Source organism: Streptomyces eurocidicus (assembly GCF_002891295.1).
GTDB lineage: Bacteria > Actinomycetota > Actinomycetes > Streptomycetales > Streptomycetaceae > Streptomyces > Streptomyces eurocidicus.
In genome coordinates, this window is record NZ_LGUI01000003.1 from 567,139 (window position 1) to 681,321 (window position 114,183).

The window sequence follows — 114,183 nt, forward strand, 5'->3', positions numbered from 1 at the left end:
CCGGTTCATCCCGGTGACGGCGACCTCGACGGCACACCGGCCGGCCACCCGGTCAGGATTCACGGAAACGATCCTTCCGCTCAACGCCAGGACATCGCCTGGATAGTTGGGCACCCCGAGCCGGATCGAAACCTTCAGCAGTGTCGCCTCGGCACCGAAATGGTCGGTGATGTACCGGCCCACCAGACCATTGGTGGTGAGGATGTTCATAAAGATGTCGGGAGAGCCCTTGGCGCGGGCCGCTTCTGCGTCGTGGTGCACGTCCTGGAAGTCACGGGAGCCGAGGGCGCCCGCGACGATCAGCGTACGGGTGACGGGTACGGACAGCGGGGGCAGTTCGTCGCCGGGCCTCATGCGCCCGCCCCGTCCGGGAGGGCCCGGAATACGGGCAGCCGCAGCCCCGCGTCCACCTGGAGGAACTCCAGCTCGACCGGCGTCCCGATACGTACGCGGTCGGGCTCCGTACCGATGAGATTACTGATAATCCTTACGCCTTCGGCCAGTTCGATCAGCCCGACGACGTACGGGGGGTCGAAGGCGGGGAAGGGCGGATGGTGCATGATCACGTACGAGAAGACACGTCCGGCTCCGGACGCCCGGACGGTCGTCCAGTCCGGCGAACCGCAGCGGCCGCACCCCGGCAGCCAGGGGAAGCGGAGCTCGGCACAGGCCGCGCAGCGCTGGATGAGCAGCTCACCGGCGGCGACGCCCGCCCAGAAACCGGCGTTGTCGCGGTTGATCACGGGGCGCGGGCGTTCGGGCCGGGGCCCCTCCGGGGACGAGCGCCCGGCCGCCGCTCCTTCCGGCCGTGGCGCCGGGTGCGCCGCGGGCGCGTACTTGAGGATCCGGAACCGGTGCGTTCCGACCAGGTCGCCCGCCGTGCGGATCTCCGTGCGCGTCGTGACGAAGTGGCCGGCGCCGAGCCGGGTCCTCTTGAGGGGCGAGACGGTCTCGATCACGGCGTCGAAGGTGAGCTCGTCACCCGGGCGGAGCGGCCGGAGGTACTCCTGCTCGCAGTCGGTGGCGACGACCGCGGTGTACCCGGCCCGGTCGAGCAGGGCGAGCAGCCGGTCGTAGGCGTGGGCGTCGCGCGGTCCGTGCCCGGAGAGGCCGCCCATGATCCATGCCTGGAGCATGGTGGGCGGGGCGACGGCGCCGGGGCCGGTGTAGGCGGGGTGACGGTCGCCCATCGCCTCGCACCAGTGCCTGATCATGGGCGCGTTGACGGGGTCCTTGGCCCGGCCGGAGACGGCAGCGGGGAGCCCTTCGAAGACCTTGAGGTCCTCCGGCCGCGGCGGCCGTAAGCGGGGCGTGGTGGGGTCGCTCATGGGTCCCTCCAAGTTTTTCTGACTGTCCGTCAGAAAAACTCGGGATGTCAAGAACGAGGGCCCGGGCCCCGGCGGTCGACCCGGCGGGAGACACAGCGGTGCGGGGCCGCCGGCGGCTCGGCGACCCCGCACCCGTGCTGCGGATCCGGCCATGGCCGCGCGACGGCACCGGAGTGCCGTCGCGCACCATCACCAGACCCTGTCCACATTCACCCGGTCATCTCGTGGCTGACCACGAGGGGCGGCCTACCACCAGTTGGTGAAGGTGACCGAGACGTTCTCCTGGCGGATGGCGGTGTCGTGGGCGCCGACAACGCTCGCGGTGTTGTTCTGGTTCGAGGCACCGGTGCCGGTCGCCTGCTGCTGGCCCGTGGTGGAGTTGCCGTGGTTGGTACCCCCGACGCCGCTGCCCACGATGGCGGCGGCCGCGGCGTTGGAACCGCGGTTCGCCAGCTGGTTGCCGTCGTCGGCCGAGGCGACACCGGAGAAGAGCATGATCGCCATGGGCAGGGCGGCCACAGTCGCGAGGACGCGAGCAGTGCGGGTGCTTGCCATATCAATTCCTCCAGAACACGGAACGGAACTACTGCTTACTGCCGAGCGGTTGGCCGACCGCCCGGCGAACTTTCCGACGTCGCAACCTCAGAATTGCCCACCGAATCCCCGGCGAACCACCCGCCGCTCGCTATTCCCTCGCAAGCATGACCACTCAGGAATAAACCCCCACCACGCCCTCAAGCCCCTGCCTCGCGCCCCTCAGGACGCGCTCGCGCAGCCAGGGATCCCAAGCGCCCCAAGGGGAGAACCGTTCCGGCCCAAATTCGGCCAATTCCGTAAACCGGTTCAACGGACCCGGCACCCGGACGGCGAAAACGTTCAGGCAGCGGGGCCGGAACGGCCCGCGGAAGCCCTCTCACAGCCAGGAGAGGCCCTACGAACGACTCACCGAGCGCCGACAGGAATGGCGACGGCGGGCCGGGCAGCGGGCAGGGCTGGGGGCCGGACCGGGGGCCGGACAGCAGGCCGGACCGAGGGCAGGGCAGCGGGCCGGGCAGCAGGCTGGTTCAAGGCCCGGACCGAGGCCCCGCCCGCGCCCCTCCGGGGGACCGGCCGGGTGCCGACGACCACGGTCGCGTCGAGGTCGTCACAGCTCACCACGCGCGGCACCAGGCCGTCGCGGGCGAACGCCGCCGCGGTCCGGGGCGCCTGCCGCTCGCTCGTCTCCACCAGGAGGTGACCGCCGGGCGCCAGCCACTCCGCCGCCTCCGCGGTGACCCGCCGCTGGATCTCCAGCCCGTCGGTCCCGCCGTCGAGCGCGACCCTCGGTTCATGGATCCGCGCCTCCGGGGGCAGGAACTCGATCTCCTCGGTGGGCACATAGGGCGCGTTGGCGACCAGGACGTCGACCCGGCCGCGCAGCGAGGCGGGCAGCGGCGCGTAGAGGTCCCCCTCGTAGACGAGCCCACGGGCACCGATGTTGCGCCGGGCGCAGCGTACGGCGGCGGGCTCGATGTCGGCCGCGTACAGCTCGATCCGCGCCAGGGAGGCGGCCAGCGCGGCGCCGACCGCGCCGGATCCGCAGCACAGGTCGACGACGACGGCGCGCGAGGACGCGGCGGCCGGGCCGGCGGTACCGGCCGGGCGGGCCGCACCGAGGGCGAGCCGCGCCAGGGCGAGGGCCTCCCGGGCCAGGAACTCGGTACGGCGGCGCGGTACGAACACCCCCTCGTCGACGGCTATCCGCAGCCCCGAGAACTCGGCCCAGCCCAGCACGTGTTCCAGGGGAAGGCCACCGACGCGCCGCTCCACCATCGCGGCGAGCTCGGCGGGCGTACGGGCGGTGGAGAAGAGCAACTCCGCCTCGTCCTCGGCGAAGACACAGCCGACGGCCCGGAGCCGGAGAATGACGGCGGGCAGGGAAAGCGAGGGCGACGAGGGGAACGCGGGGGAAACAGAAAGAGACATGAGAGCCTTCCGGGAAACCGAAGGGCGCTCTCGCGGTGGTCTTAGAGAGAGACGACCGTACAGCTGAGGGAGGAGAGCACCCGGCCTGCGACTGCGGTAATGGGTCTCACCTCCTGGGTCGAAAAGTTCGATCACTGCTGAGCCGTCACATTACCCGAGCCGGCGGCCGGTGCAAACAGACCGGGCGCAAGGGGAAGCGCCCTTCCGTCATTACGGCATACTTTCCGATCGAATACCGGAAGAACGGCATGTAATGGCAGATAACCCTGAAGACACGGCGACCCCGGAGAACACGGCGCCCCCGGAGGACACAGCCCTCCCGGCGCACCCGCAGACCGGCTTCCCGCCACCGGTCGTCCCGCCCCGCAGCCGGACCCGGAAGTGGGTGACGCGCGGCATCGTCACGGTCGTGGTCCTCGCCCCGCTCGTCTACATCGGCCTCGTCGTGCGCAGCGTGGTGACCGGTGAGATCTTCGAGCCGCACGGGACCGGTTGCGGGAAGGCCGTGTCCTTCGCGGGCGGGCGGATGCCCGAGGGGGCCACGGACCGGAAGTGCGTGGACGACGGGGGCTGGCTGAACCAGGGCTACACCGTCGAGTTCCGCATGCCGCGCGAGGACGTGGCGGCGCGGCTGCGGGAGGCGTTCCCGCGGACGCGCCAGGTGTCCGGCTTCTCCTCCGCCGATCTGGAGTTCACCAACTCCCAGGAGACCGACCGGCCCGCGGGCGAGGCGTCCCACGTCGAGCTGGAGGTGACCTACGAGGACGAGGACACGGCCTCGGTCAGGCTGCGGGCCTTCGACGTCTGACCGGGAACGCGCGACCCGCCCTCCACGCCTCCCCGTTACCGGCTACGGACGGAGCGGGCTCGCCCTCACCGCCGTGTTTACACGGGGTGGACACGGCGGTGAGGGTGCCCGGGTCTCGGCTCGTCAGCCGATGGTCACGCCGTCAGCCGATGGTCGCGCCGAACGCCGACAGCGCTTCCTTCACCGGCTGGTAGAAGGTGGTGCCGCCACTGGTGCAGTCCCCGCTGCCGCCCGAGGTGAGGCCGACGGCCTCGGTCCCGGCGAAGAAGGCGCCGCCGCTGTCACCGGGTTCGGCGCAGACGTTCGTCTCGGTGAGGCCCGAGACCCGGCCCTCCGGGTAGGTCACCGTCCGGTTGAGCCCGGTGACCCGGCCCGAGCGCAGACCGGTGGTGGAGCCGCTGCGCTGGACGTTCTCGTCGAGCACCGCGTCATGGGCGCCCGTGATCGGCTGTGTGCTGCCGTTGTAGAGGTTCACCTGGCTCGGGTGGTCGACGACGGCGGTGTACTCGGCGATGGCGTAGTCGTCACCGGGGAAGCTCGACCCGCCGGCGGGGACGAGAGCGATCTCCGGGCCGCTGTCGGTGGTGGACCAGCTCTTGATCGGGTTGCCGCAGTGCCCGGCCGTCAGGAAGGCGTCCGGCTTACCGGCCCGCTTGACGTTGAACCCGAGCGAGCAGCGCGCCCTGACGCTGGAGCGCTCCGACCCGTAGATCGCGTCGCCGCCCGCGAGGAACATCCGGAGCTCCGTGGTGGTTCTCCGCAGCTCCACGGACTGGCCGAGGGGCTTGAGCACCTCCTTCAGCCGGTCCAGCTTCGCGCCCGTGACCGTGGGGTCGGCGGTGACGACGACCCGGCCCGTGGCCGGATCCGGGCCCCAGGCCGTACCGGGGATCGGATCGCTGGAGTTCAGGGCCGACATGGTGACGTCCAGCCGGGGGTCGTCGGCCCGTACGGCGCCGGGCCGGGCCGCGGTGGCCTGGGCACCGTCCGGGGTGAGCACCACGGCGGCCAGCGCGGCCAGAGCCGCGGCCGCGAACGCGGCGAGGCGTCGGCGGAGTGGAACGGATCGTTGCATGGCATCTCCCGAGTGAATGCCGGAACCACGAGTCCGGAGAGGGGTGTCCCGCGTCTCTGAGCGCGGAAGGAACATCAATCATCACAAGGAGTGAAGATCCCCTGCGCGAACGCAGGAACCGGCGCTGCCCAAACCACCCGCATAAGCGACAAAAGCGGCCACATGCGTTCGTGTCACGCGTGCATTTTCCCGCGGCGCCGTCACCCGGAGCCACCCCCGCCACACGGCAGCCACCCGCCCCTCCGCCGCCCCCGGACCCCGCCCTCCCGGCTCCCGGACCCGCGTCCCGACCCCTCAGGGCAGACCCGGGACAGAGGTTCCTCCAGCGCGGACAAATTTCTGTCATTGCACGTCACCCCTTCGTCAACTTTCTTGCCGCACGCCATGATCCCCGGGGAAGCTATTCGCTGTTTCCCGTGAATTACGGATTCATGAACGGCCGGCAGCCGACGGTCTCTGGAATTCGAAGTCCCGGGAAAAGACCCGCCGCCCCTGGTCGGGTGTCCGGAACTGCTCCCCGACGTACTTGAGGGTGTCATGACTGCAACGCCGACCGGTGCCCCTTCCTATGCCCGCCGATGCGCACACGCGCTGAATTCGCTGCATGCGATTCCTTACTTCACCGACGACCTCGCGAAGGAACTCGCGGAATTCGGCGTGACCGACCCGTCGGGCGTCTATCTCGCGAGCCGCGTGTCGCCGCTCGGCGTGGTGGGGGCGCCCGTCGTCACCGCCGTCTGCAACGCCTTCGCGCCGGGTTTCGTCGCGGAGCGGGTGCCCGCCCTGTGGGACCTGGTCACGCCCGAGCGGGCCGTCGAGGCGCGGCTGAGGTCCGCCGGCGCCGCCCTGGAGCGGCTGCTGGGCACGGACGTCGTCCGGTCGGACGCCATGGCGGAGGCCGCCGCGCTCGCCACCCGCGCGGCCGCGGCCGGCCGGTTCCCCGGGCGCCCGCTGTTCGCGGCGAACGCGGCCCTCGACCGGCCCGAGGAGCCGCACATCGCGCTGTGGCACGCGGCGACCCTGCTGCGCGAGTACCGGGGCGACGGGCACGTCACCGCGCTCGCCCGCTTCGAGCTGACCGGCGTCCACGCGCTCGTCATCGACTGCGCCAGCGACCTCGGCATGGCGAAGGAGATCGTCATGCCCCAGCGCGGCTGGACCGAGGAGGAGTGGGCCACGGCCGAGGCGGAGCTGCGGGCGCGCGGCCTGGTGGCCGGCGACGGCACGCTGACCGCCCGCGGCGCCGAGGTCCGGGCGGAGGTCGAGCGCGAGACGGACCGCCTCGACCGGGAGCCGTACGCGTTCCTCGGCGAGGCCGACGTCGAGAAGCTGGCCCGGTACGTCCACGGGCTGGTCGGCGCCGCGGGCCGCGCCGGGGCGTTCATCCCCCAGCTGCTGCACTTCTTCGCGCCCGACACCGACGCCTGGAACAGGCTCTGACGCCTTCGCCGTGCCCAGCCCCCAGAACTTCCAGAGAACGCCAGAGAAGAGGACCGACCATGACGCCGGCGGCAATATCGGGACCCCCGACCGCACTGTTCTCCCCCGAGTACTACCAGAACCCGTACCCCACCCTGACCTGGCTCCAGGAGAACTCCCCGGTCCACGAGTTCCGGTTCCCGGTCGGTGACGTGCCCACCTGGATCGTGACGCGGTACGAGGACGTCAAGACCGTCCTGGCCGACCCCCGGTACAGCGCGGAGGCCGCCACCTACGCCACGCCCGAGTTCAAGGCCGCCGGCCTGGTCGCCGCCGCGGGCACCATCCTGGAGCGCGGCATCGCGGTCGTCGACCCGCCCGTGCACACCCGGCTGCGCCGGCTGGCGATGAAGCCCTTCACCACCCGCCGGGTGCAGGAGTGGCGGGAGACCGTGCGGGGCATCGTCGCGCGGACCCTCGACGAGTGCGCGGAGCGCGGCGGCTTCGACGTCATGGACGACTACGCCGGAGAGGTCGCCGCGAAGACGCTCGGCGAGATCCTCGGCTTCCGCATCGAGCGCCACCGCGAGCTGGTCGAGGCGCTCAACCAGGCGTTCCCGTCCGACCCCGCGCTGATCCACGAGGCGCCCGCCGCCTTCGGCCGGATCTGCGAGTACTCCGCCGAGCTCGTCGCGGAGAAGCGGCTGCACCCCGGCGAGGACCTGACCTCGGCGCTGATCCAGACCAGCGACGACGACGGCGACCGGCTGGACGAGGACGAGCTCGTCGGCATGGTGGCCGCGATCATCATGGGCGGCAGCGACACCGTGCGCGGCTTCATCGGCAACGCCGTGCTCGGCCTGCTCGACCACCCGGACCAGGCCGGCCTGCTGCGCAGGTCCCCGGAGCTGGCCGGCAACGCCGTCGAGGAACTGCTGCGCTACGACGGCGCCCTCAGCACCGCCCTGTTCCGCGTCACCACCGAGGAGACCGAGCTGGCCGGCGTGAAGCTGCCCGCGGGCGCGCCGGTGATCGCCGGCCTGCTGGCCGCCAACCGGGACCCGCGCTGCTTCCCGGCCCCGGAGACGCTGGACATCGCCCGCACCGGCAAGCGGCACGTCGGCTTCGGCCACGGCCTGCACAACTGCATGGGCGCGGCGCTGGCGCGCCTGGAGGGCGAGATCGCCATCCACGCCCTCTTCGACCGCTTCCCGGACCTGGCCCTGGACGTCCCGCGCGACGAACTGCGCTACATCGACAGCTGGGCGATCCGCCGGCTGACCGCCCTGCCGGTCACCACCTCGGCCACGAACCGGGCCTGACCGCACGTCCGGGCGACGGGGCGCACCGCGGCGGACCGCCGCCCGCGCCCCGGCCGCCCGCAGAACAGCCGATCGCCAAAGTCGTCGGACGAGGGCCCGGCGCGAAGGAGAGCCATATGCGAGCCACCGCCCACGTCGACCGGAACCTCTGCCTCGGCGCAGGACTGTGCGAGGTGATGGCCGCGGAGATGTTCCGGCTGGACGCCGAGGGCATCGCCGTCGCGCGGCAGGACACGGCGGACGGCCCGGACGAGGCCGGCCGTCTCGAACTCCTGCGGGACATCGCCGACTGCTGCCCGACCGGCGCCATCACCATTTCCACGACCACCGACTGAGCCGGCCCGGCGAGGTCCGGCGCGGTCCGGCAGCGCCCCGAAGGGGCGCGGGGAACCGCGCGACCAGCCATGACGCACCGCGGACGACTCGCCGGAGTTCCGGCGGAGCGCGCGTCGCGGACCGCCCGCCGGCCGGTCCGAAGAATTCCACTACGGGGGAGAGATGTCAGAAGCCATGGACACGGACGTCATCGTCGTCGGAGCGGGCCCCGCCGGGCTCATGCTCGCCGCGGAACTGCGCCTCGCCGGCGCGGACGTCATCGTACTGGAGCGGGAGAGCGACTCCCACGTCGAATCCCGCGGCATGGGGTTCACCGCGCGCACCCTGGAGGTGTTCGACCAGCGCGGGCTGCTGCCCCGGTTCGGCGACCTGAACCGCTCGCCCGGCGGCCACTTCGGCAGTGTGCCGATCGACTTCGCGGTCGGCGGCGGCACCCACGCCAGCGTCACCGGCGTCTCGCAGGCGCACACCGTAAAGGTGCTCGGCGAGTGGGCCGCGGAGCTCGGCGTCGACATCCGCCGCGACCACGAGGTCACGGGCCTCACGGACACCGGCGAGCACGTCGAGGTGACGGTGCGGACGCCGGCCGGCGAGGTGCGGCTCACCGCCCCGTACCTGGTCGGCTGCGACGGCGGCCGCAGCGCCGTCCGGCGGCTCGGCGGCTTCGCCTTCCCCGGCACCGACGCCACCGCCGAGCTGCTCCTCGCCGACGTCGAGAACTTCGAGCTGCCCAAGCTGTGGTCCGGCTCCCGGCGCCCGGGCGGCATGCTGCTGGCCGCGCCGCTCGGCGAGAACCGGATGCGCGTGGTGGTCTACAAGCACGGCATGACGCCCGAGCCGCGCACCGGCCCGCCCGCCTTCTCCGAGGTCGCGGACGCCTGGCAGCGGGTCAGCGGTGACGACATCTCCACCGCCACCGCGCTGTGGGTGAGCTCCTTCACGGACGCGTCGCGCCAGGCGAGCGAGTACCGGCGCGGCCGGGTGCTGCTGGCCGGCGACGCCGCCCACATCCACCTGCCCGCCAGCGGTCAGGGCATGAACGTCAGCATCCAGGACGCGGTGAACCTCGGCTGGAAGCTCGGCGCCGTGGTCACCGGCGGCGCGGGCGAGGACCTCCTCGACACGTACCACGCGGAGCGCCACCCGGTCGGCGCGGAGCTGCTGAAGAACACCCGTGCCCAGGCGACGCTGTTCCTCGGCGGCGACGAGATGCAGCCGCTGCGCGACGTCCTCACCCAGGTGTTCCGCCGCGAGGACGCGGCCCGTTATCTGGCGGGCCTGGTCAGCGGCCTGGACATCCGCTACGACGTGGGTGCCGGCGCGCACCCGCTGCTCGGCGTCCGGATGCCGGAGACCCGGCTCGTCCTGGCCGACGGGGAGAAGGCCACCAGCACCGAGCTGCTGCACACCGCGCGCGGTGTGCTGCTCGTCCTCGGCGACGACCGGGGCGCGGCGGAGACCGCCGGAGGCTGGGCGGACCGCCTGGACGTGGTGAGCGCGCGGGCCGCCTACGACCCGGCGCCCGGCGAGCCCGCCGAGCCCGCCGCCGTGCTGATCCGCCCCGACGGCTATGTGGCCTGGGTGAGCGGCGACGGCGACCTGGAGCCGGTGCTGCGCCGCTGGTTCGGCGAACCCTCCGTCTGAGCCGGCCGCGTTCCGCCGGCCGGGCCGGTACGGACCCCTCCGGCCGGCCACCACTCCACCACTCACAGCCCGAGGTGACCATGACCGTTCCCACCGTCCAGTTGTCCACCGGGCCGGAGATCACCCGCCCCGACGTGCACACGGTCTATATGAGCCACTGGTTCGTCGACGGGGCCGAGCAGGGGCGCGCCGTCCTCGACGAGGTCGTGTCGGCGTGGGAGCGGTCCCCCTGGTTCGAGGGGATCCTCTCGCTCTCCTGTTACCTGAGCACCGAGCACGACACCGTCCTGACGTACGCGCAGTGCGCCAACGACGACGTCTACCGGCCGTTCCTGCGCAGCCTGCCCGCCGGGCCCGCGCGGACCGAGCCCATCGCGTTCCGCCCGGACCGCAGCGCGGTGATCGACCCGGCGGCGGGCGTGCCGGGCACCGTGGCCCTCGCCAGCTTCGACGTGGACGGCGCGAACCGCCAGCGGCTCATCGTGGACACCGTCGTGGACCATCTGGAGGCGACTCCGGCGGAGCACCAGGCGGGTCTGATCGCCGCGCACTTCCACCTGAGCGTGGACGGCACGCGGGTGATGAACTTCGCGGAGTGGACGAGCGACGAGGCGCACGTCGCGTTCCTCGACGGCACCACGCGCCGCCGGTCGCTGCGGCTCTCCCTGGACACCCCGGGGGTCCGGCCCATCGGCTTCAAGCGCTACCACCTCCACCGGAGCCTCGGGGCCTGAGGGAATTCCCCAGGGCGATCCGGCGGAAAATACCGGCGGGGAGAGAGCGCCCATTCCGTCGTCGGTGCCCGGCGCTCTCTCCTCGCCATTTCCCGCCGATTCGAGTCGAATCGAGGACGGGGTTCCCGCGCCCGGCAGGTCTTTCCAAGATTTATCGATCTCTGACCTGCCTCTGTACCGGCGCCTATTGAGACCACCGGAATTTTCAAAGATGGTCGATCGCGGACGCATGTCCTCCGGTAGCCGGTGAAATACGGAACCGGCGGCGGCACAAGTCCTCGTCCTTACGCTTCACCGGGCCGACCACCGAAACCCCGGGGGCCGGGTTTCAGCGGAATACGGCCCCTGCGCCGCCCTCCACCGGGGGCGGATCGCATTTGTTCGAAAGAGAGGTTCTCCATGGTGGTTGCTCCGGCCAAGGCAGGCAGGAGGGAATGGATAGGGCTGGCCATGCTGGCCCTGCCGACCCTGCTGGTCTCGATGGACCTGACGGTGCTGCACCTCGCCGTCCCCGCCCTCACCGAGGACCTGCGCCCCAGCAGCACGGAACTCCTCTGGATCGTCGACGTCTACGGCTTCCTGATCGCCGGCAGCCTGGTGACGGCGGGCACCCTCGGTGACCGCATCGGCCGCCGCAAGCTGCTGCTCTTCGGCGCCGCCGCGTTCGGCGCGATGTCGGTCCTCGCGGCCTTCGCCACCAGCCCGGCCATGCTGATCGTGGCGCGCGGCCTGCTGGGCGTCGCGGGCGCGACGCTGATGCCGTCGACGATGGCCCTGATCCGCAACATGTTCCACGACGAGGTGCAGCGTTCGCGCGCCATCGGCATCTGGATGACCAGCTTCATGGCCGGCGCGACCCTCGGGCCGCTGGTCGGCGGCGCGCTGCTCAACGCCTTCTGGTGGGGCTCGGTGTTCCTCATGGGCGTGCCCGTGATGGTGCTGCTGCTGGTCTTCGGGCCGAGGCTGCTGCCCGAGTACCGGGCCGACGAGGCCGGCCGGGTGGACCTGGTCAGCGCGCTGATGTCGCTGGTGGCCGTGCTGGCCGTGGTCTTCGGGGTCAAGCAGGCCGCCGAGCACGGTGTGACGGTGCTCTCCGCGGTCGTCTTCGTCGCCGGCCTGCTGGTCGGCTGGGCGTTCGTCCGCCGGCAGCGCGGCGCCACCGACCCGCTCCTCGATCTGAGCCTGTTCAAGAACGCCCGGTTCAACCTCGCGGTCCTCGCGCTGGTCCTGAACACCGGCGTCATGATGGGCCTCAACTTCTTCGCCGCCCAGTACCTCCAGCTCGTCCACGACCTCTCACCGCTGGACGCGGGCCTGTGGACGCTGCCCATGACGCTCGCGGGCATCCCCGTGGCGCTCCTGACCCCGAACCTCGCCCGGCGCGTCCGCCCGGCGTACGTGATGGCGCTCGGCCTGCTGGTCGCCGCCGCCGGGTTCCTGATCATCACCCAGGTCGACGAGTCGGGCCTGCCGGTGCTGGTCTGCGGCACCGTGGTGATGTTCATGGGCCTGTCCGCGATGGGCGTCCTCGGCACCACCATGGCCGTGAGCGCCACCCGGCCCGAGGAGGCCGGCGCGGCGTCGGCCATCACCTCCACCGGCAACGAGCTCGGCGGCGCGCTGGGCCTGGCCGTCCTCGGCAGCATCGGCAGCGCCGTCTACCAGGCGGGCACGGAGGACAGCGACCTCTCCAAGGTCCCGGCCGGCACGGTCGAGTCCGCCAAGGAGTCGCTCGGCGGGGCCGTGCAGGCCGCCGCCGACCTGCCCCGGCAGGTGGGCGACGAGCTTCTGGCGGCGGCCCGGTCCGCGTTCCTGGACAGCCTGCACGTCGTCGCCCTCGTCTGCGCCGTCGTCGTGGTCCTGCTGGCCGCCGCCGTGGCGGTGCTGCTCCGCGACACCGGCCGCCCGGACGGCACGCAGGACGGGACACCGGACGGCGCGCAGGACACCGCCGGGACGGAGGCCGGGGCCGTCACCTCGTGAGCTACGCGGCGGCGCCCCCGGTGCGGCGCCGCCGCCCCCGGACCGCCCGGCGGGACGCGCTCCCGCCGGGCGGCCGGAACCGGCAACCGGCGACCGCCCGTACGGGCACCGCCCCGCAACCAGGCCACACAAGGAGCAAGCAGATGCGCATCATGTTCACCGTCCTGCCGGTCACCTCACATGTGATGATCATGGCCCCGCTGGCCGCGGCCCTGCAGAGCGCGGGCCACGAGGTGCGGGTGGTGACGCACGACCACCCGGGCACGGTCGCCGCGATCACCGGCGCGGGCCTGGCCGCGGTGCCCCTCGGCGGGCCCATCGACCTGGCCACGGCCGTCGGGGACACCTTCACCAACGAGGTGCTGGAGGACATCGCCCGCACCACGGACGTCGACCCCTCCGACGGCAACCTCTGGCCGATGATCCGCCACTACCTGGTCGCCTCGTACGCCATGTACTACCCGGCCGACGCGACCGGCCCGGAGGTGCCCGGCGCGGCCGGGATCGCCGAGGAGATGGTCGGCTTCGCCCGCGAGTGGCAGCCCGACCTCGTGCTCTGGGACCCGCTGTTCTTCCCCTCCCCGATCGCGGCCCGCGCCTGCGGCGCCGCCCACGCCCGCCTGCTGTGGGGGCTGGACCGCTTCGGCTGGCTCCGCGCCGAGTACCTCAAGGGCCACGCGGCGAACGGCGGCACGGACGGCGGCGCGGGCCCGGACCTCATGGCCGGGATGATGCGCCCGCTGCTGGACCGCTTCGGCGTCGACTTCGACGAGGACCTCCTCGTCGGCCAGTGGAGCGTCAACCCGTGGCCCGAGGGGATGCGCCTGCCGCTGGACCTGGACTACCTCTCGGTGCGCCCGGTCCCGTTCAACGGCGTCATCGCCCTCCCGGAGTGGCTGCGCCGCACCCCCGGGAAGCCCCGCGTCTGCTTCACCCTCGGCACCAGCGGCCGCGACCTCTTCGCGGAGAACGGCGTCTCCGTGGCGGATGTGTTCGCCGCCGTCGCCGACCTCGACATCGAGCTCGTCGCCACGCTCAACGAGGCCCAGCTCGAAGGCGTCGGCAGCGTCCCGGACAACGTGCGCGTCGTCCCGTACGTGCCGATGAGCCTGCTCCTCCCGACCTGCTCCGCGATCCTCCACATCGGCGGGGCGGGCAGCTGGTCGGCCGCCGGCGCGCACGCGGTGCCGCAGCTGCTGGTGCCCAAGTCCGGCTCGGAGTACCTGGACTTCGCCCGCTACGCCGCCGCCAAGGGCGCGGGGCTGGTCATCGAGGACCCGGAGCCCACCGTCGCGGCCCTGCGCGAGGCGCTGCTGCGCCTCCTCGACGAGCCGTCGTTCCGGGACGGCGCCGAGGCCCTCCGCGCGGACCTGGGCCGGCTGCCCAGCCCCGTGGAGATCATCCCGGAGCTGACGGAGCGTACGCTCCGCAACCGGAGCCGCTGACTTCGGCGCGCCCCGCGACCCTTCGCCCCTTCCGTGCCCCGCGCACGGGAGCCCGGCACCCCAGCACGACAGCAAGGAAAGAATCATGACCACTCCCGTCTTCCCCGACATCGACCGCGCCGACTCGCAGCTGGCGCTCGTCACCCCGCTCTACGTGGGCACCCCGGGGATCCAGCGCGCGGTGGCCGACGCGATCGTCGCCGAGTGGACGGCCGCGCCCCGTCCCGAGGGCCTGCTCTCGCAGTCCTGCTACGTGAGCACCTGCGGCGAGAACGTGTGGACCTACGAGCAGTGGACGGGCCTGGACGCGTACCGCGCCTCCGGCCGTATGTACGAGCAGCCGGTCACGCTGCGTGGCCTCGGGCAGGACGGCGCGGACATCGAGCGCACCGCCCCCATCGCCTTCCACCGCTACCGCAGCAACCTCTACGACACCGAGGGCGTCCCGACCCGCATCGTGGCCCCGACCTTCGACGTCGACGGCCGCGCCGCCCAGCGCGCGATCATCGACGCGCTGCTGGACGGCCCGCTGGTCAAGGGCACCCCGGGGCTGCTCTCGGCGCACTTCCACTACAGCCTCGACGGCAGCCGGGTCCTGAACTACGCCGAGTTCACCGAGGACCAGGCCCACCTGGACTTCCTCGCCGACCCGACGGCCATGGGCTCCACCCAGCTCACCAACGACATGCCGGGCGTCCGCGGCATCGGCGGCAAGCGCTACATCCTGCACGGCACCGTCGGGGCGGCACCGCTCGCCGGCTGACCCCCGCCCGCCCGTCCCCGACCGACCCCGTCCCCGACCGACCCGGCTGTCCCCTGATGTTTCCGACCGTCATCGCAAGGAGATTCCATGAAGGCCCTGGTGCTCTCGGGCGGATCAGGCACCCGTCTGCGTCCGTTCAGCCATTCCATGCCCAAGCAGCTCATCCCGATCGCCAACAAGCCGGTGCTTGAGCACGTGCTGGAGAACATCAGGGACCTGGGCGTCACCGAGGTCGGGATCATCGTCGGCGACTGGGCACCGGAGATCGCCGACGTCGTCGGGGACGGCTCGCGGCTGGGCATACGCGTCACCTACATACCCCAGGAGGCGCCCCTGGGCCTGGCCCACTGCGTCACGCTGGCCAGGCCCTTCCTCGGCGACGACGACTTCGTGATGTACCTCGGGGACAACATGCTCCCCGAGGGCGTCCGGGAGGTCGCCGAGTCCTTCCGCACCCGGCAGCCCGCCGCCGAGGTCGTCGTCCACCGGGTCCCGGACCCGCGGGCGTTCGGCGTCGCGGAGCTCGGCCCCGACGGCACGGTCGAGCGGCTGGTCGAGAAGCCCCGCGAGCCCCGCAGCGACCTCGCGCTGATCGGCGTCTACTTCTTCACCCCGGCCATCCACGAGGCCGTCGCCGCCATCGAGCCGAGCGCCCGCGGCGAACTGGAGATCACCGACGCGATCCAGTGGCTGGTCACCCGGGGCGCCGAGGTACGGGCCACCGAGTACCGCGGCTACTGGAAGGACACCGGCCAGGCCGGCGACGTCCTGGAGTGCAACCAGACGCTGCTGGCCGGGCTGACCCCCGGGGTCCTCGGCAGCGTCGACGACGCCAGCCTGCTCGACGGCCGGGTGCGGATCGAGCCCGGCGCCCGGGTCACCCGCTCACGGATCGACGGCCCGGCCGTCATCGGGGCCGGCACCGTGATCGAGGACTGCCACATCGGCCCCGACACCTCCATCGGCGCCGGCTGCGTCCTGCGCAACACCCGGGTCCGCGACTCCATCGTCATGGACGGCGCCGAGATCTCCGGCGTCCCCGGCCTGCGCTACTCCCTCATCGGCCGGAACGCCGTCGTCGGCACCGGCCCGACCGGCGACGCCTGCCACAGCCTGGTCGTCGGCGACCACACCCGCATCGAGGTGGCGGCATGAGACTCCTGGTCACCGGTGGCGCCGGCTTCATCGGCTCGCACTTCGTCCGCACCCTCCTCGACGGCGGCTACCCCGGCCACGAGAGCACCCGGGTCACCGTCCTGGACAAGCTCACCTACGCGGGCAACCGCGCCAACCTCCCGGCCGTGCACCCCCGGCTCGACTTCGTCCGGGGCGACATCTGCGACGCCGCGCTCCTCCGCGAGCTGCTGCCCGGCCACGACGCGGTCGTCCACTTCGCCGCCGAGTCGCACGTCGACCGGTCCGTGGCCGACGCCGCCGAGTTCGTCCGCACCAACGTGGGCGGCACCCAGACCCTCCTCGACGCCTGCCTCGCCACCGGCACCGACCGGGTCGTGCACGTCTCCACCGACGAGGTGTACGGGTCCATCGCCGAGGGCGCGTGGACCGAGGAGTGGCCGCTGCTGCCCAACTCCCCGTACGCCGCCTCCAAGGCGTCGTCCGACCTGATCGCCCGCTCCTACTGGCGGACCCACGGGCTCGATGTGTCGATCACCCGCTGCTCCAACAACTACGGGCCGTACCAGCACCCCGAGAAGCTGATACCCCTCTTCGTCACCAACCTCCTGGAGGGCCTGCCCGTCCCGCTCTACGGCGACGGGCGCAACGTCCGCGAGTGGCTGCACGTCGACGACCACTGCCGGGCGATCGAGCTGGTCCTCACCAAGGGCCGCGCCGGCGAGGTCTACAACGTCGGCGGCGGCAACGAGCAGACCAACCTGGACATCACCGAGCGGCTGCTCGGCCTGTGCGGCGCCGACGCCTCGATGGTCCGCCGGGTCGCCGACCGCAAGGGCCACGACCTGCGCTACGCCCTCGACGAGACCAAGATCCGCGAACACCTCGGATACGCCCCCCGGATCTCCTTCGAGCGGGGCCTCGCCGACACCGTCGACTGGTACCGCGCCAACCCGGGCTGGTGGCGGCCCGTGAAGCACACCGCCGACCGCACCGACCGACAGAGCCGAGAGGGGATCGCGTCATGAACGTCCACAAGGGACTGATTCTCGACGAGACCAAGAAGTTCCACCTGGACGTCCAGGACGACGGGCCCTTCGTCCCCGGCACCACCGAGATCTGGCCCGCCGGCGCGGTGCTCGACGAGGCGGACCGCCTGGCGATCGTCGAGGCCGCCCTGGAGATGCGGATCGCCGCCGGCCCCAGCTCCCGGAAGTTCGAGTCCCGGTTCGCCCGCAAGCTGGGCCTGCGCAAGGCCCACCTCACCAACTCCGGTTCCTCCGCGAACCTGCTGGCGATGACGGCGTTCACCTCGCACACCCTGGAGGACCGCCGGCTGCGCCCCGGCGATGAGGTGATCACCGTCGCGGCGGGCTTCCCGACCACGGTCAACCCGATCATCCAGAACGGGCTCGTCCCCGTCTTCGTCGACGTCGAGCTCGGCACGTACAACACCACGGCCGCCCGCGTCGCCGCCGCGATCGGCCCCCGCACCCGGGCCATCATGATCGCGCACGCGCTCGGCAACCCCTTCGAGGTCGCCGAGATCGCCCAGCTGGCCGAGGACCACGACCTGTTCCTCATCGAGGACAACTGCGACGCGGTCGGCTCCACCTACGACGGGAAGCTCACCGGCACCTTCGGCGACATCGCGACCGTCAGCTTCTACCCCGCGCACCACCTCACCATGGGCGAGGGCGGCTGTGTGCTGACCTCGAACCTGGCACTGGCGCGGATCATGGAGTCACTGCGCGACTGGGGCCGCGACTGCTGGTGCGAGCCGGGCGAGACCAACAAGTGCCTCAAGCGGTTCAAGTACCAGATGGGCACGCTGCCCGAGGGCTACGACCACAAGTACATCTTCTCGCACGTCGGTTACAACCTGAAGGCCACCGACATCCAGGCCGCCCTCGGCCTCACCCAGCTCGACAAGCTGGACGCCTTCTGCGACGCCCGCCGCCACAACTGGCGCCGGCTGCGCGAGGGCCTGGAGGGCGTACCGCACCTGCTGCTGCCGGAGGCGACGCCGCGCAGCGACCCGAGCTGGTTCGGGTTCGCGCTCACCGTCGACCCCGACGCACCGTTCAAGCGGGCCGAGCTGGTGGACTTCCTGGAGGACCGGAAGATCGGCACACGGCGGCTGTTCGCGGGCAACCTCACCCGCCACCCGGCCTACGTCGACACCCCGCACCGGGTCGTCGGCGACCTCACCAACAGCGACATCGTCACCGAGCAGACCTTCTGGGTCGGGGTCTACCCGGCGCTCGACGACGAGAAGCTCGACTACGTCGTCTCCAGCGTGAAGGAGTTCGTGGGGGCCCGCACATGATCACCTACGCCGAGTCCGCGCCCCGCAGCGCGGAGCCGGCGCTCAAGCCCCCGTACGACGCCGACCTGCCGTACCGCGTCGCCCGCTCGGCCGCCGCCACCGAGGGCGCGGTCATGCGCACCGCCGACGTCGCGGACTGGCTGGACGAGCGCCGCGCGGCCCACCGGTTCGAGGTGGAGCGGATCCCCCTCGCCGAGCTCGACGGCTGGTCCTTCGACGGGGCCACGGGGAACCTCGGGCACCGCAGCGGCCGGTTCTTCACCGTCGAGGGCCTCCGGGTCACCACCTCCGGCGGGCCCCGGTGGCACCAGCCCATCATCAAGCAGCCCGAGGTCGGCATCCTCGGCATCCTCGTCAAGGACTTCGGCGGCGTCCCGCACTTCCTGATGCAGGCCAAGATGGAGCCCGGCAACCGCAACCTGCTCCAGCTCTCCCCGACCGTCCAGGCCACCCGGAGCAACTACACCAAGGCCCACAAGGGCGCGGACGTGAAGTACATCGAGTACTTCACCGAGCCGGGCCGCGGCCGGGTGCTCGCCGACTCGCTCCAGTCCGAGCACGGCTCCTGGTTCCTGCGGAAGAGCAACCGCAACATGCTGGTCGAGGCCACCGGCGACGTCCCCGTGCACGACGACTTCGTCTGGCTCACCCTCGGCCAGATCGGCACGCTGCTGCGCCGGGACAACGTCGTGAACATGGACGCCCGCACCGTCCTGTCCTGCGCCCCGCTGCCCGACGGCGACGGCCTCGCCCTGCACTCGGACACCGAGCTGCTGTCCTGGTTCACCACCGAGCGCTCCCGCCACGACGTGCACGCCGAGCGGGTCCCCCTCGGCGGCCTGCCCGGCTGGGTGCGCGGCGAGTGGTCGATCGAGCGGGCGGACGGCCGCTACTTCGGCGTCGTCGGCGTCGGCGTACGGGCGGGCAGCCGCGAGGTCGCCCGCTGGACACAGCCCCTGTTCGAGCCCAAGGGCCTCGGCGTCACGGCCTTCCTCACCCGCCGGATCGGCGGCGTGCCGCACCTGCTGGCGCACGCCCGGGTCGAGGGCGGCTTCGCGGACACCGTGGAGCTCGGCCCGACCGTCCAGTACACGCCCGGCAACTACGCGCACCTGACCGGCCCGGACCGCCCGCCCTTCCTCGACCTGGTGCTCGGCGCCGACCCCCGGCGCGTCCGCTACGACACGGTCCACTCGGAGGAGGGCGGCCGCTTCCTGAACGCGGAGAGCCGCTATCTGTTCGTCGAGGCCGACGAGGTGCCCCTCGACCCGCCGCCCGGCTACGTCTGGGCCACCCCCCGGCAGCTCACCCGGCTGCTGCGGCACAACCACTACCTGAACGTGCAGGCCCGCACCCTGCTGTCCTGCCTGACCGCCGGGGCGGTAGCACTCTGATGGCGCCCCTCACGACCGGGCACGAGCCCGGGACCGGCCGGACGGACCCCGTGCGCATCGGGGTCCTCGGCTGCGCCGACATCGCGCGCCGCCGCATGCTGCCCGCCATGACGGCCTCCCCCGACGTGGAGGTCGTCGCGGTCGCCGGCCGCGACCACGCCAAGGCCGGGGTCACGGCCGCCGAGTTCGGCTGCCGCGCCACGCACGGCTACGAGGCGCTGCTGGCCGACCCGGACGTCGAGGCCGTGTACGTACCGCTCCCGGCGGCCCTGCACGCCGTCTGGGTGGAGGAGGCCCTGCGCGCCGGCAAGCACGTCCTCGCGGAGAAGCCGCTCACCACGGACCTCGCCCGCACGGAACACCTCGTCGGCCTGGCCCGGGAGACCGGGCGGGTGCTGCGGGAGAACGTGATGTTCGTCCACCACCCGCAGCACGCGACCGTGCGCCGGCTGGTCCTGGAGGGCGCGATCGGCGAACCCCGCGTCTTCCAGGCCGCCTTCGCCGTCCCCCGCCTGCCGGAACACGACATCCGCTACCGGCCCGAGCTCGGCGGCGGCGCCCTCTGGGACACCGGCGTCTACCCCGTCCGCGCGGCCCTGCACTTCCTGGGCGCCGGGCTGGAGGTCGAGGGCGCCGTGCTCGTCCACGGCCCCGGCCGCGCCGTGGACACCTCCGGCACGGCGCTGCTGCGCTCGCCGGACGGGGTCGCCGCGCACCTGACCTTCGGCCTCGACCACGCCTACCGCTCCTCGTACGAGATCTGGGGCAGCGAGGGCCGCATCTCGGTCGACCGGGCCTTCACCCCGCCCGCCGACCACGTGCCGCACGTCCGGGTCGAGCGCCGCTCCGGCACCGAGGAGCTCCGGCTCCCGCCGGCCGACCAGGTGCTGCGCGCCGTGACGGCGTTCGCGGCGGCCGTACGGACCGGCGGCGCGCCCGACCTCGCGTCCGTGCACCAGGCCGGCCTGCTGGACGACGTACGCCGGAGGGCTTCGGCCCCGCTGGCGTGGAGCGGCGACACCCGGTTGCGCGCCGGCTGACGCGCGGCGGGCCCCGCCCGCGTCCCGTGAACTCCCGCAGCTGTGACGATCTTGGAGATGTTTCCCTATGACTGTTGAAGAAGACGGCCCCGCCGCCGCGCCCGGCGGCACGGCCAAGGAGGTCCGCCGGCTGGACCGCGTCGTCATCCGGTTCGCGGGGGACTCGGGTGACGGCATGCAGCTCACGGGTGACCGTTTCACCTCGGAGACCGCGTCGTTCGGCAACGACCTGTCGACCCTGCCGAACTTCCCCGCCGAGATCCGCGCCCCCGCCGGCACCCTCCCCGGCGTCTCGTCCTTCCAGCTCCACTTCGCCGACCACGACATCCTCACCCCCGGCGACGCCCCCGACGTCCTCGTCGCCATGAACCCCGCCGCACTCAAAGCGAACATCGCGGACGTACCCCGCGGCGCCGAGATCATCGTCAACACCGACGAGTTCACCAAGCGGGCGATGGCGAAGGTCGGCTACGACGCGTCGCCCCTGGAGGACGGCTCGCTGGAGGCGTACCGCGTCCACCCCGTGCCGCTGACGACGCTCACCGTCGAGGCGCTCAAGGACTTCGACCTCTCGCGCAAGGACGCGGGCCGCTCGAAGAACATGTTCGCGCTGGGCCTGCTGTCGTGGATGTACCACCGGCCGACGGAGAGCACCGAGGCGTTCCTGCGGAAGAAGTTCGCGAAGAAGCCGGAGATCGCGGAGGCGAACGTCGTCGCGTTCCGGGCGGGCTGGAACTTCGGCGAGACGACGGAGGACTTCGCGATCTCGTACGAGGTCGCGCCCGCGACGTCGGCTTTCCCGTCCGGCAGATACCGCAACATCTCCGGGAACCTTGCCCTGTCGTACGGCCTGGTCGCGGCGGCGGAGCGGGCGGACCTGCCGCTGTACCTGGGCTCGTACCCGATCACTCCGGCCTCGGACATCCTGCACGAGCTGTCGAAGCACAAGAACTTCGGCGTGCGCACCTTCCAGGCCGAGGACGAGATCGCCGGCATCGGCGCGGCACTCGGAGCGGCCTTCGGCGGCTCGCTGGCGGTGACCACGACGTCGGGTCCCGGGGTGGCGCTCAAGAGCGAGACGATCGGTCTGGCGGTATCGCTGGAGCTCCCGCTGCTGATCGTCGACATCCAGCGCGGCGGCCCCTCCACCGGCCTGCCGACCAAGACCGAACAGGCCGACCTCCTCCAGGCCATGTACGGACGCAACGGCGAGGCGCCGGTGCCGGTGGTGGCGCCGAGGACCCCGGCGGACTGCTTCGACGCGGCGATCGAGGCCGCGCGGATCGCGATCGCGTACCGGACGCCGGTCTTCCTGCTGTCCGACGGCTATCTCGCCAACGGCTCCGAGCCCTGGCGGGTCCCCGAGGTCCACGAGCTGCCCGACCTGCGCGTGCAGTTCGCGACCGGCCCCAACCACGAGCTCGCCGACGGCACCGAGGTCTTCTGGCCGTACAAGCGCGACCCGCAGACCCTGGCCCGCCCCTGGGCCGTCCCCGGCACCCCCGGCCTCGAACACCGCATCGGCGGCATCGAGAAGCAGGACGGCACGGGCAACATCAGCTACGACCCGGCCAACCACGACTTCATGGTCCGCACCCGCCAGGCCAAGATCGACGGCATCGAGGTCCCCGACCTGGACGTCGACGACCCGCACGGTGACGCCCATGTGCTGGTGCTGGGGTGGGGCTCGACGTACGGCCCGGTCACGGCGGCGGTACGCCGACTGCGAGCAGGCGGGTCGAGCGTCGCGCAGGCCCATCTGCGGCATCTCAACCCCTTCCCGAAGAACCTGGGAGAGGTGCTGAAGCGGTACGACAAGGTGATCGTCCCGGAGATGAACCTCGGCCAGCTGGCCCTGCTCCTGCGTGCCCGGTATCTGATCGACGCGCACTCGTACACCCAGGTCAACGGCATGCCCTTCAAGGCCGAGCAGCTGGCCACCACGATCCGGGAGGTTCTCGATGCCCAGTGAAGCCCTGCCCCTGGTACCGCGCGGCACGCTCCCGCTGACGGCGAAGGACTTCAAGTCGGACCAGGAGGTGCGCTGGTGTCCCGGCTGCGGTGACTACGCCATCCTCGCCGCCGTCCAAGGCTTCATGCCCGAACTCGGCCTCGCCAAAGAGAACATCGTCTTCATCTCCGGCATCGGCTGCTCCTCCCGCTTCCCCTACTACATGAACACCTACGGGATGCACTCCATCCACGGACGCGCACCCGCCATCGCCACCGGACTCGCCTCCTCCCGCCAAGACCTCTCCGTCTGGGTCGTCACCGGCGACGGCGACGCCCTCTCCATCGGCGGCAACCACCTCATCCACGCCCTCCGCCGCAACGTCAACCTCAAAATCCTCCTCTTCAACAACCGCATCTACGGCCTCACCAAAGGCCAGTACTCCCCCACCTCCGAAGTCGGCAAGATCACCAAATCCACACCCATGGGCTCCCTCGACGCACCCTTCAACCCCGTCTCCCTGGCCATCGGCGCCGAAGCCTCCTTCGTCGCACGCACCGTCGACTCCGACCGCAAACACCTCACCGAGGTCCTGCGCCAGGCCGCCGAACACCCCGGCACCGCCCTCGTCGAGATCTACCAGAACTGCAACATCTTCAACGACGGCGCCTTCGAAGCCCTCAAAGACAAAGACCAGGCACAAGAAGCCGTCATCCGCCTCGAACACGGACACCCCATCCGCTTCGGTGCCGACGGGGAGAAGGGCGTCATCCGGAATCCGCTGACCGGCGACCTGGAGGTCGTCGCCGTCACCGAGGAGAACCAGGACCGGATCCTGGTCCACGACGCCCACACCCCGTCCCCCACCACCGCCTTCGCCCTCTCCCGCCTCGCCGACCCCGACACCCTCCACCACACCCCCATCGGCGTCTTCCGCAGCACCGAACGCCCCGTCTACGACACCCTCATGTCCGACCAACTCGAAACAGCAGTCGAACAAAAGGGCAAGGGCGACCTCACCACACTCCTCACCGGCAACGACACCTGGACGGTGGAGGAGCAGGAGAGGCGGGTGCGCGGTGCGGATCACTGAGCTGGAGATCCCGGGGGCATTCGTCGTCGCGCCCGATCGGATCAGGGACGAGCGGGGCTCTTTCCACGAGGCGCTGCGGACGGAGGAGTTCGCCCGCGAGACCGGCCGGTCGTTCACTCCGGCGCAGATCAACTACTCGGTCTCGCGGCGCAACACCCTGCGCGGCGTCCACAGCGTCACCACGCCGCCCGGCCAGGCGAAGTTCGTGACCTGTGTGCGGGGCGCGCTGCGGGACTTCGTGGTCGACCTGCGCGTGGGTTCCCCGACGTTCGGGCTCAGTGTGAGCAATCTGCTGGACACGGAGACGAACCTGTCCGTGTACGTGCCCGAGGGCGTGGGCCACGGCTTCCTGTCCCTGACGGACGACGCGTGCATCTCGTACGTCCTCTCCACCGCCCATGTGCCCGGGACGCAGATCGACATCGATCCGCTGGACCCGGACCTCGCGATCCCGTGGGGGTTCACGGAACCGCCGCTGATGTCGGAGAAGGACGCGGGGGCGCCGTCGCTGGCGGCCACGGCGGCCGCCGGGCTGCTGACGCCCTGGTCGGAGCACGAGAAGGCGGGGCGGGCATGAGAAGGGTCCTGGTACTCGGCGGTACGGGCTTCCTGGGCGCCCATCTGGTCGGCGCGTTCGCCGCGACGGGCGCCGAGGTCCTCTCGGCCTCGCGCGGCGGCCCGCTGAGCGTCGACCTCACCGCCGCGAGCCCGGACGAGCTGGCGGCCGTGCTGCGCGACGCCCGCCCGGACGTGGTGGTGAACGCGGCCGGCCGCGCGTGGCAGGCGACCGAGCGGGAGATGCGCGAGGCCAACGCCGTGGCCGTGGGGAAGCTGGTCGGGGCGCTGGCCCGGCTGCCGTCCCGGCCCCGCCTGATCCAGTTGGGCAGTGTGCACGAGTACGGCCCGGGGACGGTGGGCGCGGGCACCTCCGAGCACGAGGTGCCGGCGCCGGTGACGGCGTACGGGCGGTCCAAGCTCGACGGTTCGCTGGCCGTGCTGGAGGGCGTGCGGTCGGGCGGGCTGAACGCCGTCGTGCTCCGGCTCGCCAACGTCTGCGGCCCGGGGGCCCCGCGCGGCAGTCTGCTGGGGGCGGTCACGGCCCAGCTGGCGGGTCACTCGGGCGTGGGGCCGGTGGAACTGCGGCTGGCGCCGCTGCGGGCGCGGCGGGACTTCGTCGACGTACGGGACGTGGCGGCGGCCGTCGTGGCGGCGGCGGACCTGCCGTATCCGGACGGGGCGAAGCCGGTGGTCAACGTGGGGCGCGGGGTGGCGGTCCCGATGCGGGACCTCGTCGAGCGGCTGATCGCGCTCAGCGGGGTGCCCGTACGGATCGAGGAGATCCCCGACGCGGGGGCGGCGCGCAACGACGTGGAGTGGCAGCAACTGGACATCTCACGGGCGCGGTTGCTGCTGGGGTGGCGGCCCCGGTACGGGCTGGACGAGTCGCTGCGGGACCTGCTGGCGTCGGGGACGACGGCGGCGGTGACGGCGGCGATGGCGTGACGCCGGGGACGTGACGCGGGGCGGGGCGGGGGCGCGGGTGGCCTCCGCCCGGCCGCGTACGCCGCTCAGCCCCAGGTGTGGCCCGCGGGCTCCTCGATGGTGGTGTTGATGCGGTTGAAGAAGTTGGTCAGGGCGACCATCAGGATGATCGAGGAGAGCTGCCCCTCGTCGAAGTGGTCGGCGGCCTCGTCCCAGACGTCGTCCGGGACGGCCTTGCCGGTGTGGTCGGCGAGGCGGGTGGCGGACTCGGTGAGGGCGAGGGCCGCGCGCTCGGCGTCGGTGAAGAAGGGGGCCTCGCGCCAGGCGGCGACCATGTGCAGCCGCTCGTCGGTCTCGCCGGCCTTCTTGGCGCTGGCGACGCCGCCGAACACGCACACGGCGCAGCCGTTGATCTGGCTGGCGCGCAGGTGCACCAGCTCCAGGATCTGCTGGGGGGCGCCGCCCTGGTGAATGGCCTTGAAGAGGGTCTGCACGCCCTTCGTCACGTCGGGCAGGACCGCGGCGGGGTTCTTCATACGAGCGTTCATGTCGTCCTTCTTCCGTATTCGCGACCGGTTATCGTCCGTCACTGCACTGACGGACGAAGTCGCGAGGATGTGACACGTGAGCGAGAAAGATTTTCTGGCGCGGAGGTTCGAGGAGCACCGGCCCCATCTGAGGGCGGTGGCCTACCGGATGCTCGGCTCGCTCAGCGAGGCCGAGGACGCGGTGCAGGAGGCATGGTTCAAGCTGAGCCGCTCCGACGTCTCCGGGGTGGAGAACCTGGGCGGCTGGCTGACCACGGTGGTCGGCCGGGTGTGCCTGGACATGCTGCGGTCGCGGGCGACGCGGCGCGAGGAGCCGCTGGAGGACGGGGAGGGGCGGGTCCGGCTGCCCGACCCGGTGATCAGCGGGCCGGGCGGGCTGGAGCCGGAGCAGGAGATCCTGCTGGCCGACTCGGTCGGGCTCGCCCTGATGATCGTCCTCCAGACGCTGGGCCCGGCCGAGCGCCTCGCCTTCGTGCTGCACGACATGTTCGCCGTGCCGTTCGACGAGATCGCGCCGGTCCTCGGCCGCACCCCGGCGTCGACCAGGCAGCTCGCCAGCCGTGCCCGGCGCCGCGTCCAGGACGCGTCACCCGCGACGGACACGGACCCGGCCGAGCGGCGTACGGTCGTCGACGCGTTCCTGACGGCGGCGCGCGGCGGGGACCTGGAGGCGCTCGTGGCCGTGCTCGACCCGGAGATCGTGGCCCGGTCCGACGGCGGCACGCTGCTGCCGAGCGCGCTCCGGCGGGGCGCGGCCGAGATCGCCGCCCAGGCGATCACCTTCGCCCGGATCGCCGAAGCCGCGCGCCCGGTGCTGGTCAACGGCACACCCGGGGTGGTCGCGATCGCGGACGGCCGGGTGATGTCGGTGATGTCGTTCACCGTCCGGGACGGCAAGGTCACCGCGCTCGACATCCTCGTCGACCCGGAGCGCCTGGCGCGGATCGATGTGGAGGCGCTGGGTCTCTGAGGCGGGCGAGCGGCCTGTGGTGGCCGGTCCGGGAAAGATGTTCCCCGAGGGCGGTCACATCCGCGTGGTCCGGCGGGTCAGAGCGATGAAGGACGCAAGAAACCGCCGCCGGAGCGAGCCCCGCACCGGCACCCGCCGGCCGCCCGGCCACAGGCCCGCTGAGGAGCATTCCCGATGTCCACCACCACCCTCGTCGTCACCCTGCTGGCCGCCGCGATGTCGGGCTTCTCGGCGGCCTCGGTCTTCCTCCGCGCCAAGTGGGTGGTGGAGCCCATGAACGCCTACGGTGTGCCGCGCTCGTGGTGGACCCCGCTGGGCCTCGCCAAGGCGGCGGGTGCGGCGGGCCTGGTGGCGGGCGTCTTCCTGCCGGTCGTGGGCACCCTGGCGGGCGTCGGCCTGGTCCTGTACTTCGCCGGGGCGGTCGTCACGGTCGTCCGCGCCCGCTCGTACTCCCACGTCCCGTTCCCGCTGGTCTACGCGGCCCCGGTGGTCGCCGCGCTGGCCCTGGCCTGACCGGCCGGGTTCCGTTCCGGACGGCCGGGACGGCCCGTACCGGCCACGGTGCGGCGACCGGCTGAGACGGATCACCGCGGCGCCCTACAGTGGCCGGATGGCGACCGAGGAGCGCGATCGGGAGCGGCGGCACGTCTTCGGTGACGACGCCGAGCAGTACGACGCGGGCCGCCCGGGCTATCCGGAACGGATGGTCGAGGAGGCCCTGGCGTTCGCCGCCCTGCCGGCGGGCGTCCCGGCGGTGGAGGTCGGCGCGGGCACCGGAAAGGCGACGCTCGCCTTCGCCGCCCGCGGCACGCCGGTGACCTGCGTGGAGCCGGACGCGCGGATGGCACGGGTGCTGCGGCGCAACTGCGCGGGAATGCCCCATGTCACCGTGGAGGAGGCCGACTTCGAGTCCTGGCGTCCGGACCGGGCCTACGGGCTGCTGTACTGCGCGCAGGCGTGGCACTGGGTCGATCCGGCGGTCCGCTGGGCACGCGCGAAGGCGGCCCTCCGGCCGGGCGGGGCGGTGGCGCTCTTCTGGAACCACTGGCGCCTGGCGGACCCGGGTCTGACCACCCGCCTGACGGCCGCCCACGCCCAACACGGCGTACCCGTACCGGCGTACACGATCCTCGACCCGAACCCCCGCCCGGCCCACCGCGGCCCGGAGGCCCGCCAATGGCGGGAGATGGAGTCGGACGGCGGCTTCACGGACCTGGACCACCGCCTGTACGAGTCCGAGCACCCCCACTCACCGACCGCGTTGACCGACCTCCTGTCGACGTACTCGGGCTACCGGGCCGTCCCGGCCCCGGCCCGCGGGGCCCTCCTTGAAACCTTGACCCGAACCGCGGAACAGCACGGGACCCCGATAGAGGTGAGGGTGACCACGAGCTTGTTCCTGGGCCGCAGCAGGGGCTGAACGGGCCATACACCTCGCCCTCGGGTGCGACGGCAGGGTTTCAGGCGCGCCGCGCACGTACGGCATCGGTATAGAGCTCCGCGGTCAGGTCATCGTCTTCGACGCCCAGTTCGCCGAGGACAGACCGGATGTCGCGCAGGGCACCACGAAGGTCGTCCTCTCCCACCTGGGTCTCCAGCTCGATGAAGGAGCCGTCGATCTCGGGCACCGTGACGACCGTCGCCAGCATCGGCCGGCCGAGGGCTTGGAACTCGTAGTTGTGGCACTGCTTCTCGAAGGCGATCACGGGCACGTAGCCGAGGCCGCGCAGCATGGCGTGCACCGCTTCGGGATCCTCGACACGGGTCTCGTGCTCCGGTTTCGAACCGGATGCCTCGTCGACCCGCGCCCCCTTGTAGGTCAGGATCGTCTTGTCGGCCCGCGCACCACGGACGGTGCGTACCCTCAGCTCCCGGTCCCCCTTCTCCAGGGTGCCGGCCGGTTCGTCGTAGTAGGTGTCCCGGTACACCTCGGCCCGCCCGGCGGCGCGGGCGTCCAGGCGTCGCGTGACCTCGGCCACGTCGTGCACTCGTGCCTTCAGTTCAGCCTCGATCATCGGCCACGTCCCCTCCGGTCAGACGGTCCGCTCCCCGTCCTCGACGAGCGCCTCGAACATGCGTCGGCACCCCCGGTACAAGGGCCCGTGCGGTGTCTCCACCACCTTGTACACCGCCGACTCGTGGCCTTCCCATCCCGCGTCGAAGGCGGAGACGAACATGGTGGTGTCGAGTCGGATGATGCGCCAGGTCGGAAGCATCCGGTACCGATACACCTGCACGTCGCATACCCCGGCGAGCTCCCGCAGACGCGCTTCGGCCAGGCGTACGCCGTCCGCCAAGGACGCGGGTGACTCTCCGATCTCGGCAGCCCGTCGAACGAGGGCAGGCGCGGCCGGATCGAGCAGGAGCAGCCGAAGTCGCCGCGGCGCACCGGCACCACCGGCCACGGCGTCGCGCAGAAGAGAGCCGTTCAATGCCAGCAGCCCGAAGCCGCGCACCGCCAGTACGTCGACCTCGGTGGCTGTGTCCGCCTGGCGCTGGATCTCCTCGGCGGCGGACGCTTGCGACGCGTAGACCCGTACGACTTCGGGGAACGCCGCGAGCTCGAAGGTCTTCCCTGTCGCCCCTGCCTCGCGCTTGGACGCCAGCCCGAGGAGGTGCCGGGCGTCGTCGGGAAGACAGAGGCCATCCGCGATGCGCTCGAAGACGTCGAGCAGGGCCACCTCGCGCCGACCGTTGATGATCTCGTTGACCCGAGCCTGATAGAGCCCTGTCGCGGTGGCGATCCGGGCTTGGCTCACCCCGCCGAACTGCTGCACGTGCCGGAACACCGCACCCATGTCGCGGGCGCGCAACGCCTCTCGAATCCCGGCACGCTGCCATGTCCAGTCAGGCAACTCGATGGGGAACTGTCCGGTCGGCATCCGCGCCCCGCCCGCCAGGGAAGTCATCTCACGCTGAGATTACCGCCCGGATGTCGCGCCGAGACCGGGCACGGCTCGACCGTGTACACATGGACAGCAGCCCTGCCAGCACCGGATGTATGGACTTCGACAAGGTGCGGAACTCGATCGATCAAGCCTTGACCTTGCGTTCGAGTCCGCTGCGGAGCGAGGAACTTGAGGGGGTGGGCGCTGCGCTGCGCTGCGCCGGCACAGGGATGCTCTTCTCCCTGGAGCCCGAGGGCACGTGGACGACATGTGGCGTGGCAGCCTGGAGTGGTACCGAAGCCGTTCGACGCTCGATCGCGTCGAGTCGTCCGGTGACCACCCCCTGGGCTCGGCCGTGCTCGGCGACCTCACCCATGTGATGCAGCTCGCCCGGGACTGCCGATGGCTTCTCGAACTCCATTCCACAGCGGAGCGCGCAGCCGCTCCGTAACCGTCGCCCCAGACCCGGGGCACCCCATCCGATCTTCTAAGCCGGAGCCGGCACGGCTCCCGCCCCGCGGAGCGCGGCTCGTACGGCAGACGCGCCGCGGCGAGCGGCTGCCACGGCGCCGCAGGTGTCATCAGCGGGTGGAGCGAACGCGTTCGGCCGTACGGGCGGTGGCACGAAGCGCCGTTCGGTGGCGCGTTGTTCCGCGAAGGTGCGGGCGTCCGGCATCTTCCGCAGCAAGCGGTTGCGGATGATCCCGGCGGCGAAGTGGACGTGATCCGGCAGCCCGCCGGTCAGCGCTTCCCGGACCTCCGCCAGAGACGCGCCCCGCTGGAACCACTCCCCGGCGAGCGGCGCGAGCCGGGCGATGTCCTTACCGGACAGGCGTAGCTGCCGATCGGTGCGGGAGACGGCGGTCAGGACGTGGGTGCCCTGCGTGACGAAGGGCGCGGGTACGAACGCCGAGCGGCCGGGCGGGGCGGCTTGAGGCTTCGGCGGGGGTACGGACTCCGGCGTCGGCTCCGGCTCTGGCCCCCGATCCGGCTCAGGCTCGGATTCAGGCTCGGCCCGGGCGGGTTGGGGAGGTTGGGGAGTGTTCTTCCCCGAGTCTTTGTCTTGGTAACGGCCGACGGACCGGCTCCCCGGCCGACCGACGGCCGGAATCCGGGTACCCGGCCGCCCCGCCCGCACGGCGGCCGCTTCCTCGGCGGTCAGCGGCACGCCGGAGACGAGCTGCTCTGTGGTCCACCGCCCAGCCCGCCCCTGCTCGCGCCACTCGTGGTAGTACCCGGCGGCGGCCAGCTCCCGCTTCGCACGGATGAACCCGGTGGTCTTGATCCCGGCCCGCTGAGCGACCTGCCACAACGGCAGGTCGACACCCGGCGGCAGCGACAACTGCCAGATGAGCAGCCGTACGGCGTCCGAAGACAGCTTCGGGCTACGAATGATCTCGTTGGCAACCTGCGTGAAGGAGCGCGCAGGCGCGATAGCATGCCGGAGCATTCCGGTACCTATTCCTTAGGGGCTACCGGGTGTAGACCCCTGGCCCGGTGTTCTCAGCACCGACCGGGGGTCGCCTCGCATACGGCACGAGGCAACCCGTCTGCCGCCACCGTAAAACACAATTTCCGCCCGGACGCGGCCGGTTGCCCCACATCCCTCGTATGGGTACGCCGAGCCGCATGCCCCGGAGACAGGCAAAGGGGCCTGACGAACCCGGCCGCAGGTTGGCCGCACGCGTTGGTCAGCGGTGGGACACCAGCGGCGCAGGGTGAGACCGAGGCAACGGAAAAGGGGTGCCCGGAAGCCCCCGGCACCCCTCTGACCAGCGCATTCGCCGACCTGGCGGAGAGTGTGGGATTTGAACCCACGGTGACATCGCTGCCACGACGGTTTTCAAGACCGTTCCCTTAGGCCGCTCGGGCAACTCTCCCCGCGTCGGAGAGACCCTCACCGACGCGGAGACAGCCTACCGGCTGTGCGAGGGCGGTGCGGAGCCGCGTTCAGGGGGTGGACCCGGGGTGCGGTGGGGCGAGGGGCACGGGACGTCAGAGGCGGCCCAGGCGGGAGACCAGGAGGGCCGCGTCGTCGGGGGAGTCGGCCGGGCGGACGGACATGAGGGCGTCGCAGATCTCGTCCAGGGGGGCGCGGGGGTCGCGGACGGCCTTGCCGAGGATCGCGATGCCCTGTTCCAGGTCGAGGACGCCCTTGCGGTCCTCGACCATGCCGTCCGTGTAGAGGACCAGCAGGCTGCCGGGCTCCACGGGGATCTCCACGTCCGCGTACATGTGGTGGAGGCCCATGCCCATCGGCGGGCCCGGTTCGCAGGGGAGCGGGCCGGCCGTGCCGTCGGGGCGGACCAGGAGGGGCGGCGGGTGGCCGGCCAGGGCGATGCGGCAGCGGCCGGTCCCCGCGTCGTAGACCGCGCAGACGCAGGTCGCGGCGAGCTCGTCCTCGTTGCCGGCCAGGATCCCGTCGAGCCGGGTGAGCAGCTGGCCCGGCCGCAGGCCGACAGCGAGCAGGGCGTGGACGGAGGCGCGGTAGCGGCCCATCGCGGCGGCGGCGCCCACGCCGTGGCCCATCACGTCGCCGACGCCGAGCCCGACCCGGCCGGCGGGCAGGGCCACCGCGTCGTACCAGTCGCCGCCCGCGAGGGTGCCGTCCTCGGCCGGGCGGTAGCGGTACGCCGCGCGGAACCAGCTCTCCGAGGGCAGCCGGGTGGGGAGCAAGTGGCGCTGGAGGGCGAGGGTGGCGAGACGTTCGCGGCGGTAGAGGAGGGCGTTGTCGATCGCCGTGGCGGCGCGGGCCGCCAGCTCGACGGCGAGCACCCGGCCGTCCCCCGCGTAGCCCGCGGCGCCGTGCCGAAGGAAGGTGACGGCGCCGAGCACCCGGCCCACGGCCGTCAGCGGCACCGCGATCCCGTGCCGGACGACCCCGTCCGCCAGCTCCGTCTCGAAGGTCACGGGCCGGGCGGAGCCGACGCACTCGGCGACCGCCGCGGCCGCCGGGCGGGCCGCCGGAAGGTCGTCCTCGGGGCGCGGCCGCCGGGCGTCCGGCGGCAGGACCAGGGGGTGGACGAGCGGGATCGCCGTGCAGGGGCTGTCCGGCGTCGCGTACCAGCCGCGGATCTCGCAGGCGCCGACGTCCGGCTCGGCCGCCGCCTTCAGCAGATCGACCTCGACGGCGTCGGCGAACTCCGGGACGCAGCCCTCCGCCAGCTGCCCCGCGACCGCCCGCGGGTCGAGCCCTTGGCCGAGGCGGGCGCCGACCCTGCCGAGCAGGACGAGCCGGCGCCGGTCCCGGGCCGCCTCCAGGAGCTCCCGCCCGGCGTCGGCCCGTTCGTGGACGAGGCCGCCGACGCCGACCACCGTGCCGTCCGCGTCGCGCAGCGGGAACATGCTGCCGGTGGCGACCCTGGGGGCACCGTCCGGGCGGACCCCCGCGACCTGGAGGTTGTCGACGCTCTCGCCGTCCTCGACGACGCGGCGCAGCACCTTCTCGTACGCCTCGGGGTACGGCAGCTCCAGCACCTCGAGCACGGAGCGGCCCAGGTGCTCCTCGGCGGTCAGGCCGTTCAGCCGGGCGAGGACGTCGTTGACGTACCGGAAGCGCAGATCGGTGTCGAGAACCGCGAGGCCCACGGGAGAGGAGTGCAACAGGCGGTCCAGAGTGGGGATGTCGCCCTGCCGTTGCTCCTGGGGCAGGGCTACGGCCAGCACTCCCGCCCCGTCCGCCAGCGGCACCTCCAGGGGGTACCAGACGACGCTGCGGCAGGTGCCGTCACGGCGGCGCACCCAGTCGCCGCGCGCCTCGCCCGCGGACCGCAGCAACGCCTTCACCAGGTCACCGCCTTGGGCGCCGCCCCGGTCGGCGAGGAGTGCGGCGTCCCGGCCGACGATCTCCCGTTCGGCGTAACCGGTCAGCTCGCGCGCGCCGGTGCTCCACTGCCGGATGCGGCCGTCGGCGTCGATCAGCGCCGTGGCGGGCGGGGAGACGGGGCCGCCGGCCGCCGGCGTACGCCGCGGCGTGGAAGGAGAGAGCACCACCTTGCGCACCGCCCTCACCGGCCCGGACCGCCCCGCGGACACCGGCCGGAACACGCCTCCGCCCGGCCCCTTTTCGTCTCACGGATGATAGGGGTCCGGGCGGTGGGCCGGGGCGCGTTCGGCGGGTTCCCGGCGGGTCGTACGCCGGGCCGCCGCGCCGGGGTGAGGCCGGCGGGCCCCCGGGTCGGCGCTACGAGCGGCTGTCGCCCTTGCGTTCGCCCAGGACGACCTCGGTCGTGGCCTGCTTGCCGTCCCGGGTGTAGGTGAGGGTGACCTTGTCGCCCGGACGGTGCGTCCAGATCTCGCTGATCAGCGTGGGGCCGCTGTCGACGGCCGTGTCGTCCAGCTTGGTGATCACGTCACCGGGCTTCAGGCCGGCCTTGTCGGCGGGGCCGCCGGGCGTGACCGCCGGGGCGTTGTTCTCGCCCGCGGGGGAGATCTTGGCGCCACCGCCGGAATCCCGCATGTTCACCGAGGCGGAGATGACGGGGTAGGTCGGCACCCGGTCCTTGATCAGCTGGTCGGCGACGTTCTTCGCCTGGTTGATCGGGATCGCGAAGCCGAGGCCGATGCTGCCGGCCTGCTGCTGGCCGCCGCCGAAGCCGCCGCCGTTGTTGGCGGACTGGATGGCGGAGTTGATGCCGATGACCGCGCCCTGGGCGTTGAGCAGCGGGCCGCCGGAGTTGCCGGGGTTGATCGAGGCGTCCGTCTGCAGGGCGCTCATGTACGAGGCGTTGCCGTTGCCGCCGCCGTCGCTGGAGGCGACCGGGCGCTTCTTGGCGCTGACGATGCCCGTGGTGACCGTGCCGGAGAGGCCGAAGGGCGCGCCGATGGCGATCGTCGCGTCGCCCACGGCACTCTTGTCGGAGTCGCCGAGCGGGATGGGGTTGAGGGTGGCGCCGGAGGCGTCCTTGAGCTTCAGGACGGCGACGTCGTAACCCTGGGCGCGGCCGACGACCTCCGCGGCGTACTGCTTGCCGTTGGAGAACGTCGCCGTGAGCTTGCCGCCGCCCTGCGCGGCGGAGGCGACGACGTGGTTGTTGGTGAGGATGTGGCCCTGCTTGTCGTAGACGAAGCCGGTGCCCGTGCCGCCCTCGCCGCCGCCGCTCTGCGCCTCGATGGTGACGACGCTCGGCAGCGCCTTGTTCGCGATGTCCGCGACGGAGCCCGGGGTACGGCTCTCGACCTTGGGGTCGCCGGAGGAGGAGACGGTCGTGGAGGAGCCGCTGTCGCTGCGGTTCGCCGCCCAGAAGCCGATGCCGCCGCCGACGCCGCCCGCGACGAGGGCCGCCACCAGGACGGCCGCGACGAGCCCGCCCGTCCGCTTGCGCGGCGGGACCGGGGCGGCTCCCCAGACGCCGTCGTGGGCGCCGGGACCGCCGGGCGCGCCGCCGTACGCCTGTGGCTGCATCTGGACCTGCGGCCCGCCGCCGGGCTGCCCGTACCAGGGGCCGGGGGCGCCCTGCGCACCCTGCGCGCCGAGGGGCTGACCGGCCGCGCCCACCGCACCGGCCTGCGCGTAGGCCGGCTGCTGCGGGGCCGTGGGGGCCTCGGCGGGCGACAGGGCCTGGGCACCGGGGGCGCCGGCCTCGTCCGCGCCGACCGCGGGCAGCTGCGCCGTACGGTCCGCGGGCGGCTCCGCGACCGCTCCGCCGGGCTCCCCGGCCCGCTCCGCGGACACCTTCTCCATGGACGCCTTCTCCGTGGACACGGCAGGCGCCGCGGGCGGCGCGCTGGGTACGGGAGGGACGGACGGAACGGGGCGCTCCGGCTCGGGGGACGGCGTCGTGGACTCCGCACCCGGACCGGGCGCGGACGGAACGGCGGCGCCCTCGTTCTCGGTGCTCACAGTTCTCTCCTCAATCACGTGCACCACCGGGTGCACATCGGTTCTCGTTCGCGACGTCGGCCACGTCCCGACGGATGTCATGCCCACGCGGAAGCCTGAGGTCCACGGTCAGCTCTTCCATGCTTTCCCATGCCGCGTCAGACCACCGTAAGCGGATCCTGTGCCCACGCCCTCCGGATCCGGGTCACGGAGGCGCACCGGCGGGCCGTTCACGGAAGCCGCGACCGACCCGTCGCGGGCCCGCCCGAAGGCGCACGCGAACCCGCGCCGGACCCGGCACGGGCCGCACACCCACACACTCCCGGACAGACCGCAGGAAATCCACCGCATGCGCGAGCGCGCCGGGCGGTGGCACCATAACGCGGTGACCAATGCGCACCAGGCCCGGGACCTCCGCCCCGACGGCCGCCCGCTCACCGTCGTCGCCCACCGGGGAGCGTCCGAGGACGCCCCGGAACACACCCTGGCCGCCTACCGCAAAGCCATCGAGGACGGCGCCGACGCGCTGGAGTGCGATGTACGGCTCACCTCCGACGGCCACCTCGTCTGCGTCCACGACCGCCGGGTCAACCGCACCTCCAACGGCCGGGGCGCCGTCTCCACCCTGGAACTGGCCGATCTCGCCGCCCTCGACTTCGGCTCGTGGAAGGGCGCGGCCACCGACCGCGAGGCGCCCGACCTCGACGCGACCTCCGTCCTCACCCTGGAGCGGCTGCTGGAGCTCGTCGTGGACGCCGGACGCCGGGTGGAGCTGGCCGTCGAGACCAAGCACCCCACGCGCTGGGCGGGCCAGGTCGAGGAGCGGCTGCTCACCCTGCTCGACCGCTTCGGGCTCGCCGCGCCGCCGCCGGACGAACCCTCGCGCGTGCGGGTGATGAGCTTCTCGGCGCGCTCCCTGCACCGCGTGCGGGCGGCGGCGCCCGCCCTGCCGACCGTCTACCTGATGCAGTTCGTCTCGCCGCGCCACCGGGACGGCCGGCTGCCCACGGGCATCCACATCGCCGGGCCGAGCATCCGGATCATCCGTAAGGACCCCGACTACGTGGCCCGGCTGCACCGGGCCGGGAACAAGGTGCACGTCTGGACGGTGAACGAGCCGGCCGACGTCGAGCTCTGCGCGCGCGTGGGGGTGGACGCGGTGATCACAAACCGGCCCAAGCAGGTCCTTTCCCAGCTCGGGCGCCCGTAGGTCCATTACAAGGAGTGCACCGGCGCGTTCGGTACGTGTTCGACCTCCCCGAGTGCCCCCACCGGGTGCTGGATGGCCGGTTTCCGGTCCAGTCCATTGGGGCATCCATCCCCTGACGTGGGGCAAAGGAGGTCTCGGGGGTGGCGTTGGTGGTGGCACAGGAGGTGCCCACGTCGTCGATCATGGCCGTACCCCATGGTCCAGCCGCTGTGGGCCAGGCAAGACACCGGATGCGCGAGGACCTGCGCATCAGTGGGGTACCGGATTCGGTCATCGACGACGCCGTATTGATCCTTTCGGAGCTGCTCAGCAACGCGTACCGGCACGGTCGCCCGCTGAGCCCGGAGAACGGCGACAGAGACGGGGAGAAGGACGGGGGGATACGTGCCGCTTGGCGAGTGGACAAACACGGCCGGCTCACGGTCGAGGTCACGGACGGAGGCGGTCCGACCCGCCCACTTCCGGCCACTCCGTCGGTCACCGCACGTGGCGGCCGCGGATTGAACATCATCAGCGCTCTCTCCCAGGACTGGGGCGTACGGGACGCTTCCGGCGAGGTGACCGTCTGGGCCGCCCTGTCGGCGCGCGGCGGCTTCGCCACGCGGCTCGACCTGGCCCCGGAGATGGCGTTCAGCGATATGGACGAGCTGGCGTGACCACGGCGCGACGCGCGTAGACCCGCGGCACATCACAGAGCACCGGGCAGCGCGGTACGGCACCGAACAGAGCACGGCAGCGGCGCGGGCCTCCCACCAGGGCGGCGAGACGGCACGCGCCCGTACGGCCGGTGTGCCCCGTGACCGGAGCGCGCGACGCGCGACCGGAGAGCGGCACCCCGACACCACCGGCCGGTGTGACCGCACCACCCCGCCGCCCAGCCTCGGCTCCCGGGCACCCCCGGCATCCGGGCACCCGCCGGCGCACCGCGCCCGGACCACCGGCCACCGCCGGAAGAGCCCACCCGGCTCCCGCCCCGGCACTCCCCGGCATCCCTTCGGGCACCGCGGCCCCCACCACAGGACCGTGCGGGAGCCCGACCCGGACCACCCGGCACCCCGGACACCCCGGGCGTCCCGAGCACCCTTCGCACGCCGGGCCCGACACCACCGGCCCGTGCGTGACAAGCCCGCACCCGCACCCGCCCGTCGAATTCTCGCCAACTCCCCGGCCCCGCGACCGCCAAGGCCGCGCGTTGCCGCCCCGGGCCCGCCGTCGGTACGTTCGCACCGGCGTACGGGCGGCCTGCTCAAGGGGTGACGGTGGACGGATCGCGGACCGTCTTCCGGCCCGCGCGGGGCTCGACGGGGTTCCCGCACCCCGGCGACCCGCCCCTGCCGGACACCGCTCCCCGGGCATGCCGTAGCGCCTGGCACGCCATGGCCCGCGCCGCCCGGGGGCAGGTCGGGGACTTCGTGGAGCGGCGGTATCCGCAGACCTTCCACAGCGCCACGCTCACCGACCGGGACGGCACGCACGTCGCGCTGTTCCACGCGCACCACCCGCTGACCGCCTTCGTCGACGAACGGCGCCACTGGTACACCGACGAGTTCCGGGAACCCCCCGCCTGGGCGGGCGTCCTCGCTCACCACGGCTTCGCCGTCCTGAGCGCGGCGCTGCTCCTGGCGCCGTTCCCGGCGGCCGACGTCTCGGCCCTCTCCGGTTCGGAGCTGCGGCAGATCGCGTTCCGGCGGCCGGACACCGTCGGCGCGGCGCTCTTCAACGCGTGGGGCTGACGTGTGGGGCTGACGTGTGGGACTGACGCGTGGGACCGGGTAGCGGTCCCGCCCGGGGCGCCACCGGACCCGCTCGCCGCCCTGCCGCGGGACCACGGCGGGACCACGGCGAAGCCGTCCCGCAGGACACGGCGCAGCCCTCCCGGGCGCACCCCGCCGGGGCCCTCCCCCCGGGCGCTAGGCTCGCGCCGTCAGGCACACCAGCCCGGACGGCTGACCAACCCGGACGGCTGACCGGCCGCACGCACCGCCGCACGATCGGGAGACACGCACGCATGGCCAAGAAGCGCCGCCCCCAGACCAAGGCCGCCACGCCCCGGGCCGTCGACGGTCCGATCCCCGTCGTCGGAGCCCGGGAGCCCTGCCCCTGCGGCTCGGAGCGGCGTTACAAGGCGTGTCACGGCCGCGAGGCCGCGCACGCCGTCGCCGAGCTCGTGCAGCGCCCCTTCGAGGGGCTGCCCGGCGAGGCCGACTGGGTCGCGCTGCGCGAGCTGGTGCCCGCCGCGACCGTCGAGCTCACCCTCAAGGACGGGCTGCCCGAGGGCGTGCCCTCGGTGACCCTGGCCACCGTGCTGCCCATGGCCTGGCCCGCGCTCCGCCGCGACAACGGCGCCGTGCTCCTCGGCCTGCAGAACGACACCGCCTCCGGCGACCTCAGCCGCGACCTCGCCGACACGCTCCGGCGCGCCCTTACGGCGGAGCCGGGCACCCCGGTCGCGGCCGAGCGCGCCGGCACCGACGGCCCGCGCCTGCAGGACCTGCTGGATCCGTCCGTCCCCTTCGAGCCGGCCGTCCACACCGGCTTCGAGTTCTGGGTCGAGGACGCCGAGAACGCCACCGGCGAGGTCGCCGCCTCGCTGGACCGGGCCAACGCCGCCGCGATCCCGACCGTCCGGCTGTCCGGCGTCGACGCCGCGTACTGGTGCGAGACCCCGGAGAAGAACCACCTGCGCTGGGTGATGCCCCACCCGGAGGAGAAGCTCCTCGACGCCCTCGCCCGCCTCCACGCCGCCGGGGCGTCCTCGCTCGGCGAGGGCACCCGCCTGGTGGGCTCCTTCCGGGCGCACGGCCTGACCGTGCCGGTCTGGGACCTGCCGAGCGGGATGCGCGCGGAGGACGTCGAGAAGCCCGCCGCGGGCCTCGCGGAGCGGCTGGCCGCGGCGCTCGCCGACGGGACGCCGCTGACCGCCGAGGAGCGGCGGGCGCGCGGCGGCCTCACCAGCCGTCAGGTCACCCTGAACTGACACCCGTCGGCGCGGGACCGTCCGAAGTCGCGCGCGGGGCACCCCTGAGGGGACCGCGGCGGCCAAGGCGGCCCCGGGAGACCGAGGCGGCGGCCGCGGCGGCACCTCGGCGACATCTGAACGAGCGGTATCGATCACGTCGAGCCGAGGTGGACCGCGCCCGGAGCGCAGGTGGAGCGGGAGATTCCGGGGCCCGGAGGGCCCCATTCACGTGACTCCTGTCACAACTCCCGCTGTCAGACCGGAAATACGCGTCCGGAAATCCACGATCGAATTTGCGAACGGCGAATCTCTTGTTACCGTTCTAGGAGCCCGGTCGCTGGTGCATCCCCCGTCGCCAGCGACCGGGCGTTTCCATGCCCGGACGCGCCCACGGCGCCCCGCGGCCGCCCGGCACGGGCCCGAGGGACCTCCAGGGCCGCCGGGAGCACCGCCGCCGCCCTCGGCCGGCCGGCGGGCCGACGGCCCGCCCGCACCTAATCCGCCCGGTCGCCCGGCGAGTTGCTGCCGGACCGGAGCAGAAGATCCCCCTCCGCCGAGGCGAACTCCGCCACCGCCGAATAGCCGCTCCCGCTCGTACCCCCACTGCGGTCCCCGCCCCGGGCGGTCGGCCGGTGCGGCGTCTCGCAGCCGTCAGGGTCGTCGGAGGCCCCCGTACGGCAGTGCACCTGGACCGTCCGGGCGTCGGGGCCCATGAGGGTCAGTACGGCCGTCAGCGGGCCGCCTGTGGCGTTCCGGAAGTACGTACGGGCCCAGGTGTCCCGGCCCCGCTCCAGGACGCAGGTCTGGGCCTCCACGCCCGCCGGCGAGGAGAGTTCGGGACCGCAGTGCGTGACCGTCCGGCCCGGCGCCCCGGAGGCGCCGTCGGGGCCGTCGCCGACGACGCCCTCGTCACCGCCCTCGCCGCCGTCCACATCGGAACCCGGCGCTCCGACCGGTTCCCGGGGTTCCGCCGAACCGCCCGCACCGGACGCGCTGTCCGCGGCCTCGTCGTCCTCGGTGTCCGCCGTGTCGTCGGCGGACGTCTCCTCGGTGGTCCCGTCGTCCTCGCCACCGGGGGCGCCCATGGCGCCGGCGGGCCGGCCGCCGTGGCCGCCGCCGTGCGCCCGCTTCCCCGTCTTCTCCGGGCTCATCAGACCCGCGGGCCCCGCCGTCGCCGCCGCCAGCGGCAGCACGACCGCCAGGGCCACCACACTCGCGAGGGCGATCATCCGTAGATTCGCCGCTCGCTGCCGGGCCGCACCGGACTGCGACGCACCGGTCGCACCGGGCACACCGGACGCACGCTCCATGGGACCACCCGCAACTCGCCGCGAACGCTGATTGATGGGGGCCGCCTTCGAAAACGCCCCGCCCGGCCGCCGGTGCCCGGCGGTACGCGGCAGCGCCCGGTAACGATCCGGTGCGAACCCTCACCCGAACATAGCGGTCGAAGGCCGCACCACCGGGCGGCCGCGCGGTGGTTTCCCACAGATCCCGGCGCGGCTTACACCCGTACGAGTGAGAGCGCGTGCGTCTCCCGTCCGTACGCGCTCTCGTGTGCTCATACGGGCACCCCCTCGGGGGCACCGCTCCTCGGGCCGGCCGCGGATCCGCTCCGGCCGCCGATGGCCGCCGGTACACCGTCCCCGTCAGCCGCGCCGCCCGTGTTCACCGCGCCTTGCGTGCCTGTTGTGTTTGCTGTGACTGTCGTTGTGAAGGTTGCTGTTGCTACTGATGTGAATCCTGCTGCCGCCGCGACTGTCGAGACAGCCGCCGCGCAAGGGGCTTCAACCGGCTCGTCGGACCCCCGCGTCCGTGACCCGCGTCAGTAGGCGAGCCGGCTGCCGCCGCCCTGCGTCCCCGTGCCCGCGCTCTCCTCCACGAGGACGTCGACGACGGTGGAGATGTCCGGGAGCCACGGCCGCCTCCCCTCGCCCGCGCCGCCCGCCCGCTCGGCGAGCAGCGCGCGGTCCGCCCGCCGGGGCTTCGCCGCCCGCGGCGGCCGAGGCTCCCCGCCCACCTGGGGCGCCCGCTCCCAGCGCACCCGGCCGGCCGCCGTGGGCGACGGCGGGAGCGCCACATAGCCGCCCTCCCCGTGGAAGCGCAGCGAACCGGGCACCCAGTCCTGGCGGTGCAGCAGCTCGCCGAGAACCTCCAGGGAGTACGGGGCCACCAGCAGCGCCCAGCGGCCGGGGGTGGCGATCACCGGGCCGACCCGTACGCCCGCGCGGTCGAGTGAGGCCAGGGCGCGGGCGCCGGCCACCGCGGGCAGGCTCACCGCGCAGGGCCCGCGCCCGCCCGTGGCGAGCACCACGGGGGCGTCCGGGCGGTTGGTCCACCACCAGCGGACCATCCGGGCGTCCGTGGTCGCCGCCAGGAGCCCGGGGTCGAAGGGGTGGGCACCGGGGGCCGCGCAGTCGGGGTGCGGGCAGGCGCACACCGTGCCGCGGCCGCCGCCGGGCCGCAGGCCCGCACCCGGGAGTACGGGCCACCGCCATTCCGTGGCGTAGGACAGGGCCGCGGTGAGGACCGCCGGCCGGCCGCCCCGCCTGAGCGAGAGCTTGCGTCGCCTTCCGAGGATCTCGCGCATGAGCGCTCGTTCCTTTCCGTGAACGCCGAAATCGGGCCCTTGTCGTCGAACAAGGGTCGTATCGCACTACATGACACCGCACAGTCCCGCGGCCACCGCGGCGGCCTTCCGCGCTCCACGGCCGGCCGGACGGACCGCCCGCACCGTGGAGACGCGTGGCACCGCGCGGCCCCCACGGACCGTCCGGGCCCCGTGAACCGCATGGACTGCGTGAACTGCACGAGCTGACCGAACTGCGCTGACTGCGTGAGCTGCTTGCCTGAACTGTGTGCACCGCTTGGACCGCGGGTACTGCGCGGCACCGCGTGGGTCCACCCGGCGAGTCACCGGGCACCGCGCCGGGCCGCGTACGGACTGCTCGGACTCCATGGCACTACGGGTCCGACCTCGCGCGCTGCTCAACACGCCGTGGCCCTTTTCGAGGCCGGCACACCACGTGGTTCCCAAGTCACTGCATGTACAACGCAGCGCATCACGCCACGGGGCGAGCGTGAAACATGGCGGGGGGTGGCGCGGCTATGGCGCTTCGTGCTGAGCCCGTACGCCCCTCGCCTGTGGCGCGGGTCGCCCCACGCCCTCGGGGACGGGCGCGGCCGTTGCCGGATAAGACGCTCGGGTCCGCCACCGGGTTCCGGGGCGGCCCCAACTGCCCCTGCCCTTCTCCGAGTACGTACCCACCAGGGTGGATATGACGCGCTGTCGAACAACGTCAGTCGATCGCGAATCCTTGACCGCGGGGCCATTTTCCGGCCAAGTTTGAAACCCCATAGACACCACCAATCCCACCGGTCCAATGCTGGACATCCGCTTACCCAGGCGTGTACATGTGGAGCACGGATAGCGCGCAACACGACAGGGGGCTTGCGATGCTATTGACGCGAAAGTACAGGCCGATGAGCTGGTCAGCACGGCTCGACGAGACGCCGCGCGCGCTCGCCCGGACCGCTGCCTCCCGTGCCCCCCGCGCCGCCACGCGGCCCTGCCGGGGCAGCCGACCATGACCACGCCCCACCTGCCGAAAGTGGCCGGAATCAACCCTCCGCTGGCCGCGCCCTCCCACACTCCGCCCTCCTCCGCCACCTCCTCCCCCACCGATCCCGAGGACTCCGCCGGATCCGCCGACCCCAGCGGGAACACCGGCCCGGAGGGCCCCACGGACTCCTCGGGCCCGGCCGGCACCTCCGGACCCACGGACCCCATGGACCGGTCCGGAGCAGACGGGTCCGGTTCCCCCGCCGCACACCCGGCGCCGGGTGCCCTCGTGCTGGACCGCCTGGCGGGCTGGATCTCGGACCTCACCACCCTCCAGGAGCTGACCGAACGGCTCACCCGCACCGGCACCCTGGACGACGCGCTGCACGAGGTGCTGCGGGCCGGCGCCGCCCTGGTCGGCGCCCGCCGGGGCCTGGTCACCCTCCACCCCGCGCGGGGGCCCGGCCACGAGCACCCGGTCACCGTCGGGCTCGGGCTCGGCCGCGCCGACCTCGGCCACATCGAGACCATCCCGCCCGCGCCGGCCGGCCCGCACGGCCGGCTCTTCGGCGGCCTCCCCCCGCTCGGCTCCCGCGCCGGCACCGCCCACCCCGACATCGCGGCCGACGAGACCCTCGACCCCCGCCACCGCGAGGTCGCGGCCCGGCTCGGCTACGGCGCCAGCTACGCCGTACCGCTGGAGGCGGACGCCCGGGCCGGGACCACCGGCCGGCTGGGCGCGGCCGTCTGGCTCTACGACGAGCCGGCCGAGCCCACCGACCGGCAGCGGCACCTGATCGGCCTCTACCGCGACCACGCCACGGAGCACCTCGCCCGCCTCCTGGAGCTCGCCGAGGCCCGCGAGACGGTCGCCACCCTCCATGAGGAGCTGCTGCCCAGCAGGCTGCCCCGGATCCCCGGGGTCCGGCTGGCGGTCCGCCACCGCGGCGGGCCGGCGGGCGGCGGCGACTGGTACGACGCGCTGCCGCTGCCCGAGGGCGCGCTCGGCCTGGCCGTCGGCGGAGTGACGGGCTCCGGGCCCAGCGCGGTCGCCGCGATGGGCCGGCTGCGGGCCTCCCTGCGCGCGTACGCCGTCATGGAGGGCGAGGACCCGGTGGCGGTCCTCTCCGATCTGGAGCTCCTGCTGCGGCTCACCGAGCCCGCCCGCTCGGCTACCGCCCTCTTCGCGTACTGCGAGCCCGCCGAGCGCCGGGTGGTCCTGGCGGGCGCCGGGCACTGCCCGCCGCTGATCATCGGCGAGCACCGCGCCGAGTACGTGGAGACCTCGCTGTCCGCGCCGCTGGGCATGCTCGCCTGCTGGGAGGCGCCCAGCGTGGAGGTCGAGGCGGCGCCCGGCGAGACGCTGCTCCTCTACAGCGACGGGCTGCTGCACCGCACCGGCGACGCCATGGACTGCGGCTTCGCCCGGCTGCACCGGGCGGCGGCGAGCGTCCCCAGGGCCGCGCTGCGGGACCCGGACGCCGTCGTGGACCACATCCTGCGGGCCGTACTGCCGGACGGCGAGGACGGCGCCGGGGACCGCCCCGGGAGCGGCGGCGCCACCGGGGGCGAGGACGTCATCCTGCTCGCCGCCCGGTTCGACTGAGCCCGGCGGGGCATCCGGCCCGGACGGGAAGGGCGGCCGGGCCGGCACCGGGCCGTGTCCACAGCCTTCTCCGTCGCTTTTCCTCGCACATACGATGGAAAGCGGCCCCGTCCGAGGAGGAAACGCAGTGACCGAGCAGCCCGCGCCCGAGAACCCCGAAGGTGACGAGCCGATCAAGCAGCGGAAGAACGGCCTCTACCCGGCCGTCTCCGACGAGCTTGCCGCCAGTATGAAGTCGGGCTGGGCCGACACCGAGCTGCGCGACCTGCAGCCCATCGCCCAGGCCGCCGAGACCGCCCGCCGCCGCGCCGACCTCTCCGCCCGCTTCCCCGGCGAGCGCCTGGTCATCCCCGCGGGCAATCTGAAGACCCGCTCCAACGACACGGAGTACGCCTTCCGCGCGTCCACGGAGTACGTCTACCTCACCGGCGACCAGACCCAGGACGGCGTCCTCGTCCTGGAGCCGGCCGGGGCCGAGGGCCACCGGGCGACCCTCTACCTGCTGCCGCGCTCGAACCGCGAGAACGGCGAGTTCTGGCTCGACGGCATGGGCGAGCTGTGGGTCGGCCGCCGGCACAGCCTCACCGAGGCCGAGCGGCTCTACGGCGTGCCGTGCGCGGACGTCCGCGAGCTCGCCGACGCCCTGCGCGAGGCCACCGGCCCCGTGCGCGCCGTCCGCGGCCACGACGCGGGCGTCGAGGCCGCGCTGACCGACAAGGTCACCGCCGAGCGCGACGAGGAGCTGCGGGTCTTCGTCAGCGAGCAGCGGCTGGTGAAGGACGCCTTCGAGATCGCCGAGCTCCAGAAGGCCGTCGACTCGACGGTCCGCGGCTTCGAGGACGTCGTGAAGGTCCTCGACAAGGCCGAGGCCACCTCGGAGCGCTACATCGAGGGCACCTTCTTCCTGCGCGCCCGCGTCGAGGGCAACGACATCGGCTACGGCTCCATCTGCGCCGCCGGCCCGCACGCCACCACCCTGCACTGGGTGCGCAACGACGGCCCGGTCCGCTCCGGCGAGCTGCTGCTGCTGGACGCGGGCGTGGAGACCCACACCCTCTACACCGCGGACGTCACCCGCACGCTGCCGATCAACGGCACGTACACCGAGCTCCAGCGCAAGATCTACGACGCGGTGTACGAGGCCCAGGAGGCCGGCATCGCGGCGGTGCGGCCGGGCGCGAAGTACCGCGACTTCCACGACGCCGCCCAGCGCGTCCTCGCCGAGAAGCTCGTCGAGTGGGGCCTGGTCGAGGGCCCGGTCGAGCGCGTCCTGGAGCTCGGCCTCCAGCGCCGCTGGACCCTGCACGGCACCGGCCACATGCTGGGCCTGGACGTCCACGACTGCGCCGTGGCCCGTACGGAGACGTACGTCGACGGCGTCCTGGAGCCGGGCATGGTGCTGACCGTCGAGCCCGGGCTGTACTTCCAGGCCGACGACACCACCGTGCCGGAGGAGTACCGGGGCATCGGCGTCCGGATCGAGGACGACATCCTCGTCACCGAGGACGGCAACCGGAACCTCTCCGCCGGGCTGCCGCGCACGTCCGCGGACGTGGAGACGTGGATGGCCGGCCTCAAGGGCTGATCCCCGTGCCCGTCGCGCCGCGGCCCGTCTCCGTACGGGTCGCGGCGCGGCTCACCGGGTGGTGTAGCCGCCGTTGATGAAGAGCGTCTGGCCGTTGAGCCACCAGCCGTCCGTGAGCAGGAACTTCACATACGGCGCGATGTCCTCGATCTTCGTGAGGTCGCCGTTCATGGCCGACGACTTGTGGTACGCGATCGAGTCGTCCGTCTCCGCCGGGTAGAAGAACCCGGTGTCCATCGGGCCCGGGGCGATGTTGTTGACGGAGATGTTCCGGCCGAACAGCTCCTTGGACAGCGCCCGGGTGAAGTGCTCGACGGGCGCCTTGCTGCCGGCGTAGACGGAGTACAGGCCGGTGTAGGCGGCGAGCAGCGAGGTCACGATGGTGACGATCTTCCCGCCGTCCTGCACACGCTTCGCGGCCTCCCGCATCATGAAGTACGCCGCCTTGCAGTTGACGGCGAACATTTTGTCGAACTCCTCCTCGGACGTCTCGGTCATCGGCTTCTTGATGACCATGCCCGCGGTGTTCACCACGCAGTCGACCTTGCCGAACGCCGCGACGGCGGCGTCGAACAGCCCCTCGATCCCGGGCACCTTCGTCAGGTCCGCACCGTGGACGATCGCCTTGCCGCCGGCCGCCTCGACCTCGGCGGCGGTCTTCTCCGCGCCGTCCTTGGAGGAGGGGCTGTTGTAGTGGACGACGACCTTGGCGCCCTCGGGGGCGACCTCCTTGGCGATGAGGCTGCCGAGATTCCGCGAGGCGCCGCCGATGACGACGACCTTGTCCTTGAGGGTGTGGCTGGGGGTGGGCACGGGTGTCTCCCGGGGCGTGGGGGTGCGGTGGTGCCCACGCTAGGAGCGGGGGTGCGGGGGCGCCTGTGGGAGGCGGCCACATGGGTGTGTGCGGCGGCTCGGGCGGAGCTTTCCCCTACCCGCCCCTTCCCGAATGTCCTCAATCGCCGGACGGGCTGAAAATCAGCCCGTCCGGCGATTGAGGACCGGGGCCCGGGGCGGAGCCCCGGAAAGCGCTACGTCCCCAGGCCCGCGTCCCGCGCCAGCAGCGCCGCCTGCACCCGGTTCTCGCACTCCAGTTTCGCCAGGATCCGGCTCACATACGTCTTCACCGTCGCCTCGCTCATATGGATCCGCCGCCCCGCGTCCGCGTTGGACAGACCCTCGCCCAGCAGTGCCAGGACCTCCCGCTCGCGCTCGCTGAGGGCGGCCACCCGGGCCCGGGCGCGGGTGGCCCGGCCGGTGTCCGGGGCGTGCACCAGGGAGTCCGCGACGTGCCGGGTCGCGGCGGGCGACAGATAGGCGTCGCCCGCGGCCGCCGCGCGGACGGCGCCGATCAGCTCGCCCGGCGCCGAGTCCTTGAGCAGGAAGCCGGCCCCGCCCTGCCGGAGGGCCCGCAGGACGTTCTCGCGCTCGCCGAAGGTCGTCAGGATCAGCGCCCGTACGCCGGGGGCCGTCCGGCCGATCTCGGCGAGGGCGTCGAGCCCGTCCATCACCGGCATCCGGATGTCGAGCAGCGCCACGTCGACCAGGTGGCGGCGGGCCAGCTCGACGGCCTCCCGCCCGTCCGGCGCCTCCGCGACGACCTCGATGTCGTCGGCCGACGTGAGGATCATCCGGATGCCCGCCCGGATGAGGGGCTCGTCATCGGCGATGAGGACACGGATCACCAGGTCTCCCGGTCATTCAATTCTTGACGTGGAACTCACGCTTCTCGGCCAGTTTCCCGTCCTTGAAGCAGAACCGGTAAACGGTATCCGTGTTCAGGTCGTCCGTGCTGTCGGTGGACAGCAGGGCCAGGCACTTCATGCCCTGCGGGTCGTCCGGCAGCTTCCTCGTCACCTCGGAGGCGATGAAGGACTTGCCCGACGGCAGCCTGTCGCGCACCTCCGCCTCGGTCTCGCCGACCCGCACCGAGTTGTAGACCCTCGGGTCGACCATCGTCTTGTCGACCTCCTCGACCAGCTTGCCCAGGCCGAGGACGGCGACCACCACAAGTCCCACCAGGACGACCAGGATGACGCCGCAGCCGATCAGACAGCCGTTCCTCTTCTTGTCGCTCACGATGTTCCCGAACTCCTCGCGCGGTTCCGACCAGTCGATGACCGGTCCACCGTCGCCCGGCGGGACGCCCGGGAGCTGCCGCCGGAAGTCGTCGGACGGCTCGACGAAGGTCGCCTCGTGGGCCTCCTTGGTCTCGTACGGGATCACCCCGGCGAGCCGGAAGCCGCCCTCGACCGGGCCGGCGTGCACCATGCCGCCGACCAGCCGGGCCCGCTCCCGCAGCCCGGTCAGGCCCTGGCCGCCGCTGACCGGCGGGGACCACTCGCCGGTGGAGTCCGGGACGGCGCCGTTCGCGACCTCCACGACCAGCGCGTCGGGCTCGTAGCGCAGGCTCACGGCGATCCGGGCGCCGGGCGCGTGCTTGTAGGCGTTCGTCAGCCCTTCCTGGGCGATGCGGTAAGCGGCGTGGTCGGCGGTCGGGGCCAGCCGGCGGGGCTCGCCCGTCCGCTCGAAGGTGACCTTGGCGCCGGCGGCCACCGCCGACTCGACGAGGCCCTCGATCCCGGCCACGGCACGGGACACGGGCTCGCGCTCCTCGGCGACGCCGGGGTCCTTGAGGATGCCGACGACCTCGCGCAGCTCGTGCATCGCGGACACCGACGCCTCGCGCAGCACCCCCACGGCCTCCCGCTGCCGCCCGGTCAGCTCCGGGTCGACCTCCAGGGCCCCGGTGTGCACGCTGATCAGGGCCAGCTGGTGACCGAGGCTGTCGTGCATGTCGTGGGCGATGCGCTGGCGCTCGCGCAGCCGCGCCTGCCCGGCGATCATCTGGCGCTCGCGGAGCAGCTGGGCGTTGCGCTCCCGCAGGGTCTGCAACAGGGTGCGGCGCTGGGTCCAGTAGCGGCTGGTGATGCCGGGGACCACCGAGGACACCAGGAAGAGCAGCGCTCCTATGGTGAGGACCAGGACGAACGACTGGCGGACCTGCGACAGCCCGATGGCCAGGTCCACGACGAAAGCCGCGCAGAACGTCAGCAGCGCCCGCACCACCCCGTCGATCCGGCGGCCGGCCGACCAGCTGGCCAGGACGAGGATCATCATCCCGCCGCCGCTCAGCGAGGACAGGGCGGCCGCGGCGATCAGCACGGTGCCGGGCAGGGCCCTGCGCACCAGGGAGAGCAGGACGACTCCGGCGGTCACCGACGCGATGCGCAGGGGATCGCTGTCGCTGAGCCATTCGGTACCCGCGGCGAGCACGGCGAGGCAGAGGGCCAGCGCGCACTCCCCGGCCAGCCGCCGCCGCGTCCACTGCCCGGGGTCCACCAGCCGCCGCCACAGGCCACGGGCCCACGTTCTCGCCTCAGCCCACGATGTCGCCTTCATGGCGGCAGCGTAGGCGGGGTTCCCGGTCCGGGTCGTGAGCCGAAGGTCTACGACCGCGGCGACGAAAGTCGCCCCGGGGCCCCGGGGGGAGGGGGCGCCGGGCAGGCCCCACCCGCCCGGCCCCCTGCTCCCCGGTTACTTGCCGGCGGTTTACTTGTCGGCGGTGAGGACGCCCGCCTGGCCCCAGCTGTCGGCGGGGGTCTCGTGGATCCAGACCTGCACGGCGTCGGCCGGGATCTGGTAGGCGTCCACGAACGCGTCGGTGATGCGCTGGACGAGGTCCCGCTTGAGCTCGACGGTGCGGGGGCCCTGCTGAACGGTCACGATGGGCATGGGGTGCCTCCTCGGTCCACGGTCCGACCCGGCCGTTCCGGGTCGTTCACCGGTGTGACACCAGTCCATCGCGTCGGCGCCCCGGGACCTAGAAGCACTCGGACCACGCAGCGATCACGAATCGTGATCGGCGCAGGCGGCGAGCAGCGCGCCGAGTGCGGCGGGCGGGGACGAGGGGTGCACGGCGAGCGCGGTCGGCAGGGACAGCCCCTCGCCGCGTACGGGCCGGAAGGCCACCTTGCCCGTCCGCAGCTGCCGGGCGTGCGAGGCGTAGACCACGGTCCACATGGGCGAGGCGGCGCCGATCGCGGCCAGGGTGTTCTGCAGGCTGCTCGACGGGGGGCCGGGCACGGGCGCGAAGCCGGCGTCCCGGCAGGCCGAGACGACCAGGTCGACCAGGGGCGGGTTGTTGCGCCGGTCGGTGAGCCGCAGCGGCAGCCCGGCCAGGTCCGCGAGGGCGACGTCGGGGGCCGAGGCCAGGGGGTGCCGGGCGGGCAGGGCCACCACGAGCTGGTCCTGCCACACGGGTATCAGCCGCACCCCGGGGTGCTCCTCGGGGGCGCGGACGAACGCGGCGTCCAGCCCGCCCGCGGCGACCTGGTCCAGGCGGGACCGGGCGGGGGCGGAGAGGAGCTCCACGCCCAGGTCCGGGGCGCGCCGGGCGAGCGACTCCAGCACCCGGTCCAGGTGGTCGCCGAGCCCGGTGCTGGTGCCCAGGCGGAGGGTGGCCCCGCGCGCCCCGGTCAGTTCGGCGGCGACGGCGCGCGCCCGCGCCTCGGCCGCGAGCACGGACCGGGCCTCGGGCAGGAAGCGCTCACCGGCGGGGGTGAGGCGGACGTGGCGTGGTGAGCGGTCGAAGAACTCGACGCCCAGCTCCCGTTCGAGTCGGCGGACCTGCTGGCTCACGGCGGACTGCACGATGTGCAGCCGCTCGGCGGCCCGGCCGAAGTGCAGTTCCTCGGCGACGGTGACGAAATACCGGAGCTGACGCAGTTCCACGGGTCCGACCAGCCTCTTCTCGGTGTCCAGGGAGCACCGAGTATGCGCGGGGGCCGCCCCTTGAAGGCCCGACGGGCTGAAAAATCAGCCCGTCCGGCGTTTGAGGACACCGCGCGTCAGCGCGGAACGGGGGTCTGGGGGCGCAGCCCCCGGTTCCGGGAAGGGGCGGGTAGGGGAGAAGCCCGCCGCAGGCGCCCCACCCGCCCTTCAAGCCCGCAGCAGCACCGAAGTCCGTACGTACGGCCCCACCGTCCCGATCCGCCCCGTCGCCGTCGTGCCACGCGGCAACAGCCCGGCCGCCGTCTCGAACGCCAACCGCCCGTCCTCCAGAAACGCCACCTCCACCTCGTGGAACGTCGGCGCCCGTGCCGGTTCCAGGGCCGAGAACGCCTTGTAGAACGCCTCCTTGGCCGAGAACACGGCGGTCAGCCGCGCGCCGCCCCCGGGGCCGGGCCCGAGCCGGGCGCGTTCGCGTTCGGTGCACACCAGGCCGGCGGCCGGGGTGCCGAGCCTGCCGGTCCGTTCGATGTCCACGCCGATGCCGAGGACGTCCTCGCGGACCGTGGCCAGGCACACCGCGACCGCGCCCTCGCAGTGGCTGATCGAGCCGCGCACCCCGGCGGGGAACCGCGGCCGGCGGCCGTCGCGCAGGACCGGTCCGGGCCGTCCCAGCAGCCGCAGCGCCTCGGCGGCGGCGTACCGGCCGGCCGTGAAGTCCCGGCGCCTGCCCGGCGAACGGCCGGACAGCAGGTCGCGTTCCGCCGGGTGCAGCGCGTCCTCGGCCCCGTCGGCGCCCGCCCAGCGCAGCACGCCGACCGTCCCCTGGCCGGACACCGGGCGGGCCGGATGCGCCGACCGGGCCGGGCGGGGCGCCCGTCTCACGACGCGAAGTGCGGCAGCACCTCGGAGGCGATGAGTTCGAGGTGGTCCAGGTCGTCCAGGTCCAGCAGCCGCAGGTAGGCGCGCTCCGCGCCCGCCTCGGCGAAGCGCGCGAGCTGCTCGGTCACCTGCGCCGGGGTGCCGCGGAAGGCCGTGCCGGGCAGCTCCTCGCCCGCCGCCCCGGCCCTGCGGGCGATCTCCGCGTCGGTCCGGCCGACGCACACGGACTGGATGACGGAGAACCGCATCGAGCCCTCGCCCCGCCCGTTCCCGGCCAGCGCCTCGCGGATCCGGTCGTACTGCACGCCCGCCTGCTCGGGGGTGACGAACGCGGCGTTGTACTCGTCGGCGTACGCGGCGGCCAGCGCCGGGGTGCGCACCGCGCCCGTACCGCCCACGATCACCGGCGGGTGGGGGCGCTGGACGGGCGGCAGGGTGGGCTGGGCGCCGGTCAGCGTGAAGTGCTCCCCGGCGAAGTCGAAGCGCTGGTCGCCGGGGGTGGTCCAGAGGCCGCGGATGATGCGCAGCTGCTCCTCCAGCCGGTCGAAGCGCCGGCCCGGGAACGGCATCGCGTACGCCTGGTGCTCGGCCTCGAACCATCCGGCGCCGAGGCCGAGTTCGACGCGCCCGCCGGACATCCCGTCGACCTGCGCGACCTGGATGGCCAGCTGTCCGGGCGAGCGGAAGGTGGCCGGGCTGACCAGGGTGCCGAGCCGGATGCGCCGGGTGTCCCGGGCGAGGCCGGCCAGGGTCACCCACGCGTCCGACGGGCCGGGCGTACGGCCGTGCCCGCCGAACTGGAGGTAGTGGTCGGAGCGGAAGAGGGCGTCGAAGCCCAGGTCCTCCGTGGCCCGTGCGACGCGCAGCAGGGTGTCGTAGGAGGCCCCGCGCTCGGACGGCTCGGTGTGGATACGGAGCAGCATGGCTGGACCCTTCGGTTCGTGGGGCGTGCCGGGCTTGTCGACCGCACGGCTTTGCGATCGGCAACGTAGCCGCGCGGCCGGGCCGGTGCCCATGCCCCCAGAGATCCGCCCACTGCCTCTTTGGAGGCATCGCCTGTTCCCTGCGCGGTAATCGCGCCCGGCGGACCCGGCGCCGGCGGCTAGCGTCCGGGCTCGTCTACCTTGGAGGTTGCCACCATGCCCGTCCCCGAAGCCCCGCGGCGGCAGGGCGGACGCCGCTCCCCCTCGCTCACGCTGCTGGCGGTCTGCCTGGCCTCGGTGCTGTTCCCCCTGTCGATCACCGGTACGTCCGTGGCGCTGCCGAGCATCGCCACCGATCTGAACAGTGGTCTGGCCGCGCTCCAATGGGCGGTCAACGGCTACAACCTGACGTTCGCCGGCTTCATCCTGGCCGCCGGATCGCTGGCGGACCTTGTCGGACGCAAACGGGTGTTCCTCATCGGCACCGCCCTGTTCGGCGTGGGCGCGCTGGTCGCCGCGGTGTCGGACGACGTCCTGCTGCTGGACGTGGCCCGCGCGGTGTCCGGGGCGGGCGCCGCGGCGGCGCTGCCCAGCGGCAGCGCGCTGCTCGCCCAGGTCTTCGAAGGCCGGGCACGGGCCCGGGCGTTCAGCCTGTTCGGCACGACGGTCGGGCTGGGGCTGGCGCTCGGCCCGAGCATCGCGGGCGTGCTGGTGAGCAATCTCAGCTGGCGTTCGGTGTTCCTGGTCCCGGCGGTCGTGGCGTTCGCGGTGCTGCTGCTCGCGCCCTTCGTGCCGGAGTCCCGCGGCCCGGCCGGCGGCCGGGTCGACAAGGCGGGCACGGCGACGTTCACCGGCGCCCTGGTACTGCTGGTGTTCGGCCTGGTCGAGGGCCCGCAGCTGGGCTGGGCGCATGTGGCGGTGCTGGGTCCGCTGGCCGGGTTCGTGGTCCTGCTGGCCGCGTTCGTCGTCGTCGAACGGCGGCAGGAGCAGCCCATGTTCGACCTGACGCTGCTGCGCCGCCCGCGCTTCCTCGGGCTGTGCGTGTCCGTCATGGTCATCGTCTTCGGCTTCAGCCCGCTCGTGGTCTACCTGCCCTCGTACTTCTCGGCCGTGGACGGGCTCAGCCCGCAGCAGGCCGGTCTGACCCTCATGATGCTCACCGCCCCCACGCTGGTCTTCCCGGTGGTGGCCGGTGCGTTGACCCGCTGGATACCGGCCGGTACCCAGATCGTGGTGTCCGTGCTGCTGGTCGCCGTGGGCTGCGCGTGGCTGACGGTCATCGAGCCGGGCGGCGGCGACCTGCGGGTGCTCGGCCCCATGCTGCTGATCGGCGTGGGCGTCGGGATCTCGTTCGGGCTGCTGGACGGTGCGGCGGCCGACAGCGTGGAACCGGCGCGCACCGGCATGGCCTCCGGGATGTTCAACACCATGCGTCTGGCGGGCGAGGCCACCGCGATCGCCGTGGTGGGTTCGCTCATGGTGACGTTCACGCGGAGCGGCCTCGGCGGCAAGCTCGGCGGGTACGACACCCCGTACGCGGACCAGCCGGACCGCGTCGCCGATCTGCTCAACCAGGGCGACCTGGCCACGGCCGCCGACACCGTGCGCGGCCCCGGCGCCCGGCAGGCGTTCGTGGACACCGCCGCGCACGCGTACACCGGGGCGCTGCACACCGTGCTGTGGGTGCTGGCCGCGCTGTGCGTCGTGGCCGTGCCGCTGATCGCGTTCCTGCTGCGGGGGCGGGCGGCGCGGGCGCGGCCCGGCGGCCGCGCCCGGGCCGGACGCGGCGGTGCCGTCGGCGGCGGGACGCGTGGACGCCTGACGCGGCTCCGCGGGGCGTGCCGTCGCACGACGGCTCCCGCGGGCCGCGGGCCTTGTCGTCATCTGACGCGCTCCGCGGGCCGCGGCCCGTGCCGGGGTTCCTCTCCCCCGCCCCGCCCCTTCCCGCCGCATCCCATGTGCGGCCCCGCCCCGGCCCCCCTACCGCGCTGCGCGCGGTGTCCTCAAACTCCCCCAGCCACCGCTGGGAGGTGCCCCCGGACAGGCTGAACCGCCTGTCCCTCCCTCCGTAAGGAGTCACCCTCATGCCGGAAGCACAAGCTCCCGTGCTCGTCGTGGGTGCCGGACCGGTCGGTCTGGTCGTCGCCTGCGAACTGCTGCAGCAAGGCGTCCCGGTCCGGGTCGTGGACGCCAACCGCCACCACTCCCTGCACTCCCGCGCCATCAGCGTCTGGCCCCGCGTCCTGGAGGTCCTGCGCAGGATCGACGTCGCGGACGCCCTGGTGGAGCGCGGGCACCGGGTCAACGGCGTCGGCTACTACTCGTCCGGCCGGCTGCTCGGCACCGCCCGGCTGGACCGGCTCGCCGACACCCCGTACCCCTTCGGCCTGATGCTGGCCCAGAGCCGTACCGAGGAGGTGCTGGAGAAGCGGCTGGCCGAGCTCGGCGGCACGGTCGAGCGCGGGGTGCGGCTGACCGGGCTGCGGCGGCTCCCGGACCGCTGCGCGGTGACCCTGGAGCACGAGGACGGCGCCGCCGAGGAGACCGAAGTGCCGTGGCTGGTCGGCGCGGACGGCGCGCACAGCACGACGCGCAAGCTGCTCGGCATCGCCTTCGAGGGCGACCAGCCGGACGTGAGCTTCGCGATCGCCGACGCGTACGTGGACGGCGACCTCTCGGACCGGCTGCTGGGCTACTGCTACTCGCCGCGCGGCAGCCTCGCCCTCGGCCCGCTCGGGGACGACGTGTTCCGGCTCGCGGTGAGCGTGCCGCACCCGGAGGACGACACCCCGCCGCCGCTCGCGCTCTTCCAGGAGGTCCTCGACGAGCGCGCGCCCGGCCACGGCGTGGTCCGCGGGCTCAAGTGGAGTACGACTTTCCGGGTGCGGGTACGGACCGCCGCGCGGTTCTCGGCCGGCCGGTGCTTCCTGGCCGGTGACGCGGCGCACGTGATGAGCCCGGCCGGGGGCCAGGGCATGAACACCGGGCTCCAGGACGCGGTCAACCTCGGCTGGAAGCTGGCCGGGGTGGCCCGGGGCCGGCTCGACCCGGCGGCCCTGGACAGCTACGACGCCGAACGCCGGGAGGCCGCCCACCGGGTGACCGCGACGACCGGCCGGCAGACGCGGTGGGGCTTCGTCTCCCAGCGCGCGCAGATCGCCGCGCGGGACGCCGCGCTGCGCGGCGCCGACCGCACCGGGCTGGTGCAGCGGGCGCTCGCGCCCATCGTGGCGCAGACCGACACCCATTACGGGCCCGCGCCGTCGCCCACCGAGCTCGCCAAGGAGCTCGCCCGGGGGACCGGGGCCCGGCCGGGCGCCAGGGTGCCGGTGCTCCTGGGGGCCGTGGGTTCCACGGTCCGGGCCGAAAGGGTCCGGGCCGAAGCGACCCAGGCCGAAAGGACCCAAGCCGAAGGGGCCCAGGCCGAAGGGATCCGCGCCGAAGAGGTCCGGGCCGAAGGGATACAGGCCGAAGCGGCCCCGACCGAAGAGACCCTTCCCGAACGGGACTTCACGGAGGCGCCGCCGGCCGACGGCGGTTCCACAGACGGCACTTTCCCGGACGGCGGGTTCCCGAACGGCGGTCCCACGGACGGCGGTCCCACGGACGAAGCCTTCCCCGACGGCGGTCCCACGGACGAAGCCTTCCCCGACGGCGGTTTCACGGACGAGGGCTGGGTGGCGGCCGAGCGCGACGCGTTCACCGTGCTGCTCCGCTGGGACCCGGCCGGCAGCGCCGCCCACCGGTCCGAGGCCGTCGCGCGGCTGCGCGCCGACGCGCCGCCGGAGACCCGGTGGACCGATCTGAGCGCGGCGCCCGACGGGGTGCTGACCCGCCTCCTGGGCCCCGCCCCGGTGGCCGCCGTGGTCCGCCCCGACGGACACCTCTTCCGCCGGGTCCGCCCGGAGGACGTGCCCGCGGCGCTGCGTGCCGCCCGCGCCCTCCCGCATTTCTAGAGACTTCGGCACTTGTAGCGACAAAACACCTGACGACAATACCTGAGGTAACGCGGGAGACAGCCCGGACAGAAGACCACAAAAGAGCGCCGAAAGGCGTCCGAGCAATTGCGGGGGCGGCCGGGGCGGGAATATTTTCAATAGCACGGAGACCCGCCCTCCGCACCTTCCAGAATTGGTCAAAAATTGGCAAATGGACGAACTTGCTTGTAGGCCCCATGTTACGGTCCGGTGGTGCAGAACGCTGTGCGGATTGACAGCGCGAAGGCGTACGGGGAGGGGTCACATGCAAGGTCACTGTTCACCGAGACATTCCCTGGGCAGGCAGCTGGAGGAAGAGATTCCCGCCCTGGTCGGCCGATACCGTGACGCATTGGAAAAGGCCGAGAACCCACTGGGGAAGCTCCCGGAACTGTGGGAGGACACCCGCACCCACGCCGACCTGATCCTCACCCGCTGGGCCCGCGCCCTCGACATACCCGACGAGGACGAGTCCACCGGCATCGCCGCCGCGCTCGACCTGTCGGGCTCCTCCTCGCTGGGCACCCGCCGGGCCATCAGCGGCGTCCGGCTCGTCGACTCGCTCCGGGCCCTCGAAACCCTCACCCACACCGCCCTCGCCACCGCCGAACGCTGCACGGCCGACGCGCCCGCCGACGTACGCCACCACCTGATGGGCCGCGCCGCCCAGGTGCTCAACAGGATCGGCTCACAGCACACCCAGGCCGCCGTCTTCGGCTACGACGCCCACCTGCTGCGCCAGATCGACCGGGTCAACACCGGCGAGCGCGACCGGCTGGCCCGGGACATCCACGACCTGCTGGGCAACAGCCTCGCCCTCGCCTTCCGCCACCTGGAGCTCTACCGCATGACCGCGGCGGGCCCCGAAGGCCCCCGGCGCACCCATCTCGCCGCTCTCGACGACGCCCTCCAGGAGGCCGTCGGCTTCACCCGGGGCCTCATCTCCGGACTGCGCCACGGCGCCCCGCTCATCAGCCTGGAGGCGGAGCTCCGGGACTGCGCGGGCGCCCTCAACTTCCGCGGTCTGCCGGTGCGCGTCACGGTCAGCGGAGACGAGACCTGGCTGCCCGTACCGCATCGCACGGAGTTATTCCTCATTCTCCGCGAATTCCTTCGCAATTCCTTTACGCACGCCGCACCGCAATGCATATCCATCGATGTCTGCATCAGGCCCGGCCGGGTCGAGGCGGCGGCCTATGACGACGGCCGGGGATTCGACCACGACGACACCCGGATCGGTAACGCACAACATCCCGAGGACCGCGCCGGGCATCAGGGCGGACTGGTCATGATGCGGGAACGGGCCAGGGAGCTCGACGGCAACTGCCAATTACACAGCCGACCGGGCGCCGGCACCCGGCTGACCCTCTGGCTACCGCTCCCGGAATGGCCCGGCACCACGGACCCCGGGGATTCCCTGATCGCCGGGGAGCCCGCCGGAGCACCGCGACCGTAGCCCCCCGGGGCTCCCGGATCCGCCGCCCGCCGCGCGAGACGGCACGGGCGACGAGCAAGTGAACCGCCGAGGGGGAACCATGGACACCATTCGCATTCTCATCGCCGACGACCACACCCTGCTGCGCAACGCCCTGGCAGAGATCCTGCGGACCACCGACGAGTTCGAGGTGGTCGCGACCGCCGGCAGCGCCCCCGAGGCCATCCGGCTGGCGGCGGAGCACCAGCCGGACATCACCCTGCTCGACATCGGCATGCCCGGCAACGCCCATCCGCCGACCACCGTCCGCAAGCTCCAGCAGGCCGCCCCCGGCAACGGCATCCTCGTGCTGACCATGCACGACGACCCCCAGCTCGTCCAAGCCCTGCTGCCGCTGGGCATCCGCGGCTTCCTGCACAAGACGGTCAGCCACCAGGCGCTCTTCGCCGCGGTCCGCGAGGCCACCACCCCCGGCAGCCGGATCACCCTCTCCCTCTCCGCCGAGTCGCTCGCCGCGCCCCCGCCGCCCGCGCCCGGCCCGCTCTCCCCGCGCGAGGCGCAGGTCGTCGAGCTGGCCGCACACGGCCTGAGCAACTATCAGATCGCCCGGCGGCTCGACATCACCGAGGGAACCGTCAAGCGCCACATGCGCAACATCTTCGACAAGCTGGGTGTGGGCTCCCGCGTCGAGGCCGCCAACAAGTCCGTGGAACTCGGCCTGATCGAACCGCCCGTCGCCGCCCCCAAGCGGATGGGCCGCCGCTACCGGGAGTACCCCGAGTCGGCCTGATGCCTCCTTGGTGACATCCACTGCCCCCTGTGGCGCAGCAGCCCCCGGCGCCGGCGCGGCGCCGTCCTACGGTTCAGGGACGTTCGCCGCCCGGCCCCGGCCGGTGCCCGGTGCGACGCGCGGGCACCTCGCCCCGCGGCCCACCGGACGGCTCCCGACCCGCGGAAGGCAGTACGGCATTGCACCCGACCATCCCCGCCCAGAGCCCGGAGCACACCCGACGGTCCAGACTTCCCTCCCTCACCGGGCTGCGCTTCTTCGCCGCGCTGGCCGTCGTCCTGTTCCACATGACGCAGTCGCACTCCCCGCTGGACCCCGCGTCGCCGATGAACCCCTTCGCGGACCAGGGCCTCGCCCACGCCACGGAGAAGCTGTTCAGCCGGGCCGGATACCTCGGGGTCTCCTTCTTCTTCGTCCTCAGCGGCTTCGTCCTCACCTGGGTGGCACGCCCCGGTGAGCGCCTGCGCGACTTCTACCGCCGACGGCTGCTGAAAATCCTCCCCAACCACCTGGTGACCTGGGCGCTGGCCATGGTCCTCTTCGCCGGGGCCACCGTCGGCCCCGCGGCCTGGGGCGCCAACCTCGCACTCGTCAACTCCTGGTTCCCGCGCCTCGACATCAACATCGGCGCCAACCCGCCGAGCTGGTCGCTGTGCAGCGAGCTCCTCTTCTACCTGCTGTTCCCCTTCGCGCTGCGCCCGGTCCTGCGGATCGCCGAGCGCCGGCTGTGGATGTGGGCCTGGCTGATGGTGGCGGGCACGGTGGTGGTGGCGCTCGCCGGCGCGTATCTGATCACCGACACCCCGCGGCCCGCCCTCCTGCCGGTCTCCCCCACGCAGTTCTGGTTCGGCTACTTCTTCCCGCCGCTGCGCATGCTCGAGTTCGTCCTCGGCATGCTGCTGGCGCGCATCGTGGCCACCGGCCGGTGGCCGCGGATCGGCATCGTCCCGGCGGCCCTCCTGGTGACCGCCGCCTACGCGGCCTCGATGGTCCTGCCGTTCCAGTTCGGCTTCGTCGCCGCCGCCGTCCTGCCCGTCGGCGCCCTGATCTCCGCCGTGGCCACCGCCGATGTCCAGGGCACCCGCACCCTGATGCGAGGCAGGGTGATGCGGTGGCTGGGCGAGGTGTCCTTCGGCTTCTACCTCTGCCAGGGGATCGTCCTCTTCTACGGGCGGACGCTCCTGGACGAGGACCAGTGGGGCTTCGGACCGGTGGGCGGTGTGCTCGCGCTGCTGGGCGGCTGCCTGCTGAGCCTCTGCGCGGGCTGGCTGCTCATGGCCGGTGTGGAGCGGCCCGCCATGCGCCGCTGGAGCGTCGCGCGGGCCGCCCGGCGGTCGATCACGGTACGGAGGTCCGTACCGGCCGGGCGGCAGCGGGTCGACGCCTGACCGCCGCGGCCCGCCACCACTGAACCGGGTCCGTACGGAGCCGCTCCGCATAGCCCCGGAGGCCGGTACGTTTATCTACCTGGCAGCCTCCCCACGTCCTTACGGTCACCCGGTGTACGTGACCGGGTGCCCCGGGCGTCAGCCGGGGTCCCCCCGGAACGGCACGGCGTCCCGGTCCGCCGGTACGCCCCACCCCGACCGTGCGTACACGGCGTCCCGCAGCGCGGCGACCATGTCCCACAGCTCGACGAACCCCACGCCGTCCGCGCCCGGTTCCCACCGGAGCGCCCCGAGCGGCGCCGGGTCCCGGTGCGCGCACCGCGACAGGGCCCACGCCGCCTCACGGAGCAGCACCGGCCGGTGGTGGCACAGCAGCACGCCCGGCCCGGCCGGACCCCCGGGGTCCGCCGGCCATTCGGCGGTGAACCCCAGCGGCTCCAGCCACGCGTCGTAGAGGGCGCGGGCGACGGCACACCGCCGGCCCGCCCGGCCGCCCGGGGTCGTCCGGGGGGCCTCCCACAGGTCGAGCACCACCATGTCCGCGCGGCACAGCGGGGGATGCCCGCTCTCCGGGGGCGGGGCTCCGTCGACCCGCCCGTCTCGCGCATCCACTTGTCCCGGACCGCGGCTCAGATGCCCATGCCGATGCCGCCGCCGACAGGCAGGACGGCCCCGGTGACGTACGAGGCCGACTCCCCCGCGAGGAAGCGGACGGCGGCCGCGACCTCCTCGGCGGTGCCCGGCCGGCCGAGGGGCGTCATCCGCATGACGTCCTTCATCCGGCGGTCGGTGAGCTGCTTGGTCATGTCGGTCTCGATGATGCCGGGCGCGACCACGTTGACGGTCACCCCCCGGGAGCCGAGCTCCCAGGCGAGCGAGCGCGCGAAGCCCACCAGGGCCGTCTTGGTGGCCGCGTAGTTGGCCTGGCCCGGCGAGCCGAGGAAGCCGAGCGCGGAGGACATCAGGACGATGCGGCCGCCGCGCGCCGCGAGCATGCCCCCGGCAGCGGCCCGCACGGTGCGGAACACCCCCTGGAGGTTGGTGGCGAGCACCTCGTCGAAAGCGGCGTCGTCCATGCGCAGCAGCAGGGTGTCGCGGGTGATGCCCGCGTTGGCCACCAGGACGTCCACGGGCCCCTGTTCGGCCGTGACGGCCGCGAAGGCGGCCGCCACCGACTCCGGGTCGGTGACCTCGCAGCGCACGCCGAAGAAGCCCTCCGGCGGCTCCCCGGAGCGGTGGCCGACGGCCACCCGGTCGCCGTCGGCGGCCATCGCCCGGGCGACGGCGAGGCCGATCCCCCGGTTCCCTCCGGTGATGAAAACGGAACGTGACATGTTCTTCCCCTTACTAGGGCCGGCCGGTGCTCTCCGCGCACCCCGCGGCCGGCTCCTTCGGTCGTCGGTGAACGGCGTTCGGTCAGTCCGCCGGTTGCCCGGCCGGGCGCTCCACCACCAGGCACGACCAGGTGAATCCGGCCCCGGCGCTGAAGACCAGCGCCAGCTCGCCCGGCGCCAGGGTCCCCTCGCGCAGCAGTCCGGCCAGGCTCGCGGCGGCGTCGCCCGCCCCCAGGTGGCCGGTGTCGCGCCCCGGGTCCAGCAGTTCGGCGGCGAGCGTCCCGGACAGCACCGGGATCCACGACTCGTTCAGGGACTTGAGGCCGAACCTCGGCAGGACGGCGTACCGCAGGCGCGGATCGCCGGGTTCCGTCCCGGCGTCGCGCAGGGCCCGCGCGACGACCTCGCGGATGGCCGCCTCGTTCGTGGCGTGGAAGCCGTCGCTGCCCCGCTCGGTCAGATACGCGCGTTTGGTGGCGCGCATGTCCACCCGGTCCCGCAGGGTGCGGGCGGCGGGGGCGAAGGGGTCCGCGCCCCGGTGCATGGCCTCCAGCTCCGGGGCGGCGACCGTGGCGACCGCCCGCAGGACCAGCGGGTCGCGCGGGCCCGCCGGCACGGTCAGCAGCACGGCCGTACCGGCGTCCCCGTAGACGACCCCGTAGTCGCCGGCCCACCGGTCGAAGCCCGGTCCGGCGAAGCGGTCGCCCGTGGTCAGCAGCCCTCTGCGCGGCGTGCCCGGCAGGCTCGCGCGCGCCGCGGCGAGCCAGGCGGCGGTGAGTTCCACGGCGGCCGAACCGCCGTTGCACACCTGCTGGACCCCGACGGGCAGGGCGTCGCGCGCGCCGAGCCGCGCGGCGATGTAGTGGGCGGGCGACCACAGGTCGTGCCCCTGGTAGTACATCCACGCGTGGCACACCATGTCGACGTCCCCGGCCGCGACGCCGGCCGCGGCCAGCGCCTTCCGGGCCGCCTCCACCGCCATGTCGGGGGCGGGGACGTCCCCGGAGGCCGGGACCGTGTCATGACCCAGCTCGCGCGCCGCACGGGCGCGCAGCTGGCCGTCCCCGACGGCCTCGGACGCCCGCTCCCGCCCGTCGGGCAGCCAGAGCTCAGCGGCCGTGATCCCCACGGCCTCCACCGGTCTCATCTCGTAAGCCCCCTCAGACCTGCCTCGGACCTGCCTCGGACCTGATTCAGTCCTGCCTCAGTCCTGTCCGCCGCCGTCCCACGCCGGGCCGGCGGGACGCTCGCCGCGACAGGGCGATCGTGGTGAAAGGGTGCCGGTGAATCCACCCGTGATCGCGTGATTGCCCCTTAGGGAAGGCCGGTTGCGGCTCGTCGGACACATGGCGATGCCACTTTGGGGGTGCTTGCCGATGCCGCCGCGTTGGAGATTCGATTCAGGTCGGCCGGTCGGAACCGGCCCGATGCCCGGCCCGGTCCACGGCACTCGTCGACCGCCGTCCGGACGGCCACCGGCACCCATCGGCATCCATCAACATCCATCGGCACCTGCCGGGAGCCGCCCCGGACCGTCGGCGAACGGCGGCACCGGCCGCGCATCGGCGCGAACTTACTGTGCGAAGGGGGAAAAATGAGCGACGCCATCATTTCCGAGGAGCTGCGGGCCCGGGTCCGGGCGATCGTCGGCGACGTCCTGGAGGTGGAGGACGACGGCGCCCTCACCGACGAGAGCAGCTTCGCGGACGACTTCGACGCGGACTCGCTGCTGGTCATCGAGATCTTCTCGCGCTTCGAGCGGGATCTCGGCATCAAGATCCCGCAGGAGGACCTGACCGAGCTGGACGACCTGCCGACGGCCTACGCGGTGGTGGCCAAGCACAGCGCCGGCCAGGTCGCCGGTGTCTGAGCGGAGCGGCCGGCGGGCGCGCCGGGTCGTGGTCACCGGGCTCGGGGCGGTGAGCGGTCTGGGCCTGGGCGCCCGGGAGTTCACCGCCGCGATCCGCGAGGGCCGCAGCGGCATCGGTCCGGCGCGGCAGTTCGACACCACCGGTTTCGATCACCAGCTGGCCGGTGAGGTGGCGGACTTCGACCCCGCCGCCCTCCTGGAGCGGCTGGACCACCGCGAGTGGGGCCGCAGCGGGCAGTTCGCCGCCGCCGCGGCCAGGATGGCGGCCGAGGACGCCGGGTTCGCCCCCGGCGCCCTCGCCGCCGCCCGCACCGCGAGCTGCTTCGGCACGACGAACGGCGAGTCGCAGGTCCTGGAGCGACTCGCCACCCAGCGGGTGGAGCGGGGCGCCGAGCACCTCGACGCGGCCCTGGCGGGGCGGGCCGACGCCGGGCGGATCGCCACCGCCGTCAACCACGAACTCGGCCTCACCGGTGAGGCGCTGACCCTCGGGACGGCCTGCGCGGCGGGCAACTACGCCCTCGGCTACGGCTTCGACCTGGTCAGCACCGGGGAGGCGGACGTGGTGCTGTGCGGCGGCGCCGACGCCTCCAACCGGGCGACGCACGCGGGCTTCCACCGCCTCGGCGCGCTCGCCGCCGATGTCCCCCGGCCCTTCGACGAGCACCGGGACGGCATCGTCACCGCCGAGGGCGGCGCGGCCCTGCTCCTGGAGCCCCTGGAGGCCGCGCTCGCCCGTGGCGCCCGCGTCTACGCGGAGGTGCTCGGGTACGGCATGACCTGCGACGCGCGGCACATGACGAATCCGCACGGCCCGTCCATCGCCGAGTGCGTCCGGCGCGCCCACCGCATGGCGGGCGTCAAGCCGGAGGAGGTCGACTACATCTGCGCCCACGGCACGGGGACCCCCGCCAACGAGGCCGCCGAGATCGCGGCCGTGCGCGAGGCGTTCGGGGACACGGCGCCGCTCCCGCCCGTCAGCTCGGTCAAGTCGATGCTCGGGCACACGATGGGCGCGGCGGCCGCCTTCGGCGCGCTGGTGTGCTGCGCGGCCCTGCACGAGGGCTTCCTGCCGCCCAGCGCGACCGTGCGCACCGTCGACCCGGCGCTCGGACCGGACCTGGACTGCGTCCCCGGGCGGGCGCGGGAGGCACGGCCGGCCATCGCCCAGAACCACGGCTTCGCCTTCGGCGGGAACAACGCCGTGGCGATCTTCGGAAGGTTCGACGCATGACGCTGACGACGGCCCCGTACCGCACGGACGGGGCGACGGACCCATGGGCACCCGGCCGGTCCGGGGCACCGTTCCCGGTGGCCCCGGTGGATCTGCTCGGCTGCGCGGTCCACAGCGCGGCGGGCCCCGGTACGGCCGCGCTCGCCACCGCGCTCGCGGACGGGCGCGGCCCCGCGGCCACGGACGCCGCGGACCGGCCGACCGCGCCCGACGACGTGCCGTACCCCCCGCTGGACGTGCGTCCGGCCGCCGGGTTCGACCCGGCCGCCGTCCTGGGCCGCAAGGGGCTGGCCCGGCTGACCCGTACGGACCTCCTGGGCCTGGCCACGTGCACGGAGGCTCTGGAAGCGGTGGGCGGCCTGGCGGGCCTGAACGGTCCGGCGGGAGCAGACGGTTCGGACGTGGCCGGTGAGACGGGCGTGGTGCTCGGCAGCTCGCTGGGCAGTGCGAGCGCCGTCGCGGAGTTCACCCGGGACACGCTCGTCCAGGAGCGCCCGTACCTCGTGAACCCGTCCGCCTTCCCCAGCACCCTGATGAACTCGGCGGCGAGCCGGGCGGCCATCCGGCACGGCCTCACCGGGCTCAACGCGACGGTGTCGGGCGGCCCGCTGGCCTCCCTGCACGCGCTGCGCTACGCCCGGAACGCCCTGGTCCGCGGCCATGCGCGGCAGCTGCTCGTGGGCGGCGTCGAGGAACTCTCGCCGCACGGCGCCTGGGCCTGGCACCGGGCCGGCGCGCTCGCCCCGGACACCGCGCTCGGCGAGGGCTGCGCCGTCTTCGTCGCCCGGGCCGCGCCCGCCCCGGGCGAGCGGCCGGGCCCGCGCCGCTCGCCCGGCTGCTCGCCTGCGACATCGGGTCCGCCGAGCCCGGTTCGGGCCCCTCGGCGTGGCCCGCCGGCTCGCCGGCCTCGTGCGCGACGCCCTCGCCCGCAGCGGGGTCGCCCCGGGGACGTCGCGGTGGCGGCCGTGGGCGCCGCCGGGCGGCGCGGCTGGGCCGCCGTCGAGGAGCGCGGGCTGCGCCTGGCGTTCGGGCCCGGCCCGGAGCCCCTGCGGCTGCGCGTGCAGCCGCTGCTGGGCGAGACCCACAGCGCGAGCGGCGCCCTGCAGCTCGCCGCGGTCCTGGCCCGCTGGCAGGACGTGCCGACGGCACGACCGGCGACCGCCGAACGCGCCGCTGTGATCACTTCGGTGGGCCCCGACGGTTCGGTCGGCTGCGCCGTCGTCGTACGCCCCGAGTCCGCCTGACCCCCGTCTGGAGACGCCATGCACACCGCGACCGTTGACCCCGCCGCCGTCCAGGAGCCGGCACCGGCGCCCGTACCCGCCTTCGAACGGACCGTCCCGCGCGGGATGGTCCACCGCTGGGCCCTCTCCGAGGTGTTCCTGACCGACTCGGTCGCCGGGGCGGACGCGCGCTTCACGGCGGCCGCCCAGCTGCCCCTCTCCCACGGCTACTTCCGCGACCACCCGGGGCCCGGCCGTGACTTCCACGACGCGCTGCTCGTCCTGGAGAGCTGCCGCCAGGCGGTGACCTACGCCGCCCACGCGCACGAGGACGTCCCGCTCTCGACCACGTTCATGGTCACCTCCTGGTCCCTGGACGTGCCGGACCCGGCCGCGCTGGCCTGCGGCGAGCGCCCGGGCGAGCTGATCGCCGAGGGCCGGGTCACCGACCGGCAGCGGCGCGGCGGCCGGCTCCGCCGCCTGGTCTTCGCCATGGACCTGCGGCTCGACGGCAAGGCCCTGGGCCATCTGACGATGGACGTCAGCTGCACCCCGACCGACCAGTACCACGCGCTGCGCCGGATGCAGCGCGGCTCGGCCGCCCCGACCGCCTTCACCCTGCCCGCCGGCCCGGCGGGCGAGCCGGCCGCGCCCGCGTCCGTGGGCCGCCTCGACCCGGGCAACGTGGTGCTCGACGCGGTCCGCGGCACGGCCGACGGCACCCTGGAGGCCGTCCTCAGCCCGCGCACCTTCCGCAACCGGAGCATGTACGACCACCCCTACGACCACGTCCCGGCCATGGTGTTCAGCGAGGCGGCGCGGCAGTGCGCGGCCCTGCTCGGGAGCGGCGGCGGCGCGGACGGCGGGAGCGGTCCGGGGCGGGTGCTGCGGCTGGACGCCGAGTTCGCGAAGTTCGCCGAGCTGGACGAGCCGGTGCGCCTGACCGCCGCGCGCGAACCGGCGGCGGCGGGCCCCGCCGCGTACCGCCTGACCGCGACGCAGCGGGAGGACACCGTGGCCCGGCTGACGATCACGATCGGCTGACGCCCGCCGCGGCTCCTTCCCTCTTCCCCACCCCAGTCCTCTTGGAGACCCCTATGTCCACGGCCGCCCCCGGCGTCGCCTTCTTCGACGTCGACGAAACGCTCATCACGCTCAAGAGCATGTTCGACTTCTACGACTTCTTCCTCGACTCGCTGGGCCACAGCGCCGAGGAGAAGGAGCGGCTGAGCCGCGACGCGAGGGACCTGCTCACCCCCGGACTCCCCCGCGAGCAGGGAAACCGTCTCTTCTACCGCCGCTTCGCCGGTTACGCCGTGGACCAGGTGGCGGAGACCGGCCGCCGCTGGTTCGACCACCACCGGGCGCGCGGCGGCCTCTTCCACGACGACGTGCTGGCCGCGCTGCGCGCCCACCGCGCGGACGGCGTCGAAACCGTGCTCGTCTCCGGCTCGTTCCCGGCCTGCCTCGACCCGGTGGCCGCGTACGCGGGGGCCGACCGCCTCTACGCGACCGTCCTGGAGGCGCGGGACGGCCACTACACCGGCGAGGTCCTGCGGACGATGATCGGCGACGCCAAGGCGGAGACCGCGCGCGCCGTCATCGAGGAACGGCGGGTCGCGGCCGGGGACTGCTACGCGTACGGGGACCACGTCTCGGACCTGGACCTGCTGCGGCTGGTCGGCCACCCGGTCGCCGTGGGCACACACCCGGCCGTCGTCGAGGAGGCGGAACGCCTCGGCTGGCGCCGCCTGCCGGGCACGGCCGAGGCGCTCACGACGCCTTGAGCGTCTGCCCACGCTTTGAGCACCATCCGGGGGCTGCCGCAGGGCCGGCAGCCCCCGAACGCCACGACGTCCTCACCTCACAAAAAGCCGCCCAATAACAATTCATTTGTTAAACTCTCGGCATGGCTACGTCTCCCGCCCCCGGTGAGGGCCCCGTCCGACCGGTGTCGGTCTCCCTTCACGAGGGCACGATCGCGGCGCTCAAGGAACGCACCGGCAGACGCGGCATGTCCGCGTACGTGGAAGCTCTCATTCAGCGACAGTTGGAACGGGAACGCCTGCGGGAGCTGATCGAGGACGCCGAGGCCGCACACGGCCCGGTGGACGAGGCGGCGGTCGAGGCCAAGCGGGCGCTCCTGCGCGGCGACCGGGCCGGCTCGGCGGACGCCGTGTGAGCGGGACTCTCGTCCTCGACTGCGAAGGTCTCTCCGAACTCGTACGCCGCGCCCCGGAGGCCACGGAGTGGCTGGCCGCCGCCGAGGCCGAGGACATCCGTGTGGTCACGAGCTCCGTCACGCTCGTCGAAGCCCGGGACCCCAAGATCAGTCAGGCGCGCTTCGACTACGCCGTCTCCCGGGTGAACGTCATTCCGCCCGGTGAGGCAATCGCCCGCCACGCGAGCAGGCTGCTCGCGGCCGCGGGACTGCACGGCCACAAGTACGCACTCGACGCCATCGTCGCCGCCACCGCGCTCGCAGCGCCCTCCCCTGTCACTGTCCTCACCTCGGATGTCGAAGACCTCCTCGCGCTGTGCGGAGACCGCGTCCGCGTGTACAAGATTTGACTCCAGGGCGAACCGCGTAAGCAGGGCGATCAGTCACCGCCTGCCCCGCACCGCTTTCACCACCTCGGCCACAGCACGCAGAATCCCCGCGCGATCCCGCGATGCGGCGCCGGTAAGCGCGTACCGGACGACGAGCACGGCGACGCCGGCCAAGATGAGCACAGTGAGAACGCCACACGCGACGATGGCGAACACAGGGTCCATGACGGTTCCTCCGGACTTCGGCAGATGACGGTTCCGATCCTGCCGACCTCGCTCCCCCGACGGCGCCGCACGATCCGCCCAATCAGGGGTCAACTCCCAGGTGGGATCGGTAATGTGCGAACCTCCCGGTCGGCCGAGTCGGGCGACTCGGAGCACTGGGCCGGGACGGCGAGGGGGACGGAGGGCCGTGGCGGGGCAACCGAAGTACGAGCAGGCGCTGGCGAAGTTGAGGGAACTGGCCGGGAACCCTCTCGCGGCCGTGGTGCGCGAGGAGATGAGACGAGACCTTCCGGGCAGCCGCAGGCCCCCGGCCGACAGCACCGTCGCGGACTGGACCGCAGGTCGGAGGATCCCCCGGCAGGACAAGGACTTGAACCTCTTCCTGTCCGCCCTGCACCGCCTCGCACAGGCCAATCGGCCACACCCGCCCGTACGACTTCCGAGCCAGCAGCAGTGGTACGACATGGCGAGGGAAGCCAAGGACGCCCGCCACAAGAAGACCGCCGCGCTCGCCATCCCCGCCCCGAGCGCACCCCGTACGCCCACTTCTCAGCTGGGCTGGGAGGGCGAGGTAGCGGGCTCCCAGGCGTGGCACCTGATGAAGCCCGGCTCCGAAGACTTGGCCGAAGCACTGAAGCAGCAGGCCACGGAGGTCGTCGGCCGCCTTGCGGAGCTGTACGACGACGCACGTCCCGCACTCGCCGACGACCCATGGCACGACAAGAACCTGGCGCGGCGCATCGCCGACAGGACCAACCAGCTGTCCCGCATGATCTGGCCTGACGGGCAGAGCGACCTCTCCCCTGCCGAGGCGACCCTGCTCGCGCTGCTTCCCTTCCTGTACCAGACGCACAGGTCGCGTACGGCCGCCGGACTGTCCCATGTCGAGCCGACGAACCTGGCCCAGTCGGCCTCGTGCGACCGGGAACGGCGGTCCTACGAGGTGCTGCTGCGCGGGCACGAGCCGCTCATCCGCCAAGGAGAGCGCGGACATTTGAACGACCGCCCGGATGGACGGCGGGAGATCGGTTGGTGGCTGTTTCATCAGTGGGCGAACCGGCAGCCCGGCCAACTCCACTCCCTCCGGGCCGCCATGAACTCCGAGGACACCGGCATCGGGGCCATTCTCGACCCGGAGCTGCTCCATCGGCTGCTGTCCTGCGTTCATGCCACGCCGCACGAGCTGTACGGTGCCGCGCTCGAAGGCCATCTGCGCAACGACGCGTTCCCGCTCGACTTGGGCGGCCGGGGCTGGCAGCACGTACGAGAACGGTTGCTGGGGCTGATGTTCGCGATCGCCCACGGCTTGGCGATCGAGGTCATGGACCTCTCCTCGGCGGTCGTCAGGCACGTCGGCATCCCCGAGCCCCTCGACCCCGGTCGACTGCTCGACACCGTGCAGAACGCCCGCTGGAATCTCAGCGGAGACGTCATCGGGCTCAGGGCCGACTGCGACCACCCCGCCGCTGTGGCCGCCCTCACCGAGCACACCCATCGGGTGGAGTCGCTGCTGCGTGCCGCACGGCGCGCGGCGGTGCGGCATCTGGGCAGGCTGCCGGTATACGCCAACGCCGACCAGGTCCGGGAGACGGACACCGACGGCAACCCCGTCGGCACGGTCACGCGCTTCCGGCTGGACGAGGAGCGGGTCCAGGCCCTCCTCATGGGCGAGAACCTCTACCGCGAGCGCGGCCTCGCCATCCGCGAGCTCTACCAGAACGCCCTGGACGCCTGCCGCTACCGTCAGGTCCGGGAGCAAGCCCGCAACGGGCGGGACTACGACGGCTACCCGGGGCGGATCACATTCGTCCAGGGGGTCGACGAGAACGGCCGTCATTTCCTGCAATGCCGCGACAACGGCATCGGTATGGACGAGACCATGTTGTCAGAGGTCTTCTCCCGGGCCGGGGTCCGCTTCACGGACCTTCCCCAATACGCGGAAGAGCGGCAGGAGTGGCAGAACCAGGGCATCACCATCCATCCGAACAGCAGGTTCGGTATCGGGGTGCTCAGCTATTTCATGCTCGCCGACGAAATCCGTGTCACCACCTGCCATATGGACGGCGCCCACGGCAGACTGACCGAATTCTCCGTCCTCATCACCGGGCCGGGGCACTACTTCAGGGTCCGGCCGAGCGGCCGGCCCGGCACCATCGGCACCACGGTTCGGCTCTACCTACGGGACGGAGACAAGGCACCCTCCTGCGTCAGGGAGCTCGGACGGCTGCTGGGCATCGCCGAGTTCCGGACCACGGCCGAACACGGAACACAGCGGGCGGAGTGGGTGCCCGGCGTCCTGCGCCCACGGCGGGACCTTGGTTTCGAGCATGACGGCTTCGAGGCCGACGGCCGTCTGGTGCCCTGGGCAGCCGGTCCGAGAGGGGCCGACGGCCAGGTGGTCTGGTGCGAGTCGGGCGGCGGCGTCCTGGTCGACGGGATCTTCACCGAGCCCCGGGCCCGGTGTGGTGTCCTGGCCGACCCGGCCGATCTGCGCAGGCTGCGCGGCGCCGTCGTGAACCTCACCGGCGAGAGCCGGCCCCGGCGCCTTTCCGTGGACCGCTCGGAAATCCTGGACGACGACATCCATACAGAGGTGGAGCGGCTGGTCAAGGCCGCATTGCCGACGCTGCTCAGCGCTGACCCGCCCCTGGTGGACGCAGAATGGCTGGCCGATGTCTCGGGCCTGAGCCCCCGGCTCGCCGATATCGTGACGGAGGCGGCCGGAATCGCGGGGCACAAACTGGAGCTGCACGGCCATCCCTCCTGTGTCTCGACAGCTGGCTTCTTCCCCCAGGACGTCCATATTGTCCACGGCACCGACTCCGGAAGTTCGGAGATGGCCGTATTCCCGGGCAGAACTCCGGCAGGGACCATGTACGGCGATCCGGACCCCGCCACCCAGCTCTGGAGGCTGCTGGGCCAGCGTCCCAACGACGAGTTGGCGGCGCTGACCGAGATCGTGCCGGAACTGGCCCGGGTGACACATGTACTCCCCGCCCGACCCTCGGATGGGCTCCTCCGCACCGCTTGCCTTCATGGGTGGGCCGACCGATCCTGGCCCAATGCCGATTTCCATCGCAAGGAAATCTCCACCCCCGGTCACGCACTCTCCATAGCCAGCTTCTGCGGCGCCTCGTACCAGGAGGTGGTGGAGCGCATGCGGCAACTCCGTCTCCCCGGCCCCGAACTGCCCGGTGGCGACACCCCCATCGATGCGATCAATCTCGCGCTGCTCAGCAGAGACCTGCGCGGACTGACACTCAACTCCGGTGCTGGCTCACCGTCCTGGCTCGATGTCAACGTGCCAGTGCCACCAGGGCATCTCGTCAACGCCCACTTCGTACTGGACATCAGCGTCTCTGACGCCGCCCACCGGATGAGAGTGTTCGGTTTCTCCGTTCCGGAGGTGGACCGGCTTCCACAAACACCGGAAGTCCGGACGCTCCGCCTGCTCAGCGTCGAGCTGAACGGCAAGCGGCCCTGGCTGGACCCCACCCGCCCCGTCACGATCGGCCAGGTGCTCCTAGCCGCCACGGAGCTGGCACAGCCCGTTCAAGAGGTTGTGCGGGAACTCCGGAGCTACGGATTCCGCGTGGAAGTCGGCGCCGCACACGAGCGACTGGCTGATGACCTGATCCGCCAGGGCACCGAGTGGGGATGGGAACCCGCCGACTGGAGGGACCTGGAGGGTGCAAAGGCGGTTCCACCCGGTGTGCTCGCCTCCACGTCAGCCAGGCTGGGGATTCCGCTCCACAAGGTCGCGAGCCGTCTCCAAAAGCTGGGCCTCGGCATTCCGGCCCCCCTGCCAGAACAGACAGACGATGCGGATCCACTGATCCTCAGCAGCGATGCCTGTGGTGGACGGCCCTGGCTTCCAGTCGGCGCCGAGATCTCCCTCCGCCACATCGCACAGGCGGCTGTGGAGACGGGACTCCCCCCGGCGGAGGTGGTCTCCCGGCTTCGGGCCTACGGTCTGCTCACACCGGGCAACCCGCTCCCGGCAAGCGCCGAGCGGAGCGATGTGACTCTGCTCGAACTGGACGGGGAATCCTCCCAGCTCCCTTCGGACCGCCCCGTGTCGGTGCGCCAGGTGATCAGACTTTCCGGGCGTCTCGGCATGTCTCCCCAAGCCGTGATCGATCGTCTCGCCCAATACGGTCTGGCCACGCAGCTCAAAGCGGGACCGGCGCAGGCGCGCGCGTTCGATACCGCACTTGTGCGCATGGCGTCCCAGCGCAGCTTCCGCGAACAGTTGCTGCTCGACTGGGACAGACCCGTGCCACTGCACCATATGCTTTCGACCCCGGCCAAGCTGCTGCTGGATCCCCAGGAGGTCGAAGAGCGTCTGCGCGCCTTCGGCTTCCGGATCCCCGAGTACGACCCTGACCGGTTGGACGACACCGATCGCAATCTCTGCCTGCGGCGACACTCTCTGGGTAACAGCGGAGAAGGAGAGGACCTTCCTCTCGGCCTCAGCAATCCGATCTCCGACTTTCTCTTGATCGCCCGCCTCGCGGACATACCGGTCAGCGAACTCGTGCCGCGGCTGGAGCGCCTCGGCGTCGATCTCCAGCGGGTGATCGACGCCGTCCGTGCCGCCCTCCCCGATGTGCCCGGCCTGGTCCGGGAGGACCCACAGACCCAGGACGCCTGACATGCCGCCCTGGGCGACACGGGTTCCGTGCGGTCGAGCCCGGACGCGGCGCGGGCAGTCCCGAGTCCTGCTCGCCGCGCCGCGTCCCGCTCACGACGCCTTGAGCAGCGCGCCTTCCCGCCACTTGAGGATCTTGTCGAAGCTGACCACCGCGCCCTGCCGCCCCGGGCGGTTCCGGACGCGGACGTGGTCGGTGAGCGACTCGATCAGGAAGAGGCCCCTGCCGTGTTCGTCCTGGGCGGGGGCCGGGTTCCTGTCGCGGGTGGTGCGGGCCGGGCGCTGGGGGCGGCGGCGGTCGCGGGGGCGGGGCTGCTCGGGGAAGCCCGGTCCGGAGTCCGTGACCTCGATCCGGCAGGTGTCGCCGTCGATGAAGGCCGTGACCAGATATCCGGTCGAGGAGTCGCCGCCGTGTTCGACGGCGTTGGCACACGCCTCACTGAGGGCGACCGACAGATCGTAGGAGATCTCGGGGTCGACGCCCGCCGTCTCCATGGTGCCGACCAGCAGCCTCCGGGCGAGCGGCACGCTCGCGGCCTCGCGTCGCAGATGGAGTGACCACCACATGCTCATGCTCAGCCTCCTGGCCGCGGCTCGACATACCGATACGTATAGCCAGCACCGGCGGCCCGTAAGCCTGCGGCGCGTGTGAGACCGCTCATTCGGACGATGCGGCGCGCGGGTGCGTCGGTGTATGGGGTGATACGCCGGGGTGCGCCGGAGCGTCCGCGGGCCCCTCGCCGGCCGGGTGGCGAAGGTGCGCCCCCTGCCGTAGGGAAGGAGTAAGGCCGGTGGGATGATGGCGCAGCCATGCCTCACCCCGTCGCGCGCGCCGGCGCCGATCTGCGACTGATACGGGCCGCGGTGTTCACCGCGGTCTGTGTTCTGCTGTCCGCGGGCGGGCACGTGCTGGCCTCCTGCGCGAGCGTCCCGCTGTGGACGCTGGGCGCGGGCTGCGCGCTGGTGCTGGCGCTCGTCCTGCCGCTGGCCGGCCGGGAGCGCTCGCTGCCGGGGATCGCGGCCGGACTGGCCGTCGGCCAGCTCGCGCTGCACACCCTCTTCGGCCTCGGCCAGCGGAGCACCGGGGTGACCCCGCGCCAGGCGGGCTCGGAGGGGCGGCTGATCACCTTCGCCGCGAAGCTGATCTGCAACCAGCCGCACGCGATGTCCGCCGCCGACGCCCGCCGGGTGATCACGGACGCCGGGCTGGACCCCGCCGTGCACCCGATGCGGATGGGCGCCGTACCCGCGCCCGCACCGTCCGGAACGAGCGGCTCCGCACTGGACCGGCTGCTGGACTCCCTGCTCGGCGCGCTGCCGCTCTCGCTCCCCATGCTGCTCGGCCATCTGCTCGCGGCGCTGGCCGCGGGCTGGCTGCTGCGGCGCGGCGAGGTGGCGCTGTGGCGGGTGGTGGCACTGTCCGGGCGCCCGGCGCGCGAGGTCGCGGAGGCCGCGCTCGTACGTTCGCTGCGCGCCGCCCTGACGCTCGTACGCGCCCTGTGGGACCGCTCGGCCGGTGCGCCGGCGCGGGCCGCCCGGACCCGGTCCGGCGACGAGGACCGCCCGGTGGTGGAGCCTTCGCTCCAGCGCTTCGTGACCAGGCGGGGACCGCCGCGCCTCACCCTCGCGGCCTGACACGCGACGCACTCCGGCACCTGAGCAGCGACAGAGCAGCAACAGAGCACGGGAGGGCGGTCGCGCCGTCGCCGCACGCGCGCACCCGTACCCCTTCCCGTCCCTCCTGCCTGTGGAGTGTCCCCATGAACACCTCTCTCCGCCGCCTCCGCCGCCTCCCCGTCATCGGCGGCGTCACCGCCGGTGCCGTCCTGCTCCTCTCCGGCCCCGCCTTCGCGCACGTCAGCGTGCAGCCCGGCACCGCCGAGAAGGGCGGCTACAGCACCATCGCCTTCAAGGTGCCGAACGAGAAGAACGACGCCTCTACGGTGAAGCTCGAGGTCACGCTCGACCCCAAGCACCCGCTCTCCTCGGTGACCGTCCAGCCCGTCCCCGGCTGGGACGTCAAGGTCGAGAAGGCCAAGCTCGACAAGCCGCTGCAGACGCACGGCAAGACCATCGACGAGGCCGTCAGCAAGATCACCTGGACCGGCGGCAAGATCGAGCCGGGCCAGTTCCAGCAGTTCCCGCTCTCCGTCGGCCAGCTGCCCACGGACGTCGACGAGCTGGTCTTCAAGGCCCTCCAGACCTACTCCGACGACGACGTGGTGCGCTGGATCGACCCGTCCAAGCCGGGCGGCGAGGAGGCCGAGCACCCCGCGCCGACGCTGAAGCTCGTCGCGAAGGCCGACAAGGACAAGGGCGCCGACAAGACCGCGGGCAAGAGCGGTGAGGCGGCCGACGGCAAGGACGCCGAGAAGGCGTCCGCGTCCTCGGACAAGAGCGAGGACTCCTCCGACACCACCGCCCGCGTGCTCGGCGTGGCCGGCATCGTCGTCGGCATCGCGGGCGTGGCCTTCGGCGTGCTCGCCGGCCGCCGCCGCTCCGTCTGACCCGCGGGCCCGTACGGACGGGGGCGGCGCGCCACCGCGCGGCGCCGCCCCCGCACACCGATCCATCCCTGGAGAAGAGCTCCATGCGCACCAAGATCCTGGGCGTGGCACTGGCCACCGCCGCCGCGCTCGCCCTCACCGCCTGCGGCAGCGACGGCGGCGGCGGTGACAAGCCGCTGGCCGATGTCTCCGCCGCGCCCAAGAAGGCCGCCGCGATCACCCTGGACACCCCGAAGGCCAAGCCCGACCTGGTCCTCACGGACACGGGCGAGAAGAAGTACGAGCTGGTCAAGGAGACGAAGGGGCACCCCGTACTCCTTTACTTCGGCTACACCTACTGCCCCGACGTCTGCTCGACCGTCGTCTCCGACATGGCCGCCGCCGCGAAGAAGCTGCCGGAGGCCGACCGCAAGAACCTGAAGATCGTCTTCGTCACCACCGACCCCGCCCGGGACACCCCCAAGCGGATGCGGGAGTGGCTCGACGCCCAGGGCGGGCAGGACATCGCCGGCCTGACCGGGGACTTCGAGACGATCCAGGCGGCCGCCAAGCCGCTCGGCATCTTCGTGGAGAAGCCGAAGAAGGAGAAGGACGGCTCCATCACCGTCAGCCATGGCGCCGAGGTCATCGGGTTCTCGCCCAAGGACGACGGTGCCCATTGGATCTACACCGCGGAAACCACCGCAGCCCAGTACGCCAAAGATCTCCCGAAGATCGTCAAGGGGGAGAACCCGTGATGCGCAAGTCCACCACCGCCACCGCCGTCGCCCTGCCGCTCCTGCTCGCCGGGGGCCTGCTCCTGGTGACCGGGTGCCAGTCGGAGAAGAACGCCCTGGCGTCCGACAAGCCCGAGCTCTCGGTCAGCGGCGCCTATCTGCCGCAGCCCGCGATGCCGGACATGGCCGCCGCCTATCTGACGGTCACGAACAAGGGCGGCAAGGCCGACCAGCTGACGTCCGTCACCAGCCCGCTCTCGGGTGACATCACCATGCACACCACCGAGGGCTCGCAGATGAAGCACGCGGCCAAGCTGGACGTGCCCGCGAAGGGCGAGCTGAAGCTCACCCGCGGCGGTACCCACCTGATGCTCGGCAAGCTCGGGCACAAGCCCGAGGTCGGCGAGAAGGTCGAGTTCACGCTCCACTTCGCCACCGCCGGGGCCGTGAAGGTCCAGGTGCCGGTCGAGTCCACCACGTTCCGCCCGCAGGGCTGAGCGGACTGACGAGGATGCGATGAGGACCCTGACCGCCGGACGGCTGGTGCCCCTGCTCGGGGCGCTGTTCGCCGCACTGCTGTGCGCGCTCGGGCCGGGCGCGACCGCCGCGTCGGCGCACGCCGCGCTGACCGCGACCGACCCCGCCACCGGCTCGGTGGTGCCGACCGCCCCCCAGCGGGTCACGCTGACCTTCTCCGAGGGGGTGCTGCTGAGCGCCGACTCGGTGCGGGTCCTCGACCCGCGTGGGGAGCGCGTCGACGAGGGCCGGCCCACGCATGCGGACGGCAGGTCGGGCACGGCGTCCGTCGGGCTGCGCACCGGGCTCGTGGACGGTACGTACACGGTGGCCTGGCAGGCCGTCTCCGCGGACAGCCATCCGGTGGCCGGGGCCTTCACCTTCTCCGTCGGCGCGCCGTCCAAGACGGCCGCCAAGGTGACGACCGCCAAGGTCGACCCGGTGGTCGACGGGCTCTACGGGACGGCGCGGTACGCGGCGTACGCCGGGTTCGCGCTGCTCGTCGGCGGCTGTGTCTTCGCGGGCGTGTGCCGCTCCTCGCGGCCCGTCCAGCGGGTCGCGGTGGGCGGCTGGATCGCCCTGTTCGGCTCGACGGCCGCGCTGTTGCTGCTGCGCGGCGCGTACACGAGCGGCAAGGGGCCGGGCGCCGTCCTGGACCTGTCGCTGCTCGGCGACGTGCTGAACACCAAACCGGGCGCGGCGCTGCTGTCCCGGCTGCTGCTGCTGAGCGCCGCCGCGGTCTTCCTCGCCGTCCTCTTCGGCTCGTTCGCCCGCGAGGACGACGGCCGCACGGGGCAGGAGCGCCGGGACGTCGCGTTCGGGCTCGGCATCGGCGGCACGGTCGTCGCCACCGGGCTGGCCGCGACCTGGGCGATGGCCGAGCACGCGTCGGCCGGGCTGCAGACCTGGCTGGCGATGCCGGTCGACGTGCTGCACCTGCTGGGCGTCGCGGTGTGGCTGGGCGGGCTGGCGGCCCTGCTGGCCGCCCTGTGGGCGGGCGCCCCCGTGCCCAAGGAGGCCGTGCGGCGCTTCTCCCGGCTCGCCTTCGCCTCGGTGTGCGCCCTGGTGGCGACGGGGCTCTACCAGTCCTGGCGGCAGGTCGGCTCGTGGGGCGCGCTCACCGGGACCGAGTACGGGCGGCTGCTGCTGATCAAGGCGGGCCTGGTGGTCGCGCTGGTCGGGGTCGCCTTCTTCTCACGGCGCTGGACGGGCCGGCTCACGGACCGCCCCGAGACGAGGAAGCCGAAGGCGGGCGCGAAGCCTTCGGGCTCGGTGAAGGGCTCGGGTACGGGTACGGGCACGGGCTCTGGCTCCGTGAAGGGTACGGGTTCTGTGAAGGGCACGGGTTCCGCCAAGTCCGTGGCCGCCGCCAAGTCCACGACCGCCGGTAAGGGTGGCGCCTCGCCGGAGCGGGCCGTCCAGCTCGCCCGGCAGCAGGCCGCGCTCACCAAGGCCGCCGGGAAGCGGCGGCGCGACGCGGACGAGGGCCGCAGCGGTCTGCGCCGTTCCGTCCTCGCCGAGACCGGCGTCGCGGTCGTCCTCCTCGCCGTCACCACGCTGCTCACCGGCACCCAGCCGGGCCGCGCGGAGACCGAGCAGCGGGAAGCGGGGGCGGCCGGCGCCACCCGGGCCACGGCACCCGCCGCCGGACCGGCCGAGGTGCGGATCCCGTACGACACCGGCGGCGCCGACGGCCGCGGCACGGCCACCGTAAGGATCGACCCCGCGCGCTCGGGCGAGAACACCCTGGACGTCCGGCTGACCGGCCCGGACGGCGCGGCCGTCGACGTACCGCAGCTGGAGGTCTCCTTCACGGAGCTCCAGAAGAAGATCGGCCCGCTGCGCGCCCCGCTCAAGCGCCTCTCCACCGGCCGCTGGCAGGCCACCGGCCTCCAGCTCCCCATGGCCGGCGAGTGGCGGCTCACCCTGACCGTACGGACCTCCGACATCGACCAGATCACGGAGCTCAGGAACGTGAAGATCAACTGATGGCTGAACGAGCTGACCAGGCAGAGAAGACGGCACGGGCGAAGGCCCAGGCGCCGGACCCCGAACGGGGCATGAGCCGCCGGCGGCTGCTCGGCACCGCCGGGGCCGTCGGCGCGGCGGGGCTCGTCGTGGGCGGCGCCGGCGGCGCGCTCGCGGCCGAGGCCGTGCGGGAGACCCCGGCGGAGCTCACGGGCGTCGGCGCCAAGGCCGTGCCGTTTCACGGGAAACATCAGTCCGGAATCGCCGACTCCGCGCAGGCCCACGGCCATCTGCTCGCCTTCGACCTGGCGTCCGGCGCCGACCGCAGGTCCGCCGCGGCCCTGCTGCGGCGCTGGTCGGCGACGGCCGCGGAGCTGATGGCGGGCGAGGCGCCCAAGGGCGACGACACCGGCATCGCCCTCGACGCGGGCCCGTCGTCCCTGACCGTCACCTTCGGCTTCGGCCGCACCTTCTTCGACCGGACGGGCCTGGCCTCGAAGCGGCCGGCCGCCCTGGAGCCGCTGCCGGCCTTCACCGGGGACGCGCTCGACGCCAAGCGCGGCGAGGGCGACCTCTGGGTGCAGATCGGCGCCGACGACCCGCTCGTCGCCTTCCACGCGCTGCGGGTGCTCCAGAAGCAGGCCGGGGACGCGGCGCGGCCGCGCTGGCAGATGAACGGCTTCAACCGGGCGCCGGGCGCCACCGCGAAGCCGATGACCGGCCGCAATCTGATGGGCCAGATCGACGGCACCAACAACCCGAAGCCGTCCGATCCCGACTTCGCCGCCCGGGTCTTCGTCCCGGACGACTCCGGCGACTGGATGGCCGGCGGCTCGTACGCGGTCGTCCGGCGCATCCGGATGCTGCTCGACAGCTGGGACCACCTGTCGCTGGAGCGCCAGGAGAAGGTCATCGGCCGCCGCAAGTCCGACGGCGCGCCCCTCTCGGGCGGTACGGAGACGACCCCGGTGGACCTGAACAAGTTCGGCGCGGACGGCTCGCTGGCGATCGCGGGCGACGCGCACGTCCGCGTCGCGGCCCCGGAGTCCAACCGGGGCGCGGCGATGCTGCGGCGCGCGTTCTCCTTCCACGACGGCTACCGCGACGACGGCGCCCCGGACGCGGGCCTGCTCTTCGTCGCCTGGCAGGCGGACCCCCGCAGGGGCTTCGTCCCGGTACAGCGCAAGCTGGACCGGGGGGACGGGCTCTCCCGCTTCCTCAGCCATGAGTCGAGCGGGCTGTTCGCGGTACCGGGCGGCTGCGCGCCGGGCGAGTACGTGGGGCAGCGGTTGCTGGAGGGGTGACACCCCGGTCCTCGGGCTCTCCCGGCCGCCTTCCCCGGCCACCGCTGGGGGCGCCCCCGGCCGGGCAGAAGGCCCGGACGGCCGGACGCCCGCCACCGGCCCGGGCCTGCCCGGCGCGATCCGGCCGGGCAGAAGCGGCCGGGGCCCGTGGCTCCGGCCGCGATCACCGTGCCCCGGCCCCGGCGATCCGGCCCGACCGGCGGACGGACGGACGGGGCGGACGGGGCGGACGGGCGCACGGGCAGACGGGCAGACGGGCAGACGGGCAGACGGGCAGACGGGCAGACGAGGACACCCCGCCACGGCCGGGCCGTCCGGACCCGCACCGCCCGAGGCCCGCACCGTTCGACAGCCCCACCGTCCGACAGCCGCGCCGGTCGGGAACCGCCCGCCGCAGGCCATCGGTATCGTGGCGAAGCCCAACCCTCGGAGGAAATCGCGTGATGTCGGCCAGCCGCTACACCTACCTCGGCCCGGAGGGCACCTTCACCGAGGCCGCCCTGCGCACGCTCCCCGAGGCCGCCACCCGGGAACTCGTCCCGATGGTCTCCGTGCCGGCCGCCCTGGACGCCGTGCGCAACGGCGAGGCCGCCGCCGCGCTGGTGCCGATCGAGAACTCCGTCGAGGGCGGGGTCACCGCGACCCTCGACGAACTGGCCACCGGCTCACCGCTGATGATCTACCGCGAGGTGCTGCTCCAGATCGCCTTCGCGCTGCTCGTCCGGCCGGGGACGACGCTCTCCGACATCAAGACGGTGACCGGCCACCCGGTCGCGCAGCCGCAGGTGCGCAACTGGCTCAAGGCGAACCTGCCGGACGCGGTGTGGGAGTCGTCGGCGTCGAACGCGGACGGCGCCCGGCTGGTGCGGGAGGGGCGTTACGACGCCGCCTTCGCCGGGGAGTTCGCGGCGGCGACGTACGAGCTGAACGCGCTGGTCACCGACATCCACGACGCGGAGAACGCGCAGACCCGCTTCGTACTCGCGGGCCGCCCCGCCCGGCCGGCGGCGCGCACGGGCGCGGACCGGACCTCCGTGGTGGTGTGGCTGCGCGCCGATCACCCGGGCGCGCTGCTGGAGCTGCTCCACGAGTTCTCGTCCCGTGGGGTGAACCTCGTGCTCATCCAGTCGCGGCCGACGGGCGAGGGCATCGGCAACTACTGCTTCGCGATCGACGCGGAGGGGCACATCACCGACCGCCGGGTGGCCGAGGCGCTGATGGGCCTCAAGCGGATCTGCCCGAAGGTGCGGTTCCTCGGCTCCTATCCGCGCGCCGGGGCCGACCCGGCCGAGGTGGGGCCGACGGCGCGGGGGATGTCGGACGAGGACTTCACGGCGGCGGCGGACTGGCTCGCGCGCTGCCAGGACGGCCGGGGCTGAGGGCGAGCGGGGCCGGAGGCTGCCGCGCTGACGGACGGCAGGGCTCCGGTGAGGGCCCTGCCGAAGGCTCGACGCGCATGACCCACAGAGTTATCCACAGACTCCTCTCGACCTGGGGATAAGTCGACAGATCGAGGCACCCGGGAGCCCGCCCGAATCGGTCAAGGTCGACAAATCTCTCTAACTACAGGCCCGTCATCCACAGCACCTAGGTCACCCCTTAGAGGGTCCAGGCCATGGGCACGTCAGGTGAATGTCATCAAACAACCCTTTAGAGCGAGTCAATACCACCCGAATGAGCGGGCCGGAGAGGTTTGACCTACAAATCTTCAGCAGAGGACGGAACTGATCGGAACGTTCGATTCCGGCGTCCACAGATTTCACGCACAGCCTGTGGACAAAGAAACGGAAGTATCGACTCCTGTGGACAACGGACCCTCCCAACTCCCGCCACTCACAAGGCCGATCGCCGGACGCCCGCCACCACACCCGCCCCTATGCCCCTTTTCATCAAATGCGCACGCATTTTCCGACGGCCGGGCCGGCGGCGTTATTCACAGCCTTTTCCACTCACCCTAAACTAGGGCAAAATGGGACGTAGAGGAATATCGCGTCGAGTGATCGTCCCCGCAACGGTAGCCTTGTGGGGTGATTGACCTTCGCCTGCTTCGTGAGGACCCCGACCGTGTGCGCGCCTCCCAGCGCGCCCGTGGAGAGGACGTCGACGTCGTCGACGCGCTGCTCTCCGCCGACGAGCGGCGCAGGTCGTCCAGCGTCCGCTTCGATGAACTCCGCTCCGAGCAGAAGTCGCTCGGCAAGCTCATCCCCAAGGCCACCGGTGACGAGAAGGCCGCCCTGCTGAAGAAGGCGGGCGAGCTCTCCGCGGCCGTCAAGGCCGCCGACGCCGAGCAGGACGAGGCCGCCGCCGAGGCGCAGGCCCTCCTGCTCCGGATCGGCAATCTGGTCCACCCCGACGTGCCGCGCGGCGGCGAGGACGACTTCGTCGTCCTGGAGACCGTGGGCACCCCGCGCGACTTCGCCGCCGAGGGCTTCGAGCCCAAGGACCACCTGGAGCTCGGCCAGTCGCTCGGCGCGATCGACGTCGAGCGCGGCGCCAAGGTCTCCGGTTCGCGCTTCTACTACCTGACGGGCGTCGGCGCGCTCCTGGAGCTCGCGCTGGTGAACGCCGCCATCGCGCAGGCCACCGCCGCCGGCTTCACCCCGATGCTCACCCCCGCGCTGGTCAAGCCGCGCGCCATGGAGGGCACCGGCTTCCTCGGCCAGGCCGCCCAGGACGTCTACCACCTGGAGAAGGACGACTTCTACCTGGTGGGCACGTCCGAGGTGCCGCTCGCGGCGTACCACATGGACGAGATCCTCGACGCGGACCAGCTGCCGCTGCGCTACGCCGGCTTCTCCCCGTGCTTCCGCCGCGAGGCCGGTACGTACGGCAAGGACACCCGGGGCATCTTCCGCGTCCACCAGTTCGACAAGGTCGAGATGTTCTCGTACATCTCGCCGGAGGACTCGGAGGCGGAGCACGCCCGTCTGCTGGAGTGGGAGAAGCAGTGGCTGACCAGCCTGGAGCTGCCGTTCCAGGTGATCGACGTGGCCACGGGTGACCTCGGCTCCTCCGCCTCCCGCAAGTTCGACTGCGAGGCGTGGATCCCCACCCAGGGCAAGTACCGCGAGCTGACGTCCACGTCCAACTGCGACGAGTTCCAGGCCCGCCGCCTGTCCGTCCGGATGCGCGACGGCAAGAACGTCCGCCCGCTGGCGACGCTCAACGGCACGCTGTGCGCCGTCCCGCGCACGATCGTGGCGATCCTGGAGAACCACCAGCAGGCCGACGGCTCGGTCCGCGTCCCCGAGGTCCTCCGTCCGTACCTGGGCGGCCGCGAGATCCTGGAGCCCGTCGCCAAGTGACCTCCTCCGGCTCACCCGCGGGTCCGCTGCCGTACCGGCTGATCGCGACCGACCTCGACGGCACGCTGCTGCGCCCCGACGACACCGTCTCGGAGCGCACCCGCGCCGCCCTCGCCCTGGCGACGGCGGCGGGCGCCGCGCACATCGTCGTCACGGGCCGCTCCGTGCCCTGGACCCGGCACATCCTGGAGGCGCTGGACTACCAGGGCCTCGCGGTGTGCGGCCAGGGCGCGCAGGTCTACCACGCGGGTGAGCACCGGCTGCTGACGTCCGTGACGCTGGACCGGCAGCTCGCCGGTCTCGCCGTCGCCAAGATCGAGGCGGAGATCGGCCCGCTGGCGCTGGCCGCCAGCCGGGACGGCATGGACGGCGAGGTGCTGGTCGGACCCGGTTACCGGGTCCAGGAGGGCCCCCTGCCGGCGGTCTCCGTCATGGACACCGCCGAGCTGTGGGCCGCCCCGCTGAACAAGCTCTACCTCCAGCACCCGGGCCTCGACGACGACGCTCTGACCGAGGTCGCGCGGACGGTCGCCGGTGACCTGGTGGGCGTGACGATGGCGGGCCCCGGGATAGTGGAACTGCTGCCGCTCGGGCTGAGCAAGGCGACGGGCCTGTCGCTGGCCGCGCGCCGGCTGGGCCTGAAGGCCGCCGACACGATCGCCTTCGGCGACATGCCCAACGACGTCCCGATGTTCGGCTGGGCGGCCCACGGCGTGGCCATGGCCAACGCCCACGCCGAGCTGAAGGCCGTGGCCGACGAGGTCACCGAGTCGAACGGGAACGACGGGATCGCGGTCGTTCTGGAGCGTCTCTTCGGCTGAGGGGCTCCGCCCCGCCGCGGGACCCGAGCCGCCCCCGCCCCCTCCGCAGGACCGCCTCCATCCGGGTGAGATCCCAGGTCGGCAGCCCGTACGAGAGGGGGCGCCCACAGGCCAGGCCGATGACCACGGACACCGCGTGGCCGATGTCGGTGTACGTGCCGCCGGTGCCCAGCGGGACCGCGAAGAAGACGACCAGGCTCCCGGCGTAGAGCCACCGCCAGGGGCGGGGCACCCGGTAGGTGAGGACGCCGGCCGCCGCGGCGAGCCCGTAGGAGACGCCGATGTCGACCACGTGCTTCATCGAACGCGGCAGCGAGTGGTCCTGGATGGCGAGCATCACGATGTCCTGGCTGATCAGCGTGGCCGCGACATGTGCGACGGCGACGACGAACAGCCAGCGCAGGGTGCCGATCCAGCGCTCGACATTGGCGTGGACGAGCTCGAAGAGCCCGGCGTAGAGCAGGAACGAGGACGGGTCCTCGATCCAGAAGCCGCTGATCAGCAGGGATTCGATCGGGCGCCTGTTCAGCTGGTGGATATTGCTGCTGGTGCGGTGCAGGAGGAAGGTCTCCAGGTCCTGGCTGGCCGCCGCGATGACCAGGCTGGTCACCCCGATGATCAGCAGCCAGATGTGGGTGCCGGGAGAGGTCCGGACCCAGGAACCCACCGCGGAGCGCAGGCGGGCGGCGTCTGCCTTCACCCTTACGACGGTAACCGGGGCGGGGCCGGGACGCGGCGGTCGGCGCGGCAAGCAGTTGTAGGATGACTGGGCAACCGGGAGAATACGGCTTCGGAGGAACACGGGATGGCACTGCGAGCGGCGGGACGGCAGTCCCTCGTGGACACCGTCGTGGATCAGCTGCGCGCCCAGGTCGGCGCCGGCGAGTGGCGGGTCGGCGAGCGCATCCCGACCGAACACGCGCTCGCCGAGCAGCTCCAGGTCGGGCGGAACACCGTCCGCGAGGCCGTAAGGGTGCTCGTCCACGCCGGAATGCTCCGTTCGAGGCAGGGCGAGGGCACCTTCGTCGTCTCCATGGCCGACCCGGCGGAGATCATGCGCGGGGTGCAGCGCGCCGGAGTGCGCGACGTCCTGGAGCTCCGCATCGCCCTGGAGGTCGAGGCCGCGCGCCTCGCCGCGGTGCGCCACGAGCCCGCCGACCTGGAGCGGATGCGGGCGGCCCTGGACGCCCAGACCGCCTTCGAGGACCCCGAGGGCCAGCCGGACTCCGGCAGCCTGGAGCTCTACGCGGACCACGACGTCGCCTTCCACCGGGCGGTCGTCGAGGCCGCCCACAACAGCGCGCTGACCGCGACGTACAGCTGGTTCAGCAGCTCGGTGCGCGAGGCGCTCGTCACCGCGCTCGGCGACCGCGAGATGCCGCGCATCATCCACGGCGACCACCACGACCTGATGACCGCCATCGCCTCCGGCGACCCCGAGGCGGCCGCGAGGGCCGCCCGGCTGCTGCTCGAACGCCCCAAGCGGGCCGTCGAGTCCCTGCTCCCGGAGAACTGACCCGCCGCCCCTCCCGGAGAGCCGTCCCCCGCACCGTTTCCGTACGCCCGCACCCCTGGAGAGTTCACTCATGTCGGAGCCGAGGCCCCAAGCACCACTGATCGACGCGGAGGAGGACCTGGCGCCCGCGCCTCCCGTGGCGGCCGCGCGCCGGCGGCTGCTCGCCCACCCCGCGCTGGTGCTCCTCGGCATCGTGCTGGCCTCGCTCAACATGCGGGCGGCGCTGGCCGGGGTGTCCCCGCTGGTCGGCGAGATCGGCGACCACTTCCACCTGGCCGCCACCGCGAGCAGCCTGGTGACGACCATCCCCCTCGTCTTCATGGGGCTGGGCTCGATCGCCGCGCCCAGGCTGGCCCGCCGCTGGGGCACCGAGGCCGTGCTGTGCGGCGCGCTCGTACTGCTGTGCGGCGGCATCCTGCTCCGCGTGGCGCCCCCGGTGGTCGCGCTGTTCGTCGGCTGCGCGCTCGTCGGCACGGCGATAGCCCTGCTGAACGTCCTGATGCCGGGCCTGATCAAGCGGGACTTCCCCGAGCGGGCCGCGAGCATGACCGCCCTCTACTCCACCGCGATGATCCTGGGCGCCACCGTCTCGGCGGCCTCCGCCGTGCCCCTGGAGGAGGCCCTCGGCGGCTGGCAGGGGTCCCTGGTCTCCTGGTCGCTCCTCGCGGCCGTCGCCGCCGCCGTGTGGCTTCCCCAGGCGCTCCTGGCGCGCCGCGGCACCCACCACGGCGAGGCCGCGGCCACCCGGCGCCCCGCCGCCGAGGGGGCGGAGCGCGGGCTGCTGCGCACCCCGCTCGCCTGGCAGGTCACGCTGTTCATGGGCGTGCAGTCGCTGATCGCGTACGTGTGCATCGCCTGGATGCCGACGATCTTCACCGACGGTGGCATGAGCAAGAGCGGGGCCGGCCTCGTCTACTCCTTCTACACGCTGGTCCAGATGGCCGGCTCGTTCGTCGTGCCGATCCTGGCCGGGCGGCTGCGCGACCAGCGGCTGCTGGCGGTCGGCGTCGTGCTGCTGATGGCCGCGGGCGTCACCGGCCTGCTCGTCGCGCCCGTGGCCGGGGCCTGGCTCTGGGCGACCCTGATGGGCGTCGCGCAGGGTGGCACGCTGGGGCTCGCGCTCACGATGATGGTGCTGCGCACGAAGGACTCGCACACGGCCGCCCGGCTCTCCGGCATGGCGCAGACCTGGGGCTATCTGGTGGCGTCCGTCGGCCCGTTCGCGCTCGGCGCGGTGCACCAGGCCACGGACGGCTGGACGCTGCCGGTGGCACTGCTCCTCGTCGCCTGCGCGGGCCTGGTGCTGCTGGGTCTGGGCGCCGGGCGCGATCGGCGGATCTGAGACGTTGAGGTGACGGGAGGCCCCTTCCGGGGCGTCCCGTGCCGGTCCCGGCCCGCCGGTGCCGTTCGCCGGTCCCCTCCGGGGCGTCCGGCGGCCGGAGCCCCGCGGCCCCGGCCGGCAAGCCGTGGAACCCGTCGTGAGGAGTCCGTCCGCCATGCACGTGCCTTCCCGCATCACCGTCCCCGCCACGCTCGCCGCCTATCACGACGAGTTCGACGGGGAGGCGGGCCGCGCCTGGGTCGCCGCCCTGCCGGACCTGGCCGCGGAGTTCCTCGGCCGCTGGCGGCTGCGGCTCGACGGACCCCCCTCGCACGGCTTCGTCGCGCTCGTCCTGCCCGTCCTGCGCGAGGACGGCACCCCGGCCGCGCTCAAGTTCCAGCCGGTCACCGACGAGAGCGTGGGCGAGGCACCGGCCCTGCGCGCCTGGGGCGGCGACGGCGCGGTAGCCCTGCTCGACCACGACGCGGACTCGGGGACGATGCTCCTGGAACGGCTGGACGCGAACCGCTCGCTGCTCGCCGTGGAGGACCACGAAGCCTCTCTGCGCATCCTTACGGAGCTCCTCGCGCGGCTCCTGAAGACCCCGGCCCCGGCCGGCCTGCGCCCGCTCGCGGACATCGCGGGCGCCATGCTCGCCGACACCCCCGGAGCCCTCCCGTACGTCACCGACACCGCCGACCGGCAGGTGGTCGCGCGCTGCGCCGAGGCCGTGCGGGAGGTGATCGGCGAACCGGGCGACCGCCTGCTGCACTGGGACCTGCACTACGAGAACGTCCTGGCCCCGCTGCCCGGCGCGGACCGCGAGCCCTGGCTCGCCATCGACCCGAAGCCCCTCGTCGGCGACCCCGGTTTCGAGCTCCTCCCGGCCCTCCGCGACCGCTGGGACGACCTCACGGCGACGGGCGACGTGGAACGCGCGGTGCTCCGCCGCTTCGATCTGATGACCGACGTCCTCTCGCTCGACCGGGCCCGCGCCGCCCGCTGGACGCTGGGCCGGGTCCTGCAGAACTCCCTGTGGGAGGTGGAGGACACCGAGGACGGCGGGAAGGTCGTGCTCGAACCGGAGCAGATGGCCATAGCGCGGATCCTGGCGTCCCGGCTGTAGGACAACGGGTAAACGGGTAAGGGGCGGGCTCCTGGAGCCCGCCCCTTACCCGTCCCCCGAGGCCGGGGGAACGGTCCGTCACTCCTCCCCGGCCAGGGTCAGACCGCGGAGCTTCTGACCGGCGTACCAGGTCGCGAGGGTCGTGACACCGACCAGGAGGACGAGGGCGAGCGGGAGGCCGACGTCCGAGGTGATGGCGCCGTCCGCGCCGATCCGCTGGGCGAGCGCCAGGGACCACTGCTGGACGCTCAGGGTGCGGGCGCCGGAGATGAGGCTGCCGAAGAGGGACTCCCAGACCAGGGCGTAGACGAGACCGGCCACGACGGCGTGCCGGGTGACGGTGCCCAGGAGCAGGAAGATCGCGCTGTAGGCGACGGAAGCCACGGCGGCGGCCACGGCGTAGGCGACGGCGATCTGCTGACTGTTGCCGTTGAGGATGAAGCCCGCGATCAGGGTGGGGACCGCCGAGAAGGCCGCCGTGACGCCGACGGCGACGACCAGCTTGGTGAAGATGATCGTGGGGCGTTTGACGGGCTTGGAGAGCAGGTAGACCACCGAGCCGTCGTCGATCTCCGGCCCGATCGCGCCCGTACCGGCGACGACGCCGATGAGCGGGACCATCGTGGCGAGCGCGAAGCCGCCCAGGACGTTCGCGGCGGTGTCGTCGTCGGCGCCGGTGAGGAGGCGGATGACGACCGAGATGGCGATCAGGAGGGCGGGCAGCGCGAAGAGGATGAAGGCGCGGCGGCGGCCGAGGAGCCCCCGGTAGGTCAGCCGGGCGACGGTGGGGTTGTACATGGCGCTCCAGGGCTCCTTTCAGGCCGTGACGAGGTAGGAGAAGACCGATTCCAGGGACTCGTCGGAGGGCGAGACCGTGAGGAGCCGGATGCCGTGCGCGCGGGCGACGCGCGGCAGCAGGGTGGTGAAGCGGCCGAAGTCGACCGCCTGGACGCGCAGGGCGCCCTCCTTGAGGTCCACCTCGATGCCGGCCGTGGACGGATCGGCGATGAGGGCGGCGGCGAGGGCCCGGTCGTCGCTGGAGCGCACGAGGTAGCGGTGCGGGCGGTCCGTCATCAGACGGCGGATCTTGCGGAAGTCGCCGGAGGCGGCGTGCCGACCCGCGACGACGACCTCGATGTGGGCGGCGAGCTGCTCGACCTCTTCGAGGATGTGCGAGGAGAACAGCACCGTGCGGCCCTCCGCGCCCATGCGCCGCAGCAGTTCCATCAGCTGCATCCGCTGGCGGGGGTCCATGCCGTTGAAGGGCTCGTCGAGGAGGAGCACGGACGGCTGGTGGACCAGGGCGGAGGCCATCTTCACGCGCTGGCGCATGCCCTTGCTGTACGTCGCGATCTTGCGGTCCTGGGCGTACTCCATCTCGACCGTGGCGAGGGCGTGCTGCGCCTCCTTCGCGCCCAGGCCGTGGAGTTCGGCGTTGGCGCGGACGAACTCCCGGCCGGTGAGGAAGTCGTACATCGCCTCGCGCTCGGGGACGATCCCGATGTGGCGGTAGACGCCCTCGTTGCGCCAGACGGTCGCGCCGTCGAGGGTGACCGTGCCGGTGGAGGGGGCGAGGAAGCCGCCCATCATGTTGATGAGGGTGGACTTCCCGGCGCCGTTGGGGCCGAGGAGGCCGGTCACACCGGGGCCGACGGTCATGGAGACGTCGTTGACGGCGACGACGTTGCCGAACCAGCGGGAGACGTTGTCGATAAGGAGAGTACTCATGGGCGCAGCCCATTCCTTGAGGGGTGGCGGTCGGGCGACGGGCGGGCACTCATGGGCGCAGCCCATTCCTTGAGGGGTGGCGGTCGGGCGACGGGCGGGAGGTCACAGGCCGACCTTTCGGTAGCGCCGCATGAGCAGGCCGAACGACCCGGTGATCAGGGCGAGCAGGACGAGGACGTAGACGACGCCGGTGCCGGTGCCCGGGCCGTGGCCGCCGGGGAAGGCGGACGTGGCGGAGAGGAACGCCGTCTGGACGCCGTCGATCAGGGTGATCGGCGAGAACAGGCCGAGCCAGCTGATCGCGTCGGTGTTGTCGCGGGCGAGGGCGATGCCCTGGACGGTCGACACCGCGCCGTAGGAGATCGTCAGCACGGCGATGACCGCGGCGACGCCGAAGCCGCGGCGCGGGGTGAGCGCGGCGACCACCAGGCCGAGGCCGGCGAAGAGGAGGGACAGCAGGGCCACGGAGACCAGTCCTTGCGCGAAGCCCTTCGTCTGGTCGGCGAAGTCCAGCTTGGCGAGCAGGGCGCCCACGTAGAGGATCAGCAGGGGCAGGGCGGTGAGCAGGAAGAGCGCCGAGGCCATCGCCGCGAACTTGGCCGCCACGTAGTCGACGCGCTCGATCGGGCGGGAGAAGTACAGCGGGACGGTCTTGAAGCGCAGGTCGCGGGAGACCGACTGCGGGGCCTGGGACGCGAGGTAGAGGCCGATGACGGCCTGGAGGAGGATCGCGTAGCGGGTGTAGGCCACCGGCAGGTCGTTCATCTTCGTGGTCACGGCGACCGCCACCATGATGGCGGCGGGTACGCACATGACGCCGAGGAGGATCATCGGCAGGACCTTGGACTTCGCCGACCGCCCGAGGCCGTAGGCACCGCGCAGGCTCTGCGAGAACAGCGAACGGCGGGCGTAGGCGCGGCCGAGCCGGGCGCCGGAGTAGTTCCGGTAGCCGATGTTGTGGATGACGTCCTGGGCGGGCGCCTTGGTGGTCTCAGGCGGCATCGGGCGCGCCTCCGTTCTGCTCGTCGCGCTGGGCCGCGGGTGCCCACTGCCGTCCGGCGCCCCAGCCCGCGGCGGCGGGGGCGGTGGCGGGGGTGTCGCCCTCGCCCTCGTCCCGGAAGACCTCCGCGATGCGGTGGCGGCGCTGTTCCATGCGGACCAGGCCGAGTTCGAGGTCCGTGACGGCGTCGCGGACGGTGTCGTAGGTGCTGTCGTCGACGACGTCGACGAGGAGGACGCGGCCGGAGGCGGGTGTGCCGTCGGCGGCGCGGCCGGCCGGGCGCACGGTGAGGCCGGCCCCGGCGAGGGCCGCGTACAGCGCGGCGGTGCCGTCGGGGCGGGCGTCCGAGTCGGTGACCTCCACGGCGAGGGAGCCCGTGGACTGGGTGAAGTCGTCGGTGGACGAGGACCGGAGCAGCTTGCCGCCGTCGATGACCACGACGTGATCGCAGGTGCGCTCCAGCTCGCCCAGCAGATGCGAGGTGACCAGGACCGAGATGCCGAAGTCGGTGTGGACCCGCCGGATCAGGCCGAGCATCTCGTCGCGACCGACCGGGTCGAGGCCGTTGGTGGGCTCGTCGAGCAGGACCAGCTGCGGATCGTGGACGAGTGCCTGGGCCAGCTTGACCCGCTGCTTCATGCCGGTCGAATAACCGCCCATGGGGCGGTAGCGCTCCTCGTACAGGCCCACGTGGCGCAGCGTGTCGGCGGTGCGCTCGCGCGCGGCGGTGGCCGGCAGGCCGGACATGCGGGCCATGTGGACGACGAACTCGGTCGCGGAGACGTCGGGCGGCAGGCAGTCGTGCTCGGGCATGTAGCCCACCCGCTCCCGGATGGCGGCGCCCTCGGTGGCGACGTCGAGGCCGAGCACGCTGGCGCGGCCCTCGGTGGCGGGGGAGAGCCCGAGCAGGATCTTGATCAGCGTGGACTTGCCGGCTCCGTTGGCACCCACCAGGCCGGTGACGCCCGGCGCGATGTCGACGGACAGCCGGTCGAGCGCGGTCACCCGGGGGAACCGCTTGCTGAGGCTTTCGGTAGCGATCACAGTCACGCCTTCGACGGTAGTGGCGCCCGCCACAGAGGGCGTCAGACCAGATGGCTGGATGTGGGTAGTCCTCGGGTCTGACGTCCCCGTAGGGGGAGGCGGGCCCATGAGCGGGGGTGGCCTTGATCGGCGAGATGCCGACGGGACACCGACGAGACGGCAACGAGACGGCGACGAGATGGCGCGTGCCGGGCGTGATGAAGAAGCCGGGATCTTGGGAAGGGATCTTGGGCCGGGTTACCGAAAGTTATCCACAGGGCGTGCACAAGTCTTGACGTAGCCGCGGAGCATTGTCACATTCATCGATGTCAAGTTGTGGAACGTGTACCGGCGTGTGGCCCTAGGGAACGGCGGACGGCGATGGCCTCAGCAGTGGCTCGTGAACTGACCGCGGATCTGCGGGGGTTCAAGGAAGTGCAGCGGCTCGCGTACGCCTGCGCGGAGGAGGTCGCCGCCCGGCTGAGGCCGGGGGTGACCGAGCGCGAGGCGGCCCGGATGCAGCGCGAGTGGCTGCGCGAGCGCGGGGTGCGGGACTGGTTCCACCTCCCCTTCGCGTGGTTCGGGGACCGCACGGCGTTCGTGGGGTTCCGGGTGCCGCTCCAGTTCTTCCCGACGGGGCGGCGGCTGGAGCCGGGGATGCCGTTCATCCTCGACATGGCCCCGGTGCACCGGGGCTTCACGGCCGACATCGGCTATGCGGGCTGCCTCGGCCCCCATCCCCTGCACGACCGGCTGCTGGCGGATCTCCGGGAGCACCGGGAGCTGATCCTCCGCGAGGTGCGCGAGCGCCGCTCGCTCCGGGAGATCTATGAGGAGGTGGACCGCCTCATGGCGCGCCAGGGCCATGAGAACCGCCATCGGGCGTATCCCTTCGGAGTGATAGCGCACAAGGTGGGGCGGGTGCGGGAGCGCCGCTGGTCGCCGCAGGTCCTCGGGTTCGGCACCCAGGCGCTGCGGGGGCTGGCCTCGGACGCCCTGCGCGGCCACCGGGAGGGCTGGTCGCCGCTGTGGAGCCCGCACCGCTTCTCCGACCACCCGCCGGCCCCGGGGCTGTGGGCCGTGGAGCCCCACCTCGGCTTCCGGGGAGTGGGCGCGAAGTTCGAGGAGCTCCTGGTGGTCACCGACTCCCGGGACCCCGAGGAGAGCGCGTTCTGGCTGGACGACGATCTGCCGCATGTGCGGCGCCGGCAGGAGGAGAGGGCCGCATGAGGGCAGGGACCGAAGGCGCGCGCGAGCGGTGGGTCAGCACGGGCGGGATCGAGCTGTGCGTCCGCGAGCTGGGTGACGCCTCGCGCCCCACGGTGGTGCTGCTGCACGGCTATCCGGACAGCAAGGAGGTCTGGTCCGAGGTCGCCGAGCGGCTGCGGGACCGCTTCCACGTGGTGCTCTACGACGTCCGGGGCTGCGGGCGGTCCACGGCGCCGCAGCCGCTGCGGGGCGGCTTCACGCTGGAGAAGCTGACCGACGACTTCCTGGCCGTGGCAGAGGCGGTGAGCCCCGACGCGCCGGTGCATCTGGTGGGCCACGACTGGGGTTCGGTGCAGGGCTGGGAGTTCGCCACGGCGCGCCGCACCGAGGGGCGGATCGCCTCCTTCACCTCGATCTCCGGGCCCTCCCTGGACCACCTGGCGCTGTGGCTGCGCAGGCGCGCCGCCCGCCCGACCCCGCGCCGCGCGGCCCAACTCCTGGGCCAGAGCGCCCGGTCCTGGTATGTGTACGCACTGCACACCCCGGTGCTGCCGGAGGCGCTCATGCGCGGGCCGCTGCTGAAGCGGTGGCCGAAGATCCTCGCGCGGCTGGAGAAGCTGCCCGCCGACGGCTATCCGACGGAGTCGCTGCCGACGGACGCGGCCCACGGCGCCTGGCTGTACCGCGACAACGTCCGGGCCCGTATGCGCCGCCCGCGCACCGACGCGTACGCCCACGCGCCCGTGCAGCTGATCACCCCGACCGGGGACGTCTTCCTGTCCGACCGGCTCTACGACGACCTGGAGGAGTGGGCGCCCGGTCTGGTACGGCACACCCTGGCCGCCAGGCACTGGGTGCCGCGTTCGCGGCCGGACCAGGTGTCGGCCTGGATCGCCGGGTTCGTCACGGAGCGGGAGCGCGGTGCCGGGGGCCCGGCCGCCGTCGCCGCTTCGACGCCCGCGGGGCCGTACGCCCAGGCGTTCGGCGGCCGGCTGGTGCTGGTCACCGGCGCGGCGAGCGGCATCGGCCGGGCGACCGCCTTCGCCTTCGCGGAGGCCGGCGCCCGGGTGATCGCCGTCGACCGCGATCCGGAGGGCGCGGTGCGCACGGCGGAGATGGCCCGGCTGCTGGGCGCGCCCGAGGCGGCGGCCGAGACCGTGGACGTCTCGGACGAGGCGGCCATGGAGAAGCTGGCCGCCAAGGTGGCCGCCGAGCACGGCGTGGTGGACGTCCTGGTCAACAACGCCGGCATCGGCCTGGCCGGCACCTTCCTGGACACCTCGGCCGAGGACTGGCGGAAGGTCCTCGACGTCAATCTGTGGGGCGTCATCCACGGCTGCCGGGCCTTCGGCAGGCAGATGGCCGAGCGCGGGCAGGGCGGGCACATCGTCAACACCGCCTCGGCGGCGGCCTTCCAGCCGTCGAAGGCCCTCACCGCCTACAGCACGTCCAAGGCCGCCGTGCTGATGCTCAGCGAGTGCCTGCGCGCCGAGCTGGCGGGGCGGGGGATCGGTGTCACGGCGATCTGCCCCGGCATCGTCAACACCGGCATCACGGCCACCGCACGCTTCGCCGGCGTCTCCGAGGAGGAGCAGCGCCGGCTCCGGAAGAAGGCCGTCCGGCTGTACGGCCGGCGCAACTACCCACCGGAGAAGGTCGCCGAAGCCGTCCTGCGCGCCGTCCTGCGCGACCGGGCGGTCGTCCCGGTGACGCCCGAGGCCCACGCCCTGCGTCTCCTGTCCCGTTTCGCACCGCGGCTGCTGCGCGTCCTCGCGCGGATCGACCTCCCGCTGTAGCGGGCCCGCGGATCCCTCGCAGAGGAGCACAAGATGACCGACGCCCACCGCACCGGCCACCCCCCGACACACCCCATAGCGCCGCGGCGCGTCTCCTTCGACTGGGACGACACGCCGCTGCACTGGATACCGGACGAGCCCACCGCCACCCATGTGATCAACGTCCTGCATCTGCTGCTGCCGGCCGGGGAGCGCTGGTTCGTCAAGGTCTTCAAGGAGGCCCTGCCCCTCGTGCGGGACGCAACCCTGCTGAAGGACGTCAAGGGCTTCATGGGGCAGGAGGCCACGCACAGCGTGCAGCACGCGTATGTGCTCGACCACCTGGCACGGCAGGGCCTGGACACCAGCCCGTACACCCGGCACGTGGAGTTCCTCTTCGATGTCCTGCTCGGGGAGCGGCCGCCGTTCGGCATGCCGCTCTCCGACCGGGAATGGCTGCGCTTCCGCCTCAGCGTGATCGCCGCGACCGAGCAGTTCACGGCCGTCCTGGGGAACTGGGTGCTCGACGCGGACGGCCTGGACCGCGCGGACCCGGACCCCGTGATGCTGGACCTGCTGCGCTGGCACGGCGCGGAGGAGGTCGAACACCGCTCGGTCGCCTTCGATATGTACGAGCACTGCGGCGGCGAGGACCCGGGGCGCTACGCGCGCCGGGCGCTGGGCATGGCGATCACGGCGCCGATCCTCTTCTATCTGTGGGGATGGGGCGCGGCGCATCTGCTGCGGAACGACCCCCGGCTCGTGGGCCGGATGCGCTATACGCTGCGCCGGCACAACAGAGCCGTCGCCAAGGGGCTGTTGCCCAGCTGGCGGGAGCTCGGCGCGGCCGTGCCGCGCTATCTGCGGCGGTCGTACCACCCTTCGCGGGAGGGTTCGCTGCACAAGGCTGTCGCATACCTGGCGACGTCGCCCGGGGCCCGGGCCGCCGCGGGTGCGATCGGCCGCGCGGCCGCCTCGTAGACCGATGAGGAGCGCCCTGTGAACCAGCAGCAGCCGGCACGGGCCGGAGAGACCGGCCGGGCCGAATGGGCCGGTGGGGCACGAGAGTCCGGAGCAACCAGAATCGCAAATGTGACAGGAGAATCCGGAGCGGCCACAGAGCCGGGTGGGGCCACGGAGCTGGGTAGGGCCAGGGAGCTGATCAGGACCGGAGAACCGGGCAGGACCGGAGAGGCGGGCACGGCCCGGCAGGCGGGTGAGTACCGGATCGAGGACCTGGCCCACCGCAGCGGGGCCACGGTCCGCACGATCCGGGCCTATCAGGACCGCGGGCTGCTCCCGAAGGCGGAGCGGCGCGGCCGGGCCAATGTCTACCGCGACACCCATCTGGCGCGGCTGCGCCAGATCTCGGGCCTGCTCGACCGCGGTTACACCCTGGCCAGCATCAAGGAGCTCCTGGAGGCATGGGACGCGGGGCGGGGGCTCGGCGGCGTGCTCGGGCTGGTCACCGAGGTGGACGGGCCGTGGAGCGACGAGACGGCCGAGCGGATCACCCGGGCCGAGCTGGACCGGCGCTTCGGCGGCGAGCCGCACGACGAGGCCGTCGACGACGCCGTGGAGCTGGGGGTGCTCGTCCGTCTGCCGGGCACGGAGGACGCGTTCCTCGTGCCGAGCCCGCGTGAGCTGGCCGTCGCCGTCGAGCTGCACACGGCCGGGGTGCCACTGCTCGCCATTTCCGGCCATCTTCGTGAACTGCGCACCCAGGTCGAGTACATCGCGGGCCGTTTCCTCGACTTCACCACCGAACACGTATTCCAGCAGTATTTCGATCACCCCCCGAGCGACGAGGCGGCCGCGGAGGCCGCCGCACTGGTACGCCGTCTGCGCCCGCTGGCCCAGCAGACCGTGGACGCGGAACTCGCCCGCGCCATGCGGGAGCTGGCCACGCGGTATCTGCGCCACCAACTGGGCGCGGCGGTCGCGGCCGGCCCTCCGGAGGAACCCGGCGAGGACTCGGTGGCGGACGTCGTGCCCCGGGCGGCGCACCCCGAACACCCATGGGGCGTACCCACGCCGCTGCCCCGGACGCCCTCCGACGCCGTCCTCGACGGCTCCCTCGATGACCCTCTCGGCACCTCCGCTGACGCGTTCCCCGCCGGACTCCCCTTGCTCCCGGGCGGGTCCGTCGACGCGCTCCCAGCCGGGTCCTCCGACGCGTTCTCCGGCGAGGCCGCCGACCCCACCCGCGAGTCCGTCCGGCTCCCCGCCGGAACCGTCCGGGCGATCCGTGAACTGGTGGGCGAGGAACACATGGAGACGTTCATCGCGACCGCCGCCGAGCGTGAGCTCCTGGCCCGGAGGATGGACGCCCTGCTCCCGGGACCCGACGACACCTGAGCACGGGCTCCGGCGGGACCGGGCGGAGGACCACCACGAGGACCGGCCACGAGGGCGGGCACACGAAGGCGGGCGAAGGACGGCCGGACGGAGAGGACCGGACAGGAGAAAGGCGGGAAGGACGGGACGGGCAGGACGGGCCTGGAGGCCGGGCCGGCCAGGGCGGCCGTCAGACCGAGGCGCCAGCCTGGGCACGGGCGCGAGCGCGGGCACGGTCCGGGTAGCGGGCCGTGAACACGGCGGGCAGCACGAACCCCGCGACCTGGACCGGTATGTACACCCCGAGGCCGAGGCCCGCGGCCTGGATTCCCGTCAGGGCGGCCGCGGACAGCGTGAAGGCCGCCGCCCAGACCGAGCTGATCACGACATTGATCCTGCGGAAGAGCGGGTGGCCCCAGGCTTCGGGCGGAGCGTGCCGCTTGGCTATGCCGGTCGTGAACGGCCGGCCGACGATCACCGTGACCCAGGCCGTCAGCGCGAGCCAGCCCGCGGAGAGGGGGCCGCCGTACTCCCGCAGCCCGCTGTGCGGCACGGCGAACGCCAGGGCGCTGAGCGCGGCGAAGAAGACCACCGTGCTGCGCTCAAGGATCAGCGAATCCCCGCCGATGCCCGCCTTGTGGTCCTGGACCAGCAGGACGAGGGCGGCGACGAGGGCGGTCACGGCACCCCACTGCCAGCCGGCCGAGGACACGGCGGCGAACACGATCCAGGGGATGAAGCCGCGCAGGTAGTTCATGGATGGGCTCCTCGGCCGATGACGACATTCGATATTCCAACTTCGACATGTCAAAAATAGAAGGTCCTTCCTTGACCTGTCAAGAGTGGAAGGTAGGCTGAGGACATGAGCCTGAGACACGCCGTGCTGGGACTCCTGGCCGACCGGCCGGCCAGCGGTTACGACCTGATGAAACGCTTCGAGACCTCGCTCAGCCACGCCTGGCCCGCCACCCAGAGCCAGGTCTACGGCGAGCTGGGCAAGCTGGCGAAGGCGGGCATGCTGGAGGTCGCGGCCGAAGGCCCGCGCGGCCGCAAGGAATACGCGATCACCGACGAGGGCCGCGCCGAGCTGCGCCAATGGCTCACCGAGGCCCCGCCCGAGACGGTGCGCCGCAGCGACGCCCTGCTCCGCGTCTTCTTCCTCGACCACCTCACGCCGCTGGAGGCCGTCGCCTACCTCACCGGCGAGGCCGAGCGCGCGGCCCACCGCCACCGCCACCTCGAAGAGGTGAACGACCGGATCGAATGGGACGACGACGCCCTGTCCGTCAACGGCCGGCTGGCCATGGAGTACGGGCTGCGCTTCACCGCCATGCGCGAGGAGTGGGCCCGCTGGGCCGCCGAGCAGATCAGCGCGTCCGGGGGCCGGTGAGACAGGGGCGACGGGCCGCCCGCGCGGCCCGGTCCCGCCCGCTCACAGGCCGGGCGCTCCCCACACCGGGAACCACCGGCCCAGGTCCTCCTCGATCCGCAGGTCGTCGCCCAGCAGCGCCCGCACCTGGAGCTCCAGCCCGTTGTCCCGCCTCTCCCCCTGTCCCGGTGCGCCCGTCACCGGGGCGAAGGGGTAGAAGGAGCCGCGCTTGTAGAGGTACACGAGGGCCAGCGCGCGCCGCTCCTCGTCGCGGAACCCGAGCAGGGAGCAGAGGAGCTGCGGTCCGAAACCGCCTTCCTGGAGCAGGGTGTTGACCGCGTGCAGGTCGTTGACCAGCGCCGCCGTCCCGTCCGCCGCCGCCGGCCGCCGGGTCAGGAGCCATGTGTAGCCGTAGGCGTCCTGGGTGAACTCCACCGGCACGCCGCCCCGCCCGGCGTCGGCGTCGAGCAGCGCCCGTACGTCCTGCTGGAGGCGGGTGAAGGCACCGCCCTCCACGCTCGCGAAGCACACGGACCCCATGCCCGTCGGGGTGAAGCCGGCCCCCGCCTGGAGGGTGACGGCGGCGGAGGGCAGGGCGAAGAGCTGGTCGAGGTCGGGTCGCACGGGCTTGCTGCGGCCGAGGAGGACGTCGAGGAATCCCACGGGCACGAGCTCCTTCCGTCAGGCCCGGCCCAGCTGGGCCGAGATCCGGCCGAGTTGGTCCAGCCGCTGTTCCAGCGTCGGGTGCGAGGAGAGCAGCCGGCTCAGGCTGTCCTTGGAGAAGGCGGGCGCGAAGTAGAAGGCGTTGAACGGCTCGGCCTGCCGCAGATCGCGCGTGGGGATGCGGGCCATCTGGCCCGTGACCTTGGTGAGCGCCGAGGCCAGCGCCGAGGGCCGACCGGTGAGGAGGGCGGCGGCGCGGTCGGCGGACAGCTCGCGGTAGCGGGACAGCAGCCTGGTGAGCAGGAAGCTGATGGCGTAGACGACCGCGCTGATCAGCGGGATGAGCACCACCAGGATCGCGGTGTTGCTGTCCCGCCCGCCGACCCGGCGCAGGCCGCCCCACAGCCCGACACGGGTGATGATCCCGGCCAGCACGCCCAGGAACGACGCGATCGTCATGACGGCGACGTCGCGGTGGGCGACATGGGACAGCTCATGGGCGAGGACGCCCTCCAGCTCCTCCGGCTCCAGCCGGCGCAGCAGCCCGGTCGTGGCGCACACCAGGGCGTTCTTCCGGTTGCGCCCGGTGGCGAAGGCGTTGGGCACGTCGCTGTCGGCGATGGCCACCCGGGGTTTGGGCATGTCCGCGAGGGCGCAGAGCCGGTCGACGGCACCATGGAGTTCGGGCGCCTGCTCCGGGGTCACCTCCTTGGCCCCCATGCTGAAGGCCGCGATCCGGTCGCTGAACCAGAACTGCGCGACGAACAGACCGCCCGCGAGCACCAGCACGATCGGCCAGGCCCCGCGCAGCAGGGCCACCAGCACGCCCACGAAGACCACGTAGAGCAGCCCGATGAAGAACATCGTGCCCACCATGCGGGTGGTCAGCCCCCGGTCAGGTGCGAATCGGGTGTCCGACATGGGTACCTCCAGGCTCCGCGGGGAGCGCTCCCCCTGCCCGGGGCAGGCCCCGCGGGAGAGAGCTCCCGATGAATGCCTCTGCCCCGATTCTCCCTCTCCACCGGCTGTGGGCGGGGTAAAGGCGGCCGGAGTGCCCTCCCCGCCCGGTCGCCCGGCGGCAGCCCGTACGCGCCCCTGAGCCCGCCCCGGACCGCCCCGGGCCCGAGGCGCCGGGGCCCGCTCCCGAGGCGGCCGGAGGCGGCCTCGGGCGTCAGGAGGAGGCGAGCGCCGCGAGCCCGTCCGTGGCGATCTTCTCGAAGACCGCCGGATCGGCGTCGAAGTACGAGTCGGCGATCGGCCAGTGCACCACGATCTCGTCGAATCCGAGCTCGGCGTGCGAGCCCGCGAAGTCGACGAAGGCGTCGAAGGACGCGAGCGGCCGGTCCGGCGTGAAGCCCGTGAGAAGGATCTTGTCCAGGGAGGCGGGATCCCGGTCGATCTCCGCGCAGGCCGCGCCGAGCCGCTCCACCTGCCCGGCGATGGCCGCCCTGGACTGCTCCGGGGTGCCCGTCTCGTACAGCTTGGGGTCGCCCGTGGTCACCCACGCCTGGCCGTGGCGGGCGGCGAGCCGCAGACCGCGCGGGCCGGTGGCGGCCACCGCGAACGGCAGCCGGGGGCGCTGGACGCAGCCGGGGATGTTGCGCACCTCGAACGCCGAGTAGTGCTCGCCCTCGTACGAGACGACCTCCTCGGTGAGCAGCCGGTCCAGGAGCGGGACGAACTCGGCGAAGCGGTCGGCCCGCTGCCGCGGGGTCCACGGCTCCTCGCCGCCCTTGAGCAGCGCGGTGGCGTCGAAGCCGGAGCCGCCGGCGCCGATACCGAGCGTGATCCGCCCGTCCGAGATGTCGTCCAGGGAGATGAGCTCCTTGGCGAGCGTCACGGGGTGGCGGAAGTTCGGCGACGTGACGAGCGTGCCCAGCCGCATCCGGGACGTGACCGTCGCCGCGGCGGTCAGGGTCGGCACGGCGCCGAACCACGGGCCGTCCCGGAAGTCGCGCCAGGACAGGTGGTCGTAGGTGTAAGCCGTGTGGAAGCCCAGCTCCTCGGCTCGCTGCCAGTTCTCGCGGCCGCCCTCGGACCAGCGGCGGTCGGGAAGGATCACGGTACTCAGTCGCATGGCCCAGAGCCTACGGGCCGGGTATGACAAGAGCCTATGCACGGGGTATGACACAGGCGCGGGCGAAGGAGCCGGGCTCAGCATCGGCCCGACCGCGCGCTCGGGCGCACGCCTGTGCGAACCGACCGGTCCGTGGACGAGAATGGGAATCGTGACTTCAGCTACCGAGCAGCCCGACACCCCGGCAGCCAGCCGCTCAGCCGCCGCCCCGAGGCTGATCGCCACCGATCTCGACGGGACCCTGCTGCACGACGACAAGACGGTCTCCGACCGCACCGTCGCCGCCCTGGCCGCCGCGGAGGCCGCCGGTATCGAGGTCTTCTTCGTCACCGGTCGCCCGGCCCGCTGGATGGACGTGGTCAGCGAGCACGTGCACGGCCACGGCCTGGCCATCTGCGCCAACGGCGCCGCGGTCGTCGATCTCCACGACGGCGGGCGGTTCGTCGAGGTCCGCCCGCTGGCGCGGGAGGACGCCCTCGCCATCGTCCACGCCGTGCGCGCCGTCGCCCCGGGCGCCTCGTTCGCCGTCGAGCACACCTCGGGCTTCCACTACGAGCCGGAGTACCCGCCCTTCTTCCTCGACCCGGGCGCCGTCATCGCCCCCGCCGAGGAGCTGCTGGCCGAGGACTCGGGGGACAGCGCCCCCATCCTCAAGCTGCTGGCTCACCACTCCGGACTCGGCCCCGACGAATTCCTCACCCTGGCCCGTAAGGCGGGAGGCACGCACGGGGAGTTCACCCGTTCCAGCCCCACCGCCCTCCTGGAGATCAGTGCCGCCGGCGTCAGCAAGGCCAGCACCCTGGCGCGCTGCTGCGCGCTGCGCGGCATATCCCCCGAAGAGGTCGTGGCCTTCGGGGACATGCCCAACGACCTGGAGATGCTCGGCTGGGCCGGCACCGCCTACGCGATGGCCAACGCCCACCCCGAGGTCCTCGCGGTCACCGCGCACCACACCGCCGCCAACACCGAGGACGGCGTCGCCCTGGTCATAGAACAGCTCCTGCACGCGCGCGGGGCCGCCTGACAGCCCTGCGGGGGCGCCCCTACAGCCGTACGCCACGCTCGCCCAGCCACTCCACCGGATCGACCGCCGAGCCGTACTCCGGCGTCCTGCGGATCTCGAAGTGCAGGTGCGGCCCGGTGGAGTTGCCGGTGGTGCCGGACAGCCCGATCCACTGGCCCGCGCGCACCCGCCTCCCCGGCTCGGCCAGGGGGACCGCCAGGTGCGCGTACTGCGAGTACCAGCCGCCCCCGTGCTCGACCACCAGGCTGATGCCGAACGGGCCCCCGCAGCCCGCCGCCACCACCGTCCCGTCGCCGACCGCGCGGACCGGGGTGCCGGCCGGGACGGCGAAGTCCTGTCCCGTGTGCCCGGCCGCCCAGTTCGCGCCGACCCCGCCGAAGCCCGCCGAGAGCTCGTACGACACCACCGGCCGCACCCACCCCCGGGCCGGCCGCGCCGAGCGCTCCGCCGCGCGTTCCACGGACGGTCCGGCCCGGTCGCCCGCCAGGTCCAGCGGCGCGCACCGCCCGCTGTCGACGGCCGTCTGCGCCATCGCGTTGAGCTCGCCCCGGGCGTCCGCCAGCCGTGCCTCGGCGGTGCGTATGGCCTCCTCCAGCCGGGCGCCGTCCCGGGCGAGGCCCCGCCGGGCCGCCGCCAGGGTCCGGGCCTCGGCCTCCAGCCGCCTGTTCGCGCGCTCCTCCTCGACGAGCATCCGCCCCAGGCGGGCCCGGCGGCGCACAGCGGGCACCTGGCGCACCACCAGCTCCACCGGGTCGTCCAGGGCCTCCTCGGCGCCCTCGCCGTCGAGGCCGACGGTGAACCCTCCGGTGCGGTACTGCGCGCGGGCCGCGGCGCCCACGTCGTCGCGCAGCGCCGACCGCACGACCCCCCGCACGCGCAGCGTCCGGCCGAGCTCCTCGGCCCGCGCCCGCTGCCCCCTGGCGGCCCGCCGCACCCGCTCGTAGCGCTGCCGGGCCTGCCCGGCCTCCTCCGCCAGCCGGAACACCTCGGAGGTCACCCGGGTGGGCCCGTCCGGAGGCCGGCCGGCTCCCGGCGGCCCGGGGGCCAGGGGCGCCGCGGCGACGGCGCAGAGCGTGCACAGGACGACGCCGCCGGTACGGCCGAGGCGGCGGCGTCCGGTGCGGCGGTCCGGGCGAGGACTGGGTCGCATGAACGCGATCGTGTCCCGGGGCGGTGCCGGGCGCGCCCGCTGAGGCCCGTTCGGAGGAACACGGCCCCCGCTCCCGGGGACCGGGCTCCGCCGGGCCCGGGATTCACAGCGGCGCCTCCCACACCACCCGGGTGCCGCCGCCGTCCTCCCCCAGCCCCGGCCCGTACGAGCTCGACCCGCCCAGCGACTCCGCCCGCTTGGCCAGGTTCCTCAGGCCGCTGCGCCGCCCGCCCGCCGGGATCCCCACCCCATCGTCCGCCACGGTCAGCCGCACCGCGTCCCGCCCGTCCGGCAGCGTGGCCGTCGCGTCGACGACCACCTCCATCCGGGACGCCCGCGCGTGCCGGAAAGCGTTCGAAAGGGCCTCGCGCAGCGCGGCGATGAGGTTCTTGCCGGTGAGCTCGCCGACCTTCGCGTCGACCGCGCCGAGGAAGCTCGCCGAGGGCTGGAAGCCCAGTGGGACGGCCGCCGTGCCGAGCTCCCGCAGGACGCGCGTACGCAGCCCGGCGGGCGCCTCCGCGGGCCCCTGCTGGAGCGCGAAGATGGCCGTACGGATCTCCTGGATGGTCACGTCCAGCTCGTCGACGGCCTGTCCGACCTTCACCTTCACCTCGGGCACGACGGCCTGCCGCTGCGCGCTCTCCAGCATCAGGCCGGTGGCGAACAGCCGCTGGATGACCAGGTCGTGGAGGTCCCGGGCGATCCGGTCGCGGTCCTCGAAGACGGCCAGCCGCTCCCGGTCGCGCTGCGCCTCGGCCAGTACGAGGGCGAGCGCCGCCTGCGCGGCGAACTGCGCGGCCAGGGTGCGCTCCGCGGGCGTGTACGGGCGGGCTCCGCGCGCCCGGGGCATCGCGAGCGTGCCGAGCACCCGGCCGCCGCTCCGGAGCGGCAGCAGCATGCTCGGGCCGAAGCGCGGCGCCACCCCGGTGATCATGCGGGGGTCGGTGGCCGAGTCGTCGACGAACACCGGTTCCCCGGCGAGGAGCTGGGAGACGACCGGGCTGTGCGGCGGTATCACCGTACCCAGCAGGCCCGTGGGGTCCTCGGCGGAGACCGCGACCATCTCCAGGCCGCCGTCGCCGTCCGGCAGCAGCACGATCCCGGCCGCCGAGTCCGCGAGCCTGCGCGCCTGTTCGGCGACGACCGCCAGCGCGTCCTCGGCGTCGCTGCCCGACAGCAGTGCCGTCGTGACGGCCACCGAGCCGTCGATCCAGCGCATGCGCTGGCGGCCCTCGTCGTGCACGCGCGCGTTGCCGATCGCGATGCCCGCCTCGGTGGCCAGGATCCTCACCATGTGGAGGTCCGCGATGCTGAACTCGCTGCCCCCGCGCTTGTCCGTGAGGTAGAGGTTTCCGAAGATCTCGCCCTCGACCCTGATGGGCACGCCCAGGAAGTTGCGCATCGGCGGGTGGTGGTCGGGGAAGCCGGAAAAGCGCGGGTCGGACGTGAGGTCGGCGAGCATCACCGGCGCGGGGTGGTGGATGAGGGCGCCGAGCAGCCCGTGGTGGCCGTCCGGCAGGGCGCCGATGCGCTCGCGCTGCTCCTCGGTGACGCCGTAGGTGATGAAGTCGGCGAGCCCGCCGCCCGTGGAGTCGATGACGCCGATGGCGGCGTAGCGGGCGTCGGCGAGTTCGGCCGCGGTCTGCGCGATCCGGTCGAGGGTGGTGTGGAGCTCCAGACCGGTGCCGACCGACCGCATGGCCTCCAGGAGCTGCGGCACGCGCGCGGTCAGCTCCGTGGACATGCCCTGGAGGCTGCGCGTGGCCTCCGTGGCGATGGCGAGCGGGTCCATCAGGCGTGGGGTGTCCTGTGCGGGTCGCGCGCCCCGCGCGTCGGAAGGTCCTGCCGTGGCTGCCATGCCCAGAGCCTAATAAGCGCCTTTTGTCATGGAAAGAGGGCTCTCCAGGAAGTCTGCCGCCATCCGCGCGGCGGGGGCCCTCACCTCACCGGCGGCCGGGCCGCCGGAGGCCGTCCCCAGCGCGTCCGTGGCCTCCTCCCGCTCCAGCATCCGCCGGAACGGCCCGTCCACCGCCACCAGCTCACCGTAGGACCCCCGCTGCACCGCCCGCCCCCGGTCCAGCACGATCACCTCGTCGACCGCCGCCAGCCCGGCCAGCCGGTGGGTGATCAGCACGGTCGTCCGGCCCTCCGTCGCCGCCAGGAGGTCGGCGGTGAGCGCGTCGGCCGTCGGCAGGTCGAGGTGCTCGGCGGGCTCGTCCAGGACGAGGACGGGGAAGTCCGCGAGCAGCGCGCGGGCCAGCGCGACCCGCTGCCGCTGTCCGCCGGACAGCCGCGCGCCGTGCTCGCCCACCAGCGTGTCCAGCCCGTCCGGCAGGCCGTCCACCCACTCCAGGAGCCGCGCGGCCCGCAGCGCGGCCCGCAGTTCGGCGTCGGTGGCCTCCGGGCGGGCCAGCCGCAGGTTCTCCCGGACGGAGCTGTCGAAGAGGTGCGCGTCCTGGGCGCACAGGCCCACCAGCCGCCGCACCCCGTCGCCCGCCATGGCGGTGGCGTCCTCGCCCGCCAGTGTGTACGTACCGGCCTCGGCGGCCACGAAGCGCAGCAGCACCTGCGCCAGCGTCGTCTTGCCCGCGCCCGACTGCCCCACGACGGCCACCCGGCGGCCGGCCCGCAGCTCCAGCGCGAAGTCCTCCAGAGCGGGCGCCTGCTGCCCCGGATGGCGCGCCGTAAGGTTCACGAGCCGCAGCGGGAACGGCGACGACGGCGCCTCGGCCGTCCCCTCCGTCACGGGCACGGGCGCGTCCAGCACCTCGTACACCCGCTCCGCGGCGCGCCGTACGCGCTGCCGGTACTGCACCGCGAGGGGCAGCCCGGCCACGGCCTCGAAGGCGGCCAGCGGCGTCAGCACGACGACCGCGAGCCACAGGCCGTCGAGACGGCCGTCGCGCACGGCGAGCGTGCCCGTCCAGGCCGCGGCGGCGACGGTGAGCCCGCAGGCGAGCGCGCTCAGGCCGGAGCCGAGCGCGGTGGCGGCCGAGCCGCGGCGCGCGAGCGCGGTGAGCACGGCGTCGGCGCGGCGCACCCGCGCCAGCCGGGACGGCAGGGCGCCCGCGACGGTGAGTTCCGCCGTGCCCGCCAGCAGATCGACGACCTGTGCCGACAACTCGCCCCGCGCGGGCGCGAGCTGCCGTTCCGCGCGCCGGGCGACCGCGCCGGAAAGCGCCGGTACGGCCACCCCGGCGGCCAGCAACCCGAGCGCCAGCACCAGGCCCGCCTCCGGCAGCAGCCACGCCGTGAAGCCGACCGAGGCGACGCCGACGACCACGGCCGAACCGAGCGGCAGCAGCCACCGCAGGAAGTAGTCCTGGAGGGCGTCCACATCCGCGACCAGCCGGGAGAGGAGGTCGCCCCGGCGGGCGTCCCGGAGCCCGGCCGGCGCCAGGCGTTCCAGCCGCCTGTACACGGCGACCCGCAGCCCCGCCAGGGCGCGCAGCACCGCGTCGTGGGAGACCAGGCGCTCGGCGTAGCGGAAGACGGCGCGCCCGATGCCGAACGCGCGGGTCGCGGTGACGGCGACCATCAGATACAGCACCGGCGGCTGCTGCGAGGCACGGGAGATCAGCCAGCCGGAGACGCCCATGAGACCCACGGCGCTGCCCAGCGCCAGGCTGCCGAGCAGCAGCGCCAGCCCGAACCGCCCCCACCAGGGCCGCCCGGCGGCCCGTACCCGGGACAGCACGCCCCGGACCGCCACGGGCGCGGTCTCCTCGGCCGCCTCCTTCCCCGAAGGCGACACGTAAGGCGACACGTAAGGCGATACGGAAGGGGATACGGAAGGCGCCACGGGAACAGACGCGGGAGCAGGCACGGGAGAGGTCACGGAGGCCGTCGCGGGCTCCGGGGCGGCCGTCGCACCGGGCAGCCGCACCACCCGGTCCGCGACCGCGAGCAGCGCCGGCCGGTGGACGACGAGCAGCACCGTGCGGCCCACGGCGAGCCGGCGTACGGCGTCCACGACCGCCGCCTCGGTCTCCCCGTCGAGGTTCGCGGTCGGCTCGTCGAGCAGCAGGACGGGCCGGTCGGCGAGGAACGCCCGGGCCAGGGCGATCCGTTGGCGCTGCCCGGCGGAGAGCCCGGCGCCGTCCTCGCCGAGGCGGGTGTCAGTGCCGTGGTGCAGCATGGAGACGAAGTCGAGCGCACCGGCCGACCGCAGTGCTTCGCGCACCTGGTCGTCCGTGGCGTCCGGCCGGGCCAGCCGTACGTTCTCGGCGACGGTCCCGGCGAAGAGACGAGGCCGTTGCGGGACCCAGGCCACCTGGCCCCGCCAGCTTTCGGGGGAGAGCGATGCCAGATCCGTACCGCCGACGAGCACCCGCCCGGCCGTCGGGCGGGCGAAGCCGAGCAGCACGTCCAGCAGGGTCGACTTGCCGGCCCCGCTCGGGCCGACGAGCGCGACGGTCTCCCCGGGCCGCACCGTGAACGAGGTCTCGGGCAGGGAGGGTTCGGCCCGCCCCTCGTGCCGTACGACGAGCCGGTCTACGGTCAGGGACGCGCCCCGGGCGTCGGGCGCCGGCGTCCCGCCCGCCGGCGCGGGCTCGGTCTCCAGGACGGCGAAGACCTCGTCGGCGGCGGCCAGCCCCTCGGCGGCCGCGTGGTACTGCGCGCCGACCTGGCGCAGCGGCAGATACGCCTCGGGGGCGAGGACCAGCACCATCAGGCCGGTGCGGAGGTCGAGTTCGCCGTGGACGAGCCGCATGCCGATGCCGACGGCGACCAGCGCCACGGAGAGGGTGGCCAGCAGCTCCAGCGCGAAGGAGGAGAGGAAGGCGAGGCGCAGCGTCCGCAGCGTGGCCCGCCGGTAGTCGGCGGTGATGGCGCGGATCGACTCGGCCTGCGCCTTGGCCCGCCCGAAGACCTTGAGGGTGGGCAGTCCGGCGACGACGTCGAGGAAGTGCCCGGAGAGCCGGGACAGCAGCCGCCACTGCCGGTCCATCCGGGACCGGGTGGCCCAGCCGATGAGGATCATGAAGAGGGGGATGAGCGGCAGCGTGAGGACGATGACGAGCGCGGAGACCCAGTCCGCGGTGACGATACGGGCGAGCACCGCCACGGGGACCACGACCGCGAGGCCCAGCTGGGGCAGGTAGCGCGCGAAGTAGTCGTCCAGCGCGTCGATGCCGCGCGTGGCGAGGGTGGTGAGCTCGCCGGTCCTGCGCGAGTCGAGCCAGGCGGGTCCGAGCCGGCCGGCCCGGTCCAGCAGCCGGGTGCGCAGCTGGGACTTCACGGCCGCGCTCGCGCGGTGGGCGGTCAGTTCGGTGAGCCAGGAGACGGCCGCCCGGCCCAGGGCGACGGCGGCCAGCAGCGCGAGCCGCCCGGCCAGGTCGCCCGCGCCGCGGCCGTGCTGGAAGGCGCCCGTCACCACGTCGGCGATCAGCATCGCCTGGACGATGACGAGCCCGGCCCCCGCCAGCCCGAGCACGACGGAGGCGACCAGGAAGAGGCGGGTCGCGGAGGCGTACCTGAGCAGGCGGGGGTCGACGGGCTTCATGCGGGTTCCGTCCTCAGTGGGCGGCGGTGGCGGCCGCGGGTGCGGGGATGTGCTGGGTGCCGATCCGCTTGCGGAAGACCCAGTAGGTCCACCCCTGGTAGGCGATGATCAGCGGGGTCATCGGGACCGCGATCCACGTCATGATCTTCAGCGTGTAGGGGCTGGAGGCGGAGTCGGCGGCGGTCAGGCTCCAGGCCGGGTTCACCGAGGACGGCATGACGTCGGGGAAGAGCGCGAGGAAGACCAGCGCGAAGGCGGCCGTGATCGCGAGCCCGGAGAGGCCGAACGCCCAGCCCTCGCGCCCGAAGTGGTTCATGACCAGGGCACCGGCCAGGGCCGCCACGGCGACGATCAGCGCGGGCAGGCTGCGTCCGTTGCCGGACTCGGCCTGCGTCCAGCCGAGGAAGGCCGCGGCGAGGACGCCCGAGGTCATGCCGAGGACCGTGGCGTACGAGCGCGCCCGGTGCCGGATGTCCCCGACGGTCTTGAGCGCGGTGAAGACGGCGCCGTGGAAGGTGAACAGCACCAGCGTCAGGAGGCCGCCGAGCAGCGCGTAGGGGCTCAGCAGGTCCGTCAGGTCACCGCTGAAGTTCTTGTCCGGCCCGATCGGCACGCCCCGCACGACATTGGCGAAGACGAGGCCCCAGAGGAAGGCGGGAAGCAGCGAGCACCAGAAGATCGCGTGCTCCCAGTTGCGCTGCCAGCGCTCCCCGGGCCGCTTGTGGCGGTACTCGAAGGCGACGCCGCGCACGATCAGGCAGACCAGGATCAGCAGGAACGGCAGGTAGAAGCCGCTGAACAGGGTGGCGTACCAGTCGGGGAAGGCCGCGAAGGTGGCGCCGGCCGCGGTGATCAGCCAGACCTCGTTGCCGTCCCAGACGGGGCCGATCGTATTGATCAGGACGCGTCGTTCGGTGCGGTCCCTGGCGAAGCCCTTGGTCAGGACGCCGACGCCGAAGTCGAAGCCTTCGAGGAAGAAGTAGCCGGTCCACAGGACGGCGATCAGCAGGAACCAGAAGTCGTGGAGTGCCATGGTTCGTCTCTCCGTTCCGCCGCGTCAGTACGCGAAGGTCAGCGGCTTGTCGGCGTCCTCGGGGCGGTCGCCCGCGCCGCCCGAGGGCAGCCGCAGCCGGGGGTCCTTCGTGGGCGGCTTCTCGTCCGTGTCCGGCCCCGCCTTGGCGTACTTCACCAGCAGCTTGACCTCGACCACCGCGAGCACGCCGTAGAGCAGGGTGAACACGCCCATGGAGGTGAGGACCTCCGCCTGGCTCACGCCGGGCGACACGGCGCTGCCGGTCTTCATCAGCCCGTAGACGGCCCAGGGCTGGCGGCCCATCTCGGTGAAGATCCAGCCGAACGAGTTGGCGATCAGCGGGAAGCCCATGGTGAGGATGCCGATCCGCCAGGACCAGGTGGTGAAGAAGGGGCTCATCTCACGGGTGCGCGTCAGCATCAGCCGCGGGACCTCGTTCTCGCCCGTCCGGAATCGCGGATCGAGCCAGAACTTCCGCCGGGTGGTCCACAGTCCGATGAGCGCGGCGACGAAGGACGTCATACCGAAGCCGATCATGAGCCGGAAGCCCCAGAAGGTCATGAAGATGCTGGGGATGTAGTCCTCCGGCTCGCCCCCGTAGAGCTTGGCCTCCCGTGCGGCGACGTCGTTGATGCCGGGGACGGCCTCGGTGAAGTTGTTGTGCGCGAGGAAGGAGAGCACGCCGGGGATCTCTATCTCGACGCTGTTGTGGCCCTTGGAGACATCGCCGACGGCGAAGACCGAGAACGGCGCGGGGGCCTTGGTCTCCCACAGGGCCTCGGCCGCGGCCATCTTCATGGGCTGCTGCTCGAACATCACCTTGCCGAGCTCGTCCCCGCTGACCGCGGTGCCGAGGCCGGCGATCACGGCCACCGTCAGACCGACGCGCAGCGAGGTCCGCATCGCGCCGACCTGGTTCCGCTGCTTCTCGCCGAGCTCCTCGCCGCGCAGCTGCCTGCGCTTGGCGCGCCACAGGTGGAAGGAGGCGATGCCGACGATGAAGGCGCCACCGGTGAGGAAGGCCGCGGTGAGGGTGTGGAAGACGACGACGAGGGTGGTGTTCTGGGTCAGGACGGCCCAGATGTCGGTGAGCTCGGCCTTCCCGGTCACCTTGTCGACGGCGTAGCCGACGGGGTGCTGCATCCAGGAGTTCGCGGCCAGGATGAAGTACGAGGAGAGCACCGTGCCGACGGCGACGATCCAGATGCACGCGCAGTGGATCTTCTTGGGCAGCTTGTCCCAGCCGAAGATCCACAGGCCGATGAAGGTGGACTCGAAGAAGAAGGCCAGCAGGGCCTCCATCGCGAGCGGTGCGCCGAAGACGTCACCGACGAACCTGGAGTAGTCCGACCAGTTCATGCCGAACTGGAACTCCTGCACGATGCCGGTGACCACACCCATCGCGATGTTGATCAGGAAGAGCTTTCCCCAGAACTTCGTGGCATGGAAGTACTTGTCCTTGCCCGTACGGACCCACGCGGTCTCCAGCCCTGCCGTGATCGCGGCAAGGCTGATCGTGAGCGGGACGAAGAGAAAGTGGTAGACGGTCGTGATGCCGAACTGCCAGCGGGCCAGCGTCTCAGGAGCCAAAGCCAGATTCACTCGGTCTCTCCTTGCCTCTCGCGTCACCGGCAACACAGGTCGCCGACGTTATGCACCTGTATGCCCCAGGTAAAGCAGGACATAAAGACAGAGATTGTGAACGCGTTCACATTCACAAGCATTATGGCGCACCCACTTTCCGGACAAGTCAGGGGGGGTACCCCCTTCGGCCCTAGCGAGTGGGACCCCGTACGGGACCCCCATGTCAGGAGGGCGGGGAGGGGCCCGACAGGCCCTCTTGACGTGAGGGTCCGGGAACGCCGAACGCCGCCCACCCCTTGCGGGGGTGGGCGGCGTTCCCGGCGTGGGCCCCGGGCCTCAGAGCTCCTTGCGGAACGCCTCCGCCGCCTGGAGGAAGAGGTCGTTGCCGGCCGTCTCGCCGATCGTCGCGCGGATGCCCTCGCCCGGGAACGGCCGTACGACCACGCCCGCGCGCTCACAGGCCGCCGCGAAGTCCACCGCCCGCTCCCCCAGCCGCAGCCAGACGAAGTTGGCCTGCGCCTCCGGCACCGTCCAGCCCTGGGCGGTCAGCGCCTCGACCACGCGCGCCCGCTCCGCCACCAGACCGTCGACCCGCTCCCGCAGCGCGTCCTCGCTGCGCAGCGAGGCGATCGCGGCCTCCTGGGCGATGTGGCTCACGCCGAACGGGACGGCGGTCTTGCGCAGCGCCGCCGCGACCGGCTCATGGGCGACCGCGAAGCCGATCCGCAGCCCCGCCAGCCCGTACGCCTTGGAGAAGGTCCGCAGCACACAGACGTTCGGCCGGTCGCGGTAGAGGTCGAGGCCGTCCGGGAAATCGGCGTCCCGCACGAACTCGATGTACGCCTCGTCCAGCACCACCAGGATGTCGGAGGGCACCCGGTCCAGGAAGGACTCCAGCTCCGCCCGGCGCACCACCGTGCCCGTGGGGTTGTTGGGGTTGCAGACGAAGATCAGCCGGGTCCGGTCGGTGATCGCGGCCAGCATCGCCTCCAGGTCGTGCACCTCGTCCTCGGTCAGCGGGACCTGGACGGGGGTGGCCCCCGAGACCTGGGTGATGATCGGGTACGCCTCGAAGGACCGCCAGGCGTAGATCACCTCGTCACCGGGGCCCGCCGTGGCCTGGACCAGCTGCTGGGCCACGCCCACCGAGCCGGTGCCGGTGGCGAGGTGGGTGACCGGCACGGAGAAGCGCTCGGCGAGCTCGGCCATCAGCCCCGTGCAGGCCATGTCGGGGTAGCGGTTGAGGGTGCCGGCCGCCGAGACCGCCTTCTCCAGCACGCCGGGCAGCGGCGGATAGGGGTTCTCGTTGGAGGACAGCTTGAACGCCACCGGGCCCTCGGCGGCGGCGGGCTTGCCCGGCTTGTAGGTCGGCACGCCCTCCAGGGCGGCGCGCAGCCTCGGGGTCTTCTCGGTCACCGCGGGTCCTCCTCGACATCCCGTGCGCACGACGGCCAGGGACGCACCGCACACGAATAGCGGACTTCAATACTGCACACCTTAAGAGGATTCACCGGGGCGGCGTCCAGAGCAGGGGGAGCGCTGTTTCAGGAGGCGTGCGCCGGTGGCGAGCGCCGTGGCGCGCATCCCCCATGAAGGTGAGTTGAGACCACTTCGAGACCTGGACCATCCTCCAGACCCGGATATGCCAGAGGCCAACGGTTCACCGTCGACACCCATAACCCTCTGGGTTTCCATGGTCATTGGGCGGAATTGTGCTTGCAGAAACGTGCCTGTCAACAGCCAAATACGTCGCCCTGCCAATGGACCACCCGAGCCCTACTATCGGCTCGCCATGACAGCAGCAGGGAAGCATCAGGTGAGCCGGTCGAGCGGCCGCCGGCTGGGGCGGGCGGGCATCCGGGACGTGGCCGCCGCCGCCGGGGTTTCGATCACGACCGTCTCCGACGCGCTCAACGGCAAGGGCCGGCTACCGGACGCGACCCGCCGCCATGTCCGCGAGGTCGCCGACCGGCTGGGCTATCGCCCGTCCGCCGCGGCCCG

At 72.9% G+C, this 114,183-nt stretch carries 100 protein-coding genes and 1 tRNA gene (2 of these 101 cut by a window edge); 60 read left to right on the forward strand and 41 right to left on the reverse strand.

What is annotated here, in order from left to right; genetic code table 11:
• From AF335_RS12350 to AF335_RS12365, 4 genes are all read right to left on the reverse strand, one after another.
• On the reverse strand, window positions 1-354 hold the 5' portion of the coding sequence (locus AF335_RS12350) for a MaoC family dehydratase (protein ID WP_102918364.1). Its footprint begins 114 nt before the window's first position; the window shows 354 of its 468 coding nt (coding positions 1-354); it begins with the start codon at window positions 352-354; the stop codon falls past the left edge of the window.
• Window positions 351-1,328, reverse strand: coding sequence for a bifunctional MaoC family dehydratase N-terminal/OB-fold nucleic acid binding domain-containing protein (locus AF335_RS12355; protein ID WP_102918365.1), 978 nt, complete (start codon window positions 1,326-1,328; stop codon window positions 351-353). Before AF335_RS12355 ends, AF335_RS12350 begins: the two co-directional genes overlap by 4 nt.
• Before the next feature lie 246 nt (window positions 1,329-1,574).
• On the reverse strand, window positions 1,575-1,883 hold the full coding sequence (locus tag AF335_RS12360) for a hypothetical protein (RefSeq protein WP_102918366.1): 309 nt from the start codon (window positions 1,881-1,883) through the stop codon (window positions 1,575-1,577).
• Window positions 1,884-2,270: 387 nt separating this feature from the next.
• Window positions 2,271-3,293 carry a putative protein N(5)-glutamine methyltransferase gene (locus AF335_RS12365; RefSeq protein WP_102918367.1) on the reverse strand — a complete coding sequence of 341 codons (1,023 nt, stop codon included), beginning with the start codon at window positions 3,291-3,293 and terminating at the stop codon, window positions 2,271-2,273.
• Between the two features lie 253 nt (window positions 3,294-3,546).
• On the opposite strand from AF335_RS12365, the gene AF335_RS12370 reads away from it, so the two are divergent.
• Complete coding sequence (locus AF335_RS12370; RefSeq protein WP_102918368.1) at window positions 3,547-4,101, forward strand: hypothetical protein; 555 nt, start codon at window positions 3,547-3,549, stop codon at window positions 4,099-4,101.
• A gap of 142 nt (window positions 4,102-4,243) precedes the next feature.
• On the opposite strand, the gene AF335_RS12375 is transcribed toward AF335_RS12370, so the two are convergent.
• Window positions 4,244-5,176: a S1 family peptidase gene (locus AF335_RS12375; RefSeq protein ID WP_228773293.1), complete on the reverse strand. Its 933-nt coding sequence runs from the start codon at window positions 5,174-5,176 to the stop codon at window positions 4,244-4,246.
• A 537-nt stretch (window positions 5,177-5,713) separates the two neighbouring features.
• Here AF335_RS12375 and AF335_RS12380 point away from each other — a divergent pair.
• The 17 genes from AF335_RS12380 (at window position 5,714) to AF335_RS12460 (ending at window position 25,266) form a co-directional block, all read left to right on the forward strand.
• Window positions 5,714-6,616 (forward strand): SCO6745 family protein, encoded by a 903-nt coding sequence (locus tag AF335_RS12380; protein ID WP_102918370.1) that lies wholly within the window; start codon window positions 5,714-5,716, stop codon window positions 6,614-6,616.
• A 59-nt stretch (window positions 6,617-6,675) separates the two neighbouring features.
• Window positions 6,676-7,917: a cytochrome P450 gene (locus AF335_RS12385; RefSeq protein WP_102918371.1), complete on the forward strand. Its 1,242-nt coding sequence runs from the start codon at window positions 6,676-6,678 to the stop codon at window positions 7,915-7,917.
• Window positions 7,918-8,033: 116 nt separating this feature from the next.
• Entirely contained in the window at window positions 8,034-8,252 is a 219-nt protein-coding gene (locus AF335_RS12390; RefSeq protein WP_102918372.1) for a ferredoxin, read from the forward strand.
• 175 nt (window positions 8,253-8,427) lie between these two features.
• Window positions 8,428-9,897, forward strand: a complete 1,470-nt coding sequence (locus AF335_RS12395; RefSeq protein WP_102918373.1) for an FAD-dependent monooxygenase — start codon at window positions 8,428-8,430, stop codon at window positions 9,895-9,897.
• 80 nt (window positions 9,898-9,977) lie between these two features.
• A complete protein-coding gene (locus AF335_RS12400) occupies window positions 9,978-10,631 on the forward strand; it encodes an antibiotic biosynthesis monooxygenase (protein WP_102918374.1) in 654 nt (217 codons plus the stop codon).
• A 399-nt stretch (window positions 10,632-11,030) separates the two neighbouring features.
• The gene (locus AF335_RS12405; protein ID WP_102918375.1) at window positions 11,031-12,614 is read left to right on the forward strand and encodes an MFS transporter; all 1,584 of its coding nucleotides are present in this window, start codon (window positions 11,031-11,033) and stop codon (window positions 12,612-12,614) included.
• Between the two features lie 143 nt (window positions 12,615-12,757).
• Window positions 12,758-14,059: a nucleotide disphospho-sugar-binding domain-containing protein gene (locus AF335_RS12410; RefSeq protein WP_102918376.1), complete on the forward strand. Its 1,302-nt coding sequence runs from the start codon at window positions 12,758-12,760 to the stop codon at window positions 14,057-14,059.
• An 85-nt stretch (window positions 14,060-14,144) separates the two neighbouring features.
• A complete protein-coding gene (locus AF335_RS12415; protein ID WP_102918377.1) occupies window positions 14,145-14,822 on the forward strand; it encodes a monooxygenase in 678 nt (225 codons plus the stop codon).
• 87 nt (window positions 14,823-14,909) lie between these two features.
• On the forward strand, window positions 14,910-15,977 hold the full coding sequence (locus AF335_RS12420; protein WP_102918378.1) for a glucose-1-phosphate thymidylyltransferase: 1,068 nt from the start codon (window positions 14,910-14,912) through the stop codon (window positions 15,975-15,977).
• Window positions 15,974-16,984, forward strand: coding sequence for a dTDP-glucose 4,6-dehydratase (rfbB, locus tag AF335_RS12425; RefSeq protein WP_102918379.1), 1,011 nt, complete (start codon window positions 15,974-15,976; stop codon window positions 16,982-16,984). The genes AF335_RS12420 and rfbB overlap by 4 nt, the downstream gene beginning before the upstream one ends.
• Complete coding sequence (gene rfbH, locus AF335_RS12430) at window positions 16,981-18,285, forward strand: lipopolysaccharide biosynthesis protein RfbH (protein ID WP_102918380.1); 1,305 nt, start codon at window positions 16,981-16,983, stop codon at window positions 18,283-18,285. Before rfbB ends, rfbH begins: the two co-directional genes overlap by 4 nt.
• The gene (locus tag AF335_RS12435; protein ID WP_102918381.1) at window positions 18,282-19,679 is read left to right on the forward strand and encodes an NDP-hexose 2,3-dehydratase family protein; all 1,398 of its coding nucleotides are present in this window, start codon (window positions 18,282-18,284) and stop codon (window positions 19,677-19,679) included. The genes rfbH and AF335_RS12435 overlap by 4 nt, the downstream gene beginning before the upstream one ends.
• Window positions 19,679-20,719 (forward strand): Gfo/Idh/MocA family protein, encoded by a 1,041-nt coding sequence (locus tag AF335_RS12440; protein WP_102918382.1) that lies wholly within the window; start codon window positions 19,679-19,681, stop codon window positions 20,717-20,719. The genes AF335_RS12435 and AF335_RS12440 overlap by 1 nt, the downstream gene beginning before the upstream one ends.
• A gap of 67 nt (window positions 20,720-20,786) precedes the next feature.
• Entirely contained in the window at window positions 20,787-22,691 is a 1,905-nt protein-coding gene (locus AF335_RS12445) for a 2-oxoacid:acceptor oxidoreductase subunit alpha (RefSeq protein WP_102918383.1), read from the forward strand.
• Complete coding sequence (locus AF335_RS12450) at window positions 22,681-23,763, forward strand: 2-oxoacid:ferredoxin oxidoreductase subunit beta (protein WP_102918384.1); 1,083 nt, start codon at window positions 22,681-22,683, stop codon at window positions 23,761-23,763. Before AF335_RS12445 ends, AF335_RS12450 begins: the two co-directional genes overlap by 11 nt.
• The gene (locus tag AF335_RS12455) at window positions 23,750-24,340 is read left to right on the forward strand and encodes a dTDP-4-dehydrorhamnose 3,5-epimerase family protein (RefSeq protein ID WP_102918385.1); all 591 of its coding nucleotides are present in this window, start codon (window positions 23,750-23,752) and stop codon (window positions 24,338-24,340) included. The genes AF335_RS12450 and AF335_RS12455 overlap by 14 nt, the downstream gene beginning before the upstream one ends.
• Window positions 24,337-25,266, forward strand: coding sequence for an NAD-dependent epimerase/dehydratase family protein (locus AF335_RS12460; RefSeq protein ID WP_102918386.1), 930 nt, complete (start codon window positions 24,337-24,339; stop codon window positions 25,264-25,266). The genes AF335_RS12455 and AF335_RS12460 overlap by 4 nt, the downstream gene beginning before the upstream one ends.
• Window positions 25,267-25,331: 65 nt before the next feature.
• Here AF335_RS12460 and AF335_RS12465 read toward each other — a convergent pair whose 3' ends face one another.
• Window positions 25,332-25,793 (reverse strand): carboxymuconolactone decarboxylase family protein, encoded by a 462-nt coding sequence (locus tag AF335_RS12465; protein ID WP_102918387.1) that lies wholly within the window; start codon window positions 25,791-25,793, stop codon window positions 25,332-25,334.
• Window positions 25,794-25,869: 76 nt separating this feature from the next.
• On the opposite strand from AF335_RS12465, the gene AF335_RS12470 reads away from it, so the two are divergent.
• The 3 genes from AF335_RS12470 (at window position 25,870) to AF335_RS12480 (ending at window position 28,183) form a co-directional block, all read left to right on the forward strand.
• Window positions 25,870-26,763: a sigma-70 family RNA polymerase sigma factor gene (locus AF335_RS12470; RefSeq protein ID WP_102918388.1), complete on the forward strand. Its 894-nt coding sequence runs from the start codon at window positions 25,870-25,872 to the stop codon at window positions 26,761-26,763.
• A 174-nt stretch (window positions 26,764-26,937) separates the two neighbouring features.
• Complete coding sequence (locus tag AF335_RS12475; protein WP_102918389.1) at window positions 26,938-27,276, forward strand: DoxX family protein; 339 nt, start codon at window positions 26,938-26,940, stop codon at window positions 27,274-27,276.
• Window positions 27,277-27,373: 97 nt separating this feature from the next.
• The gene (locus AF335_RS12480) at window positions 27,374-28,183 is read left to right on the forward strand and encodes a class I SAM-dependent methyltransferase (protein ID WP_102918390.1); all 810 of its coding nucleotides are present in this window, start codon (window positions 27,374-27,376) and stop codon (window positions 28,181-28,183) included.
• 40 nt (window positions 28,184-28,223) lie between these two features.
• On the opposite strand, the gene cyaB is transcribed toward AF335_RS12480, so the two are convergent.
• Window positions 28,224-28,778 carry a class IV adenylate cyclase gene (gene cyaB, locus AF335_RS12485; RefSeq protein ID WP_102918391.1) on the reverse strand — a complete coding sequence of 185 codons (555 nt, stop codon included), beginning with the start codon at window positions 28,776-28,778 and terminating at the stop codon, window positions 28,224-28,226.
• An 18-nt stretch (window positions 28,779-28,796) separates the two neighbouring features.
• The gene (locus tag AF335_RS12490; protein ID WP_228772914.1) at window positions 28,797-29,672 is read right to left on the reverse strand and encodes a helix-turn-helix domain-containing protein; all 876 of its coding nucleotides are present in this window, start codon (window positions 29,670-29,672) and stop codon (window positions 28,797-28,799) included.
• A gap of 193 nt (window positions 29,673-29,865) precedes the next feature.
• On the opposite strand from AF335_RS12490, the gene AF335_RS12495 reads away from it, so the two are divergent.
• The gene (locus tag AF335_RS12495) at window positions 29,866-30,102 is read left to right on the forward strand and encodes a DUF6415 family natural product biosynthesis protein (protein WP_221505353.1); all 237 of its coding nucleotides are present in this window, start codon (window positions 29,866-29,868) and stop codon (window positions 30,100-30,102) included.
• Between the two features lie 36 nt (window positions 30,103-30,138).
• On the opposite strand, the gene AF335_RS12500 is transcribed toward AF335_RS12495, so the two are convergent.
• The 4 genes from AF335_RS12500 to AF335_RS12515 all read right to left on the reverse strand — a co-directional run bounded on the left by AF335_RS12500 (window position 30,139) and on the right by AF335_RS12515 (window position 35,493).
• Entirely contained in the window at window positions 30,139-31,101 is a 963-nt protein-coding gene (locus AF335_RS12500; protein ID WP_102918393.1) for a hypothetical protein, read from the reverse strand.
• Between the two features lie 340 nt (window positions 31,102-31,441).
• Window positions 31,442-31,531: transfer RNA gene (locus AF335_RS12505), tRNA-Ser, on the reverse strand.
• Window positions 31,532-31,646: 115 nt separating this feature from the next.
• A complete protein-coding gene (locus AF335_RS12510) occupies window positions 31,647-33,644 on the reverse strand; it encodes a SpoIIE family protein phosphatase (protein ID WP_170127675.1) in 1,998 nt (665 codons plus the stop codon).
• Between the two features lie 190 nt (window positions 33,645-33,834).
• A complete protein-coding gene (locus AF335_RS12515; RefSeq protein WP_244927005.1) occupies window positions 33,835-35,493 on the reverse strand; it encodes a S1C family serine protease in 1,659 nt (552 codons plus the stop codon).
• A 328-nt stretch (window positions 35,494-35,821) separates the two neighbouring features.
• On the opposite strand from AF335_RS12515, the gene AF335_RS12520 reads away from it, so the two are divergent.
• From AF335_RS12520 to AF335_RS12535, 4 genes are all read left to right on the forward strand, one after another.
• Window positions 35,822-36,682 (forward strand): glycerophosphodiester phosphodiesterase, encoded by an 861-nt coding sequence (locus tag AF335_RS12520; RefSeq protein ID WP_102918396.1) that lies wholly within the window; start codon window positions 35,822-35,824, stop codon window positions 36,680-36,682.
• 182 nt (window positions 36,683-36,864) lie between these two features.
• Entirely contained in the window at window positions 36,865-37,338 is a 474-nt protein-coding gene (locus tag AF335_RS12525) for an ATP-binding protein (protein ID WP_228772926.1), read from the forward strand.
• Window positions 37,339-37,941: 603 nt separating this feature from the next.
• A complete protein-coding gene (locus AF335_RS12530; RefSeq protein WP_102918397.1) occupies window positions 37,942-38,415 on the forward strand; it encodes a hypothetical protein in 474 nt (157 codons plus the stop codon).
• A 275-nt stretch (window positions 38,416-38,690) separates the two neighbouring features.
• A complete protein-coding gene (locus tag AF335_RS12535) occupies window positions 38,691-39,659 on the forward strand; it encodes a DUF5926 family protein (protein WP_102918398.1) in 969 nt (322 codons plus the stop codon).
• A 476-nt stretch (window positions 39,660-40,135) separates the two neighbouring features.
• On the opposite strand, the gene AF335_RS12540 is transcribed toward AF335_RS12535, so the two are convergent.
• Window positions 40,136-40,951, reverse strand: a complete 816-nt coding sequence (locus AF335_RS12540) for a hypothetical protein (RefSeq protein WP_311775590.1) — start codon at window positions 40,949-40,951, stop codon at window positions 40,136-40,138.
• Between the two features lie 515 nt (window positions 40,952-41,466).
• On the reverse strand, window positions 41,467-42,231 hold the full coding sequence (locus tag AF335_RS12545) for a bifunctional DNA primase/polymerase (RefSeq protein ID WP_102918400.1): 765 nt from the start codon (window positions 42,229-42,231) through the stop codon (window positions 41,467-41,469).
• 997 nt (window positions 42,232-43,228) lie between these two features.
• Here AF335_RS12545 and AF335_RS12555 point away from each other — a divergent pair.
• Together AF335_RS12555 and AF335_RS12560 are read left to right on the forward strand one after the other, a co-directional pair.
• Window positions 43,229-44,809: a PP2C family protein-serine/threonine phosphatase gene (locus tag AF335_RS12555; RefSeq protein WP_184743420.1), complete on the forward strand. Its 1,581-nt coding sequence runs from the start codon at window positions 43,229-43,231 to the stop codon at window positions 44,807-44,809.
• 127 nt (window positions 44,810-44,936) lie between these two features.
• Window positions 44,937-46,394 carry an aminopeptidase P family protein gene (locus tag AF335_RS12560; protein ID WP_376697813.1) on the forward strand — a complete coding sequence of 486 codons (1,458 nt, stop codon included), beginning with the start codon at window positions 44,937-44,939 and terminating at the stop codon, window positions 46,392-46,394.
• A 51-nt stretch (window positions 46,395-46,445) separates the two neighbouring features.
• Here the strand turns inward: AF335_RS12560 and AF335_RS12565 are convergent, their stop codons facing one another.
• The 7 genes from AF335_RS12565 to AF335_RS12595 form a co-directional block, all read right to left on the reverse strand.
• Window positions 46,446-47,207 carry an SDR family oxidoreductase gene (locus AF335_RS12565; RefSeq protein ID WP_102918402.1) on the reverse strand — a complete coding sequence of 254 codons (762 nt, stop codon included), beginning with the start codon at window positions 47,205-47,207 and terminating at the stop codon, window positions 46,446-46,448.
• Window positions 47,208-47,422: 215 nt separating this feature from the next.
• Complete coding sequence (locus AF335_RS12570) at window positions 47,423-48,076, reverse strand: response regulator transcription factor (RefSeq protein WP_102918403.1); 654 nt, start codon at window positions 48,074-48,076, stop codon at window positions 47,423-47,425.
• Between the two features lie 16 nt (window positions 48,077-48,092).
• Window positions 48,093-49,793: a sensor histidine kinase gene (locus tag AF335_RS12575; protein WP_102918404.1), complete on the reverse strand. Its 1,701-nt coding sequence runs from the start codon at window positions 49,791-49,793 to the stop codon at window positions 48,093-48,095.
• Window positions 49,794-49,943: 150 nt separating this feature from the next.
• The gene (dmpI, locus tag AF335_RS12580; RefSeq protein WP_087927152.1) at window positions 49,944-50,126 is read right to left on the reverse strand and encodes a 4-oxalocrotonate tautomerase DmpI; all 183 of its coding nucleotides are present in this window, start codon (window positions 50,124-50,126) and stop codon (window positions 49,944-49,946) included.
• Window positions 50,127-50,240: 114 nt separating this feature from the next.
• Window positions 50,241-51,125: a LysR family transcriptional regulator gene (locus AF335_RS12585; RefSeq protein WP_102918405.1), complete on the reverse strand. Its 885-nt coding sequence runs from the start codon at window positions 51,123-51,125 to the stop codon at window positions 50,241-50,243.
• Between the two features lie 207 nt (window positions 51,126-51,332).
• On the reverse strand, window positions 51,333-52,007 hold the full coding sequence (locus tag AF335_RS12590; RefSeq protein WP_102918406.1) for a 4'-phosphopantetheinyl transferase family protein: 675 nt from the start codon (window positions 52,005-52,007) through the stop codon (window positions 51,333-51,335).
• Window positions 52,004-52,927: a TIGR03560 family F420-dependent LLM class oxidoreductase gene (locus AF335_RS12595; RefSeq protein WP_102918407.1), complete on the reverse strand. Its 924-nt coding sequence runs from the start codon at window positions 52,925-52,927 to the stop codon at window positions 52,004-52,006. The genes AF335_RS12590 and AF335_RS12595 overlap by 4 nt, the downstream gene beginning before the upstream one ends.
• Before the next feature lie 216 nt (window positions 52,928-53,143).
• Between AF335_RS12595 and AF335_RS12600 the strand changes: the two genes are divergently transcribed.
• The 5 genes from AF335_RS12600 (at window position 53,144) to AF335_RS12620 (ending at window position 60,517) form a co-directional block, all read left to right on the forward strand.
• Complete coding sequence (locus tag AF335_RS12600) at window positions 53,144-54,976, forward strand: MFS transporter (RefSeq protein WP_102918408.1); 1,833 nt, start codon at window positions 53,144-53,146, stop codon at window positions 54,974-54,976.
• 35 nt (window positions 54,977-55,011) lie between these two features.
• Complete coding sequence (locus tag AF335_RS12605; protein ID WP_102918409.1) at window positions 55,012-56,883, forward strand: FAD-dependent monooxygenase; 1,872 nt, start codon at window positions 55,012-55,014, stop codon at window positions 56,881-56,883.
• Window positions 56,884-57,256: 373 nt separating this feature from the next.
• Window positions 57,257-58,360: a sensor histidine kinase gene (locus AF335_RS12610; RefSeq protein WP_170127676.1), complete on the forward strand. Its 1,104-nt coding sequence runs from the start codon at window positions 57,257-57,259 to the stop codon at window positions 58,358-58,360.
• 79 nt (window positions 58,361-58,439) lie between these two features.
• Entirely contained in the window at window positions 58,440-59,129 is a 690-nt protein-coding gene (locus tag AF335_RS12615) for a response regulator (protein WP_102918411.1), read from the forward strand.
• Window positions 59,130-59,308: 179 nt separating this feature from the next.
• Window positions 59,309-60,517, forward strand: coding sequence for an acyltransferase family protein (locus AF335_RS12620; RefSeq protein ID WP_211304096.1), 1,209 nt, complete (start codon window positions 59,309-59,311; stop codon window positions 60,515-60,517).
• 138 nt (window positions 60,518-60,655) lie between these two features.
• Here the strand turns inward: AF335_RS12620 and AF335_RS12625 are convergent, their stop codons facing one another.
• From AF335_RS12625 to AF335_RS12635, 3 genes are all read right to left on the reverse strand, one after another.
• Window positions 60,656-61,129 (reverse strand): hypothetical protein, encoded by a 474-nt coding sequence (locus tag AF335_RS12625; RefSeq protein WP_146045507.1) that lies wholly within the window; start codon window positions 61,127-61,129, stop codon window positions 60,656-60,658.
• 17 nt (window positions 61,130-61,146) lie between these two features.
• Complete coding sequence (locus AF335_RS12630; RefSeq protein ID WP_102918413.1) at window positions 61,147-61,851, reverse strand: SDR family oxidoreductase; 705 nt, start codon at window positions 61,849-61,851, stop codon at window positions 61,147-61,149.
• A gap of 82 nt (window positions 61,852-61,933) precedes the next feature.
• Window positions 61,934-62,998 carry a 3-oxoacyl-[acyl-carrier-protein] synthase III C-terminal domain-containing protein gene (locus AF335_RS12635; RefSeq protein ID WP_102918414.1) on the reverse strand — a complete coding sequence of 355 codons (1,065 nt, stop codon included), beginning with the start codon at window positions 62,996-62,998 and terminating at the stop codon, window positions 61,934-61,936.
• A 447-nt stretch (window positions 62,999-63,445) separates the two neighbouring features.
• On the opposite strand from AF335_RS12635, the gene AF335_RS12640 reads away from it, so the two are divergent.
• From AF335_RS12640 to AF335_RS12670, 7 genes are all read left to right on the forward strand, one after another.
• A complete protein-coding gene (locus AF335_RS12640; RefSeq protein ID WP_102918415.1) occupies window positions 63,446-63,721 on the forward strand; it encodes an acyl carrier protein in 276 nt (91 codons plus the stop codon).
• Complete coding sequence (locus AF335_RS12645; RefSeq protein ID WP_102918416.1) at window positions 63,714-64,955, forward strand: beta-ketoacyl-[acyl-carrier-protein] synthase family protein; 1,242 nt, start codon at window positions 63,714-63,716, stop codon at window positions 64,953-64,955. The genes AF335_RS12640 and AF335_RS12645 overlap by 8 nt, the downstream gene beginning before the upstream one ends.
• Window positions 64,952-66,199, forward strand: coding sequence for a beta-ketoacyl synthase N-terminal-like domain-containing protein (locus tag AF335_RS12650; protein WP_102918417.1), 1,248 nt, complete (start codon window positions 64,952-64,954; stop codon window positions 66,197-66,199). Before AF335_RS12645 ends, AF335_RS12650 begins: the two co-directional genes overlap by 4 nt.
• An 18-nt stretch (window positions 66,200-66,217) precedes the next feature.
• Complete coding sequence (locus tag AF335_RS12655; protein WP_102918418.1) at window positions 66,218-67,222, forward strand: ScbA/BarX family gamma-butyrolactone biosynthesis protein; 1,005 nt, start codon at window positions 66,218-66,220, stop codon at window positions 67,220-67,222.
• A gap of 53 nt (window positions 67,223-67,275) precedes the next feature.
• A complete protein-coding gene (locus tag AF335_RS12660; RefSeq protein WP_102918419.1) occupies window positions 67,276-67,965 on the forward strand; it encodes an HAD family hydrolase in 690 nt (229 codons plus the stop codon).
• A 122-nt stretch (window positions 67,966-68,087) separates the two neighbouring features.
• Window positions 68,088-68,360: a hypothetical protein gene (locus tag AF335_RS12665; RefSeq protein ID WP_102918420.1), complete on the forward strand. Its 273-nt coding sequence runs from the start codon at window positions 68,088-68,090 to the stop codon at window positions 68,358-68,360.
• Entirely contained in the window at window positions 68,357-68,749 is a 393-nt protein-coding gene (locus tag AF335_RS12670; RefSeq protein ID WP_102918421.1) for a type II toxin-antitoxin system VapC family toxin, read from the forward strand. Before AF335_RS12665 ends, AF335_RS12670 begins: the two co-directional genes overlap by 4 nt.
• 33 nt (window positions 68,750-68,782) lie before the next feature.
• Here the strand turns inward: AF335_RS12670 and AF335_RS34595 are convergent, their stop codons facing one another.
• Window positions 68,783-68,953: a hypothetical protein gene (locus AF335_RS34595; protein WP_170127677.1), complete on the reverse strand. Its 171-nt coding sequence runs from the start codon at window positions 68,951-68,953 to the stop codon at window positions 68,783-68,785.
• Window positions 68,954-69,323: 370 nt separating this feature from the next.
• Here AF335_RS34595 and AF335_RS12675 point away from each other — a divergent pair, with 370 nt between their 5' ends.
• On the forward strand, window positions 69,324-73,607 hold the full coding sequence (locus tag AF335_RS12675; protein ID WP_146045508.1) for a wHTH domain-containing protein: 4,284 nt from the start codon (window positions 69,324-69,326) through the stop codon (window positions 73,605-73,607).
• Window positions 73,608-73,697: 90 nt separating this feature from the next.
• On the opposite strand, the gene AF335_RS12680 is transcribed toward AF335_RS12675, so the two are convergent.
• On the reverse strand, window positions 73,698-74,177 hold the full coding sequence (locus AF335_RS12680) for an ATP-binding protein (protein ID WP_102918423.1): 480 nt from the start codon (window positions 74,175-74,177) through the stop codon (window positions 73,698-73,700).
• Window positions 74,178-74,414: 237 nt separating this feature from the next.
• On the opposite strand from AF335_RS12680, the gene AF335_RS12685 reads away from it, so the two are divergent.
• The 9 genes from AF335_RS12685 to AF335_RS12725 all read left to right on the forward strand — a co-directional run bounded on the left by AF335_RS12685 (window position 74,415) and on the right by AF335_RS12725 (window position 84,741).
• Window positions 74,415-75,239 (forward strand): hypothetical protein, encoded by an 825-nt coding sequence (locus AF335_RS12685; RefSeq protein WP_184743429.1) that lies wholly within the window; start codon window positions 74,415-74,417, stop codon window positions 75,237-75,239.
• A gap of 125 nt (window positions 75,240-75,364) precedes the next feature.
• The gene (locus AF335_RS12690; protein ID WP_102918424.1) at window positions 75,365-76,111 is read left to right on the forward strand and encodes a YcnI family copper-binding membrane protein; all 747 of its coding nucleotides are present in this window, start codon (window positions 75,365-75,367) and stop codon (window positions 76,109-76,111) included.
• An 83-nt stretch (window positions 76,112-76,194) separates the two neighbouring features.
• The gene (locus tag AF335_RS12695; protein WP_102918425.1) at window positions 76,195-76,848 is read left to right on the forward strand and encodes an SCO family protein; all 654 of its coding nucleotides are present in this window, start codon (window positions 76,195-76,197) and stop codon (window positions 76,846-76,848) included.
• A complete protein-coding gene (locus AF335_RS12700) occupies window positions 76,848-77,324 on the forward strand; it encodes a copper chaperone PCu(A)C (RefSeq protein WP_102918426.1) in 477 nt (158 codons plus the stop codon). The genes AF335_RS12695 and AF335_RS12700 overlap by 1 nt, the downstream gene beginning before the upstream one ends.
• A 19-nt stretch (window positions 77,325-77,343) precedes the next feature.
• Entirely contained in the window at window positions 77,344-79,332 is a 1,989-nt protein-coding gene (locus AF335_RS12705; RefSeq protein ID WP_102918427.1) for a copper resistance CopC/CopD family protein, read from the forward strand.
• Between the two features lie 71 nt (window positions 79,333-79,403).
• The gene (gene efeB, locus AF335_RS12710; protein WP_228772929.1) at window positions 79,404-80,615 is read left to right on the forward strand and encodes an iron uptake transporter deferrochelatase/peroxidase subunit; all 1,212 of its coding nucleotides are present in this window, start codon (window positions 79,404-79,406) and stop codon (window positions 80,613-80,615) included.
• A 443-nt stretch (window positions 80,616-81,058) separates the two neighbouring features.
• On the forward strand, window positions 81,059-81,994 hold the full coding sequence (gene pheA / locus AF335_RS12715) for a prephenate dehydratase (protein ID WP_102918429.1): 936 nt from the start codon (window positions 81,059-81,061) through the stop codon (window positions 81,992-81,994).
• 648 nt (window positions 81,995-82,642) lie between these two features.
• A complete protein-coding gene (gene serS, locus AF335_RS12720) occupies window positions 82,643-83,920 on the forward strand; it encodes a serine--tRNA ligase (RefSeq protein ID WP_102918430.1) in 1,278 nt (425 codons plus the stop codon).
• The gene (locus AF335_RS12725) at window positions 83,917-84,741 is read left to right on the forward strand and encodes an HAD family hydrolase (RefSeq protein ID WP_170127678.1); all 825 of its coding nucleotides are present in this window, start codon (window positions 83,917-83,919) and stop codon (window positions 84,739-84,741) included. The genes serS and AF335_RS12725 overlap by 4 nt, the downstream gene beginning before the upstream one ends.
• Here AF335_RS12725 and AF335_RS12730 read toward each other — a convergent pair.
• Window positions 84,683-85,441, reverse strand: a complete 759-nt coding sequence (locus AF335_RS12730) for a rhomboid-like protein (protein WP_244927007.1) — start codon at window positions 85,439-85,441, stop codon at window positions 84,683-84,685. The two genes, AF335_RS12725 and AF335_RS12730, sit on opposite strands and share 59 nt — an antisense overlap.
• A 105-nt stretch (window positions 85,442-85,546) precedes the next feature.
• On the opposite strand from AF335_RS12730, the gene AF335_RS12735 reads away from it, so the two are divergent.
• The 3 genes from AF335_RS12735 to AF335_RS12745 all read left to right on the forward strand — a co-directional run bounded on the left by AF335_RS12735 (window position 85,547) and on the right by AF335_RS12745 (window position 88,704).
• Complete coding sequence (locus AF335_RS12735; protein ID WP_102918431.1) at window positions 85,547-86,257, forward strand: FadR/GntR family transcriptional regulator; 711 nt, start codon at window positions 85,547-85,549, stop codon at window positions 86,255-86,257.
• A 70-nt stretch (window positions 86,258-86,327) separates the two neighbouring features.
• Complete coding sequence (locus tag AF335_RS12740; protein ID WP_102918432.1) at window positions 86,328-87,599, forward strand: CynX/NimT family MFS transporter; 1,272 nt, start codon at window positions 86,328-86,330, stop codon at window positions 87,597-87,599.
• Window positions 87,600-87,753: 154 nt separating this feature from the next.
• Window positions 87,754-88,704: an aminoglycoside phosphotransferase family protein gene (locus AF335_RS12745; RefSeq protein WP_102918433.1), complete on the forward strand. Its 951-nt coding sequence runs from the start codon at window positions 87,754-87,756 to the stop codon at window positions 88,702-88,704.
• Between the two features lie 78 nt (window positions 88,705-88,782).
• On the opposite strand, the gene AF335_RS12750 is transcribed toward AF335_RS12745, so the two are convergent.
• From AF335_RS12750 to AF335_RS12765, 4 genes are all read right to left on the reverse strand, one after another.
• A complete protein-coding gene (locus AF335_RS12750) occupies window positions 88,783-89,502 on the reverse strand; it encodes an ABC transporter permease subunit (RefSeq protein WP_102918434.1) in 720 nt (239 codons plus the stop codon).
• 18 nt (window positions 89,503-89,520) lie between these two features.
• Window positions 89,521-90,432 (reverse strand): ABC transporter ATP-binding protein, encoded by a 912-nt coding sequence (locus AF335_RS12755; protein ID WP_102918435.1) that lies wholly within the window; start codon window positions 90,430-90,432, stop codon window positions 89,521-89,523.
• A 102-nt stretch (window positions 90,433-90,534) separates the two neighbouring features.
• Window positions 90,535-91,434, reverse strand: coding sequence for an ABC transporter permease subunit (locus AF335_RS12760; protein WP_102918436.1), 900 nt, complete (start codon window positions 91,432-91,434; stop codon window positions 90,535-90,537).
• Window positions 91,424-92,509, reverse strand: a complete 1,086-nt coding sequence (locus tag AF335_RS12765) for an ABC transporter ATP-binding protein (RefSeq protein WP_102918437.1) — start codon at window positions 92,507-92,509, stop codon at window positions 91,424-91,426. The genes AF335_RS12760 and AF335_RS12765 overlap by 11 nt, the downstream gene beginning before the upstream one ends.
• Window positions 92,510-92,836: 327 nt before the next feature.
• Here AF335_RS12765 and AF335_RS12770 point away from each other — a divergent pair, with 327 nt between their 5' ends.
• The 4 genes from AF335_RS12770 to AF335_RS36610 all read left to right on the forward strand — a co-directional run bounded on the left by AF335_RS12770 (window position 92,837) and on the right by AF335_RS36610 (window position 97,797).
• On the forward strand, window positions 92,837-93,685 hold the full coding sequence (locus AF335_RS12770) for a M24 family metallopeptidase (protein WP_102918438.1): 849 nt from the start codon (window positions 92,837-92,839) through the stop codon (window positions 93,683-93,685).
• The gene (locus AF335_RS12775) at window positions 93,682-95,460 is read left to right on the forward strand and encodes an SDR family oxidoreductase (protein ID WP_102918439.1); all 1,779 of its coding nucleotides are present in this window, start codon (window positions 93,682-93,684) and stop codon (window positions 95,458-95,460) included. The genes AF335_RS12770 and AF335_RS12775 overlap by 4 nt, the downstream gene beginning before the upstream one ends.
• 33 nt (window positions 95,461-95,493) lie before the next feature.
• The gene (locus AF335_RS12780) at window positions 95,494-96,420 is read left to right on the forward strand and encodes a metal-dependent hydrolase (RefSeq protein WP_102918440.1); all 927 of its coding nucleotides are present in this window, start codon (window positions 95,494-95,496) and stop codon (window positions 96,418-96,420) included.
• 180 nt (window positions 96,421-96,600) lie between these two features.
• Window positions 96,601-97,797, forward strand: a complete 1,197-nt coding sequence (locus tag AF335_RS36610) for a MerR family transcriptional regulator (protein WP_102918762.1) — start codon at window positions 96,601-96,603, stop codon at window positions 97,795-97,797.
• Between the two features lie 169 nt (window positions 97,798-97,966).
• On the opposite strand, the gene AF335_RS12790 is transcribed toward AF335_RS36610, so the two are convergent.
• The gene (locus AF335_RS12790; RefSeq protein WP_102918441.1) at window positions 97,967-98,533 is read right to left on the reverse strand and encodes a hypothetical protein; all 567 of its coding nucleotides are present in this window, start codon (window positions 98,531-98,533) and stop codon (window positions 97,967-97,969) included.
• A gap of 105 nt (window positions 98,534-98,638) precedes the next feature.
• On the opposite strand from AF335_RS12790, the gene AF335_RS12795 reads away from it, so the two are divergent.
• A complete protein-coding gene (locus tag AF335_RS12795; protein ID WP_102918442.1) occupies window positions 98,639-99,166 on the forward strand; it encodes a PadR family transcriptional regulator in 528 nt (175 codons plus the stop codon).
• Between the two features lie 42 nt (window positions 99,167-99,208).
• On the opposite strand, the gene pspAB is transcribed toward AF335_RS12795, so the two are convergent.
• From pspAB to AF335_RS12810, 3 genes are all read right to left on the reverse strand, one after another.
• Window positions 99,209-99,808 carry a PspA-associated protein PspAB gene (gene pspAB, locus AF335_RS12800; RefSeq protein ID WP_102918443.1) on the reverse strand — a complete coding sequence of 200 codons (600 nt, stop codon included), beginning with the start codon at window positions 99,806-99,808 and terminating at the stop codon, window positions 99,209-99,211.
• Between the two features lie 18 nt (window positions 99,809-99,826).
• On the reverse strand, window positions 99,827-100,729 hold the full coding sequence (gene htpX / locus AF335_RS12805; protein WP_102918444.1) for a zinc metalloprotease HtpX: 903 nt from the start codon (window positions 100,727-100,729) through the stop codon (window positions 99,827-99,829).
• Between the two features lie 250 nt (window positions 100,730-100,979).
• Entirely contained in the window at window positions 100,980-101,885 is a 906-nt protein-coding gene (locus AF335_RS12810) for an LLM class flavin-dependent oxidoreductase (protein ID WP_102918445.1), read from the reverse strand.
• A gap of 142 nt (window positions 101,886-102,027) precedes the next feature.
• Here AF335_RS12810 and AF335_RS12815 point away from each other — a divergent pair, with 142 nt between their 5' ends.
• A complete protein-coding gene (locus tag AF335_RS12815) occupies window positions 102,028-102,909 on the forward strand; it encodes a Cof-type HAD-IIB family hydrolase (RefSeq protein WP_102918446.1) in 882 nt (293 codons plus the stop codon).
• 19 nt (window positions 102,910-102,928) lie between these two features.
• Here the strand turns inward: AF335_RS12815 and AF335_RS12820 are convergent, their stop codons facing one another.
• The 6 genes from AF335_RS12820 to hisC form a co-directional block, all read right to left on the reverse strand.
• Complete coding sequence (locus AF335_RS12820) at window positions 102,929-104,059, reverse strand: M23 family metallopeptidase (protein ID WP_102918447.1); 1,131 nt, start codon at window positions 104,057-104,059, stop codon at window positions 102,929-102,931.
• 103 nt (window positions 104,060-104,162) lie between these two features.
• Window positions 104,163-105,851: a GAF domain-containing sensor histidine kinase gene (locus tag AF335_RS12825; RefSeq protein WP_102918448.1), complete on the reverse strand. Its 1,689-nt coding sequence runs from the start codon at window positions 105,849-105,851 to the stop codon at window positions 104,163-104,165.
• A 75-nt stretch (window positions 105,852-105,926) separates the two neighbouring features.
• The gene (gene cydD, locus AF335_RS12830) at window positions 105,927-109,565 is read right to left on the reverse strand and encodes a thiol reductant ABC exporter subunit CydD (protein ID WP_102918449.1); all 3,639 of its coding nucleotides are present in this window, start codon (window positions 109,563-109,565) and stop codon (window positions 105,927-105,929) included.
• A 13-nt stretch (window positions 109,566-109,578) separates the two neighbouring features.
• The gene (gene cydB, locus AF335_RS12835; RefSeq protein WP_102918450.1) at window positions 109,579-110,598 is read right to left on the reverse strand and encodes a cytochrome d ubiquinol oxidase subunit II; all 1,020 of its coding nucleotides are present in this window, start codon (window positions 110,596-110,598) and stop codon (window positions 109,579-109,581) included.
• Between the two features lie 24 nt (window positions 110,599-110,622).
• Window positions 110,623-112,200, reverse strand: coding sequence for a cytochrome ubiquinol oxidase subunit I (locus tag AF335_RS12840; protein ID WP_102918451.1), 1,578 nt, complete (start codon window positions 112,198-112,200; stop codon window positions 110,623-110,625).
• Between the two features lie 318 nt (window positions 112,201-112,518).
• Window positions 112,519-113,598 (reverse strand): histidinol-phosphate transaminase, encoded by a 1,080-nt coding sequence (gene hisC, locus AF335_RS12845; RefSeq protein WP_102918452.1) that lies wholly within the window; start codon window positions 113,596-113,598, stop codon window positions 112,519-112,521.
• A 376-nt stretch (window positions 113,599-113,974) separates the two neighbouring features.
• On the opposite strand from hisC, the gene AF335_RS12850 reads away from it, so the two are divergent.
• Window positions 113,975-114,183, forward strand: partial view of a LacI family DNA-binding transcriptional regulator gene (locus tag AF335_RS12850; RefSeq protein ID WP_102918453.1) — the start only. Its footprint extends 889 nt past the window's final position; 209 of the gene's 1,098 nt are visible here — the first part of the coding sequence; it begins with the start codon at window positions 113,975-113,977; the stop codon falls past the right edge of the window.

What these genes read in the sequence shown, in the direction of transcription:
- AF335_RS12355 (WP_102918365.1), bottom strand. Translation starts at nt 1,328, where the DNA reads ATGAGCGACCCCACCACGCCCCGCTTACGGCCGCCGCGGCCGGAGGAC.
- AF335_RS12360 (WP_102918366.1), bottom strand. Translation starts at nt 1,883, where the DNA reads ATGGCAAGCACCCGCACTGCTCGCGTCCTCGCGACTGTGGCCGCCCTG.
- AF335_RS12365 (WP_102918367.1), bottom strand. Translation starts at nt 3,293, where the DNA reads ATGTCTCTTTCTGTTTCCCCCGCGTTCCCCTCGTCGCCCTCGCTTTCC.
- AF335_RS12370 (WP_102918368.1), top strand. Translation starts at nt 3,547, where the DNA reads ATGGCAGATAACCCTGAAGACACGGCGACCCCGGAGAACACGGCGCCC.
- AF335_RS12375 (WP_228773293.1), bottom strand. Translation starts at nt 5,176, where the DNA reads ATGCAACGATCCGTTCCACTCCGCCGACGCCTCGCCGCGTTCGCGGCC.
- AF335_RS12380 (WP_102918370.1), top strand. Translation starts at nt 5,714, where the DNA reads ATGACTGCAACGCCGACCGGTGCCCCTTCCTATGCCCGCCGATGCGCA.
- AF335_RS12385 (WP_102918371.1), top strand. Translation starts at nt 6,676, where the DNA reads ATGACGCCGGCGGCAATATCGGGACCCCCGACCGCACTGTTCTCCCCC.
- AF335_RS12390 (WP_102918372.1), top strand. Translation starts at nt 8,034, where the DNA reads ATGCGAGCCACCGCCCACGTCGACCGGAACCTCTGCCTCGGCGCAGGA.
- AF335_RS12395 (WP_102918373.1), top strand. Translation starts at nt 8,428, where the DNA reads ATGGACACGGACGTCATCGTCGTCGGAGCGGGCCCCGCCGGGCTCATG.
- AF335_RS12400 (WP_102918374.1), top strand. Translation starts at nt 9,978, where the DNA reads ATGACCGTTCCCACCGTCCAGTTGTCCACCGGGCCGGAGATCACCCGC.
- AF335_RS12405 (WP_102918375.1), top strand. Translation starts at nt 11,031, where the DNA reads ATGGTGGTTGCTCCGGCCAAGGCAGGCAGGAGGGAATGGATAGGGCTG.
- AF335_RS12410 (WP_102918376.1), top strand. Translation starts at nt 12,758, where the DNA reads ATGCGCATCATGTTCACCGTCCTGCCGGTCACCTCACATGTGATGATC.
- AF335_RS12415 (WP_102918377.1), top strand. Translation starts at nt 14,145, where the DNA reads ATGACCACTCCCGTCTTCCCCGACATCGACCGCGCCGACTCGCAGCTG.
- AF335_RS12420 (WP_102918378.1), top strand. Translation starts at nt 14,910, where the DNA reads ATGAAGGCCCTGGTGCTCTCGGGCGGATCAGGCACCCGTCTGCGTCCG.
- rfbB (WP_102918379.1), top strand. Translation starts at nt 15,974, where the DNA reads ATGAGACTCCTGGTCACCGGTGGCGCCGGCTTCATCGGCTCGCACTTC.
- rfbH (WP_102918380.1), top strand. Translation starts at nt 16,981, where the DNA reads ATGAACGTCCACAAGGGACTGATTCTCGACGAGACCAAGAAGTTCCAC.
- AF335_RS12435 (WP_102918381.1), top strand. Translation starts at nt 18,282, where the DNA reads ATGATCACCTACGCCGAGTCCGCGCCCCGCAGCGCGGAGCCGGCGCTC.
- AF335_RS12440 (WP_102918382.1), top strand. Translation starts at nt 19,679, where the DNA reads ATGGCGCCCCTCACGACCGGGCACGAGCCCGGGACCGGCCGGACGGAC.
- AF335_RS12445 (WP_102918383.1), top strand. Translation starts at nt 20,787, where the DNA reads ATGACTGTTGAAGAAGACGGCCCCGCCGCCGCGCCCGGCGGCACGGCC.
- AF335_RS12450 (WP_102918384.1), top strand. Translation starts at nt 22,681, where the DNA reads ATGCCCAGTGAAGCCCTGCCCCTGGTACCGCGCGGCACGCTCCCGCTG.
- AF335_RS12460 (WP_102918386.1), top strand. Translation starts at nt 24,337, where the DNA reads ATGAGAAGGGTCCTGGTACTCGGCGGTACGGGCTTCCTGGGCGCCCAT.
- AF335_RS12465 (WP_102918387.1), bottom strand. Translation starts at nt 25,793, where the DNA reads ATGAACGCTCGTATGAAGAACCCCGCCGCGGTCCTGCCCGACGTGACG.
- AF335_RS12475 (WP_102918389.1), top strand. Translation starts at nt 26,938, where the DNA reads ATGTCCACCACCACCCTCGTCGTCACCCTGCTGGCCGCCGCGATGTCG.
- AF335_RS12480 (WP_102918390.1), top strand. Translation starts at nt 27,374, where the DNA reads ATGGCGACCGAGGAGCGCGATCGGGAGCGGCGGCACGTCTTCGGTGAC.
- cyaB (WP_102918391.1), bottom strand. Translation starts at nt 28,778, where the DNA reads ATGATCGAGGCTGAACTGAAGGCACGAGTGCACGACGTGGCCGAGGTC.
- AF335_RS12490 (WP_228772914.1), bottom strand. Translation starts at nt 29,672, where the DNA reads ATGACTTCCCTGGCGGGCGGGGCGCGGATGCCGACCGGACAGTTCCCC.
- AF335_RS12500 (WP_102918393.1), bottom strand. Translation starts at nt 31,101, where the DNA reads ATGCTCCGGCATGCTATCGCGCCTGCGCGCTCCTTCACGCAGGTTGCC.
- AF335_RS12520 (WP_102918396.1), top strand. Translation starts at nt 35,822, where the DNA reads ATGCGCGAGCGCGCCGGGCGGTGGCACCATAACGCGGTGACCAATGCG.
- AF335_RS12525 (WP_228772926.1), top strand. Translation starts at nt 36,865, where the DNA reads ATGGCCGTACCCCATGGTCCAGCCGCTGTGGGCCAGGCAAGACACCGG.
- AF335_RS12535 (WP_102918398.1), top strand. Translation starts at nt 38,691, where the DNA reads ATGGCCAAGAAGCGCCGCCCCCAGACCAAGGCCGCCACGCCCCGGGCC.
- AF335_RS12540 (WP_311775590.1), bottom strand. Translation starts at nt 40,951, where the DNA reads ATGGAGCGTGCGTCCGGTGTGCCCGGTGCGACCGGTGCGTCGCAGTCC.
- AF335_RS12545 (WP_102918400.1), bottom strand. Translation starts at nt 42,231, where the DNA reads ATGCGCGAGATCCTCGGAAGGCGACGCAAGCTCTCGCTCAGGCGGGGC.
- AF335_RS12555 (WP_184743420.1), top strand. Translation starts at nt 43,229, where the DNA reads ATGACCACGCCCCACCTGCCGAAAGTGGCCGGAATCAACCCTCCGCTG.
- AF335_RS12575 (WP_102918404.1), bottom strand. Translation starts at nt 49,793, where the DNA reads ATGAAGGCGACATCGTGGGCTGAGGCGAGAACGTGGGCCCGTGGCCTG.
- dmpI (WP_087927152.1), bottom strand. Translation starts at nt 50,126, where the DNA reads ATGCCCATCGTGACCGTTCAGCAGGGCCCCCGCACCGTCGAGCTCAAG.
- AF335_RS12595 (WP_102918407.1), bottom strand. Translation starts at nt 52,927, where the DNA reads ATGCTGCTCCGTATCCACACCGAGCCGTCCGAGCGCGGGGCCTCCTAC.
- AF335_RS12600 (WP_102918408.1), top strand. Translation starts at nt 53,144, where the DNA reads ATGCCCGTCCCCGAAGCCCCGCGGCGGCAGGGCGGACGCCGCTCCCCC.
- AF335_RS12605 (WP_102918409.1), top strand. Translation starts at nt 55,012, where the DNA reads ATGCCGGAAGCACAAGCTCCCGTGCTCGTCGTGGGTGCCGGACCGGTC.
- AF335_RS12615 (WP_102918411.1), top strand. Translation starts at nt 58,440, where the DNA reads ATGGACACCATTCGCATTCTCATCGCCGACGACCACACCCTGCTGCGC.
- AF335_RS12630 (WP_102918413.1), bottom strand. Translation starts at nt 61,851, where the DNA reads ATGTCACGTTCCGTTTTCATCACCGGAGGGAACCGGGGGATCGGCCTC.
- AF335_RS12635 (WP_102918414.1), bottom strand. Translation starts at nt 62,998, where the DNA reads ATGAGACCGGTGGAGGCCGTGGGGATCACGGCCGCTGAGCTCTGGCTG.
- AF335_RS12640 (WP_102918415.1), top strand. Translation starts at nt 63,446, where the DNA reads ATGAGCGACGCCATCATTTCCGAGGAGCTGCGGGCCCGGGTCCGGGCG.
- AF335_RS12650 (WP_102918417.1), top strand. Translation starts at nt 64,952, where the DNA reads ATGACGCTGACGACGGCCCCGTACCGCACGGACGGGGCGACGGACCCA.
- AF335_RS12655 (WP_102918418.1), top strand. Translation starts at nt 66,218, where the DNA reads ATGCACACCGCGACCGTTGACCCCGCCGCCGTCCAGGAGCCGGCACCG.
- AF335_RS12660 (WP_102918419.1), top strand. Translation starts at nt 67,276, where the DNA reads ATGTCCACGGCCGCCCCCGGCGTCGCCTTCTTCGACGTCGACGAAACG.
- AF335_RS12665 (WP_102918420.1), top strand. Translation starts at nt 68,088, where the DNA reads ATGGCTACGTCTCCCGCCCCCGGTGAGGGCCCCGTCCGACCGGTGTCG.
- AF335_RS34595 (WP_170127677.1), bottom strand. Translation starts at nt 68,953, where the DNA reads ATGGACCCTGTGTTCGCCATCGTCGCGTGTGGCGTTCTCACTGTGCTC.
- AF335_RS12680 (WP_102918423.1), bottom strand. Translation starts at nt 74,177, where the DNA reads ATGAGCATGTGGTGGTCACTCCATCTGCGACGCGAGGCCGCGAGCGTG.
- AF335_RS12685 (WP_184743429.1), top strand. Translation starts at nt 74,415, where the DNA reads ATGCCTCACCCCGTCGCGCGCGCCGGCGCCGATCTGCGACTGATACGG.
- AF335_RS12690 (WP_102918424.1), top strand. Translation starts at nt 75,365, where the DNA reads ATGAACACCTCTCTCCGCCGCCTCCGCCGCCTCCCCGTCATCGGCGGC.
- AF335_RS12695 (WP_102918425.1), top strand. Translation starts at nt 76,195, where the DNA reads ATGCGCACCAAGATCCTGGGCGTGGCACTGGCCACCGCCGCCGCGCTC.
- AF335_RS12700 (WP_102918426.1), top strand. Translation starts at nt 76,848, where the DNA reads ATGCGCAAGTCCACCACCGCCACCGCCGTCGCCCTGCCGCTCCTGCTC.
- AF335_RS12705 (WP_102918427.1), top strand. Translation starts at nt 77,344, where the DNA reads ATGAGGACCCTGACCGCCGGACGGCTGGTGCCCCTGCTCGGGGCGCTG.
- efeB (WP_228772929.1), top strand. Translation starts at nt 79,404, where the DNA reads ATGAGCCGCCGGCGGCTGCTCGGCACCGCCGGGGCCGTCGGCGCGGCG.
- pheA (WP_102918429.1), top strand. Translation starts at nt 81,059, where the DNA reads ATGTCGGCCAGCCGCTACACCTACCTCGGCCCGGAGGGCACCTTCACC.
- AF335_RS12735 (WP_102918431.1), top strand. Translation starts at nt 85,547, where the DNA reads ATGGCACTGCGAGCGGCGGGACGGCAGTCCCTCGTGGACACCGTCGTG.
- AF335_RS12740 (WP_102918432.1), top strand. Translation starts at nt 86,328, where the DNA reads ATGTCGGAGCCGAGGCCCCAAGCACCACTGATCGACGCGGAGGAGGAC.
- AF335_RS12745 (WP_102918433.1), top strand. Translation starts at nt 87,754, where the DNA reads ATGCACGTGCCTTCCCGCATCACCGTCCCCGCCACGCTCGCCGCCTAT.
- AF335_RS12750 (WP_102918434.1), bottom strand. Translation starts at nt 89,502, where the DNA reads ATGTACAACCCCACCGTCGCCCGGCTGACCTACCGGGGGCTCCTCGGC.
- AF335_RS12755 (WP_102918435.1), bottom strand. Translation starts at nt 90,432, where the DNA reads ATGAGTACTCTCCTTATCGACAACGTCTCCCGCTGGTTCGGCAACGTC.
- AF335_RS12760 (WP_102918436.1), bottom strand. Translation starts at nt 91,434, where the DNA reads ATGCCGCCTGAGACCACCAAGGCGCCCGCCCAGGACGTCATCCACAAC.
- AF335_RS12770 (WP_102918438.1), top strand. Translation starts at nt 92,837, where the DNA reads ATGGCCTCAGCAGTGGCTCGTGAACTGACCGCGGATCTGCGGGGGTTC.
- AF335_RS12775 (WP_102918439.1), top strand. Translation starts at nt 93,682, where the DNA reads ATGAGGGCAGGGACCGAAGGCGCGCGCGAGCGGTGGGTCAGCACGGGC.
- AF335_RS12780 (WP_102918440.1), top strand. Translation starts at nt 95,494, where the DNA reads ATGACCGACGCCCACCGCACCGGCCACCCCCCGACACACCCCATAGCG.
- AF335_RS12790 (WP_102918441.1), bottom strand. Translation starts at nt 98,533, where the DNA reads ATGAACTACCTGCGCGGCTTCATCCCCTGGATCGTGTTCGCCGCCGTG.
- AF335_RS12795 (WP_102918442.1), top strand. Translation starts at nt 98,639, where the DNA reads ATGAGCCTGAGACACGCCGTGCTGGGACTCCTGGCCGACCGGCCGGCC.
- htpX (WP_102918444.1), bottom strand. Translation starts at nt 100,729, where the DNA reads ATGTCGGACACCCGATTCGCACCTGACCGGGGGCTGACCACCCGCATG.
- AF335_RS12810 (WP_102918445.1), bottom strand. Translation starts at nt 101,885, where the DNA reads ATGCGACTGAGTACCGTGATCCTTCCCGACCGCCGCTGGTCCGAGGGC.
- AF335_RS12815 (WP_102918446.1), top strand. Translation starts at nt 102,028, where the DNA reads ATGGGAATCGTGACTTCAGCTACCGAGCAGCCCGACACCCCGGCAGCC.
- AF335_RS12820 (WP_102918447.1), bottom strand. Translation starts at nt 104,059, where the DNA reads ATGCGACCCAGTCCTCGCCCGGACCGCCGCACCGGACGCCGCCGCCTC.
- AF335_RS12825 (WP_102918448.1), bottom strand. Translation starts at nt 105,851, where the DNA reads ATGGACCCGCTCGCCATCGCCACGGAGGCCACGCGCAGCCTCCAGGGC.
- cydD (WP_102918449.1), bottom strand. Translation starts at nt 109,565, where the DNA reads ATGAAGCCCGTCGACCCCCGCCTGCTCAGGTACGCCTCCGCGACCCGC.
- cydB (WP_102918450.1), bottom strand. Translation starts at nt 110,598, where the DNA reads ATGGCACTCCACGACTTCTGGTTCCTGCTGATCGCCGTCCTGTGGACC.